The 115,343-nt window shown below is 69.7% G+C and carries 94 protein-coding genes and 5 pseudogenes (2 of these 99 only partly in view); 67 read left to right on the plus strand and 32 right to left on the minus strand.

Annotation, left to right across the window (positions count from 1 at the left end):
• A protein-coding gene (locus QA802_RS34410; RefSeq protein WP_334531105.1) for an Lrp/AsnC family transcriptional regulator crosses the window boundary here: on the minus strand, positions 1-988 show its 5' portion. The gene continues 32 nt to the left of window position 1, outside the view; only the first 988 of its 1,020 coding nucleotides appear in the window; the start codon lies at positions 986-988; the stop codon falls past the left edge of the window.
• A 295-nt stretch (positions 989-1,283) separates the two neighbouring features.
• Between QA802_RS34410 and QA802_RS34415 the strand changes: the two genes are divergently transcribed.
• The 24 genes from QA802_RS34415 to QA802_RS34535 all read left to right on the plus strand — a co-directional run bounded on the left by QA802_RS34415 (position 1,284) and on the right by QA802_RS34535 (position 26,548).
• On the plus strand, positions 1,284-2,144 hold the full coding sequence (locus tag QA802_RS34415; RefSeq protein WP_334531108.1) for an SAM-dependent methyltransferase: 861 nt from the start codon (positions 1,284-1,286) through the stop codon (positions 2,142-2,144).
• Positions 2,145-2,400: 256 nt separating this feature from the next.
• Positions 2,401-2,826, plus strand: a complete 426-nt coding sequence (locus tag QA802_RS34420) for a hypothetical protein (RefSeq protein WP_334531111.1) — start codon at positions 2,401-2,403, stop codon at positions 2,824-2,826.
• Between the two features lie 193 nt (positions 2,827-3,019).
• A complete protein-coding gene (locus QA802_RS34425) occupies positions 3,020-4,171 on the plus strand; it encodes an ISAs1 family transposase (RefSeq protein ID WP_334518345.1) in 1,152 nt (383 codons plus the stop codon).
• Positions 4,172-4,234: 63 nt separating this feature from the next.
• Positions 4,235-5,509 (plus strand): FAD-dependent oxidoreductase, encoded by a 1,275-nt coding sequence (locus QA802_RS34430; protein ID WP_334531114.1) that lies wholly within the window; start codon positions 4,235-4,237, stop codon positions 5,507-5,509.
• Between the two features lie 186 nt (positions 5,510-5,695).
• A complete protein-coding gene (locus QA802_RS34435) occupies positions 5,696-6,904 on the plus strand; it encodes an acyl-CoA dehydrogenase family protein (RefSeq protein WP_334531117.1) in 1,209 nt (402 codons plus the stop codon).
• 43 nt (positions 6,905-6,947) lie between these two features.
• Positions 6,948-7,427 carry a PhzA/PhzB family protein gene (locus QA802_RS34440; protein WP_334531119.1) on the plus strand — a complete coding sequence of 160 codons (480 nt, stop codon included), beginning with the start codon at positions 6,948-6,950 and terminating at the stop codon, positions 7,425-7,427.
• 71 nt (positions 7,428-7,498) lie between these two features.
• Positions 7,499-8,683, plus strand: a complete 1,185-nt coding sequence (locus QA802_RS34445) for a 3-deoxy-7-phosphoheptulonate synthase (protein ID WP_334531122.1) — start codon at positions 7,499-7,501, stop codon at positions 8,681-8,683.
• Between the two features lie 45 nt (positions 8,684-8,728).
• On the plus strand, positions 8,729-9,352 hold the full coding sequence (locus tag QA802_RS34450) for an isochorismatase family protein (protein WP_334531125.1): 624 nt from the start codon (positions 8,729-8,731) through the stop codon (positions 9,350-9,352).
• Positions 9,349-11,241 (plus strand): anthranilate synthase family protein, encoded by a 1,893-nt coding sequence (locus QA802_RS34455; RefSeq protein WP_334531128.1) that lies wholly within the window; start codon positions 9,349-9,351, stop codon positions 11,239-11,241. Before QA802_RS34450 ends, QA802_RS34455 begins: the two co-directional genes overlap by 4 nt.
• Positions 11,231-11,614, plus strand: coding sequence for a hypothetical protein (locus tag QA802_RS34460; protein WP_334531131.1), 384 nt, complete (start codon positions 11,231-11,233; stop codon positions 11,612-11,614). The genes QA802_RS34455 and QA802_RS34460 overlap by 11 nt, the downstream gene beginning before the upstream one ends.
• Positions 11,599-12,432 carry a PhzF family phenazine biosynthesis protein gene (locus tag QA802_RS34465; protein WP_334531133.1) on the plus strand — a complete coding sequence of 278 codons (834 nt, stop codon included), beginning with the start codon at positions 11,599-11,601 and terminating at the stop codon, positions 12,430-12,432. The genes QA802_RS34460 and QA802_RS34465 overlap by 16 nt, the downstream gene beginning before the upstream one ends.
• Before the next feature lie 10 nt (positions 12,433-12,442).
• The gene (gene phzG / locus QA802_RS34470) at positions 12,443-13,090 is read left to right on the plus strand and encodes a phenazine biosynthesis FMN-dependent oxidase PhzG (RefSeq protein ID WP_334531136.1); all 648 of its coding nucleotides are present in this window, start codon (positions 12,443-12,445) and stop codon (positions 13,088-13,090) included.
• 26 nt (positions 13,091-13,116) lie between these two features.
• Positions 13,117-13,641 carry a flavin reductase family protein gene (locus QA802_RS34475; RefSeq protein WP_334531139.1) on the plus strand — a complete coding sequence of 175 codons (525 nt, stop codon included), beginning with the start codon at positions 13,117-13,119 and terminating at the stop codon, positions 13,639-13,641.
• An 8-nt stretch (positions 13,642-13,649) separates the two neighbouring features.
• On the plus strand, positions 13,650-14,273 hold the full coding sequence (wrbA, locus tag QA802_RS34480; RefSeq protein WP_334531142.1) for an NAD(P)H:quinone oxidoreductase: 624 nt from the start codon (positions 13,650-13,652) through the stop codon (positions 14,271-14,273).
• Positions 14,274-14,481: 208 nt separating this feature from the next.
• On the plus strand, positions 14,482-15,675 hold the full coding sequence (metK, locus tag QA802_RS34485; protein WP_334531145.1) for a methionine adenosyltransferase: 1,194 nt from the start codon (positions 14,482-14,484) through the stop codon (positions 15,673-15,675).
• A 1-nt stretch (position 15,676) separates the two neighbouring features.
• A complete protein-coding gene (locus tag QA802_RS34490) occupies positions 15,677-16,663 on the plus strand; it encodes a carbohydrate kinase family protein (RefSeq protein WP_334531148.1) in 987 nt (328 codons plus the stop codon).
• The gene (gene metF / locus QA802_RS34495) at positions 16,660-17,613 is read left to right on the plus strand and encodes a methylenetetrahydrofolate reductase [NAD(P)H] (RefSeq protein WP_334531151.1); all 954 of its coding nucleotides are present in this window, start codon (positions 16,660-16,662) and stop codon (positions 17,611-17,613) included. Before QA802_RS34490 ends, metF begins: the two co-directional genes overlap by 4 nt.
• 76 nt (positions 17,614-17,689) lie before the next feature.
• Positions 17,690-18,874 carry a chorismate synthase gene (gene aroC, locus QA802_RS34500; protein WP_334531154.1) on the plus strand — a complete coding sequence of 395 codons (1,185 nt, stop codon included), beginning with the start codon at positions 17,690-17,692 and terminating at the stop codon, positions 18,872-18,874.
• A 26-nt stretch (positions 18,875-18,900) separates the two neighbouring features.
• Positions 18,901-19,383, plus strand: a complete 483-nt coding sequence (locus QA802_RS34505) for a shikimate kinase (RefSeq protein WP_334535053.1) — start codon at positions 18,901-18,903, stop codon at positions 19,381-19,383.
• Positions 19,384-19,558: 175 nt separating this feature from the next.
• Positions 19,559-20,302, plus strand: coding sequence for a VOC family protein (locus tag QA802_RS34510; RefSeq protein WP_334531157.1), 744 nt, complete (start codon positions 19,559-19,561; stop codon positions 20,300-20,302).
• Between the two features lie 302 nt (positions 20,303-20,604).
• Positions 20,605-21,963 carry a magnesium transporter gene (gene mgtE, locus QA802_RS34515; protein ID WP_334531160.1) on the plus strand — a complete coding sequence of 453 codons (1,359 nt, stop codon included), beginning with the start codon at positions 20,605-20,607 and terminating at the stop codon, positions 21,961-21,963.
• Positions 21,964-22,428: 465 nt separating this feature from the next.
• Positions 22,429-22,650: a hypothetical protein gene (locus QA802_RS34520; protein WP_334531163.1), complete on the plus strand. Its 222-nt coding sequence runs from the start codon at positions 22,429-22,431 to the stop codon at positions 22,648-22,650.
• Positions 22,651-22,940: 290 nt separating this feature from the next.
• Positions 22,941-24,608, plus strand: a complete 1,668-nt coding sequence (locus QA802_RS41760; protein WP_443042218.1) for an alpha/beta fold hydrolase — start codon at positions 22,941-22,943, stop codon at positions 24,606-24,608.
• An 842-nt stretch (positions 24,609-25,450) separates the two neighbouring features.
• Positions 25,451-26,548 (plus strand): IS110 family RNA-guided transposase, encoded by a 1,098-nt coding sequence (locus tag QA802_RS34535; protein WP_334531166.1) that lies wholly within the window; start codon positions 25,451-25,453, stop codon positions 26,546-26,548.
• A 372-nt stretch (positions 26,549-26,920) separates the two neighbouring features.
• Here the strand turns inward: QA802_RS34535 and QA802_RS34540 are convergent, their stop codons facing one another.
• Positions 26,921-31,282: an NACHT domain-containing protein gene (locus QA802_RS34540; protein ID WP_334531169.1), complete on the minus strand. Its 4,362-nt coding sequence runs from the start codon at positions 31,280-31,282 to the stop codon at positions 26,921-26,923.
• 278 nt (positions 31,283-31,560) lie between these two features.
• On the opposite strand from QA802_RS34540, the pseudogene QA802_RS34545 reads away from it, so the two are divergent.
• Positions 31,561-31,764, plus strand: a pseudogene (locus tag QA802_RS34545) (helix-turn-helix domain-containing protein); the annotation flags it as partial.
• A 264-nt stretch (positions 31,765-32,028) separates the two neighbouring features.
• Positions 32,029-33,621, plus strand: coding sequence for an ISL3 family transposase (locus tag QA802_RS34550; protein WP_334531172.1), 1,593 nt, complete (start codon positions 32,029-32,031; stop codon positions 33,619-33,621).
• Positions 33,622-33,661: 40 nt separating this feature from the next.
• On the opposite strand, the gene QA802_RS34555 is transcribed toward QA802_RS34550, so the two are convergent.
• Positions 33,662-34,210, minus strand: coding sequence for a DUF4262 domain-containing protein (locus QA802_RS34555; protein WP_334531175.1), 549 nt, complete (start codon positions 34,208-34,210; stop codon positions 33,662-33,664).
• 267 nt (positions 34,211-34,477) lie between these two features.
• On the opposite strand from QA802_RS34555, the gene QA802_RS34560 reads away from it, so the two are divergent.
• Positions 34,478-34,954 carry an ATP-binding protein gene (locus QA802_RS34560; RefSeq protein ID WP_334531178.1) on the plus strand — a complete coding sequence of 159 codons (477 nt, stop codon included), beginning with the start codon at positions 34,478-34,480 and terminating at the stop codon, positions 34,952-34,954.
• Between the two features lie 222 nt (positions 34,955-35,176).
• On the opposite strand, the pseudogene QA802_RS34565 reads toward QA802_RS34560, so the two are convergent.
• Positions 35,177-35,331: pseudogene (locus QA802_RS34565) on the minus strand (ATP-binding protein); the annotation flags it as partial.
• A 2-nt stretch (positions 35,332-35,333) separates the two neighbouring features.
• Between QA802_RS34565 and QA802_RS34570 the strand changes: the two are divergent.
• Positions 35,334-35,546 (plus strand): annotated as a pseudogene (locus QA802_RS34570) (transposase); the annotation flags it as partial.
• An 11-nt stretch (positions 35,547-35,557) separates the two neighbouring features.
• On the opposite strand, the gene QA802_RS34575 reads toward QA802_RS34570, so the two are convergent.
• The 4 genes from QA802_RS34575 to QA802_RS34590 form a co-directional block, all read right to left on the minus strand.
• Positions 35,558-37,132, minus strand: coding sequence for an oleate hydratase (locus QA802_RS34575; protein WP_334531181.1), 1,575 nt, complete (start codon positions 37,130-37,132; stop codon positions 35,558-35,560).
• A gap of 199 nt (positions 37,133-37,331) precedes the next feature.
• On the minus strand, positions 37,332-37,754 hold the full coding sequence (locus tag QA802_RS34580; protein ID WP_086747512.1) for a hypothetical protein: 423 nt from the start codon (positions 37,752-37,754) through the stop codon (positions 37,332-37,334).
• Positions 37,755-37,797: 43 nt separating this feature from the next.
• Complete coding sequence (locus tag QA802_RS34585; protein ID WP_086747513.1) at positions 37,798-39,012, minus strand: globin domain-containing protein; 1,215 nt, start codon at positions 39,010-39,012, stop codon at positions 37,798-37,800.
• Positions 39,013-39,313: 301 nt separating this feature from the next.
• Entirely contained in the window at positions 39,314-41,026 is a 1,713-nt protein-coding gene (locus QA802_RS34590) for a SulP family inorganic anion transporter (RefSeq protein WP_334531194.1), read from the minus strand.
• A 346-nt stretch (positions 41,027-41,372) separates the two neighbouring features.
• Here QA802_RS34590 and QA802_RS34595 point away from each other — a divergent pair, with 346 nt between their 5' ends.
• Positions 41,373-42,278, plus strand: coding sequence for a universal stress protein (locus QA802_RS34595; RefSeq protein WP_319138176.1), 906 nt, complete (start codon positions 41,373-41,375; stop codon positions 42,276-42,278).
• Positions 42,279-42,304: 26 nt separating this feature from the next.
• A complete protein-coding gene (locus QA802_RS34600; protein ID WP_319138178.1) occupies positions 42,305-43,210 on the plus strand; it encodes a universal stress protein in 906 nt (301 codons plus the stop codon).
• Between the two features lie 8 nt (positions 43,211-43,218).
• Here the strand turns inward: QA802_RS34600 and ppk2 are convergent, their stop codons facing one another.
• A complete protein-coding gene (gene ppk2, locus QA802_RS34605) occupies positions 43,219-44,022 on the minus strand; it encodes a polyphosphate kinase 2 (protein WP_334531202.1) in 804 nt (267 codons plus the stop codon).
• Between the two features lie 264 nt (positions 44,023-44,286).
• Here ppk2 and QA802_RS34610 point away from each other — a divergent pair, with 264 nt between their 5' ends.
• Genes QA802_RS34610 through QA802_RS34620 form a run of 3 tightly spaced genes read left to right on the plus strand, consistent with a single transcriptional unit; the run spans position 44,287 to position 48,278 of the window.
• The gene (locus QA802_RS34610) at positions 44,287-47,016 is read left to right on the plus strand and encodes a bifunctional acetate--CoA ligase family protein/GNAT family N-acetyltransferase (RefSeq protein WP_334531205.1); all 2,730 of its coding nucleotides are present in this window, start codon (positions 44,287-44,289) and stop codon (positions 47,014-47,016) included.
• Between the two features lie 13 nt (positions 47,017-47,029).
• Positions 47,030-47,764, plus strand: a complete 735-nt coding sequence (locus QA802_RS34615; RefSeq protein ID WP_086747518.1) for a CBS domain-containing protein — start codon at positions 47,030-47,032, stop codon at positions 47,762-47,764.
• A gap of 16 nt (positions 47,765-47,780) precedes the next feature.
• Positions 47,781-48,278, plus strand: coding sequence for a flavodoxin domain-containing protein (locus tag QA802_RS34620; protein WP_086747519.1), 498 nt, complete (start codon positions 47,781-47,783; stop codon positions 48,276-48,278).
• A gap of 69 nt (positions 48,279-48,347) precedes the next feature.
• On the opposite strand, the gene QA802_RS34625 is transcribed toward QA802_RS34620, so the two are convergent.
• The 4 genes from QA802_RS34625 to QA802_RS34640 form a co-directional block, all read right to left on the minus strand.
• Positions 48,348-48,818, minus strand: coding sequence for a universal stress protein (locus QA802_RS34625; protein ID WP_334531210.1), 471 nt, complete (start codon positions 48,816-48,818; stop codon positions 48,348-48,350).
• Between the two features lie 239 nt (positions 48,819-49,057).
• Positions 49,058-49,857 (minus strand): IS5 family transposase gene (locus QA802_RS34630; protein WP_234370366.1). Its coding sequence is split into 2 segments (ribosomal slippage): positions 49,058-49,519 and positions 49,522-49,857, totalling 798 coding nucleotides; the frame shifts between segments, so codons are not numbered across the junction.
• A gap of 160 nt (positions 49,858-50,017) precedes the next feature.
• Complete coding sequence (locus QA802_RS34635; protein ID WP_334531213.1) at positions 50,018-50,722, minus strand: CBS domain-containing protein; 705 nt, start codon at positions 50,720-50,722, stop codon at positions 50,018-50,020.
• 38 nt (positions 50,723-50,760) lie between these two features.
• Positions 50,761-51,225 carry a cyclic nucleotide-binding domain-containing protein gene (locus tag QA802_RS34640; RefSeq protein WP_334531216.1) on the minus strand — a complete coding sequence of 155 codons (465 nt, stop codon included), beginning with the start codon at positions 51,223-51,225 and terminating at the stop codon, positions 50,761-50,763.
• 492 nt (positions 51,226-51,717) lie between these two features.
• Between QA802_RS34640 and QA802_RS34645 the strand changes: the two genes are divergently transcribed.
• Positions 51,718-52,641, plus strand: a complete 924-nt coding sequence (locus QA802_RS34645) for a carbamate kinase (RefSeq protein WP_334531219.1) — start codon at positions 51,718-51,720, stop codon at positions 52,639-52,641.
• A gap of 222 nt (positions 52,642-52,863) precedes the next feature.
• Here QA802_RS34645 and QA802_RS41765 read toward each other — a convergent pair whose 3' ends face one another.
• Positions 52,864-53,325: an STAS domain-containing protein gene (locus QA802_RS41765; RefSeq protein WP_443042219.1), complete on the minus strand. Its 462-nt coding sequence runs from the start codon at positions 53,323-53,325 to the stop codon at positions 52,864-52,866.
• A 278-nt stretch (positions 53,326-53,603) separates the two neighbouring features.
• Between QA802_RS41765 and QA802_RS34655 the strand changes: the two genes are divergently transcribed.
• From QA802_RS34655 to QA802_RS34685, 7 genes are all read left to right on the plus strand, one after another.
• Positions 53,604-54,044, plus strand: a complete 441-nt coding sequence (locus QA802_RS34655; protein ID WP_334531221.1) for a pyridoxamine 5'-phosphate oxidase family protein — start codon at positions 53,604-53,606, stop codon at positions 54,042-54,044.
• A gap of 237 nt (positions 54,045-54,281) precedes the next feature.
• Entirely contained in the window at positions 54,282-55,103 is an 822-nt protein-coding gene (locus QA802_RS34660) for a universal stress protein (protein ID WP_334531224.1), read from the plus strand.
• 128 nt (positions 55,104-55,231) lie between these two features.
• Positions 55,232-57,613, plus strand: a complete 2,382-nt coding sequence (locus QA802_RS34665) for a phosphoketolase family protein (RefSeq protein WP_334531227.1) — start codon at positions 55,232-55,234, stop codon at positions 57,611-57,613.
• Between the two features lie 157 nt (positions 57,614-57,770).
• Positions 57,771-58,394, plus strand: a complete 624-nt coding sequence (locus QA802_RS34670; RefSeq protein ID WP_086747366.1) for a DoxX family membrane protein — start codon at positions 57,771-57,773, stop codon at positions 58,392-58,394.
• A 266-nt stretch (positions 58,395-58,660) separates the two neighbouring features.
• Positions 58,661-60,922 carry a formate C-acetyltransferase gene (gene pflB / locus QA802_RS34675; protein WP_334531233.1) on the plus strand — a complete coding sequence of 754 codons (2,262 nt, stop codon included), beginning with the start codon at positions 58,661-58,663 and terminating at the stop codon, positions 60,920-60,922.
• Positions 60,919-61,665, plus strand: coding sequence for a pyruvate formate-lyase-activating protein (gene pflA / locus QA802_RS34680; RefSeq protein WP_334531235.1), 747 nt, complete (start codon positions 60,919-60,921; stop codon positions 61,663-61,665). The genes pflB and pflA overlap by 4 nt, the downstream gene beginning before the upstream one ends.
• Positions 61,666-62,200: 535 nt before the next feature.
• Positions 62,201-62,584, plus strand: coding sequence for a hypothetical protein (locus QA802_RS34685; protein ID WP_334531237.1), 384 nt, complete (start codon positions 62,201-62,203; stop codon positions 62,582-62,584).
• Positions 62,585-62,640: 56 nt separating this feature from the next.
• Here QA802_RS34685 and adhE read toward each other — a convergent pair whose 3' ends face one another.
• The 7 genes from adhE to QA802_RS34720 all read right to left on the minus strand — a co-directional run bounded on the left by adhE (position 62,641) and on the right by QA802_RS34720 (position 73,537).
• A complete protein-coding gene (gene adhE / locus QA802_RS34690) occupies positions 62,641-65,301 on the minus strand; it encodes a bifunctional acetaldehyde-CoA/alcohol dehydrogenase (protein ID WP_334531240.1) in 2,661 nt (886 codons plus the stop codon).
• 325 nt (positions 65,302-65,626) lie between these two features.
• Entirely contained in the window at positions 65,627-66,355 is a 729-nt protein-coding gene (locus QA802_RS34695; RefSeq protein ID WP_327720237.1) for a CBS domain-containing protein, read from the minus strand.
• A gap of 546 nt (positions 66,356-66,901) precedes the next feature.
• Positions 66,902-68,605: a phosphoenolpyruvate--protein phosphotransferase gene (ptsP, locus tag QA802_RS34700; RefSeq protein ID WP_327720238.1), complete on the minus strand. Its 1,704-nt coding sequence runs from the start codon at positions 68,603-68,605 to the stop codon at positions 66,902-66,904.
• A 114-nt stretch (positions 68,606-68,719) separates the two neighbouring features.
• Positions 68,720-71,413, minus strand: coding sequence for a pyruvate, phosphate dikinase (gene ppdK, locus QA802_RS34705; RefSeq protein ID WP_334531252.1), 2,694 nt, complete (start codon positions 71,411-71,413; stop codon positions 68,720-68,722).
• Positions 71,414-71,525: 112 nt separating this feature from the next.
• Entirely contained in the window at positions 71,526-72,536 is a 1,011-nt protein-coding gene (adhP, locus tag QA802_RS34710) for an alcohol dehydrogenase AdhP (RefSeq protein WP_327720240.1), read from the minus strand.
• Between the two features lie 127 nt (positions 72,537-72,663).
• Positions 72,664-73,266 carry a universal stress protein gene (locus QA802_RS34715; protein WP_327720241.1) on the minus strand — a complete coding sequence of 201 codons (603 nt, stop codon included), beginning with the start codon at positions 73,264-73,266 and terminating at the stop codon, positions 72,664-72,666.
• Positions 73,247-73,537 carry a universal stress protein gene (locus QA802_RS34720; protein ID WP_327720242.1) on the minus strand — a complete coding sequence of 97 codons (291 nt, stop codon included), beginning with the start codon at positions 73,535-73,537 and terminating at the stop codon, positions 73,247-73,249. Before QA802_RS34720 ends, QA802_RS34715 begins: the two co-directional genes overlap by 20 nt.
• 355 nt (positions 73,538-73,892) lie before the next feature.
• Here QA802_RS34720 and QA802_RS34725 point away from each other — a divergent pair, with 355 nt between their 5' ends.
• Together QA802_RS34725 and gap are read left to right on the plus strand one after the other, a co-directional pair.
• The gene (locus QA802_RS34725; RefSeq protein ID WP_327720243.1) at positions 73,893-74,585 is read left to right on the plus strand and encodes a response regulator; all 693 of its coding nucleotides are present in this window, start codon (positions 73,893-73,895) and stop codon (positions 74,583-74,585) included.
• 145 nt (positions 74,586-74,730) lie between these two features.
• Positions 74,731-75,759 (plus strand): type I glyceraldehyde-3-phosphate dehydrogenase, encoded by a 1,029-nt coding sequence (gene gap / locus QA802_RS34730; protein ID WP_327720244.1) that lies wholly within the window; start codon positions 74,731-74,733, stop codon positions 75,757-75,759.
• A 606-nt stretch (positions 75,760-76,365) separates the two neighbouring features.
• Here gap and QA802_RS34735 read toward each other — a convergent pair.
• Entirely contained in the window at positions 76,366-77,043 is a 678-nt protein-coding gene (locus QA802_RS34735) for a hypothetical protein (RefSeq protein ID WP_327720245.1), read from the minus strand.
• A complete protein-coding gene (locus tag QA802_RS34740; RefSeq protein WP_334531259.1) occupies positions 77,040-77,963 on the minus strand; it encodes a hypothetical protein in 924 nt (307 codons plus the stop codon). Before QA802_RS34740 ends, QA802_RS34735 begins: the two co-directional genes overlap by 4 nt.
• A gap of 763 nt (positions 77,964-78,726) precedes the next feature.
• Here QA802_RS34740 and QA802_RS34745 point away from each other — a divergent pair.
• Both QA802_RS34745 and QA802_RS34750 read left to right on the plus strand, forming a co-directional pair.
• A complete protein-coding gene (locus QA802_RS34745; protein ID WP_327720247.1) occupies positions 78,727-79,716 on the plus strand; it encodes an Acg family FMN-binding oxidoreductase in 990 nt (329 codons plus the stop codon).
• Between the two features lie 162 nt (positions 79,717-79,878).
• Positions 79,879-80,091 (plus strand): annotated as a pseudogene (locus QA802_RS34750) (hemin transporter); the annotation flags it as partial.
• A 9-nt stretch (positions 80,092-80,100) separates the two neighbouring features.
• Here the strand turns inward: QA802_RS34750 and QA802_RS34755 are convergent.
• Both QA802_RS34755 and QA802_RS34760 read right to left on the minus strand, forming a co-directional pair.
• Positions 80,101-81,231, minus strand: a complete 1,131-nt coding sequence (locus tag QA802_RS34755; protein WP_327720248.1) for a hypothetical protein — start codon at positions 81,229-81,231, stop codon at positions 80,101-80,103.
• 250 nt (positions 81,232-81,481) lie between these two features.
• A complete protein-coding gene (locus QA802_RS34760) occupies positions 81,482-82,063 on the minus strand; it encodes an Rv1733c family protein (protein WP_327720249.1) in 582 nt (193 codons plus the stop codon).
• Positions 82,064-82,232: 169 nt separating this feature from the next.
• Between QA802_RS34760 and QA802_RS34765 the strand changes: the two genes are divergently transcribed.
• From QA802_RS34765 to QA802_RS34780, 4 genes are all read left to right on the plus strand, one after another.
• Positions 82,233-82,934 carry a PE-PGRS family protein gene (locus QA802_RS34765; protein ID WP_327720250.1) on the plus strand — a complete coding sequence of 234 codons (702 nt, stop codon included), beginning with the start codon at positions 82,233-82,235 and terminating at the stop codon, positions 82,932-82,934.
• Between the two features lie 739 nt (positions 82,935-83,673).
• Positions 83,674-83,979 (plus strand): FeoA family protein, encoded by a 306-nt coding sequence (locus QA802_RS34770; RefSeq protein ID WP_216827027.1) that lies wholly within the window; start codon positions 83,674-83,676, stop codon positions 83,977-83,979.
• The gene (feoB, locus tag QA802_RS34775; protein WP_327720251.1) at positions 83,976-85,925 is read left to right on the plus strand and encodes a ferrous iron transporter B; all 1,950 of its coding nucleotides are present in this window, start codon (positions 83,976-83,978) and stop codon (positions 85,923-85,925) included. Before QA802_RS34770 ends, feoB begins: the two co-directional genes overlap by 4 nt.
• A gap of 9 nt (positions 85,926-85,934) precedes the next feature.
• On the plus strand, positions 85,935-86,516 hold the full coding sequence (locus tag QA802_RS34780) for a NifU family protein (RefSeq protein WP_327720252.1): 582 nt from the start codon (positions 85,935-85,937) through the stop codon (positions 86,514-86,516).
• A gap of 103 nt (positions 86,517-86,619) precedes the next feature.
• Here the strand turns inward: QA802_RS34780 and QA802_RS34785 are convergent.
• The 6 genes and pseudogenes from QA802_RS34785 to QA802_RS34810 all read right to left on the minus strand — a co-directional run.
• Positions 86,620-86,886: pseudogene (locus QA802_RS34785) on the minus strand (DUF6457 domain-containing protein); the annotation flags it as partial.
• A 61-nt stretch (positions 86,887-86,947) separates the two neighbouring features.
• Positions 86,948-87,583 carry a vitamin K epoxide reductase family protein gene (locus QA802_RS34790; protein ID WP_334531267.1) on the minus strand — a complete coding sequence of 212 codons (636 nt, stop codon included), beginning with the start codon at positions 87,581-87,583 and terminating at the stop codon, positions 86,948-86,950.
• Positions 87,580-88,365 carry a respiratory nitrate reductase subunit gamma gene (gene narI, locus QA802_RS34795; protein ID WP_334531270.1) on the minus strand — a complete coding sequence of 262 codons (786 nt, stop codon included), beginning with the start codon at positions 88,363-88,365 and terminating at the stop codon, positions 87,580-87,582. Before narI (QA802_RS34795) ends, QA802_RS34790 begins: the two co-directional genes overlap by 4 nt.
• Positions 88,362-89,189, minus strand: coding sequence for a nitrate reductase molybdenum cofactor assembly chaperone (gene narJ / locus QA802_RS34800; RefSeq protein ID WP_334531272.1), 828 nt, complete (start codon positions 89,187-89,189; stop codon positions 88,362-88,364). Before narJ (QA802_RS34800) ends, narI (QA802_RS34795) begins: the two co-directional genes overlap by 4 nt.
• On the minus strand, positions 89,186-90,721 hold the full coding sequence (gene narH, locus QA802_RS34805; protein ID WP_319064189.1) for a nitrate reductase subunit beta: 1,536 nt from the start codon (positions 90,719-90,721) through the stop codon (positions 89,186-89,188). The genes narJ (QA802_RS34800) and narH (QA802_RS34805) overlap by 4 nt, the downstream gene beginning before the upstream one ends.
• Position 90,722: 1 nt before the next feature.
• Positions 90,723-94,421 carry a nitrate reductase subunit alpha gene (locus QA802_RS34810; protein ID WP_334531277.1) on the minus strand — a complete coding sequence of 1,233 codons (3,699 nt, stop codon included), beginning with the start codon at positions 94,419-94,421 and terminating at the stop codon, positions 90,723-90,725.
• Between the two features lie 401 nt (positions 94,422-94,822).
• On the opposite strand from QA802_RS34810, the gene QA802_RS34815 reads away from it, so the two are divergent.
• From QA802_RS34815 to QA802_RS34870, 12 genes are all read left to right on the plus strand, one after another.
• On the plus strand, positions 94,823-95,653 hold the full coding sequence (locus tag QA802_RS34815) for a DUF2249 domain-containing protein (RefSeq protein WP_334531280.1): 831 nt from the start codon (positions 94,823-94,825) through the stop codon (positions 95,651-95,653).
• A 104-nt stretch (positions 95,654-95,757) separates the two neighbouring features.
• The gene (locus QA802_RS34820; RefSeq protein WP_334531283.1) at positions 95,758-96,261 is read left to right on the plus strand and encodes a hypothetical protein; all 504 of its coding nucleotides are present in this window, start codon (positions 95,758-95,760) and stop codon (positions 96,259-96,261) included.
• 342 nt (positions 96,262-96,603) lie between these two features.
• On the plus strand, positions 96,604-97,878 hold the full coding sequence (locus QA802_RS34825; RefSeq protein WP_334531286.1) for a TIGR04053 family radical SAM/SPASM domain-containing protein: 1,275 nt from the start codon (positions 96,604-96,606) through the stop codon (positions 97,876-97,878).
• On the plus strand, positions 97,859-100,477 hold the full coding sequence (locus QA802_RS34830) for a multicopper oxidase domain-containing protein (protein WP_334531288.1): 2,619 nt from the start codon (positions 97,859-97,861) through the stop codon (positions 100,475-100,477). The genes QA802_RS34825 and QA802_RS34830 overlap by 20 nt, the downstream gene beginning before the upstream one ends.
• The gene (locus tag QA802_RS34835) at positions 100,477-100,923 is read left to right on the plus strand and encodes a hypothetical protein (RefSeq protein ID WP_327720262.1); all 447 of its coding nucleotides are present in this window, start codon (positions 100,477-100,479) and stop codon (positions 100,921-100,923) included. Before QA802_RS34830 ends, QA802_RS34835 begins: the two co-directional genes overlap by 1 nt.
• 429 nt (positions 100,924-101,352) lie before the next feature.
• Positions 101,353-101,694 carry an ArsR/SmtB family transcription factor gene (locus tag QA802_RS34840; RefSeq protein WP_123994598.1) on the plus strand — a complete coding sequence of 114 codons (342 nt, stop codon included), beginning with the start codon at positions 101,353-101,355 and terminating at the stop codon, positions 101,692-101,694.
• 68 nt (positions 101,695-101,762) lie between these two features.
• Positions 101,763-103,406, plus strand: a complete 1,644-nt coding sequence (locus tag QA802_RS34845) for a SulP family inorganic anion transporter (protein WP_443042311.1) — start codon at positions 101,763-101,765, stop codon at positions 103,404-103,406.
• On the plus strand, positions 103,403-103,723 hold the full coding sequence (locus tag QA802_RS34850; protein WP_334531298.1) for a pyridoxamine 5'-phosphate oxidase family protein: 321 nt from the start codon (positions 103,403-103,405) through the stop codon (positions 103,721-103,723). Before QA802_RS34845 ends, QA802_RS34850 begins: the two co-directional genes overlap by 4 nt.
• Positions 103,720-104,145: an ATP-binding protein gene (locus tag QA802_RS34855; RefSeq protein WP_123994595.1), complete on the plus strand. Its 426-nt coding sequence runs from the start codon at positions 103,720-103,722 to the stop codon at positions 104,143-104,145. The genes QA802_RS34850 and QA802_RS34855 overlap by 4 nt, the downstream gene beginning before the upstream one ends.
• A gap of 19 nt (positions 104,146-104,164) precedes the next feature.
• Positions 104,165-104,485: an anti-sigma factor antagonist gene (locus tag QA802_RS34860; RefSeq protein WP_216827026.1), complete on the plus strand. Its 321-nt coding sequence runs from the start codon at positions 104,165-104,167 to the stop codon at positions 104,483-104,485.
• A 49-nt stretch (positions 104,486-104,534) separates the two neighbouring features.
• Positions 104,535-104,888: a zinc ribbon domain-containing protein YjdM gene (locus QA802_RS34865; protein WP_327722635.1), complete on the plus strand. Its 354-nt coding sequence runs from the start codon at positions 104,535-104,537 to the stop codon at positions 104,886-104,888.
• A 415-nt stretch (positions 104,889-105,303) separates the two neighbouring features.
• Positions 105,304-105,666, plus strand: a complete 363-nt coding sequence (locus QA802_RS34870; protein ID WP_123994594.1) for an ArsR/SmtB family transcription factor — start codon at positions 105,304-105,306, stop codon at positions 105,664-105,666.
• A 554-nt stretch (positions 105,667-106,220) separates the two neighbouring features.
• Here the strand turns inward: QA802_RS34870 and QA802_RS34875 are convergent.
• Positions 106,221-106,643, minus strand: coding sequence for a pyridoxamine 5'-phosphate oxidase family protein (locus QA802_RS34875; RefSeq protein ID WP_123994593.1), 423 nt, complete (start codon positions 106,641-106,643; stop codon positions 106,221-106,223).
• Positions 106,644-107,035: 392 nt separating this feature from the next.
• On the opposite strand from QA802_RS34875, the gene QA802_RS34880 reads away from it, so the two are divergent.
• The 6 genes from QA802_RS34880 to narI (QA802_RS34905) form a co-directional block, all read left to right on the plus strand.
• Positions 107,036-108,247 (plus strand): MFS transporter, encoded by a 1,212-nt coding sequence (locus QA802_RS34880; RefSeq protein WP_327722636.1) that lies wholly within the window; start codon positions 107,036-107,038, stop codon positions 108,245-108,247.
• A 47-nt stretch (positions 108,248-108,294) separates the two neighbouring features.
• Positions 108,295-108,771, plus strand: coding sequence for a hemerythrin domain-containing protein (locus tag QA802_RS34885; protein ID WP_327720266.1), 477 nt, complete (start codon positions 108,295-108,297; stop codon positions 108,769-108,771).
• Positions 108,772-109,031: 260 nt separating this feature from the next.
• Positions 109,032-112,760 (plus strand): nitrate reductase subunit alpha, encoded by a 3,729-nt coding sequence (locus QA802_RS34890; RefSeq protein WP_334531307.1) that lies wholly within the window; start codon positions 109,032-109,034, stop codon positions 112,758-112,760.
• Complete coding sequence (narH, locus tag QA802_RS34895; RefSeq protein WP_334531309.1) at positions 112,760-114,460, plus strand: nitrate reductase subunit beta; 1,701 nt, start codon at positions 112,760-112,762, stop codon at positions 114,458-114,460. Before QA802_RS34890 ends, narH (QA802_RS34895) begins: the two co-directional genes overlap by 1 nt.
• A complete protein-coding gene (gene narJ, locus QA802_RS34900) occupies positions 114,457-115,119 on the plus strand; it encodes a nitrate reductase molybdenum cofactor assembly chaperone (RefSeq protein ID WP_123994589.1) in 663 nt (220 codons plus the stop codon). The genes narH (QA802_RS34895) and narJ (QA802_RS34900) overlap by 4 nt, the downstream gene beginning before the upstream one ends.
• Positions 115,116-115,343 carry the beginning of a respiratory nitrate reductase subunit gamma gene (gene narI / locus QA802_RS34905; RefSeq protein ID WP_327720269.1) on the plus strand. It continues 543 nt past the right edge of the window, so only the first 228 of its 771 coding nucleotides appear in the window; it begins with the start codon at positions 115,116-115,118; its stop codon lies off the right edge, out of view. The genes narJ (QA802_RS34900) and narI (QA802_RS34905) overlap by 4 nt, the downstream gene beginning before the upstream one ends.

The following is a 115,343-nucleotide window of genomic DNA, read 5'->3' on the forward strand; positions in this document are numbered from 1 at the left end:
GACGGGTACGGGCAAGCTCCGTGATCATCGGGCTTGCCGCCTTGACGTTCTGCAGCACCGGGCTGGTCTCGAGGGTGTGGATCGCATCGAGGGAGCCGAGCCGACGGGCGAGGTAATGATGCAGGTCGGCAGGGTCACTGCACAGTGCCTGGGCCACGAGGTTGGTGGGTCCGGTGGTCGCGGCGACGAAGGCGAGTTCGTCGTGACCCGCCAGGGTCGTCGCCACATGTTCCAGATGCGCGGGGCTCACTGACATCCACAGCAGTGCCCTGGTGTTGGCGCCGAACTGCCCGGTGTCGACCTCGACGTCGAAGAAGATGGCTCCGCCCGCCTGCAGATCGGCCAGGCGGCGCGCGACGGTGACCGGGGACCAGCCGGTCGCCTGGGCGAGTTCCGCGTGGCTGGCACGCCCGTCCTTCTGCAGTGCGACCAGCAAATCGACATCCCCGTCGCTGAGTTGACGTGGCACGGGGACGTACGCGGCGTCGGCCAACTCGTGCGATCGCAGGATTCGCTGCTGCTCCTCGTTGAGGGCGGCGGCGCTGCGGCGCCAGTTCGTGGGACCTCCGAGATACATGTGCAGCAGGCAGTGAGCGGACACCGCCGTGACGTTGTTGGTGCGTGGGAGGTCGCGCAAGAGCAGGGAGTTGCCGGCAGCAGCGTCGGTGGGGGCATGGATGATCGCGACGATTTCGGTGCCGCCGGAGGTGAGTTTGACCCATGACGTGTCCGGTCGCCGGGCCAGGGCGTGTGCGAGATCCTGCGCGGAGCTCGCTGCGGCGGTGAGTCTGATGAGCCACTGAGTCTGGCCGGCTCGGTGGGGGTCGGCGAGCCCGACGACGCGTAACGACGCCTCGTCGCGCAGCCGCCGGTAGCGGCGGGCGATGGTCTGGGGTGAGACGTCGAGGGCGGCGGCGATCTGGCTGAAGGGCGCGCGTCCGTCTATGTGCAGCGCATGGATCAGCGCACGGTCCAGGTCGTCGAGCATGCACACATCCTTCAGTGAGGGCCTGCTCCGTGGAATAAAGTTGAAGATAACGTAGAGCACGCTACCATCGCAGCCCGAGAGGCCCACAGAATTCGATCGGTTCAACGTTCGAGCATAGGGCTCGTGCATAGTTGGTAAGCGCGCAGTGAACGGGCGGGATGCCTTTCGTTCTCTTTCTCGACCTACCCGCCAAAGAAAACATCAAGCCAGTCCGGTGGGTATTTTCGGGCATTGATGTCCACCGGTGCAGACTCGTATTTTTACGACGCATTGAACTCGTCTTGGGGAGGATTTTATGGTCGAGTTGAAGACGCCTTCGGTCGGAGTCGGGCAGACCGCACTCTTCGTCGCGTGGATGCGGCAACTGGAAAGCGACCGTCCGGATGCGCTGTTCCGGGATCCCCTCGCCGCTGCGATGCTCTCGGCGCTGGCGGAAGACCCGGTGCTGGCGGACGTGGCCGAGGTGATCAAGCAGACCCACAACAGCGCGCGCGGCTTCCCCACGTACTTCGCGGTGCGCACGCGGTTCTTCGACGACGAGGTGCTCTCCGCGGTCCAGCGCGGGATCCGCCAGGTTGTCACGCTGGCCGCGGGCGTGGACGGGCGCACCGTCCGGCTGGAGCTGCCGGCTGGGACGCGCTGGTTCGAGGTGGAGTTGCCGGAGATGACCGCGTTCAAGGAGGCTCTGATCGAGCAGTCCGGCCTGCCCCTCGCGTGCGAGCGCCGCGGGGTGGCCGCAGATCTGCGGGAAGACTGGCAGTCGGCGCTGCGAGCTGCGGGTTTCGACCCGTCACAGCCGACGGTCTGGCTGGTCGAGGGTCTCTTGATGTACCTGACCGACGCTGCGGGAGACGCGATCCTGGCCGGTCTCAGTGAGCTGTCCGCACCGGGAAGCCAGCTCATGCTGGAGCATCTCAAGGCGGCCATGCTCGAGGAAGAGGGGAGGCCCGTGCGGGAACGGGTCGAGGAGCAGGGGGCCTCCTGGCTCTCCGCTCGCGACGACCTCAAGACCTGGATGGGCGGTCACGGCTGGCAGGCAGAGGTGTATGCGGGCGACGACCCCCGCATAGGGCACGGGCGCACGGTGGCACCGCTCCCGGCATGCTGGCTGGCGACCGGCACGCTCACTGGCTCCGGTGGCTCTCCCGTGGTTTGACAGGAAATTCACAGGGTCGATAAGAAGCGGAATCCGGAATGCAGAATTCCGTTAGTGATGCTGTGACCTCGGGCTCGCGGTTTCCTGGCTGAAATGATACGGCGCGATGTCTTGCGGAGTTACCGGATTCGTTGCGGGGGATGTTGTGCAGTCCGATCATGAGTGGTCCTTTTTCGGCCGCGTCATCTCGTCGATAGCTCACGCGGACCTGCTTCCGCCTATCGCCGCGTGGCAGCTTCAAGGTTACGAGACGGGCATGGCGACGTGGCTGGAAGCCGTCACGGAATTCGGTCGCTTGACCTGTTTGGTGGCCCGGTTCGGGGCAGTGACCGACAGCGAACATTTCGCGGCGTCCCTGTTTATCGAGGGCATTCGGGGCGGAGAGCAGAACGACATTCCCGAGGTGCAGACCGCTCTCGTCCTCTCCTCCGCGGTCATCGACCTCTCTCCGACGGCCCGCGGCTCCCCGGCGATCGGCCGGATCACTTCGCCGCCACGCGGGCGTGCCGCCGGGGCTGGCCGCCGTGGCACCTTGCAGCACGTTCACCAGACCGCCAAGGACAGCGGAGGATACGCATGTCTGAAGACACCGCACACCCGCACGCCCCCCAGGAGCATCCTGCGCGAAGCAACAGCCGCTCCGCCACATCTTCTTCGAGGACGCCGGGCAGCCACTGCGTAGTGCTGGGGGCCAGCATCGGTGGGCTGTTCGCCGCGCGGGTGCTGTCCGACCAGGGCGATTGCAAAGTCGCGGTGATCTCGTGAGTGTGCAGGTCACGGCGGTGTGACGATGCCGGGAGGGTGCGCGACCGGACGCAACGAAGCTCCGTTGCGGAGGTGACCTTGCCAAGTCGCCTGCGCCCAACGGAGCTTCGATGTGCCGTCAGTCTGCCACCGTCTGTCTGGTCAAGTCGCCCACCCGTCAGCACTGTGCGACGGGTCCGCTGGCCGAGCGGCTGGCCACGCTGGCCGATCCGCGGTGCCGGCGCGGGAAGCGTCACCCCTTCGTGGCAGTACTGCTGATCGTCTGCTCCGCTGTGGTGACCGGGGCGAGTAGCTTCGCGGCGATCGATGAGTGGGCCACCGACGCCCCGCAGGACGTTCTGGCCCGGCTCGGCGCCCGCACCGCGACCGCTCTGGCCGTCCGGGTCCCACCCAGTGGCGCGACGATCCGCCGGGTCATCAAGGACACCTGCCCCGGCGGTCTGGCCGACCTCCTCGGCCACGACCCGGCCGGCGCGGACACCCTCGCCGTGGACGGCAAGAGCGCCCGCGGCTCGCGCCTCGGCGCCACCCAGGCCGCCCACCTGCTGGCCGCGATGACCGGCACCGGAATGACCGTCACCCAGCTCCGAGTCCCGGAGAAGACGAACGAGATCACGTGCTTCGCCGCTCTCCTGGACCCCTATGACCTGCAAGGAGTCACCGTGACCGGCGATGCTCTCCACACCCAGCGCGACCACGCCCGCTTCCTCGTCGAGGCGAAGAAAGCGCACTACGTCTTCACGGTGAAGCGGAACCAGAAGAACCTCTACGAGCAGTTGCGAACGCTGCCCTGGGGCGAGGCGACGGCGAAGTTCTACGACCGAACCACCGGCCACGGCCGCAAGGAAACCCGGGTCGTGCAGGCCCTGACCGTCACCGACCTCGGCGTCGACTTCCCCCACGCCGCCCAGGTCGCCAAGGTCGTACGCCACCGCACCGACGCCAAGACCGGTAAGCAGAGCCGCGAGACCGTCTACGTCATCACCGACCTGACCAGCCGCCAGGCATCCCCGGAACGCATCGCGAAGATCCTGAGGGCGCACTGGGTGATCGAGAACAGGCTCCACTTCGTCCGGGACACCGCCTTTCGCGAGGACGCCTCGAAGATCCGCACCGGGCACGGCCCGGAGAACATGGCCACCCTGCGCAGTTTCGCCATCAACCAGCTCCGCAACGCCGGCCACACCAACATCGCCGCCGGACTCCGCACGACAGCCCTCCGCCCCTACGAGCGGCCACTGGCACTCCTCGGACTCAACTGACCTGCGCCAACACACGATCAACGGACTTTGCAATCGCCCTGGCTGTCCGACACGTTCGACCGGGTGACTTTGATCGACCGCGACGAGCTGCCGCAGGCGGACGAGAACCGGCGCGGGGTGCCGCAGGGCCGCCACGCGCACGCGATATTGCCCGCCGGCACCCAGTGGCTCCAGGAAATGTTTCCCGGTCTGCTCGAGGACTTCGAGGCGAGCGGTGTGCCCGTGGTCCGGCAACCCACCGAGATGCACTTCGCACCAGGAGGCCACCTGTTGAGCCAGGAGGGCCGCTATGCGGACCCCATCCCCACCTATCAGCCGAGCCGGCCACAGCTGGAATGCCAAGTCCGCGATCGGCTGCGGGGGCTACCGAACGTCGAGATCTTCGACCAGTGCGAGGCAACCGGGCTCCTCAGCACCTCGGACGGACGACACGTCATAGGCGCCCGCGTCGCCCACCGCGAGAGCGGAGCGGAGCAGGAGCTCGCCGCAGACCTCGTCGTCGACGCGACGGGCCGCGGTGGACGCACCACGCGGTGGCTGGCGGACCTGGGCTACGACCAGCCGCAGGAGGACCGGATCGCGGTCGACATCAAGTACGTCAGCCGGAACCTGAGGGTGGCGCCGGGCTCTCTCGGCCGGAGGAAAGTCGTCATCGTCGGGGCGTGCCCGGGACGGCCCACCGGTGCAACGTTTCTCCAGCACGGCGAAGACCACTGGATGCTGACACTGATCGGCTACGCAGGACATCACCCGCCCATCGACCCGAGCGGGTTCCTGGACTTCGCCAAGCCCATCGTCCCCCCGGACGTCTTCGAGGCCCTCTGTGCCGCCGAGCCCTTGGACGACCCGATCGCGCACCGCTATCCGGCGAGCGTGCGTCGCCGTTACGAACGGCTGGAACGTTTCCCCGATGGACTGCTCGTCTTCGGCGACGCGCTCTGCAGCTTCAACCCCGTCTACGGCCAGGGGATGTCCGCAGCCGCACTGCAGGCGGGAGCGCTGAAGGAGGCTCTCGCCCAGGGCGTGGACCAGTTGCCACGCCGCTTCTTCAAAACGGCCGCACGGCGCATCGAGGTCGCCTGGCAGATGGCCGTCGGCAGCGACCTCGCTCTCCCCGAGGTCGCCGGCCCGCGTCCGCTCCCGGTACGCGTCACCAATGCCTACTTCGGCTGGCTCATGAGTGCGGCAGAACGCGACTCGGCGCTCACTCAGGAGTTCGTCAAGGTCAGTTCACTGCTCTCTCCCCCCACGATTCTGCTCAGGCCCGCCACGATCGGGCGTGTCGTCCTCGGCAACCTGCGGCGCCAAGGGCGAGCGGAGGCACGACAAGAGATGTGATCCGCCTTTCCAGGCGGTGAATACTCGGAAATCGCGAACACGGGGCCCTGAAGGCCGTCGTGCAGGTGAACCCATGCCTCTTCGTGGTCTCTTGAATTCCCTATGGAAGGGGAATTCCCCCTTGACTCCCACACTTTCGGAGTCCTAGCGTTCGAGCGTCCAGAAAACTGAAGGGAATGATTCGGAATGTCGAATCCGGTGGTTTCTACCGCCGTACAGGCCCCTGACCGCGCCGAGCTCGTGAAGCGGGCCGGAAGCTTACGGGACCTGCTGTCGGAGCATGCCGTCGAATGCGAACGTGAGCGTCGTCTTGCCCCGAGCGTCGTTTCCGCCATGACTGAGGCGGGTCTCATGCGGTTGATGACCCCGCGGCGGCACGGGGGTTACGAGACGGACATGCGCACTCTGCTCGAGGTCGCCATCGAACTCGGCCGCGGATGCTGCTCCGCGGCTTGGATCGCGGGCGTTCTGAACGCCGGGAACTTCGTGGCGTCACTGTTTCCCCCGGCCGCCGGTGACGAGGTGTGGGGCGAGGACCCCGACGCCCGGTGCGCCCTCGTCCTGGGACTCCCCGCACAGGACGTCGAGCAGGTCGACGGAGGCGTCGTCGTCAGCGGTCAGTGGGCCTACGTATCAGGCTGCCTGCACGCCCAGTGGATCAGCGCCCTGATTGCCGTACCCACCGCCGAGGGTCGGCCGGACATCCGCTTCGCCCTGATGCGGTCCGACGAGCTCACCATCAAGGACACCTGGCACTTCGCCGGGATGCGCGGCACCGGCAGCAACACCGTGGTCGCCGACCGGCTCTTCGTACCCAGCCACCGGCTGGTGCCCTACGTGCCCATCCTCAACGGCGAGACCGACGGCGTGGTCGACCCCGACCTGCCCTATCGCAACAGCCTGACCGGCCTGTTCGCCATCGGACTGATCGGCTCACTGATCGGCGGTGCTGAGGCCGCGCTTGCCTTCGTACAGGACAAGGGCCCCACCCGTCCCGTGGCCGGCTCCACCTACCGCGACCAGACCCAGTCGCCGACCTTTCAGCTCGATCTCGCCGACGCCACCTCGAAGATCGACACGGCCAAACTGATCGCGGCCCGCATCGCCGACACCGTCGATGAGTACGCCCGGGCCGGCATCAACACGGACCTGACGGTGCGCGCCCGAAACCGGCTGGAGTCCGCCCAGGTCGGCCGACTGTGCCGGGAAGCCGTCGACACCCTGTTGACCGCGCACGGCTCCTCCGCCTTCAACGAGGCCAATCCGCTCCAGCGACTCTGGCGCGACATCAACGTCGGCAGCCGCCACGCCGGCTTCGGCATGGGCATTCCCGAGCAGGTCTACGGCCGTGCCCTCGTCGGCCAGGATCCCCGCGACATCAGCTTCATCGTCTGACCGAGACGACCGTACCGATCCCCCTCACAGCGGAGGACCCCTCATGGCAGAGCCCCGAATACCCGCCGACGAGACCGAGGTTCGCGCCCACAACCGCGCCATCGTCGAGCAGTACATGAACACCCGCGGCGAGGACCGGCTCCGGCGGCACCTCCTCTTCACCGAGGACGGCGTCGGCGGCCTGTGGACCACGGAAAGCGGCGAACCGATCGTGATCAGTGGCCGTGACCGGCTGGGGGAACACGCCGTCTGGTCGCTCAAGTGCTTCCCCGACTGGGCCTGGATCAACATCGAGATCTTCGACACCCAGGACCCCAACCGCTTCTGGGTCGAATGCGACGGCGAAGGAAAGATTCTCTTCCCCGGTTATCCCGAGGGGTACTACCGCAATCACTTCATCCACTCGTTCCTTTTTCAGAATGGGAAGATCAAGCAGCAGCGCGAGTTCATGAACCCGTGCCAGCAGTTCCGCTCCCTGGGAATCGACGTCCCGCGTGTCGAACGCGAGGGAATCCCCACCTGACAGGCCGTCCGCGTGAAGGCGGGCCGTCACTATCCGGTCGTAAATACTCTCCGTCCGACGGGGGAACAGTCGTGGGACATGCAGTAACCGACGTCCAGCGGGCGAAAGCCCTGCAACAACCCGAATGGAACGATTTTTCACAGGTCCAGCGCGTGAGGGAAATCCTCAGCTCCCGCCCGCCGCTGGTCCGCGTGGACGACGTGCACACGCTCAGGTCGCTGCTCGCGTCCGTCGCCACGGGCGAAGCACACGTGGTGCAGGCGGGAGACTGCGCGGAGGACCCGGGAGAGTGCACCGCGGAGCACGTCCGGCGAAAGACCGCCGTCCTTGACCTGCTGGCCACCACGCTGAAGATGGTCACCGGCAAGCCCGTCCTGCGCGTCGGGCGCATCGCGGGGCAGTTCGCCAAGCCGCGGTCGAACAGCTTCGAGCAGGTCGGCGACCTGGTCCTGCCCGTGTACCGCGGGCACATGGTCAACAGCCCGGAACCCGATCTGGAGGGCAGGCAGCCGGACCCGCTGCGCATCCTCACCGGGTACATGGCGGCGGGTGACATCGTGGAACACCTGGGCTGGCGCGCCCCGGCTCTGCGCGCGTGGCCGAGCATCGAGCCCCTGGTGTGGACGAGCCATGAGGCACTGCTCCTGGACTACGAAGTCCCAATGATCCGAGAGGTCGGGGACGGCAGGCGCTGGCTCGGCTCCACGCACTGGCCGTGGATCGGCGAACGGACCCGGCAGTTGGACGGCGCCCATGTCGAGTTGCTCGCCGACGTCGTGAACCCTGTGGCCTGCAAGGTCGGCCCGAGCATGAGCACCGAAGAAATCACGTCCCTGTGCGAACGGCTCGACCCGCTCAAAGAGCCCGGCCGGCTCACTTTGATCGCACGTATGGGCGCTGACGCCGTCGGTGACCGCCTGCCGCCTCTGGTGGCTGCGGTCCGCTCCGCGGGCCATCCCGTGATCTGGTTGTGCGACCCCATGCACGGCAACACCATCACCGCATCGGACGGCAAGAAGACCCGCTTGCTGACCACCCTGGCCCGGGAGGTTGCCGGGTTCCGGCGCGCGGTTGCGGCGGCGGGCGGAGTGGCCGGCGGACTGCACCTGGAAACCACCCCGGACGACGTGACCGAGTGCGTCGCCGACGCGTCCGCGCTCGGCTCGGTCGGCGGCCGACACACGACCTTCTGCGACCCCCGCCTCAACTCACGGCAGGCCGTCTCCCTGGTCACGGCCTGGTCCGACGCTCTGTGAACACCACTGCTATCTCGGCCACATCGCTTTGAAAGGAGCTGCCCGATGGCCGGCCTACCCCCCATCGCGTCGTACCCCCTGCCGACCGCGGAGAGCCTGCCCGAGAACCTGGCACAGTGGGCGCCGCGCCCGGAGCGCACCGTCCTGCTCGTCCACGACATGCAGCGCTACTTCCTCAACGCCCTGCCGAACCCCCTGCGCACCGAGCTCGTCCACAACGCCGCCATGCTGCGCAAGCGCTGCGCCGCTCTCGGAGTGCCCGTGGCGTACACCGCGCAGCCCGGGCGGATGACCGACGAGCAGCGAGGGCTGCTGAAGGATTTCTGGGGGCCGGGAATGCGCACCGACCCGGCCGACCGGGAAGTGACGCCGGAACTGGCCCCTGCCGAGGGCGACTGGACGTTCACCAAGTGGAGGTACAGCGCCTTCTTCCGCTCGGACCTGCTGGAGCGTATGCGGGTCTCCGGCCGCGACCAGCTCGTCCTGTGCGGCGTGTACGCGCATGTCGGCGTTCTGGCCACGGCGTTGGAAGCCTTCACCAACGACATCCAGACGTTCCTCGTTGCCGACGCCGTCGGCGACTTCTCCGAGAACCATCACCGGCTCGCACTGGACTACGCCGCCCAGCGTTGCGCCATGGTCGTTCCCTCCACGGAGGTGTTCGCATGAACAGCAGGGATCGCGGTGATCTGCTCGGCAGCGTCCTGAACCTGGAGCCGTCTGCATTCGCTCTGCTGCACCGGCCGGAGTGCGGGGTGCCGGACACCGTCGACGTCCTAGTCGGCGACGTGACGCAGCCCCGCACCCTGGCGGACATACCCCTCGGCGAGGCGGGGCCCGCATCGCCGCACACCGAGCACGACGTCCTGGTCGTGGTGCCGTACCGGCAGATCACCGAGCGGGGATTCACCGCACCCGACGACGGTGCACCGCTCATCGCCCTGTCGATCAACAGCCAGACCAGGGTGTCCGTGCCCGAGATCCTCCTGCGGCTCCCGGACACGCCGACACACGTGACGGCCCATGGCTTCGACATGGACGACGAACGGTACGCCGAGACCGTACGACGTGTCGTCGCGGAGGAGATAGGCACGGGCGAAGGGGCCAACTTCGTCATCAAGCGCTCTTTCGTGGCCGACATCAGCGACTACTCGCTCCACAGCGCCCTGGCGTTCTTCCGCCGTCTGCTGGAACGGGAGCAGGGCGCGTACTGGACCTTCCTCATCCACACCGGCCACCGCACCTTCATCGGCGCCACACCGGAGCGGCACATTTCCGTCAGCGGCGGAGCGGCCGTGATGAACCCGATCAGCGGCACCTACCGTTATCCGCCGGCCGGCCCCACGCTGGAGGGCGTCACCGAGTTCCTTGCGGATCGCAAGGAGACCGACGAGCTATACATGGTCGTCGACGAGGAACTCAAGATGATGGCCCGCATCTGCGAGGGCGGCGGCCGGGTCCTGGGCCCCTATCTCAAGGAGATGGCAAGGCTGGCTCACACCGAGTACTTCATCGAGGGCCGGACCGATCGTGACGTGCGCGACATCCTGCACGAGACGATGTTCGCCCCCACTGTCACGGGCAGCCCGTTGGAAAGTGCGGCGCGTGTCATCCGGAAGTACGAACCTGAAGGTCGCGGCTACTACAGCGGCGTGGCCGCGCTCATCGGCCGGGACGTGAACGGTGAACGCTCACTCGACTCGGCCATCCTTATCCGCACCGCCGACATCAACGCACGCGGCCGTGTACACATCGGTGTCGGTGCCACGCTGGTGCGTCACTCCGATCCGGTCTCCGAGGTCGCGGAGACCCACGCAAAGGCTTCGGGGCTCCTCGCTGCCCTGGAAGCCGGACGCACCCGCCGTTTCGGCGCGCATCCGGACGTCCGCGCCGCCCTCAGCCGCCGCAACACCGGCATCGCCGAGTTCTGGCTGCAGGACAGCGCGAGCCGTCGGCCTGCGGTCACCGGGCTGGATGGACTGAAGGCACTGGTCATCGACGCGGAGGACACCTTCACGGCGATGATCGGACACCAGCTCCGCGCCCAGGGCGTCCACGTAACGGTCAACCGCTTCGACGAGCCATACGAGTTCGACGGCTACGACCTCGTCGTCATGGGACCCGGTCCCGGCGACCCTCGTGCCACCGGCGACCCCAAAATCAGTCATCTCCGTTCGGCGATCGACGGCCTGCTGCGGCAACGCCGACCCTTCATCGCCGTATGCCTCAGCCACCAGGTGCTCAGCCTGGCCCTCGGACTCGACCTTGTCCGCCGGGATGTCCCCAACCAGGGCGTTCAGCGGGAGATCGACCTGTTCGGCTCCCGCGAACGGGTGGGCTTCTACAACACGTTCGCCGCCCGCAGCACCGAGGACAAGCTGGACATCGAGGGAATCGGCCCGGTGGAAGTGAGCCGTGACCAGACAACCGGTCACGTGCACGCGCTGCGCGGCCCCGGCTTCGCCTCGATGCAGTTCCACGCCGAGTCGGTCCTCACCGTCGACGGGCCGCGCATCGTCGGACAGACCATCCGGGAGGTGCTCGACCGTGCGGGTTGACATCGCCTGGTGGGAGCTCGACGGTTCCCCGCAGACCATCGACTCCCTGCGCGAGCACCTGCGGGACGGCACCGTCGACGCCTGGCGCGAAGTGCCGGGCCTGCGGCTGAAGTTCTGGATGGCGGACAGGCAGCACAACCGCTGGGGCGCGGTCATGCTCTGGGAGTCGGACCGTCCGGCCGACCTGCCGGCGAACCGTGCCGCGGCACTGATCGGCCGCCCGCCCACTCACCGGACCAGGTTCGACGTCGAAGCCACGGTCGAAGGAGCGTACGCCTTGCGCGAGTTGCAGGGCCTTGGGCCCGTGTTCGCGCCACCGCCGGCATCGCCCACATCCATACGGGGGGAAGAGGCACCGTGCACGAATACATAGTGGTGGACGCCTTCGCGCGCAGACCGCTCGAAGGCAATCCCGTGGCCGTCTTCTTCGACGCCGCCGACCTGACCGCCGAGCTGATGCAGCGCATCGCCCGGGAGATGAACCTTTCCGAAGTCACCTTCGTCCTGCCGCCGGAGCAGGGCGGTGACGCTCGGATCCGCATCTTCACCCCCGTCAACGAGCTGCCGTTCGCGGGCCACCCCATGCTCGGCACGGCGGTGGCCCTGGGCCACACCCTCAAGGAGGACCGGCTCCTCCTGGAGACCGCCATGGGCCTCATCCCCTTCCAGCTCCGCGACGACCAGGGCATCCCGGCAGTGCGGATGGAGCAGCCGATCCCGACATGGGAGCCGTACGAGCACCGCGCGGAGCTCCTGGAGGCACTCGGCGTCACGGAGTCCACGGCGCCGGTCGAGATCTACCGCAACGGCCCGCGGCACGTCTTCGTAGGGCTGGAGAGCGTGGCTGCGTTGTCGGCTCTCCGACCGGACCACCGTGCCCTGAGCCGTTTTCCGGACATGGCGGCCAACTGCTTCGCCGGCGAAGGCACCCACTGGCGGACACGGATGTTCTCACCCGCCTACGGGGTGGTCGAGGACGCAGCGACCGGTTCCGCCGCCGGCCCTCTCGCCATTCACCTGGCCCGGCACGGACTGAGCGCGTATGGCGAGAGCCTCCAAATCCTCCAGGGAGTCGAGATGGGCCGCCCTTCGCTGATGCTGGCGACCGCAGACGGCACGGGCGAGGACGTCCGGGGCGTTCAGGTCGGCGGCCACGGCGCCATCGCAGCCCGCGGCACCCTCAACGTCTAGCGAGGCCCACATGAACACCAGTCAGTTCGAAAGCCTCACCGGCGAGGTCGACATAGACTTCCCCGAGTACGACAATCCCCCGCCCGACCCGATGCCGCTCGTCCACCAGTGGATCGCCGAGGCCATCGCGCGCGGTGTGCGAGAGCCCCGCGCGCTCGCCCTGGCGACCTCCGACAGCCAGGGACGGGCCTCCACCCGCATCGTCTTCCCGACCGAGGTCAGCGACCGCGGACTGGTCTTCCCCAGCCACAGCACCAGCCAGAAGGGCCGCGAACTGGCCGCCACCGGATGGGCCTCCGGCCTGCTCTACTGGCGGGAGACCGGACAGCAACTCATCCTTTCCGGCCCGGTGTCACAGCTCGGCGACGCCGAATCCGACGCACTCTGGTTCGGCCGGCCCATCCCCATGCACGCCATGTCCGCTGCCTCCCGGCAGAGCGAACCGTTCAATGACCTGGCGGCCGTGTCCGACCTGCGCGCCGAGGCAACCCGCCTGGGAGCCACCGGTACCTCACTGCCGCGGCCGCCCCGCTTCGTCGGCTACCTACTCACCCCCGTCGCCGTGGAATTCTGGTGCGCCGACTCCCAGCGACTGCACCGCAGGCTGCGCTACGACCGCCAGGATCACCGGTGGTACGCAACCCGGCTCCAGCCCTGACCTGCGACGAACCGGAGATCAAAACAATGGAACGCACAGCTCTGACGCATGCCATGGCCAGGGTTCCCGGACCGGTGACCGTGGTGACGACGATCGACGGCACGGGCAAACGCTGGGGATTCACCGCCAACTCGTTCAGTTCCGTCTCCCTGGACCCGCCCCTCGTCCTGGTCTGCCTGAACAAGACCGCCAGCACACACGAGGCGTTCACCTCGGCCGACCGCTTCCTGATCAACGTCCTCGCGCACGGCCAGGACGCGGTCGCACGGCGCTTCGCCCAATCCGGGGTCGACCGGTTCGCCGCGGGCGACATGGAGACCTGCGAACTCGGACTGCCCGGATCGCACGGCGCCTGCGCCCGCGTCGCCTGTTCGATGTACTCCATCGTCGACGCGGGTGATCACAGCATCCTGATCGGCCGCGTGGTGGACACCTACACGGACGACCGGACACCGCTCGTGTACTACAACCGGGCCTTCGCCTACCCTGCCACCGCCACAGGGGCGAGGCTCGAGGAGCCGGTGAAGATCCTTCACCTGGCGGACTGGTGACCGCTGCCATGAGGAACACAGTGAAGGTCGCCGTCATCTACTACTCCGCCACGGGGCACGTCGCCGACATCGCCCGCGAGATCGCGGAGACGGCCGAGAAGGCGGGCGCCGAGGTCCGGTTGCGCAAGGTCCGGGAACTGGCACCCCAGAGCGCCATCGAGTCCAATCCGACCTGGGCCGCCCACACTGCGGCAACGGCCGAGATCCCGGTTGCCGAGGTCGAGGACGTCGTGTGGGCCGACGCCGTTGTCATGGGGTCACCAACGCGATTCGGCAACGTCTCCGCCCAACTCAAGCAGTTCCTCGACACCCTGGGTGGTGCCTGGCGCAAGGGTGAACTGGCCGACAAGATCTACAGCGGCTTCACCTCCACGGGCAGTCCGCATGGAGGCAACGAGTCCACTCTGCTGGCCCTGATGCACTCCTTCCACCACTTCGGTGGAATCGTTGTCGCGCCCGGATTCACCCACCCCGACAAGTTCGTCGACGGCAACCCCTACGGGACAGCACACCACGACGCCGGCGGCACCGCACCAGTCGGAGATGTCACTCGCAACGCTGCCCGTGTCCAAGCCGAACGCGTGGTGACAATTGCCCGGGCCGTCACCGCCGTGTCCAGCGGAAGCCAATAGCGGCTCCGCCCCCGTGCGGGACGCGGAGGGCAGCCCCCGTCGATGCCACTGCCCGCCGACAGAAGCCGGACACCGGTCCCGTCGGCCCCGTCCGCGTTCCTACCGGCCGGAGAGCTCCTACATCCCCCGAGGAGCTCTCCGGCCCGGCCACCAACCCAATACAACTGATCAACCAACAGCCAGCAGCCGCTGCGACCCAGGGAGAGCCATGTCCCGCCGCCTGTTCACGTCGGAGTCCGTGACCGAGGGCCACCCCGACAAGATCGCCGACCGGATCAGCGACACGATCCTCGACGCCCTCCTCAAGGAGGACCCGAAGTCGAGGGTTGCCGTCGAGACCCTGATCACCACCGGCCAGGTCCATGTCGCCGGGGAGGTGACCACCACGGCGTACGCGGACATCCCCAGCCTGATCCGCGACGCGGTCCTCGACATCGGCTACGACGCCTCGAAGAAGGGCTTCGACGGCCGCTCCTGCGGGGTGTCCGTGTCGATCGGCGCCCAGTCCCCGGACATCGCGCTGGGCGTGGACTCGGCCGGTCAGGACGGCGACGGTCTGGAGACGCAAGGGGCCGGTGACCAGGGGCTGATGTTCGGGTACGCCTGCGACGAAACGCCAGAACTGATGCCTCTGCCCATCCAACTGGCGCACCGGCTCTCATACCGGCTCTCCCAGGTCCGCAAGGCCGGCGTCGCACCGTATCTGCGTCCGGACGGCAAGACCCAGGTCACCATCGAGTACCTGGGCAGCCGGGCGGCGCGCCTGGACACCGTGGTCGTCTCCGCACAGCACGCCGGCGACGTCGACCTGGACGGTCTGCTGGCCCCCGACATCCGCACGCACGTCGTCGAGCACGAACTCGCACGACTGGCGGACGACGGCATCAAGCTGGACACGGAGGACTACCGTCTGCTGGTCAACCCCACCGGCCGGTTCGAGATCGGCGGTCCGATGGGTGACGCGGGCCTGACCGGCCGCAAAATCATCATCGACACCTACGGCGGCATGGCCCGCCACGGCGGCGGCGCCTTCTCCGGCAAGGACCCCTCCAAGGTCGACCGCTCCGCCGCCTACGCGATGCGCTGGGTCGCCAAGAACGTCGTCGCGGCCGGCCTCGCCCGCCGCTGCGAGGTCCAGGTCGCCTACGCCATCGGCAAAGCCGACCCGGTAGGGCTGTTCGTGGAGACCTTCGGCACCGCCGCTGTGCCGCAGACGGCCATCGAGTTCGCGATCAAGCAGGTCTTCGACCTGCGTCCGGCCGCCATCATCCGCGACCTCGACCTGCTGAGGCCCATCTATGCCCAGACCGCTGCCTACGGTCACTTCGGACGCGAACTGCCCGACTTCACCTGGGAACGCACCGACCGGGTGGATGCCCTGCGCCACGCGGCGGGGTGCTGAGATGAGCATCGCCATCACCGGCTCCATCGCCACCGACCACCTGATGACGTTCCCCGGCCGCATCGCCGACCAGCTGCTGGCCGACCGCCTGGACCACGTCTCGCTGTCGTTCCTGGTCGACACCCTCGAGATCCGGGACGGAGGCGTAGCAGCCAATATCGCCTATGGGCTTGCCGGCCTCGGACACCGCCCACTCCTGGTGGGCGCCGTCGGCGCCGACTTCCACCCCTACGGTCAGCGGCTGGTCGAGCGGGGCGTGGACGTCTCAGCCGTCCACATCTCCACCACACGCCACACAGCCCGCTTCCTGTGCACCACCGACCAGGACGGCAACCAGATCGCCTCCTTCTATCCGGGCGCGATGACCGAAGCATCCGCCACCGACCTTGCCGACATCCTCCGCAGCCACGTTGGCATCGACCTCGTCCACATCGGCGCAGACGACCCCGCCGCGATGCTTCGCCATACCCGCACCTGCCTCACTCAGGGCCTCCGTTTCATCGCCGACCCGTCCCAGCAGCTCGCACGGCTCGACGGAGAGGAAATCCGCGAGCTGGTCGATGGAGCCGACCACCTGTTCACCAACGAGTACGAACGTGGGCTGCTGCTCGCCAAGACGGGCTGGACACAAGCCGAGGTCCTGATGCGCGTCGGCACCTGGGTCACCACCCTCGGTGAGAAGGGCAGCCGCATCGAACGCGCCACTGATCCCGCACTCGATGTCCCCGCGGTCCCGGCGGCGACCGTCGCCGATCCGACCGGTGTCGGAGACGCCTTCCGGGCCGGATACCTGGCCTCTCTGACCAAGGGCCAGGACGCCGTGACCTGTGCACGCGTGGGATCCGCCCTGGCGGCACTCGCCCTCTCCTCCGTCGGCACCCAGACCTACACCGCTTCTCCTTCACACCTAGGGGACCTGCTCAAGGCCGTGTACGACACAGACGTCCCCGCCATTACGGACCTGCCGTCAGGAGGCGAGCGGGCATGACCGCAGCCACCCTGGCCCCCACCCCTGTCGCGGCGATCCGACGAAGTCCCGCCGAACTGATCGCGGCCGGCCACCGGTCGTACTCGTTCGAGTTCTTCCCATCCAAGTCCGCCAAAGGCGAGCGAACCCTGTGGACTGCGCTGCGCCGCGTCGAGACCCTCAACCCTGCTTTCGTCTCTGTGACGTACGGAGCAGGCGGATCCTCCAGGGAACGAACCGCCGCCCTCACCGAACGGATCGCGGAGGACACGACCTTGCGCCCGGTCGCCCACCTCACGGCCGTCAGCCACTCAATAGCTCAACTGCGCACGATCATCGGCCGATACGCCGACGCCGGCATCCGCGACGTGCTCGCGCTGCGAGGAGACCCGCCCGGAGACCCGCAAGGACCATGGATCCCTCACCCGAACGGGCTGAACCACGCTGCTGAACTCGTAGAACTCATCCGTGAATGCGGCAACTTCAGCATCGGCGTGGCCGCCTTCCCTGAGCGGCATCCACGCTCACCCGACTGGCACACCGACATCCGCCACTTCGTGGCCAAGTGCCGGGCCGGCGCAGACTACGCCATCACCCAGATGTTTTTCCGATCCGAGGACTATCTCCGGCTGCGTGACCGTCTCGCTGCCGCGGGCTGCGACACACCTGTCATCCCAGAGATCATGCCCGCCACCCGCTACGACCAGATCGATCGATTCGCACGCCTCAGCAACGCCACCATCCCCGACGATCTCGCCACGCGCCTGCGGACCGCGCAACACGACCCCCGGGAATCCCACCGCATCGGCGTGGACCACGCCACCGAACTCGCCCAGCGACTGCTCGACGAGGGCGCCCCCGGCCTGCACTACATCACCCTCAACAACTCGTCCGCCGCCATGGACATCCACCGAGCGCTGCGTCTGCCCACACCACCTGGCCAGCGGCAGAGAGAGGAGACGCCGGGATGACGACCGCCGGATCCAAGCCCCGGCCGGGGCAGGGCAGCCTCACGTCTCATGAGCGCTTGGCCAAGAGGGCTGAGCGTTGAGCAGGTTGCGCTGGCTGACCGCGGGGGAGTCCCACGGTCCCGCGCTCGTGGCGACGCTGGAGGGTCTTCCCGCCGGCGTGCCGATTACCACGGAGATGGTGGCGGACCACCTGGCGAGGCGGCGGCTGGGCTATGGCCGCGGTGCCCGGATGAAGTTCGAGCGTGACGAGGTCACCTTCCTCGGCGGTGTCCGGCACGGCCTCAGCCTCGGTTCCCCGGTCGCGATCATGGTGGGCAACACCGAGTGGCCCAAGTGGGAGCAGGTCATGTCGGCCGACCCCATCGACCCGGAGATCCTGGCGGGCCTCGCGCGCAACGCGCCGCTGACCCGGCCGCGGCCCGGTCACGCCGACCTCGCGGGGATGCAGAAGTACGGCTTCGACGAGGCCCGGCCGATCCTGGAGCGGGCCTCCGCCCGGGAGACGGCGGCCCGGGTGGCGCTCGGCGCGGTGGCCCGGTCGTACCTGAAGGAGACGGCCGGCATCGAGATCGTCAGCCACGTCGTCGAGCTGTGTGCGGTGAAAGCCCCGCAGGGTGTCTACCCCACCCCGGCCGACGTCGAGAAGCTGGACGCCGACCCACTGCGCTGCCTGGACGCTGACACATCGAAGGCGATGGTGGCCGAGGTGGACCAGGCCCACAAGGACGGCGACACCCTTGGCGGAGTGGTCGAGATCCTGGCGTACGGCGTCCCCGTGGGCCTCGGCTCGCACGTGCACTGGGACCGCAAGCTGGACGCCCGCCTGGCGGGTGCGCTGATGGGCATCCAGGCGATCAAGGGTGTCGAGCTCGGCGACGGCTTCGAGCTGGCGCGGGTGCCGGGCTCGAAGGCGCACGACGAGATCGTGAACACGCCGGACGGGATCCGGCGGGTCTCCGGCCGTTCGGGCGGGACCGAGGGCGGACTGAGCACGGGTGAGCTGCTGCGGGTGCGTGCCGCGATGAAGCCGATCGCGACCGTGCCGCGCGCCCTGCAGACCGTCGACGTGACCACCGGCGAAGCCGCGCAGGCCCACCACCAGCGCTCGGACGTGTCCGCGGTCCCGGCCGCCGGCATCGTGGCCGAGGCCCTGGTCGCCCTCGTCCTCGCGGACGCGGTGGCGGAGAAGTTCGGCGGCGACAGCGTGCCCGAGACCCGCCGCAACGTGCAGTCCTACCTCGACAACCTGGCCATCCGGTGAGCCCTCTGGTGGTGCTCGTCGGTCCGATGGGCGTGGGCAAGTCCACCGTCGGACAGCTGCTCGCCGAGCGGCTCGGCGTCGGCTACCGGGACACCGACGACGACATCGTCACCGAGCAGGCCCGCACCATCGCGGAGATCTTCGTCGACGAGGGTGAAGCGGCCTTCCGGGCGATCGAGAAGGCCGCCGTGCGGCGGGCGCTCGCCGAGCACGACGGTGTCCTCGCGCTGGGCGGCGGCTCGGTCCTGGACGCGGACACGCGCGCGCCGCTGGACGGCAAGCGCGTCGTCTACCTCTCGATGGACGTCGAGGAAGCAGTCAAGCGCACCGGCCTGAACACCACGCGTCCGCTGCTGGCGGTCAACCCGCGCAAGCAGTGGCGCGAGCTGATGGAGGCGCGCCGTCACCTGTACGAGTCGATCGCCACGGCGGTCGTGGCCACCGACGGCCGTACGCCCGAGGAAGTGACCCAAGCCGTCCTGGACGCACTGGAGTTGAAGGACGAGTGAGTGGGGCGGTGGGCGAATTCGCCCTGAACCGGCCAACAGACGGAAGCAATCTGCAAGTTACCTGCTCACACTGGAGTCGCCCGGCAGGAGACCTGCACGCTTATCGAGCTGAGCTTCGTGAATGGCGCCGACTCGCCAGGACGAAGGTCGATCGCTGCTGTGTGAGGAGATACCGATGAAGATCACCCGCCACCTTCCGGGCGCACCGTGCTGGGCGGACCTGGACACCCCCGATGTGGCGTCTGCGCGTGCCTTCTACAGCTCCCTCTTCGGTTGGGAGGCCCTGGAACTTCCGGGTGGCTACGTGAACTTCTCGCTGCGCGAAGAGAAGATCGTGGGTGCGATCAAGCTCAAGGAGGGGGAGGAGCACTCGGCTGGCTGGAGTGTCTACTTCATGACAGACGACCTCATCGAGACGACGAAGGCCGTGGAGGCGGCAGGCGGCAGCGTGGTCAGCCCTCCGAGGAAGGTCTCGGTCGCCGGTAGCGCCGCCGTCTACCAGGCCCCCGATGGAGCAATCTTCGGCGCCTGGGAGCCGGACAAGCACCCCGGGTCCGGCCTGGTACACGAACCCGGCACGCTGTCCTGGTTCGGGCTGAGTACCCCCGACGTGGACGGCTCCACGGCGTTTTACACCCAGGTCTTCAGCTGGGCGGCCGCGGCGCCGACGGCAGTCGGCAGCGTTCACCTCACGGCAGCCGGTGACTCAGCGGAATTCGGCGGCGTCAGCATCGGGCCCGCGACCTCGCCGGGCTGGACCCTGCACTTCGGCGTGGAGGACATTGACATCGTCTCGCAGACGGCGGTCTCGCTGGGGGGCAAGATCATCGCCTCTCCCACAGAGGTGACCGGCGTCGGCCGTGTTGCCCTGCTGAAGGACCCATCTGGCGTGACCTTCGCGCTGGTCACCCGAGCCTGATACCAGCCGTGCCCTGGTGGGCCAGTTCCGCGGAGAGAGTTCCCACCGGGGCAACGGCCGTGCTCACTCGCACGAATCCTTCGGTCGGCCCCTTGGCTAGCGCTCTGCAATCCAACTGTGGAGAAGGAGGGAGGTGGTTCGCCATGCAGAGCGAGCCTCCCAGTCGAACCTCGCGTACGGCCTCCCCGCACGTGGGCGTGCTGTGACTTGTCACAGTTGACCCTCCACCAGGCAGGGACGGCGCCGGTACGCGCCTCGCGTAAGAGCATCCCGCCCGACCGCCTGCCGAGGTGACTACTGCCATGACGCGCACACAACTGACTAACGACGAGCTGCCCACCGAACTCCGGGACGCTTTGGAGCGCCACAACCTGCGTGCTGCACAGGTCTTGCTGGGTCAGCGCCCACCCCACGTCATCGCCGACGAGCTGGCCCGTATGCACGCCGTCGACGCAGTGGTCGCGTTCCGGCTCCTCGACAAGGACGAAGCCATAAAGGTCTTCGAGGAACTGCAGCCTGTCGACCAGCAGGCCATCCTGATGGGACTGCGAGACGTGGCCTTCCGCGAATTGGTCGAGGAGCTGGATCCCGACGACCGTGTCCGCATGCTTCGCGAGGCCCCGGCCAAAGTGGTCCAGCGGGTCCTGGCAGGACTCAGCGCGCATGAGCGTCAGGTGACCGCCGCCCTGCTGGGGTATCCGGACGGCTCGGTAGGGCGCTACATGACACCCGAGGTGGTTGCGCTGGACCAACACCTGACCGTGCAACAGGCGCTGGAGCTCGTCCGATCCAAGGGTGCGGATGCCGAGACCGTCTACACGCTGCCTGTGGTGGACGGCGGACGCCGCCTTACCGGTGTCGTCGAGCTCCGTGAGCTCGTTCTCAGCCCGCCGGGAATCGCTGTCCTCGACCTCGTCCTCCCCGACGCCCCCCGCGCGCACGCGGCCGACCTCGCGGAAGACGCGGCGCGTCTGATGCGCGAGACGAACACCCTGGACCTGCCCGTCGTCGACAGCGAGGAAAGGCTCGTCGGGCTGCTCACCATCGACGACGCGGTCGAGGTAATCGAGGAGGCGGACACGGAGGACGTCGCACGGCAGTCGGGATCGGCTCCATGGAGCGGGCATTACATGGCCGCGACCGTGTGGCAGTTGGCACGCTACAGGGCCGTATGGCTTCTGCTATTGCTGCTGGCCGCGACACTCACCGTGACGGTGACGCAGGCTTTCGAAAGCACCCTTGAGAAGGTCACCCAACTCGCGATGTTCATTCCGCTGCTGATCGGCACGGGTGGAAACGCGGGAGCTCAGGCGGCGACGACCGCCGTACGCGCGCTGGCCTTGGGAGAAGTGCGTGTCCACGACCTGCCCGCGATCGTCTGGCGCGAGTGCCGGGTGGGGGTCGTGCTTGGAACGATGCTGGCGACGCTCGGTATGGCGCTGGGTACGGTGTTCGTTGGCGCGCACATCGCTGTTGTGGTCGGGATCTCGCTAGTGATCATCTGTGGGTGGGCGGCGACGGTCGGCGGCACCATGCCGATACTGGCGAAACGCCTTCACATCGACCCGGCCGTGGTTTCGGCTCCGATGGTCACCACACTGGTGGACGCCACAGGGCTAGTGATCTACTTCCTCACCGCCCGAACCGTCCTGGGTGTCTGAGCAGATCCTCGGAAACAGGCAGCAATGGATCCAGCTGCGCGCTCGCCAACAACGAGAGTCCGTGCCGACTGACCGTGGGACGTACGTGGGATCCGTGGCACCCTGGGACACTGGCGCTGTCCTGAAGACCCGGACGTAGCTTCTCGACGCCGACTGGACGTCAGCCTCCTGGGCGACCGCGAGCGCATGCGCTGCATCGCCTGGCGTGGATCAGGGCGACGGCTCGAGGCAGGAGCGACATGCTGTCGCTGGCTCATGAGCCTGATGTGGCCTGCGTGGAAGGCGCGCAGACTTCATGCATGTGCGGGCGCTGTCGGGTACGTTTGGGGATGCACCGACTGCACAGCAGCCTCGGCTACCGCAGTCCCGCCGAATACGAGACCGCGCTCGCAGCCTGACCACCACACCGATGGTGTCCGTCAAAGCGGAACAAGCTCACTTTGACCGAAGTGTCCAGTCACGGGCTTGTCGACTGTCGTTGCGGGATGGCGCCTGCTCGTACCGAGCTACAGGGCGTGTCCCAATGGCGCCTGCTGGACCAGGACTGAGCAGGGCTGGCATCTGCTGCTCGACGTCGACCTCCGTCCCAAAGGCTTCTCGCCCGAGCCAGAGGTCGGCACGGGCCTCGCCTACTCGGTATCGGTCGGCACCGAGCGGGACGGCGGCAAGGAAACTTGTTGGCACTGATCCGGAAATCTATGCGTCCGTGTGACGCGAACCGTTGCTTGCCCGGGACCGTTCCTTGCTCGCTCAAGGCCGAGCGGAGGCCGCACGCACCTCACCGGCGACCGGCCCGGGCCGCGGCCGCCGCCCTTTGACGGAGATGGACGCTCGATCTCAACGCTTCCGCCGACGTCCGCGCCCGCTCGCAGTCGCTCCGTCGGCCGCCACTGCGCCCGCAGTCGCTGATTCCGTCTGTGGACCGGGCCGGTCCGCCGAGACCACCAGACCTTACCGAACCCCTTCCGGAGAGACCCTTGTCCCGTCGCACCGCCCTGTGGTGGACCCTTGCCGCTACCGCCGCCCTGCTGCCCCCGATCCCCGCTCAAGCCACGACCCCTCATGAGCCGGCCCTGCCCTTCGGTGCCTGCCCCGACTCCGTGCCCAGGCCCGCGGCCCCGGACCGAGTCGAGTGCGGGCGGATCAGCGTCCCGCTCGACTGGAACCGCCCCCAGGGACCGCACATCGAGGTGGCGGTCTCGCGCGTACCCGCCTCTGGCACCCCCGCAGAACACCGCGGCATCCTGCTGGTCAATCCCGGCGGCCCGGGCGGCTCCGGCCTGCCCTACGCGGTCACCAAACGCGCCAAACTCCCCGGGAGCGTGCGCCGCGCGTACGACATCATCGGCTTCGATCCGCGCGGTGTTGGACAGAGCACACCGGTCGACTGCGGTCCGATGGGCGGACTCTTCGACAGTCCGGGCGCCGACCCCGTCCCCGTCGGACCGTTGGCGGAACGCGCCTACCTGGCGTCACTGCGGAACACGGCTGACGATTGCTCGGCGGGCGCCGGCGCCGTGCTGCCGTACCTCTCGACCGAGCAGACCGCCCGGGACATGGACGCGATACGCACGGCACTCGGCGAACCGAGGACGAACTTCCTCGGCGTCTCCTACGGCACCTACCTCGGCGCGGCCTACGCGGCCCAATTCCCGCACCGCACCGGCCGCATGGTCCTCGACAGCGTCGTCGGCCCGTGGGACTGGTACGACTTCGACGTCATCCAGAGCCGGGCACTGCTGCGCCAGCGCGACACGTTCTTCACCTGGACCGCCGCTCACCCGGACCGCTTCGCGCTGGGCGGCAGCGCGGAGACGGTACGCCGGGCCTACCTGCGCGTCCGCGAAGGACTCGCCGCCCGGCCGGTCGCCGGCTTCGGCCCGGCGGAGTTCGACCGCGCCGTCTACCGCGCCCTGGGCCGCACCGAACGCTGGGCCGGCCTCGCCGACGGCCTGCGCACCTACCTGCGCGACGGCAGCCCCGACGCCCTCCGCCCCGCCACCGCCTTCGACAGCCCCGACTCACGCACCTACGAAGCCGCCAACCGCATCGTCAAGTGCGCCGACGCCCCCGCACCCACCCCGCACCGGATCCTAGCGGACATCCGCCGCACCCGGCACCTCGACCCCCAGCCCGTCCTGACCGGCATGGAGGCGTCCACCTGCGCCTACTGGCACCACCGCCCCGCCCACCCCACACCGCTCGGCAGCCCCGACGCCCCGCCCCTCCTGCTGGTGGCCTCCGCCCACGACCCCGTCACCCCCCATCGGCGGGGCACACGAGTTGCGCCCCCTCCTGCCCGGCTCCCGCCTGGTCACGCTCGACAACGACTACTCCCACGGGGTCTTCGCCAGCCGCGGCAACGCCTGCGTGGACGAGGCGGCGGCCGCGTACCTCGTCGACGGGACGGTTCCGACGGCGGACGTGCGCTGCACGGGGCCCGGACTGCCCGCGGTGCCGTGACACATTCCAGACTGCTTAACGAGTTCGTCTTCATCCGGTCAGCGATAGCGGGCCCCCGGGCCGGGCGCAGGCTCCGGGACCCGGCGGCAGTGCCGCTGCGTGCAGTGGGGTGTGGCGGGCGTGCAGGCTGGCCAGCCCTTGAATCTGCTCGGCGAACGTCAACGCCGGGCAACGGGAGTTGAGGCGCTTGAAGTGCCGCACCAAGAACTTGATCACGACGGGGGCCGCACCGAGAGGTGCGTCAGCGAGACAGCACAGGTACCGGCGGTGCACCCGCCAGGACGGCATCGCGCAGGACGTACATTTCGCCGGGAGTGTCCGGCACGAAGTGCGAAACGTGCCCCCCGGCAGCCCGCTCGACGGACTCGACGACCACACCAGCCAAATGAGGCAGTAACCGCCCCAAATCCCCTGAACTGCACACCCAGTGGATGCCCAGTTCAGACGGATGTCATCACAAGATCGTCGACAGAGCCGAATTCCACGGCCATCGACACTTGTGCCCCCAATCAGGCGGTGGCCCGCCATTACTGCCTTGCACACTGAAGCCTGCTCGCCGCTTCCGCAAGGTGACCACTTGTGGCCGGCCGCGTACGAAAGAGGGCTCAGGCCCGTTCGTGCCATGGCCGACGACGGACTGCCGGTAATGCAGGCCGCGAGGTTGTCCGTCAATGCCGGTCACGGGTGGGCGAGAAGTCAAACCAGTGTCAGCCCGTCCAGGCCAGATTGAGTAACGGTTCGGACGAAGCCATCCGGCTGTGATCGGCACATGCCGTGGTGTCGAGACCAGTGGGACGGTTGCGCAGTGCCGTCCCGGACGGGGGTCTGACTCATGAGATCTATGACCGAAGTGTCCAGTCACAGGCTTGTCGACTGTCGTTGCGGGATGGCGACTGCTGGTACCGAACTACAGGGCGTGTCCCAATAGGGGCCTTGCTGACGATCAGGCGCCATCACGGTTCAGACCGCCCGACCAGGCCGGTGCCATATACCCAGCACGTCACCACGCGGGAGGCGAACCACCATGACGACCAGACAGCGCAGCACCTCCTCCAGCACGGATCCTCCGATTCCGTGCGAGGTCGTGCTGGGCGTGGACACGCACGGCGAGGTACATGTTGCCGCCGTGGTCACCTTGATGGGGAAGGTCCTGGGCACAGAGTCCTTTCCGGCCACGGCGGCCGGCTACCGCCGGCTGCTCATGTGGGCCCGCAAGCTGGGGACGGTGCGCCGGGCCGGCGTAGAGGGCACCGGCACCTTCGGCGCGGGCCTGTCCCGCTACCTGGTGACCCAGCAGATCCAGGTGTTCGAAGTGAACCGGCCCGACCGGTCGGCCCGCCGGTTGCTCGGTAAGTCGGACCCGCTCGATGCGCAGGCCGCCGCGCGGGCCGTGCTCAGCGGTCGCGCTCAGGCACGGGCCAAGTCCGGCGATGGTCCGGTGCACAGCGCCCGGATGTACAAGCTCGCCAAGGACTCCGCGGTCAAGGCCCGTACCCAGGCGATCAACCAGCTCAAGGCTGTCCTGGTCATCGCCGACCCCGCCCTGCGGGAGCGGTTGTCGAGCTTGGGCAATGCCGAGCTGTTCCGCACCTGTGCGACCCTCAGCCCGCCCGATGGTGGGGGAGACGAGGACGCGGTGGCCCAGGCCACCCACCTGACGTTGCGCATGCTCGCGGAGCGCATCGAACAGCTCACCGGGCAGATCAATGAGCTGAACCAACGCCTGACCCGGCTTGTCGAACGTCACGCCCCACAGCTACTCGTACCGGTGGGCATCGGCCCGGACAGTGCCGTCACCCTGCTGATCACCATGGGAGACAACCCCGAGCGGCTGAACACCGAGGCATCCTTTGCTGCCCTTTGCGGAGTCAGCCCCGTCGAGTATTCGTCGGGCCGTCGGAGCACGCGCCGGCTCAACCACGGCGGCGACCGGCAGGCCAACGCCGCCCTGCACCGCATCGTCTTCACCCGGCTGCGCCACGACCCACGCACCCAGGCGTACTACGAACGCCGCACCCAGGAGGGCAGGACCCGACGTGAGATCATTCGATGCCTCAAGCGATACGCAGCCCGCGAGGTCTTCAACCTGGTCAGACCGGTTTCCCGCGCCCCCGCGTTATAGGGGCGTCCGTGAGACGTGAGAGGGTCTGGGGCGTGAGTGAGACACCACCGAACCCCCTGCAATACCGCTTTGACGGGCCAGAAGACGCTCCGGTCCTGATCTTGGGTCCCTCACTGGGTACCACATGGCACAGGTTGTAGAGACCGTCCAGGGGCGTCTACGCCAGTCCAGCGCGGGCATGAAATCGCAGGTCAGGGCATCTTGGTCCGGCAGGGGCCGCCCAGTTGGTGATGGCTGTGTGACAGGTGGGTGGCACGGCTCCGCTGTCGGGCACGATGTGGTCGGTGCCTCATGTGGCCTGTTCCTGTGACGCTTCCGAGGTGCGCCTACTTTGCGATTGCACTCGCCTACGCGTCTAAAAAGCCGGTTTCGTCAGGTGTTCCGTTGTGCTGAGCTGCGGATGGTGCAGTCGAGGACGAACGCTCGGACGTTCAGGTTCCTACTCTCGTTGAGCTGAGCGGCCTGGGCATCGTAGGTCTCCTGCAGGCCGGCAGGTGTCTGCCCTGCAGTTGGCCGCTTGCGTTCCTTCGCCGTCCACTGGTCGTTGGGGAAGAAGGCGATCAGGTAGATGCCGTTGCGAGTGCCCAGTGCAGCGAGGTAGTCGTCGGCGAGCTGGGTTTCCATGGCGGTTTTGATCTTGTCGTGCCAGTTGCCTTTTACTTCGATAGCGACCTGGGCCACGGACTCTTCCTGCCGCCGCGGTGAGGAGTGAGTCGCCGCAGCGGTGGGCGCCTGCAGGAGCAGGTCGATGCGATCGCCTGCTCCCTTGATGTTGCGGTACACCTGCACTTCACGGTTGATGAGAATGCCGCCTTCGACGAGGTCTCGTCGTAAGGCGTAGGCGAGGTAGTCGGATACCAGGTTCTCGTCTTTGGGGAAGCGCAGCCGTTGCTTTCCGCTCTGGCCGTTCGGCAGGGTTTCCAACTCGGTTTCGTTCCACAGAATTGCCGCGGGGAGAGTCCCCTGGGTCAGGTCTTCCTGCATTTTGTTCAGGAGAGCGAGGACGACGTCCAGCAGATCCGTTCCGTCCCTGACCAGTCGTCGACGTGGGTCGTGGATCAGCTGACTGAGTTCGTCGGGGGCGGGGCGGACCCAGGAACCTTCCCGGTGCGCTTGTTCGGCTTTCTGTACCGCCGCTCGCAGAACGCTGGCCTGGGGCCAATCGGCCGCCAACTCTCGCAGGCGACGGATGGCCTCACCGGTGCCCCGCGAGGCGAGGTGGTCGAGTACGACATCAATGTGCGTCTGCGCAGCAGCCGCACTCGGCGGGGACGAGCCAGACGAGTCCGTCGGGGGGTAGCGGCCCAGGAGGATGCGGGCTACTTCGGCCAGTGCCGGTTCGGGTAGTTCGAAGAGCCACGCCTGGGTGCTGTGAGAGCGGGAAAAGGCGCCGGCGACGGCTTCGAGCGCGGTGCCGTCGGTGCGAAGACGGTGCTCGGCTGTCGGCCAGATTTCTGTGGGTGTCTCCAACAAGAAGACACGCAGATAAGCGGCGTCCAGACGCTCGTCGCGTTCTGGGCTGGGCTCGCGCAGCTGCGCACCGAATCGGTCCCGTACCTGGTGGCAGATATGGGGACTGCCTCGGCGTAGAAGGATGGTGAGGACATGAGCGAGGACATCGTGGCCGCCAGGGCCGATGGCGGGGGTGTTTTCGTGAGCTTGCGCGGTGAGGTCGGTGAGTGTCTGCAGCAGCCTGGTCTCCAGCTCCGATGTCCAGATGTAGGAGGCCAGGTCGAGGACGGGTGAGGTCTCTTCCGCCTCGTACAACGCCCGGACCAGCGTGTCGTAGGTGGTCTCGAGTTCTAGTGCGGCGTGGAGGAGGGCCATTTCCAGCAACTGGCCGCGCCGGCCGATGTGGCGGGCCGCAGTGCTGGTGAGGGGGAAGGCCAGGAGTGTCGGTGCCCAGGCTTGCCACTGGCCTGGGGGCAGTGTTGCCAGTACTGCGCCGCCGTCATTGAGGAGTGTTGTGAAGGCGAAGATTGCTGCCCATGGACGGGCGGGAAGGCTGTTGGTGCCGATCCAGCTGTTGTCGGTGGGCAGGCCGTTTGTGACGAACCTGCGTGCTACGGCCAGCAAGCGGTGTTCGTAGCCGTCGGCGAAGATGACGGTACCGGGAAGAGACAGCAGATCGGTGAGCAACTCGGTTGCCGCGAACCTGCCTGTGTTCGGATCGCATTGCAGGTTCCAGCACAGGGGCGCGAAGCTGTCGTGGTCGCCCGACTCCGCCTGTGCGAGAAGCTCGCGGGTGGTGGTGATGTACTCGGCGCGGCCCTGCCATGGCTCCGTTCGCGACCGACGTCTTGCCGCCTGGGCTCTGAGCTGGTCAGCGCGAGGGCCGTCGATGGGAATGGCCTCAAGGTCTTGAGCGAAAATCTGTGACCAGACTCTGGTGTCTTGAGTGGACCATGCCGTGTCCTGCCCAGCGTCTGTCGTCCTGGCCATGGACCACACGTGCTGCAGCATGGGCCAGGCATGCGGCGCCTTTTCGTCGCTGAGGCTTTGTTCGAGATTTACGAGCCAGGCGAGATCTGCGGCGTCGAGCAGGCTGGTGCGCTGTTCTCGTTCAGGGCCGACGGAGGTCTCAAAACGCGAGCGGACGGTCCGTGTGGGATGCGGGTCCCATCCCTCGGCCAGCTGGAAGGCATCCTCTGCGTCTTGGGCGACGTCGATGAGGTGTCGCGTGAGCGTGCGGCGCAGATGGCGAGCGTGTTGGTTCTCAGGATCGTCCAGCGGTGCGCACAGCGGCGCGGGAACGGTCAACTGTGGGTAGGTCTGCAGGTAGAGACGCAGCCACTCCGCCACAATGGGAACACGCGCGTCGGCTTCCGGCCCGCTCAGTGCGCGGTCGAGGAGGCCCTGGACCATGGCTGCTTCGTCGGGCCAGCCGGCCCACAAGGAATTGGGAGCCATGAGATGTGATCCGGCCCAGTCCAGAAATGGCGCGATCTGGTCCTCCGAGAGAGAAGCAGGCAGACGCCGGCAGAAAGAGGTGTAAATGCTGGGGTCGGTTCGTGGCGGCGTCAGGGCTGCGAGGAGTTCATCGAGGGTGAGCCAGGGCTGGCATGTTTGTAGGACAGCGCCGCGCAAACCGTCGGCGGGATCGTGCTCGGGCTGTTGAGCTAGTTCGGCGAGGATGGGCTTGAGTAGTGGAGCAGCCTCTGCCTGGTCCAGCATGCCGGCACACTGGGCAGCCAGGCGGCGCAGCCGGTGAGGATACTGGGCATCACAGGCAATGGACGCTACTGCCTGCAGAAGTTCCCCGCCCTCGTTCTCGGCGATCAGGTTGAGGATGAGTTCGAGTTCGTGTGTGATGTGGGGCGCGCGGTTCACGGCTTCGTGAAGAGCCTGCTCCAACTGGCTGGTAAGGCCGGGGTGTCGCAGGGGCGCCATGCGCCACCAGGGCAGGCCGTCGCCAGTCGTGTCCTGTCGGGCTTGGCGCAGCAAGCCATCGACGATGAGTTCGGTGCAGTGTGGGTCCTCGATGTAAGAGCTGTAGGAGGCAATAGCCTGCGGGTCGACATCGATCAGCCAGGGGCCGAGTTCTGGACGCAGGGCGATGAGCCAGGCAGCCAGTTCATGAAGGTCTGTGGGAATGCCAGGCTCGCCGACCTCCCCCCGGTGGATGAGAAGTCCCTGCAGTTGTTCGCGGGGCACCTGGTGGTCGGTGAGGTATCGAGCGGCGAGGTAGGAGGCGATGGAGGCGTGAGCAGGACCAGCGGCTGCAGCGCCGCGGCTGCTGAACAGCGAGCTGTTCAGAACCCCCTCAACGATGGGGCGCTCGATCGTGAATGTGCCACCGGGGGTGTCCTCTCGTGCGCCGAGGAAGGTGTCGATGGCCAGCAGGGCCGGGCCGGGCTCGGGGTGGCGCCTCGTGGTGATGCCCTCGGTACCGGTGAGCACGCAGTAACAGGCGAGGCGGGCCGCGGTTGCGAACCTCTGGGCCTGGCTTCCAGCAAGGTCGTCAGGGGCACGGTCATGGCCTTGCTGCATGACGGCGTGCGGGAGGGCGAACGCGTAGAGGCTGGCGCGGCTGACAGGCAGCGTGCTGTGTTCCAGAAACGTGTCGAGCAATAGGTCCAGAGTCAAAGGGGTACGCGCGAGGGCTTGGGCGCCAGCTTCGGTCACAGCTTCGAGAAAGAGCTTGGGATCCACGCCCTTGGTAGAGGCGGCTGCGACCAAGTCGCTTCGGCGGAGAGGTGCCAGTGTGTAGGTGCGGGATTCGTCGATACCGAAGGCGGCGATCACTGCCTGGCTCAGGACGTCGGTGTAGGCCATGCTTCGGCAAGCGATCAGTACTTGTAGCCGACGGCAGTCACAGGTGGCGGCCAAGTCGGTGAACCAGCCGGCAATTTCTTTGCCGGTGGCCCGGCATTCATCAACGCCGTCTAGGACGAGAAGATGCCTATGCCCCGCCTCGGCATCGGATGAGCTGGCAGCGGGCGCATGTCCTGTGGGGCCAAGTCGGCTGAGTACCGAATCAGCCTTGCGAGTCAAGTCCTCCCAGGACCGGACCTGGCCGAGATCAACCCGCACTTGCGCATCCCAGCCCCGGCTCATCTGGGTCGCCGCGAGAACGGTATTCAGCGCGGATGACTTGCCGATGCCAGCTTCCCCAAGCAGTACCGCAGAAGCAGAACAGGCGTCGATCAGCGGCACAACCGAAGGTGGCTGGCGATACCAGCTCGATGTGTCAATGAGGAACCCATGGGAGTCGACAGGGAGGTCCTCTCCCACGGGGACGCAGAATCTGTCCAGTCGCATACGGCACCCCTTCGGCCAAGGACACCGAACCTACCGCCGCAGGGCTACGCCTGGCACTCCGTTCACCCCAACAACCCGCGCTTGACTCTGGCGGTCAGGACTCAACCCTCGGGGCTTGGAATAGCTCCAAGGGAGTGGCACCACGTGGGAGAGAGGATGAGCCTCTGTGATGCTGTTGTCGGCTCCTTGCCTGCCTGTACGGGACCGACAGCCGCCTGAGCCGCCTGCACGCAGCGAACGGGTTGCTGCTGCTCAGTGATGAGCTGTTCGCCGTGCTGGAGCAGGAGCTGGCCATGGGGCCGGTGGCGCACGGCTGGCCGGACCAGACCTGGACCCTGTCACGGATCAAGACCCTCATCGGGCGCCGCTTCCATAAGAGCTACACCGTGCGGAGTGTTGCCGGGCTGCTCAAGCGGCACGGCTGGTGCTACCAGGTGCCGGGCCGCCGGGCGGTTGGCTGTGTCACTTCCCGTCGATGTCGTATCAACGTGAGTTCGGGAGTCACCTGGCGCGCATTCGCATGATCAATGTCGATGAGAAGCGGGTTCTGGCACAGATCTTGGGGAGTCGTCGCGGAGCGTTACCCCGTTGTTCGATTGCGAGGAGACGGGTTCGCGTGAGACCGCGTACGCCTTGTCGTCCAGCGATCAAAATTGACGCTCCCTCAGGTCCCTGTCGCCCGCTGCAGCAGCCCGTTGTGGCCGGTGATGGTGCTGGTCATGCAGACCGATGCGCCGTTCTGGGACTCGCTGGTGTTCGACGGAATCGACGATGTGGATGTCGAGGCGGTCACAGCCGCGTTCGGCACGGTCGAGGTGGCGGCGAGAGGCCGCACGGCCGGCTCTGCATGTCCGGACTGCGGCCGTTTCTCGGACCGAGTCCACGACCGCTACCAGCGCAGGCTGAAGGATCTTCCGCTCGCTGAGCAGGGCTTTGTGATCCTGCTGACGGTCCGGCGCTTCATCTGCGGGTCGGCGGACTGCCCGCGCCGGACGTTCGCCGAGCCGTTCTCGCAGCTGGCTGCCCCGCACGCACGGTTCACCACGCGGCTCAACCACGCCCTGGAGCAAGTGGGGCTCGCGCTGGCCGGGCGGGCCGGCGCCCGGCTGGCGGCCCAGCTGGGCTTCGGAGCCGGCCGGATGACCTTGTTACGCAGGGTCATGGCATTGCCCGATCCCCAGTTCGGCACTCCGCGAGTGCTGGGCGTGGACGACTTCGCGATCCGCCGCGGCCAGACCTACTCCACCGTCTTGACCAGCGTCGAAGACCATCGCGTGGTCGACGTGCTCCCGACGCGTGAAGCCGGGCCGCTGGCCGCCTGGCTGATCCGCCACCCCGGCGTGGAGATCATCTGCCGGGACCGGGCCGGCGCCTATGCCGAGGGAGCACGACGCGGTGCCCCGGACGCTCTGCAGGTCGCCGACCGGTTCCACCTGTGGCAGGGCCTCGGCCGAGCCGTGGAAACCTGCGTTGCCGCCCACCGCGACTGCCTGCGCGACCCTTCGCCCAGCAGCATGTTGCCGGAGGCCACCCGGCTGACTTCCGGCCGACGGCGGGACGACCCGGCGCCCATCGGCCGGCGCGCTGAGCGCAAGAAGGCTGCGCACGCCTTGGTCCACGAGCTCCTTGCCCAAGGTCACTCGCGCCGAGCGATTGCCCGGCACCTGGGCTGGGGCCTCAACACCGTGCTCCGATACGCGAACGCCGCACGCTGGCAGGACACCATCCGCGAGAACCGGCCCCGACCCAGCAGGCTGGACCCCTACAAGCCCTACCTGGAGCGACGACTCGCCGAGGGATGTACGAGCGTCACCCACCTCCACAGCGAACTCGTTGCCAACAACGCGCCCGTCACCTACCAGATGGTCCGCAGCCACATCGCCACCCTCCGCGGGGCTCCGGCCGGCGCGCCGCCCCGGCCTCCGACGGTGCGGCAGGTGACCGGCTGGCTCACCCGACACCCCACCGCGCTGAGCGAGGACGACCGCGCCGGCCTGAAGGATGTCTTGGCCCGCTGCACCGAACTGGACTCGGCAGCCGGACATGTCCGCGACTTCGGCGAGATACTCACCGACCGCCTCGGCTCCACACTTCCCACCTGGATCGACGCGGTCGATGCCAGCCAGTTACCCGGCCTCACTGGCTTCGCACTCCACCTGCTCCGAGATCTCGACGCCGTGACAGCTGGGCTCACCCTGGACTGGAGCTCTGGCAGCATCGAGGGCGCCGTGAACCGCATCAAGAAGATCAAGCGGCAGCTCTACGGTCGGGCCGGATTCGAACTGCTCCGCAAAATGATCTTGCTCCAGTAGCTTCTCGCGCCGGTGTTGTTCCGTCGCTGGCGGCAGGGGGTCAGAGTTCGGTTGTCCAAATCCCGACAGGGTGTTCACGCGGTGGCAGCCACAGCTGAGGCTGTGACTCCCGATGCCTCACCTCAGCCTGTTCGTCCCAGTGAAATCGTTCATGCGCGTCGGGCCACGCAACTTGCAGCACAGGGAAAGGAGGCCGCCGGTAGAACCCGATGGCCTGTCCGAAGAAGGTCCGGTACCAGCGCAGATCAACCTGCCTGAGCGCGACTTGTTGACCGTCGACAACGTCAGGATGTCTCTGGCCGCCGGCCAGTACACCGCCCGCAACGGACTTCTCTCCGAGCCTGTTGAGAATGCGGTGCATGACGTGAATATCGAGTCCGAACACGGCGAGCTCAGGTGCGTTGTGAGCGTGCGCGAGGCCGATCGTGTAGGCGAATCCAGGGCCGATGTCGTCCTCAGGAACCATCACGACGTGCCATCCGTGCCGCTGCACGTTCTCGATGATCGTCAGATCCATGCGGTCCGCTTCAGCTCGGTCACCGTAGTCATGGCAGAGGACGCAGCGGCACTGGAACGGATCGGCAGTCATACGCGGAGGCTACGAGGTGAGTGGTTGAGCCGGCCAGCTGGGCTCGTGATCACCCTATATTCGAACGACACTGTCACCCTCTGCGATCGGTCCCCAAGATCTGTGCCAGAACCGAGAAGCGATGTCACTGTGCCGCTGCGTCAGTGCCTGACCGGAAAATCCCCCGTTCTCGAACTCCGGGGCGAAATCTCGCAAGGCATCAGTCTGGTGTCCGGTCAGCGAGCCGCCGTTCGTCGTCCGTGAGAGTGACGACTGCATGTTTCCTGGATGAACCGATCTGCCCAGGGCACGGTAGGAATCTCGAAGACCGAGCCGTCGGAGACCGTGCTGGTGCATCCCACTGAACAGGACCGCGGGCCCCTTGACGATGACAGAGACCTTCGGGCGGTTAGGCAGGTCAGGGGTGTGGCCCACGGGTTCCTGGCTGCCGCCGCGCCGGAGGGCGAGGAGGCGGTGGACGCAGTGTTGTTGGTGGTGTCGGAGCTGTTCACCAACGCGGTGCGGCATGCCGGCGGGGTGACCGGGTTCCGGCTGGAGGCCGGGCCTGGAACGGTGACCGTGGCGGTCCACGATGCCAGCACCGTCCCTCCGCTGTCGCTGCCCTTGGATGCCACCAGGCCGGGTGGGCTCGGCTGGCGTCTGGTGCAGGAGCTGTCGGTGGACGTGCGGGTCGAGATCCATGCCGTGGGCAAGTCGGTGACGGCCGTCGTCCAGTGTCCCACGGGTGTCAGGCTGCAGGGATGAAAAGCATGGCCGGATGCTGACGTGAGCGTGTCTGCCGGGTGCCGCGCGCGTTGACCTGGTGACACGACAATAGGCGTACGTGTTGTGTCGGCAGCCCTGTCAGCTCTCCCGGCGATCATGGCAGGGGGCTGCACCTCTCCGGTTGAACCGACCGGTGATGGGCGGCTGCGGACGTCATGGCATCGACACCTCCGCAGCCGCCGTTCCTCACCGGTGAGGAATTCAGCTGGCTGCGGCGCGTTCGGCCTGTGCCTTGGTGTGGGTGAGCCGGTAGGACTCCGTGCCGGTCTGGATGATCGCGCCGTTGAAGTCAGACGGTCGACGATGGCCGCGCAGAGCCGCGGGTCGGTGAAGGTCTTCGTCCGACTCCCACGACTAGATCACCAGCTGCTTCCTGCCGGCCTACGCACCTCACCTCAACCCTGTCGAAGGCATCTGGTCACTGCTGCGACGCAGCCGCCTGGCCAACACCGCCTTCACCGACCCCGACCAGTTGATGCGCACCCTCAGACAGGGCCTCCGCCAGATCCAGTTCCGCAGCATCGTCATTGATGGCTGCCTCGCCGGAACCGGCCTCACCTTGACGACATAACGCCAACAAAGTCAGTAACCGCGATGCATGGTCTCCAGAGCGGCGGCCAGGACGTGGGGATCGTGATGGCCCTTGTAGACCGCGGGCGGCTGCTTGTCGAGCTTGAGGAGCTCGGCCACCGCGGTCCAGGCGGTGCGGACCGAGTACTCGACGGTGAAGACGACGTCGTCGGGCACCTCGGCGAACTGACCGATGAAGGCGAGGTTGACCGATCCCTTGGGCACGACGTGTGGCCTGTCGTCGCGGCGGCGGGCCAGGAACTGGCTGGTGATGTAGGGCATGAGGCAGGGCACGACGGTGGAGGTCTCCAGGACACCGGCTGCCGTCGGCGCGTCGAAGGGCAGGTGGTGCAGGACCTCTTCGAGGATCTCCCGGCCGGAGCACATCGTCATCGGCTTGGGTGTGTGGTTGCCCGCTCGGCCGGGGAATAGGCCGTAGCCCCACCAGACCGCGACGTCCTCGGACTGGTCGCGGTAGACGGGCTGACGGTTGGCGACGATGGTGAGCAGCCAGTTGGAGTCGGTGAACGTCATCAAGCCGCCCTTGCCGGTCTCGCGGCCGCTGAACTCCTCCAGCGCCTTGAGGAAGGCAGGATCCTTGGTGGTGACGGTGAACGACTCCCAGCGGGACTCCTTGACGTGCTTGTCGAAGGCGTCCGGGTTGCCGAAGTCGTCGCGTCCCCGTGCCAGCCGGTGCCAGAGCAGCCACGCGTCCGAGCGATGGGGAGCCAGTGGCGGTGCGGCGGTGTGCGAGCCGAGGCTGGAGGCGTCGGTCATGGAGCCGTTGGTCACCAGAACCAGGTCTTCGGGGGCTACCTCGATCTGCTCGTCACGGCCGCTACGGGACAGGTAGATGCGCTCAACCCTCGTACTCCTGCGGCCCGGTGCGAGTGCGAGGTCGGTGACGTGGCAGCCGGTGTGGAGGGTGACGCCCCGTTCGTGGAGCCAGGCGGTCAGGGGGCGCACGATGGAGTCGTGTTGGTTGTAGCGGGTGCGGTAGATGCCTGACATGGAGGCGAATTCGGGGAAGAGGTGGATGAAGCGCCTGAGGTATCGGCGGAACTCGATGGCGCTGTGCCAGGGCTGGAAGGCGAACGTGGTGCACCACATGAACCAGAAGTTCGTGGTGAAGAAGTGCTCGCCGAAGCAGTCGGTGATGCGCTTTCCGTCCAGGTGTCCCTCGGGGTCAGCCAGGCATCGGACCAGGTCCAGTCGGTCGCGTTCGGAGAATCCCATCGAGCGGGTGTCGACGATCTTCCCGTCGCCGTCGACGAGGCGTGCGATGTCGTCCCACGAGAAGTCCTCGTGTCCGGCCAGGATCTCCTGCGTTACCGACAGCGTGGGGTCGTCGAGGGTGGGAATGTCGGACAGCAGGTCGTACGTGCAGCGGTACTCGGCCTCGAACATCCGCCCGCCGCGCATGGTGTAGCCGGCGTCGGCGGTGCCGCCCGCGTCGAGGCTGCCGCCGATGTTCCGCTGCTCCTCGAAGAGGTGGATGTCCGCTCCGTCGAATCCGCCGTCGCGGATGAGGAACGTGGCTGCGGCGAGCGCCGCGATACCGCTGCCCACCAGATACGCCTTTGCCATCACACAACTCCTCGTTATCGCCCGTCGATCGGGAACCGCACAACACCAGCGTTTCCTGCGCCTGCGAGCGCTGTCAGTGGGCCGTTGGTCATCCGTCTGGTCCGAACGGCCCGGGATGTGGGCTCCCATGCACAGGCGTGGGGAAGCACAGATGCCCGGTCGGTGGACCGTCACCGACCGGGCTGTACTCACCGTGGGCTCACGCCGGGTGAGAGTCCGCCGCGCTGCCGCTGTCTTCAGTAGGGCGTGGCTCAGTGGCCCCGCCGCGCCACGGCGGTGCCGGTGCGTGGTGGCCGTGGTGCCCGGTGTGGATCGCCTTGTCGGTCTGGCGGCGCAGCCGGTCTTGGAGCTGGTCGACGACCTCTCGGCCGGTGGCTTCTTCGGCGAGCACGACCACTTCACGCCGCCCGACGTGCAGGGTGGCCGTCGCCGACCAGGGACGGTCTGCGTGGTGGGCGGCTGCTCTCGTGATCCGCACCTCACCGGTGACGGGAGGCAGTCCCGGCCGGTCCACGACGGCGTCGATCTTCGTGCGGGCGTAGACCAGGGTGTCCTCGTCCACCTCTCCGTCCGAGCGCAGCAGCACGATGGCAGTGGTGGCCTGGGTGTCCTTGCTGGTCATGTCGGTTCCTCTCCTGGAAGTGCGGTGGGATGTCCGACCTCGTTCAGGCCGCCGGGCCGGGCAGCCACAGGTCGGGGCCGAAGACCTCGTAGCGGATGCGCTGTGCCGGAACCCCGGCGCGCAGCAGCTGTCCGCGGATGTCGCGCATGAACGGGAGCGGGCCGCACAGGAATACCGTGGCGCCGTCGGGCAGTTCGATACCGTCGAGGTTCATCAGGCCCTCGCGGGCGCCAGGTTCCTCCGAACCGGGGCGCTCGTACCAGAAGACCGCGCGGGCGCCCGACAGTTGCTCGACCAGCTCGCCCGTCTCGGTACGCAGGGCGTGGTCGGCGGGGGAGCGGTCGGCGTGCAGGACCAGCACCGGGCGGGTCGAACCGAGGGCCGTGAGGTGGGCCAGGATGCTGGTCATGGGGGTGCCGCCGATGCCCGCGGAGACCAGTACGACCGGAGTGGCGGCGTCGGCCGGGTCGTCGAGGAAGACGTCGCCGAAGGGAGCGGAGAGCGTCAGTTCGTCGCCCTCGTGGACCTGGCCGTGCAGCAGGTTGGAGACCTCGCCGTCCGGCGCGTCGGCCGTGCCGGCGACCCGCTTGACGGTGATGCGCCGCAGATCCCCGCCCGGGTCGGAGGACAGGCTGTACTGCCGCAGCTGGCGGACCCCGTCGGCCATCAGGACCCGCACGCTCACGTACTGGCCTGCCCGCGCCCGCGGCGCCGGTTCGCCGTCGGCGGGGCGCAGCACGAAGGACACCACGTCCGGGGTCTCGGTGCGGCGCTCGACGACCGTCCACTGCCGCCAGACCTGGCCGGGCTGGACGCCCGCGTCCTGGTACAGGCGGGCCTCACGGCCGATCAGGGCGCCGGCCATCAGCCAGTAGACCTCGTCCCAGGCGGCCGCCACCTCCGGGGTGACCGCGTCGCCGAGTACCTCCGCTATCGCGCCGAACAGGTACTTGTGCACGATGGTGTACTGGTCGTCGGTGACGCCGACCGCGGCGTGTTTGTGCGCGATGCGGTCCAGCAGGGTGTCCGGGCGGGTGTCCGGGTCGTCGAGGAGCGTGGTCGCGAACCCGGCGATCGAGCCGGCCAGTGCGCGGCGCTGGGCTCCGCTGGCCTGGTTGCCGCGGTTGAACATCCCGTCGAGTAGTTCCGGCCGGTCGCGGAACATCGCGCCGTAGAAGCGTGTCGTGATCTCGTCGAGCGCTCCGGCCACGGCGGGCAGGGTGGCACGGACGACGGCGGCGGATTCTGCGGACAGCATGAAGCCTCCCGGGCAAGGGATGAGGTGGGAAGGACAGCCGCATCGCATCGGGCGGCATCTTCTGTGTAGCAGGCACCTGGCTGCGTTTCGGCGCTGTTTCACGGCGCTGGGCGAAGAGGGGCCGAACGGCCCCATTGATTCAGGAACATCGGCCCCACAACCCGCCCCGCCGCAGGGCCGCACGGCACCGGGTCGACCTCCTGTCGGCCCTGTCCGCTGCGTCCTGGGCGAGCGCCGACAGCGGCGACATCGTCAGGCACCCTGCAAGCGTCGTGCTGTGGACGACGGATCCCCGGGCGGCTTACTGATCGCGGGACCACTCCCTGTATGCGGTCACGGCTGTCGGCAGGGTGGGGAAGATCCGCTCGCTGCCGACGGTGTCCGCCAGGCCGTACGCTGTCAGGTCGTCCAGCAGGTCCTGCTTGACCCGGGCGAGGGCGAAGACGATGCCGCGGTGGGCGAGTTCGCGGCGGAGTTCGTCGACCGCGTCCAGGGCGGTGATGTCGACCTCCACATTGGCCTCGGTGTTGAGGACGAACCAGCGGACCGGTTGGGTCTGTGCGTCGAGTGCGGCCAGGGCCCGGTGGCGGAAGTCCTCCGCGTTGGCGAAGAAGAGCGGGGAGTCGTAGCGGTAGACGAGTAGGCCGGGGATGGTGCGGGCCTGCGGGTAGTCGTCGACGTCGTGCATGCCGGCCACGCCGGGCACCAGGCCCTCGATGGCGTCGTGCGGGCGGGCCACCCGAGTGAGCAGTTCGGCCACGGACAGACCGACGGCGACCAGCACGCCGTACAGGATGTCCAGGGCGAGCACCCCGGCCAGGCAGCCGAGCGCCAGTAGCAGTTCCCGGCGGCGGAAGGACGCCAGCCGTCGGAAGCCCGCCAGGTCGATCATGCGGACGGCCGCGTACACGACGAGCGCGCCGAGGACCGCCGTGGGCGTGCGGGTCAGCAGAGGGCTCAGGAAGAGCAGGACCGACAGGACGGCCGCGCCGGCCACCAGCGAGTACGCCTGACTGCGCCCCCCGGCTGAGGAGGCCAGCGCGGTACGGCTGGCACTGCTGCTGACCGGGAAGCCGTGCACCAGGCCCGCGCCGAGGTTGGCGGCGCCCAGCGCGAGGAACTCCTGGTTGGGGTCGAGCCCGGAGCTCCCGTCGTCGCGCTTGGTGAAGGCCCGTGCGGTGAGGATGAAGTCCGTGTAGCCGACCAGGAGGACGCCCAAGGCGGGGAGCACCAGGTGCGGCAGTTCGGCCAGGTCCGGCAGAGCCACGGTGGGCAGGCCCGAGGGGACGTCGCCGATCACCTTGATGCCATATTCGCCGTCGAGGTCGAAGACGGACACGGCCGCCGTGCCGAACACCACGGCGAGCAGGGGACCGGGGACGGCGCGGAAGAAGCGGGCCACTGTGAAGAGGACCCCGAGCGCCGCGACGGCGAACAACACCGTGGCCAGGTGGAGCCGCGACAAATGCCCTGCGAACGACCACAGTTGGGAGAAGAAGGCTGAGCCTGTCGTCCGGACACCGGTCAGTTTGGGAAGCTGGTCCACGATCATGATCAGTGCCACGCCCGCCAGATACCCGATCAGCACCGGCCGGGACAGCAGGTCAGCGATGAAGCCGAGCCGCGCCGCCCATGCCAGCACGCACAACAAGCCGACCGCGATCGCGAGGGTGGCTGCCAGGGTTGCGTATCGGGCCGGATCTCCGACGGGGAGTGGCCCGACCACAGTCGCCGTCATCAGTGCGGTCGTCGACTCCGGGCCGACCGAGAGCAGGCGGGAGGAGCCCAGCAGGGTGTACAGGGCGAACGCAGGCAGGATCGCCCACAGTCCGGCGACCGGCGGCAGGCCGGCCACCCCCGCGTACGCCATCACCTGGGGTACGAGATACGCGGCCACTGTCACCCCGGCCAGGACGTCACCCCCCAGCCACGAGCGCCGATAGCCGAACAGGGCACCGAGCCCGGGCACCAGGCGGCGCCACCCTGGAGTACGGCCGACCGAGCTCTGGGACATGATCCTCCTTGAGCCGAAGGACCTCATGATCCTCCGGGACCCTGGTCGGCCGCGAGATGCCGAACGGCCCGCGGGTGCCGTTGCTCCCAGGTGTTCTCGGACGCGGTTCGGCTCCGAGTGCACGACTCTCGGCGGATCGGGTTGGTGACCCTCGGTCTGCTCGACACCGGCCTCGCCTTGCTCGCACGTACCGCTCTGTCGCGGCCGGCGGGCGCGGGCACTGCGATGGCGCGGACACCTCGGCCGATGGGGCCTGTCGGCCCCAGACCGGGGACCTGCGGGCTCTGCACCGAGTCTCTCCTCGTCGCCACTCTGGATTCAGAACCCCGATCAGGAGGTGGACAACATGTCCCGCAACGTCACCGTGGGCCTCGACGGCTCGACCGAGAGCCGTGCCGCTGCCGAGTGGGCGGCGCGCGAGGCGAAGCTGCGCGGCCTGCCGCTGCGGCTGGTGCACGTCTGGGAGCCCGTCCCGGAGCCCATGGCGCAGGCCCCGCTCCTGAGCGCCGAGACGCAAGTGCACTGGAGCGAGCGGATTCCGCGCGAGACTGCCGAGGGCCTCCGCCTGCGCCACCCCGGCGTGCATGTGGAGATGGAGCAGATTTCCGGCAGGCCGGCGGATGCGTTGGCCGAGGCGGCGAAGGACGCTGAGCTGCTCGTCCTCGGCTCGCGCGGGCTGAGCGGGATCGGGGGATTCCTCGTCGGGTCCGTCGGCACGGCAGTGATCGCGCACACGGAGACCCCTGTCATTCTGGTGCGGGCCGGGGAGCAGGCCGCCGACGAGCACGAGGCGGATCCGGCGGGCATCCCGTCCGCCGCCACCGCGTACCGGCCCGTGGTCCTCGGCCTTGACACCGGCCACCCCGACGACACGGTGATCGCTTTCGCCTTCGAGGAGGCCGCCCGTCGAAACACCGCGCTGAGGGTCGTGCACGGCTGGAACCTTCCGCCCTACTTCGCCTACGGCCTCCCCGCCGACCCCGAGCTCAACGCCGAACTGGGCCGGCAGGAGGCTGCCGCGCTGGCTGGGGTGCTGCGCCCCTGGCGGCAGAAGTACCCGGAGATCGAGGTCGTCGAGGTGTCCCGCTGCGGCAGCCCCGCCAACCACGTCATCGACGCCTCCCGCGCGGCCTCGCTGGTCATTGTCGGTCGTCGGACGCGCCGCAGCCCGATCGGCGCTCACATCGGCCCTGTGACGCACGCGGTACTGCACCATGCCACCGCCCCCGTCGCCGTCGTCGCGCACGACTGAGCGCATTCTCTGAAGGAGTGGAGATCATGAACACAGCGGTGGAACGAGCCCTCGGTGGGCCCTTGGTCGTGGGCGTGGACGGTTCCGAGCCGAGCTTGCGTGCCGTCGACTGGGCGGCCGACGAGGCCGTGCTGCGCGGGGTGCCGTTGCGGGTGGTGTACGCCTGCCTGTGGGAACGGTACGAGGGTGCCGCGCTCGCCCGGGACATCGGGAAGCCGACCGCTCTGCCGTTGGCCCAGGATGTCGCCGGCGCCGCTGCTCAGCGGGCACGTGCCCGGCACCCCGACCTGAAGGTGACTGCCGACGTGGTGTTCGAGGAGCCGGAGTACGCCCTGGTGCGCGAGGGGCGGAACGCCTCCGCGCTGGTCGTGGGCACCCGCGGCCGCAGCGGCATCGCCGAGATGCTGCTCGGCTCCGTCAGCCTGGCCGTCGCCGCCCACGCCGACTGCCCGGTGATCGTGCTGCGCGGCAGCCACGACAACCAGGCGACGCCCCCGGTACGTGGCCGCGTCGTCGTGGGCGTCGGCGAGGACGTGAAGGAGTCGGCGGCCGTGCGCTTCGCCGTCGAGGAGGCACGGCGACGCGGGGTGCCCTTGGAGGCCGCGCGGGCCTGGCGATGCCCCGCGCACGAGACCACCGACCACCCACTCATGGCCGGTGAACCCGCCCGCCTGCACGAGGAGCGGGCGGTCGAGGAACTGGGAGCGGCGTTGCAGAATGTCCCGGCGGACATCGATGTGCGCCGGCGCACCGTCGAGGGCCATGCCCGCCGGGTGCTCGTGGACGCCTCGCACGAGGCCGACCTGCTGGTCGTCGGCGCTCGGCGCAGCGAGGGGCGCTTCGGGCTTCAGCTCGGTCGGGTCGCCCATGCGGTGCTGCACCACTCCGCCTGCCCGGTCGCCGTCGTACCGCACCGGGCGTACGACGCCTGACCGGTGCCTCAGAGGCTCGCCGCGTGATCGGGGACGTAGGTCTGCAGATCGCGCGGCGGGCGCTGGTAGCCGGTCGACGGCGGCCGCTCCGGCAGCTCCAGCACCGGCGGCGGCACCTCCTGGTAGGGCACGGAGTCCAGCAGGTGGGCGATCATGTTCAGCCGCGCCCGGCGCTTGTCGTCGCTCTCGACGACGAACCAGGGAGCCTCCGGGATGTCGGTGTGCACCAGCATCTCGTCCTTGGCCCGGGAATACGCCTCCCAGCGGGTGATGGACTCCAGGTCCATCGGGGACAGCTTCCAGCGCCGCGTCGGATCCTCCATCCGGCGCCGGAAGCGCTCCTGCTGCTCCGTGTCGCTCACCGAGAACCAGTACTTGCGCAGCAAAATCCCGTCCTCCAGCAGCATCCGCTCGAAGATCGGGCACTGGCGCAGGAAGAGCTGATGCTCCTCCTCGGTGCAAAAGCCCATCACGTGCTCGACTCCGGCCCGGTTGTACCAGGACCGGTCGAACAGCACGATCTCCCCCGCCGCCGGCAAATGCTCGACGTACCGCTGGAAGTACCACTGCGTGCGCTGGCGCTCGGTCGGCTTGGGCAGGGCCACGATCCGGGCGACGCGGGGGTTGAGATGTTCCGCGACCCGTTTGATGGTGCCGCCCTTGCCCGCCGCGTCCCGGCCCTCGAAGACGACGACCAGCCGGGTGCCCTCCGCACGCACCCACTCCTGCAGCTTGACCAGCTCCGTCTGCAGGCGCAGCAGTTCCCGTTCGTATGCCGCGCGCGGCACCTTCGCCGCCTTCTTGCCGGCCATGCCGCCTCCATCGCCCGATGGGTTCCGTCGATGACTTCAACGTAGTCACTGGTGCCCCGGTCGAAGACGGGACAGCACCGTACTGACCGGCGGGGAGCGGCGCACCCTGAACGTGCACCGTCAGGCATGCCTCCCGGCGCCTGCCGGGGACGACCGGCGAAATCTTGGGCCTACCGGCCCTCACATCGCCCCCGGACAGCCCATGGGACCACCCCCCGATCCGCCGGATGCTCGAAATGACAAGAGGCTTGGAGGAGTCCCGCGATGACGCACGACGTGACCGACCGACCCCCCGCCCACGCCCTGCTCGCTGACGGCACCACTGTGTGCATCCGTCCCGTGAGGCCGAGCGACCACGATCAGTTGGAGGGGCTGTACGAGGAGATGTCCCCAGAGAACCTGCGCCTGAGGTTCTTCGCCGCGAGCCGCCGGTCCGCCGGTCTGGCCGCCGACCGGGCCTGTGCTCCGGCCCGCACCGGCTACCGGGCGCTGCTGGCCGAGACGCAGGGCCAGGTGATCGGCCTCGCCGAGTACGACACAGGGGACGAGAAGGACGCGGCCGAAGTGTCCATCGCTGTCGCCGACGGGCTGCACCACCGGGGCGTGGGGACCCTGCTCGTCGAGCACCTCGTCTCGGCCGCCCGCGCGGAGGGCATCACGACCTTCACGGCCGACGCGCTCAGTGAGAACCACGAGGTGTTGAAGCTCTTCGCCGACCTCGGTCTACGCACGGACCGCCGCTTCGAGGGCCCGGAGGTGCGCTGCACCATCGTCCTCGACCAGAGCGACAGCTACCTCACGGCGGTCGAGGAACGCGGCCGGGCCGCCGATGTCGCCAGCCTGGAGCCGCTGCTGCGGCCGAAGGTGGTCGCCGTCATAGGCGCCGGGCGCAAGCCGGGTTCGGTGGGCCGGGCGATCCTGCACCAGCTGCACTCGGGCGGTTACACCGGGCGCCTGTTCGCGGTGAACCCCGCCGCGCACGCGATTCTCGGCGTGCCCTCCTACTCGTCGGTCAGCGCCCTGCCCAAGACACCTGACCTCGCGGTGCTCGCCGTACCTGCCGCCGCGATCCCGGAGACAGCCGAGGAGTGCGGCAAGGCGGGCGTACGCGCCCTCCTCGTCGTCACCGCAGGCATTCACGCCGACCAGGCCCAAGCCCTGCTGGCGTCCTGCCGTTCGTACGGCATGCGCCTCGTCGGCCCCAACTGCCTCGGCATCGCCAACACCGACCCGCAACTGAGCCTGGACGCCACGTTCGCTGCCGGACATCCGCGCCCCGGCACCGCGGGCGTCGCTGTGCAGTCCGGCGGCGTCGGCATCGCCCTGCTCGACGGGCTGTCCCGGCTCGGTATCGGCGTCTCTTCCTTCGCCTCTCTCGGCGACAAGTACGACGTCAGCGGCAACGACATGCTTCAGTGGTGGGAGAACGACGGCCGCACCGACCTCGCCCTGCTGCACCTGGAGTCGTTCGGCAGTCCACGGGCGTTCTCCCGCACCGCCCGGCGCGTGACCCGCCGTATGCCCGTACTGACCGTCGACGCCGGGCGCACCGACGCGGGCCGGCGCGCTGCCGCCTCGCACACAGCGGCCGCCGCCACCCGCACGATGACCCGCGGCGCGCTCTTCACCCAGGCCGGCATCACCGCAACCCGGTCGATCGGCGAACTCCTCGAGACCGCCGCGCTGTTGCACTCGCAGCCACTGCCGCCAGGCAGCAGGGTGGCGATCGTCACCAACGCGGGCGGGGCCGGTGTCCTCGCGGCCGACGCCTGCGCCGAAGCCGGACTGTCGCTCCCGGACCCCACACCGGAACTGATCGACGACCTGCTCGCCGTGCTGCCGGAGGGGGCTGCGGTGGGCAACCCGGTCGACGCCACCGCCGCCGTCACGGAGGAACAGCTCACGGACTGCGTGGACCGGATCGTGCGGTTCGGCGGTGTCGACGCCGTCCTCGTCGCCCTGGTCCCCACGGCGGTCGCCGCGGCGACTGGTGACGACCTCGTCCGGGCCCTCACCCTCACCCACTCTCGGCTGCGCTCGAGCGGGGGGACCCCCATCCCCGGCCGGAGGGCGAAGCCGATCGTCGTGGTACGGCTCGAACAGGGCCTGCCCGTAGAGCTGTTGCCCGCTGCAGAGGGCGGCACCATCCCGTCGTACGCCGAACCCCAGGCGGCGGCACGGGCGTTGGCGCACGCCGCCCACCGCGCGGCCTGGCTCGCCCGTCCCGCCGGGACCGTCCCCGACCCCGACGGCGTCGAGGCGGAACGAGCCCGCACCATCGTCGAGACCTACCTCGCCGCACACCCCGACGGCGGCTGGCTGGACCCGCGTACCTGCGCCGACCTGCTGGCCTGCTACGGCATCCCGCAGATCCCCTGGGCCTGGGCCGAGACGGAGGACGACGCCGCCCTGGCCGCCGACCGGCTGCGCGGCAGCGATGGCCGGGTGGTAATGAAGGCCCACTGGCCCGGGCTGGTGCACAAAAGCCAGCAGCACGCCGTCCACCTCGACCTGCGCGGCGATTCCGAAATTCGAGCCGCCTTCCGCGACCTGGAAGCCCGCTTCGCCGGGCTGATGACCGGTGTCGTACTGCAGCCGCTCGCCGTCCGCGGTACCGAGCTGTTCGCGGGCGTCGTCCAGGACCAGGTCTTCGGCCCGCTCGTTCTGTTCGGGCTCGGCGGTACGGCCACAGAGGTCCTGGCCGACCACGCGGCCCGTCTCGCCCCGCTCACTGACCACGACGTGCACGACCTGATCACCTCCCCGCGCTGCGCCCCGCTTCTGTTCGGCGCGCACGGCGACGGACCCGTCGACCTCGAGGAGCTGGAGCAGCTGCTGCTGCGGCTGTCCCGAATGGCGGCGGACCTGCCGCAGCTCGCCGAGACCGACTTCAACCCGGTCCTCGCGACGCCGGGCGGCGTCACCGTGCTGGACGCGCGGATCCGCCTGGTGCCGTGCAGGCCCCAGGACCCCTATCTGCGCCGACTCCGCTGAGGAGGGAACGGACATGAAGCACAACAAGGTCGGCTCCGTGATGACCACGGACGTCGTCCGCGCCACCTACGGCACCCCGTTCAAGGAGGTCGCCAGGCTGCTCGCGGCCCACCGGATCAGCGGGCTGCCGGTGGTCGACGAGGACGACAAGGTCATCGGCGTCATCTCCGAAACGGACCTGGTGGCACGCCAGGCGGCCACTCCCGAACTGTACGAACCGCGCCGTCGCTTCGCGCTCCTCCACGGGCTGACGCGCGGTGCCCGACGGCAGGCGGCGAAGGTGCACGCCCGCACCGCCGGCCGGCTGATGACCGAGCCGCCCGTCACCGCGCACGCCGACGACACCATCGTCGAGGCCGCCCGCACCATGGCCCAGCACCAGGTGGAACGTCTGCCGGTGCTCGACGAGACGGACCGGCTGGTCGGCATCGTCACCCGCCGCGACCTGCTCCAGGTATTCCTGCGGCCCGATGGGGAACTCCGCGATGAGGTGATCGAGGACGTACTGGTGCGCACCCTGTGGCTGCCGCCCCGCAGCATCGACGTGTCCGTGGTGGAAGGCGTCGTCACCCTCACCGGCCACATGGAACGCAAGAGCGAGACGGAGATCGCCCTGTCGACGACCCGGCGGATCGGCGGCGTGGTCGGCGTGGTCGACAGGCTTACCTACCGACTGGACGACGCGCACCTGCGCCCCCAGGAGCAGGCGCTGCACGGCGTGGCCGACGACTGGCTGCGCCGAGTATGAGAGGAGGCGTACCGCCATGATCGGCACCGTGTTGGTCACGTACGGAACCACGAACGGATCGACGGCGCAGATCGCCGAAGCCATCGCCGACGTCCTGCGCAAGTACGGGCTGACGGTCGAGTCCCTTCCGGCCCAGTCCGTGACGAGTGTGGCGTCGTATGACGCAGTGGTCGTGGGTGGCGGACTGTACGCCGGACGCTGGCAGAAGCACGCCCGCCGGTTCCTGCGTCGGCACCGCCACGACTTGGCCGAACGCCCACTGTGGCTGTTCAGCAGCGGCCCGCTCGACGCCTCGGCCTCGGAGCGGGACATCCCGCCCGCACCCGGCGTGAAGAAGGCCATGGTCGAGCTCGACGCCAAGGAGCACGTCACCTTCGGAGGCTGCCTGGAGGAGGGTGCGAAGGGATGGGTCGCTCGGATGATCCTCCGCGACGGAAAGGGCGGAGACTTCCGAGACTTCACCGCGATCGAGACGTGGGCGGCACATGTCGCCGACGAGCTGACGCACACATGAGGGCGGGCCGGAGTGCTCCGCTCCGTCCAGACCCCGGTGTCCGGCACCGGGGTCGCCGCGTGGCCGCGCCTACGACGGCACCACGGCTACGGGGCACGTGGCCTCTCGCAACAGGGACCCAATCACGTACCGCCACTCGGCGCCGGGCTTCCGGCCCATCACGACCAGTGCGGCGCCCGCGGAGCAGTGGAGCAGGGCCTGCGCCGGCATGAACAGGACGGCGTCCTGGAGCACTGGTACCTCCGGATGTCTCTCACGCTGCAGCGCATCGGCGAGCTGCTGCACCTCCTGGTCCTCCCAGGCGGCCCGCTCCTCCTCCGGTATGGCGAAGGGCAGTTCGGCAGCCCACGCGGGAAGCGACCAGGCGTGCACGCCGAGCGTGACCCCCTCGGAGCGGCGAGGGGCGGAGAGATCGTCCGAGACGAACACGAGCGGCCGGGCCGCAGCTTCGACGTTCGCAGGAAGGGGCGAGCCGGCCGTTCGAGAGTCGGCGACATCCTCCCGGCGCAGGGCGCACACGACCATCTTGGCCTCGCTCAAGAATCACTTGTTCCATGGCGGTCCGCCTTCCACCCCAACGGGACGCCACCAGCCCTGCGTGGGCCTGGGGGCGTGCGCAGAGGCCGAAGGGCCTTGAACCGTAACCGCGGCGATTAAGAGAGACAGCCGAACTCCGCGGGGATTCCCGGAGGCTGCCGCAGCGTGTTGTGCACCGTGCAGTAGTCGACCCCGCACGCTGTCCAGTCGGCCTGGCGGCCCTCAGCTCCTAAGAAACCATCTCATTTGGTGAGCCTGCGGTAGCAGATGAGGGTGCAGGCGATGCTGGTAAAGGCGAGGAAGTGGCTGGCTTTGCGCTCGTAGCGTCGGTGCAAGCGCCGGCAGCCGGCGAGCCAGGCCATGGTGCGTTCGATGGTCCAGCGGTGGCGGCCGAGTCGTTGCGAAGTCTCGACGCCCTTACGGGCGATGCGATGCCGGATGCCTCGGCTGGATAACCATCGCCGCAGGTGGGCGTAGTCGTAGCCTTTGTCGGCGTGGAGCTTGTCCGGCCTGCGTCGCCGACGCCCGCGGCGGGAGCGGATGGGCGGTATGCCCTTCACCAGGGGGATCAGGGCCTGGCTGTCGTGCAGGTTCGCCCCTGAGATTCCGACGGAGAGGGGCAGACCGGTCCGCTCGGTGATGAGGTGGATCTTCGACCCGTACTTGCCCCTGTCGACAGGATTCGGACCTGTCATGTCCCCCTTTTCAAGGCCCGCATGTTCACCGAGTCGATCGCACACCGGGACCAGTCCAATTCGCCACGAACGCCGAGCTCGTCGAGGACCAGGCGGTGGAGCTTGGCCCAGACGCGGGCCTTCGACCACTCGGCAAAGCGTCGATGGGCCGTCGCTCCCGACGGCCCGAATGACGCGGACGGCAGCTGCTGCCAGGTACAGCCTGACGTGGCCACGAACACGATCGCGGCAAGAACCTCACGATCGCCATGACGGCGCCGGCCACCGCCTTGAGGCCGCGAGGGCGCCTCCGGCACCACTCGCTGGAACAACTCCCACAACTCATCCGGCACCAGCCGCTCAACGATCCCCACGAGCCACAGCCTACCGAGTCGGCCAAATGAGATGACGTCTAAGGCAGCAACGAGGAGCGGCCGTGGTGGCCAGAGGGACGGTGCGCGCTCGACGGGGACGTGCGCAACGCCGCCAGGTCTTCGCCGCGATGTTGCAACGTTCACTCGGGGCGATTCACGACGGTGAGGCGTCCTCGCTGTGACTCGACGGGGCAGGGGCCGTCTCCGAGGAACGGCCGTGTTCGGAGACATCGAACTCCACGTCCACGACCCCCTCAACGGCCCGGATCAGGCGCGCTGCCACGGGGACCAGGGACGTGTCCCGGATGCGGCCGCTGAGCGTCACGACCCCGTCCCGCACCGTCACACGTACGGCTGAGGTCGGCGCGGGGAAAAGGTACGAGACCACTTCCCGGCGGACCTCCTCGGTGATGTCCTCGTCGTCGCGCAGGAACACTTTCAGCAGGTCGGCGCGGCTGACGATGCCCTGCAGCATGCCCAGTTCGTCGACGACCGGCAGCCGCTTGACCTTGGCGCGCGCCAAGGCCCGCGCGGCCTGGGCAAGCGTCGCGTCGGCCTGGACGGTGAGGGCCGGAGAGGTCATCAGTTCCCCGGCGGTCACCGCGCCGGCCTTCGCGAGGTCGGACAGACGCCGCAGCTGGGTGTACCGGTCGGGGTCGCTGTCGCGGAACTCCTCCTTATGCAGCAGGTCGGCCTCGGAGACGACCCCGACAACGCGGCCCTCGCCCTCCAGGACGGGCAGGGCGCTGACCTTCCAGTCGTGCATCATCCGCACGACCTCCTTGAACGAGGCACCACGGCCGATGGCGGCGACGGTGTGGGTCATCACGTCGCTGACGATGTGTGGGGTGCCGTGCATGATGCCTCCCTGGCGACGGTCGCTTCCACTCGGCGCGGTCACAGGAGGCTGCCGCTGCCGTAGGGGGCGTACAGGTCCAGCAGCCGGGTGCGGGCCGAGCGCAGGCGGTGGGCGAGGACACCGCCCACCCACCCGGCGACGCTCGCGCCGAGCGCGGGGTCGTCCTGGCACATCGACCGGATCGTGGTGGCGTCGAACTCGTAGGCGCGCACCGGGCTGGTCGCCTCGGCGCCCAGGTGCCAGCTGTGCGGGGTGAACAGCCAGGACCATCCGATGAGTTCGTTGTGTCCGAGGGTCTCGATGACGGCTGCCCGGCGGCCGGGCACGTGCATGTCGAGGGCGACGGTGCCGGTACGGATGATCCAGAACCGATCCGCCGTGCCGCCTTCCTCGAAGAGGCGGGTGCCCTGCGGGAACGACACCTCCCGGGCGAAGCGCATCAGCCGATGGCGGTGCTCGGCCGGCAGTGCCTGCAGCATGCCGGCCGTGGCGCGAGCGTGCATGACGTGCCTCCAGTCAGGGCGTGCGAACCTGCCACGTCCAGCGTGCTCCCGTGCCCCGTGCCGGGCGATGGGCCACCCGGCCCCATGGCCGGGCCACCCGGCACCACGTCCGGGTCCTTCGGCACCATGTGCTTGAACGGTCCCGGATGTTCGATGAAGACGAGCGACGACTCGGCAGAAGGAGGTGTGCATTGTGGGTACGTCACTTACCTCGGAGTTCTGGAGGCTGTTCGCGGTTCTCCTGGTGATCCCCACCGCGGTCACTTTTGTGCTCAGCGCCGCGCTCGACGCGCTGGCGCTGCGGACACAGCGGCGCCCGCATCCGTCGCCGGTCGGCCGTCGTGCATGCGACCGAGGCGCCACGCCGATCTGATCGGACCCCGGTCCATCGCTGAGCCCGGATGCCTTTAGCTGCCCTTCCAGGTCAACGGCAGGACGCCGACTGGACACCATCAAGGCCGTACTTGTGGCCCCCATGGAGGAACTCAAGCCATGCGCATCGTCATCGCTCTCGGCGGCAACGCCCTGCTGCGGCGGGGCGAACGCCCCGACGCGGCCGTGCAGCAGGCGAACATCGACCGGGTGACCACCGCCGTCGCCGCTCTCGCTCTCGAACACGAGATCGTCCTCACCCACGGCAACGAGCCGCAGATCGGCCTGCTCGCCATGGAGAGCGCGGCCGACCCGGTCTTGACCACCCCCTATCCGCTGGACCTTCTGGGAGCCCAGACCGAGGGCCTGATCGGCTCGCTGCTGGTCCGGGCCCTGCACGACACGCTGCCCGGCCACAAGATCGCCGCACTCGTGACCCATACCCTGGTACGGGCCGACGACCCGGCCTTCGCACGACCCGCAAAGCGCGTCGGCCCCGTGTATCCCCGGGACGTTGCCCGCACCCTCGCACGAAGGCGCGGCTGGCACATCGCCAAGGACGCCACCGGGTGGCGCCAAGTCGTCGCCTCACCCATGCCCGAGGGCATCGTCGAGACCGAGACCATCCACGACCTGCTCACCTGCGGAGCGCTCGTCATCTGCGCCGGCGGCGGAGGCGTGCCCGTCACCGCCGACAAGGACACCGGCGCGCTGAACGGAGTGGACGCGGTCGTCGACAAGGACTTCACCGCCGCCCTGCTCGCCGAGGAACTCAAGGCCGACTTCCTGCTCATCCTCACGGACGTTCCATGCGTCTACACCGGCTACGGCACCCATGACCCGCGGCCCGTCCTCGACGCCACCCCCGACGACCTGCGCCGCGCAGGCTTCCCCGCCGACTCCATGGGCCCCAAGACGGAGGCAGCCGCCCGGTTCGTCGAACGCACCGGGGGACTGGCCGCCATCGGTTCCCTCGACGCGGCGTACGAGATCGTTCACGGGAGGTCGGGGACCTTGGTGCGCCCCGATCTGGCCGTCGGCTGAGATGCGGCCGGAACGAGTTGGACCAACCGTGGGGGAGGGGCAACCAGGCCGTGGCCCCCATAGGGCCAACCCGCCCCAAGACATCCTGCACGGCGCATCGGGCCGGCGGACGACGCACCGGATGCCTGGCCCGTTGGTCGATGCGCCGCTGGTCGAGCCGCCACCGTGCGACGGGTTGCCTGGACCGACTGCCATCAGGCGTCTGCGCTCCGGCGCCGTAGATCATCCTGCGAACGCCACCGCGGCCGCGGTGGCCAGGAAGCCGGCTTCGACGGCCGCTTCCGTCGGAGTCGGCGGCTCAGCGGTGATCTCACCCATGCCGTCCGTCCGGACCACGATTTCGGACCCGGCCTTTCGACCGGTGTCCACCAAGGTCTTGCCGGTGTGGACGAAGCCATCGGGGTCCGCCCAGCGAACCCCGCGCCGCGATCCTGTCGCTCGTGCCCCAGCCTTGGACTCGGTTCCGTGCCCGGCACAGCACGCCCAGACCGGCGCAGTCGATGAAGGCCGTCGAGTGCAGTCCAGCACCGGATCGGGGTGCGGGCCGGCGGTCAGGGCGTCCAGCCGGGCCGCGAGGGGCGGCGCGGTGAAGATGTCGAGCTCGCCGCGCAGCTCCGCGACGGTTGTTTCGCCGACGGTGCGTTCCGTGTGATGAGACGCGGACCCTGGGTCGATATCGGACATGGTCCGAGACAACAGGGAAGGGCGAGGCACGGGTGGGGCCGATGGACCCTACTGCCGGGTTTTGTGGATATGCCGGGCTGTCTGGCGGTGCGATCCGGTCGGCTGGCCCGAGTGGCACCCACACGCCCAGGAGAGCCCGGGCGGGCCCATCGAGCGCGGCGTGACCCGGGTCGTTCTCCGGCATGGCCGGGACCGATGGCCCCTCACCTCCGGGCCGCATCCGGCTCAGGATGGAATGACGCAGATCCGCTGTTACCAGGCGAGAGACGGGCTGGCTGATGTACCCCAACGACGGTTTCCACGAACTCGGGCGGCAGGAGTGCCTGCGGCGGCTGGCCAAGGTGCCCGTCGGCCGCATCGTCTACACGCGCCAGGCCCTGCCCGCCGTGCTGCCGGTGAACTTCAGCCTGGACAGTGGCGGAGCGGTGGTGTTGCGCACTTCCGCCGCCTCGGAACTGGTCCGCGCGATCGACGGCGCGGTGGTCGCCTTCGAGGCTGATGACGTCGACGCGGTCCGTCACTCCGGCTGGAGCGTCGTCGTCACCGGCGCAGCGATGGCGGTGACCGACCCCGCCGAGATCGAACGCCTGGCCCGCACCGGGCCGGTCTCCTGGGTGCCCTCGCCGCAGGAGGTCTTCGTCCGCATCGAGCCCGAACTGGTCACCGGCCGTGAGCTCGTCGGCGGACACACTCTGTACGGGGTGGACCTCACCGTCTGAACGCTCCTTCCTTTTCTTCTCGTCCGTCCGGGTCCGGGACCGGCTGGCCCGACGGCACTTGGGCCGTACGGGTGTCCATGGGCTCTGTCGGCCCCTGCCCCGGAGGGGCCTAGGACGACGAGCATCCTGCGTGGAGCAGCCGCGGGATCGAAGCCCAGTCCCGACGGCGAGCTTGCCCACGGTCCTCGGTCCCACGAGGACTGCATACCCCGCGCACGAAGAGAAGGGAACAAGACGATGACTCTCCGTCATGTAGCCGTCGGTGTGGACGGTTCACTGGTCGCCGTACGAGCGCTGGACTGGGCCGCCGAGCAAGCGGCGCACCGCGGCACCGCGTTGCGCATCGTGTACGCCGTGGGCGACCGCGACGAGGCGGGACCGGTTCTGGCATCGGCCGCCGCACGGGTTCACGAGCGTCATCCCGGCCTGTCGGTGGAGACCCGGGCCGTGGAGGACGGCGCCGTGCGGGCGCTGGCGCGGGAGAGCGAGAGAGCCGTCCTCACCGTCGTGGGCACCCGTGGGTTCGGCGGGGTCACCGGCCTGCTGGCCGGCTCGGTGAGTCTGCGGCTGGCCGCGCACACGCAAGGTCCGCTGCTCGTCGTCCGCGGAGACCACCCCTGCGACAACGGGCGCGAAGCGCTGCTCGGCCTGGAGAGCAACGCCGACGCGGACGCAGCCGCCTACGCCTTCCAGGAAGCCGAACGGCGCGGGACCCGGCTGCGCGTTCTGCACTCCGCGACCCACCGGCACACCACACCCGAACTGCCCTCGCTGGTACCCGCGACGAGCCCGGGCCAGCAGCGCCAGGCCCGCAACGACCAGGCGGAGGAAGCCGTCGCGCGGTTCAGCATCGCCCGACTGAAGGAGGAGTACCCCGAGGTCGACGTCGAGAGCCGCACCGTCCGCACCGGTCCGGCCCACGCCCTGCTGGCGGCCACTCGCGAGGCCGCCGTCGTGATCATCGGCGCGCACCGCCGCACCGGTCGGCTCGGTCCGGTTGCACACGTCTTGTTGCACCACTCCCACTGCCCGGTGGTGCTGGTGCCGGCGGCGACCTGATGGCGAGCACGGTGGTCAGTGATGGCCCGGTCGGCCCTGGCGGGCCCCGGTCCGGTGGGCGGAGAGTGGAGAGGTGCGGACCGTTGCGCACCGACTGACCGACGCACCGACCCGGAAGGGAAGCCCACATGCCAGCCGACACGCAGCAGGCGCCCGGCGTACTCACGGACGAGGAGCTCAACGCCCTGGATGCCCACTGGCGCGCCGCGAACTACCTGGCCGTCGGCCAGATCTACCTCATGGCCAACCCCCTGCTGACCGAACCACTGCGCCCCGAGCACATCAAGCCGCGTCTCCTCGGCCACTGGGGCACCTCTCCCGGCCTCAACCTGGTCCACACCCACCTCAACCGCGTCATCAAGAATCGCGAGCTGGACGCCCTGTGCATCTGGGGCCCCGGCCACGGCGGGCCCGCCGTCCTCGCCAACGCCTGGCTGGAAGGCTCGTACACCGAGACCTACCCGGACATCACCCGGGACGCCGACGGCATGGCCCGGCTGTTCAAGCAGTTCTCCTTTCCCGGCGGCGTGCCCAGCCATGTCGCCCCGGAGACCCCGGGCTCCGTCCACGAGGGCGGTGAACTCGGGTACGCCCTCTCGCACGCCTACGGCGCCGCCCTGGACAACCCCGGCCTGGTGGTCACGTGCGTGATCGGTGACGGCGAGGCCGAGACCGGTCCGCTGGCCGCGTCCTGGCACTCCAACAAGTTCCTCGACCCCGTCCACGACGGCGCCGTCCTGCCGATCCTCCACCTCAACGGCTACAAGATCGCGAACCCGACGGTGCTCGCCCGGCTCCCCGAGTCCGAGCTCGACGAACTGCTCCGGGGCTACGGTCACGACCCGCTCCATGTCACCGGCGACGACCCGGCGGCCGTCCACCAGGCGATGGCCGAGGCCATGGACACCGCGCTGGACCGCATCGCCGCCCTCCAACGCGCCGCACGCGAGGACGGAGCAACCGAACGCCCCCGCTGGCCGGTGATCGTGCTGCGCACCCCCAAGGGCTGGACCGGCCCGGCGGAGGTCGACGGACAGCCGGTGGAAGGCACCTGGCGCGCCCATCAAGTTCCCCTCGCCGCGGTCCGCGACAACCCCGACCACCTGCGTCAGCTGGAGGACTGGCTACGCTCCTACCGCCCCGAGGAACTGTTCGACGAGCACGGCCGCCCACGCCCGGACGTCCTGGCCTGCGTCCCGGACGGCGCCCGAAGGCTCGGCTCGACCCCGCACGCCAACGGCGGACTCCTGCTGCGCGAACTGCCCCTGCCCCCGCTGGAGCGGTACGCCGTCCCCGTGGACAAACCCGGCGCCACCCTGCACGAGCCCACCCGCGTCCTCGGCGACTTGCTGGAAGACGTCATGCGGAACACGGCCGACCGGCGCGACTTCCGCCTGGTCGGCCCGGACGAGACCGCCTCCAACCGCCTTCAGGCGGTGTACGCGGCCACCGGTAAGGCGTGGCAGGCCGGCACCCTCGAGGTGGACGAACACCTCGACCGGCACGGCCGGGTGATGGAGATTCTCTCCGAACACACCTGCCAGGGCTGGCTGGAGGGGTATCTGCTCACCGGTCGGCACGGGCTGTTCTCCTGCTACGAGGCGTTCGTGCACATCGTCGACTCGATGGTCAACCAGCACATCAAGTGGCTGCGCACCACCCGTCGGCTGCCCTGGCGCGCGCCCATCGCCTCCCTCAACTATCTGCTCACCTCGCACGTGTGGCGCCAGGACCACAACGGCTTCTCCCACCAGGACCCCGGCTTCGTCGACCACGTCCTCAACAAGAGCCCGGAGGTCGTACGCGTCTACCTTCCGCCGGACACCAACACCCTCCTGTCGGTGGCGGACCATGTGCTGCGCAGCCGCGACTACGTCAACGTCGTCGTGGCCGGCAAACAGCCCTGCTTCGACTGGCTCACGATGGAGCAGGCCAAGGTCCACTGCGCGCGCGGCGCCGGGATCTGGGACTGGGCGGGCACGGAGAACAGCGGCGAGCCCGACGTCGTCCTGGCCTGCGCCGGTGACGTGCCCACCCAGGAGGTCCTGGCCGCAGCCCAGCTGCTGCGCCGGCACCTGCCCGAGCTGGCCGTCCGGGTGGTGAACGTTGTCGACATCGCACGCCTGATGCCGCGCGAGGAGCACCCGCACGGCATGAGCGACTTCGAGTACGACGGGCTGTTCACCCCCGACAAGCCGGTCATCTTCGCCTACCACGGCTACCCGTGGCTGATCCACCGCCTCGCCTACCGCCGCACCGGCCACAAGAACCTGCACGTGCGCGGCTACAAGGAGATCGGGACCACGACCACGCCGTTCGACATGGTCGTCCGCAACGACATGGACCGCTACCGACTGGTCATGGACGTCATCGACCGCGTGCCCGGGCTCGCGGTGCGCGCCGCGACCGTACGCCAACGGATGGAGGACGCCCGCCTGCGCCACCACGACTGGATCCGCATCCACGGCACCGACCTGCCGGAGGTCGCCGACTGGGCCTGGAACGGCTGACGGTTGCCAACGGGGGTCCGGGCGGGGGACGTTCGGCCCTATGTCCGAGGCCCTGCAGCCCCTCGGATGGGCGTCGTCGACGCGGGACATTGAAGGTGCAACGAGAGTCGTCCACCACATTCCGCGCCTCGTACCCCCCTCGAAAGGGATGAGCATCATGGCAGTGCACGGCCACCCCCACCGGTACCGCGGATTCCGCTTCCCGTCCCTGGTCAGGGCCGGGACGGCTCCGGCCTCCGCCGAGACGACGACCGCCGCCGCGACGGCGACCCGTGCGTACGTGTTCGCAGGGCTTCGTCTCCTGACCGGCTTCGTCTTCCTGTGGGCGTTCCTGGACAAGACGTTCGGCTTCGGTTACGCGACCGGCTCCGGCAGGGGCTGGATCGACGGCGGTTCGCCGACCAAGGGCTTCCTCGGCGGTGTCGCTGTCGGCCCGATGGAGTCCACGTTCCACGACTGGGCCGGGGCCGCCTGGGCGGACTGGCTGTTCATGCTGGGCCTGCTCGGCATCGGCCTCGCCCTGATCGCGGGCATCGGCCTGCGGCTCGCGGCGGTCGCGGGCACCGCCATGATGGCGCTGATGTGGATCGCCGAGTGGCCGCCGGCCAAGCACCTCTCCGACGGCTCGGCGAGCATGTCGACCAACCCGTTCGCCGACTACCACCTCATCTACGCCATCGTCCTGATCGCCCTGGCGGTCGCGGGCGCCGGCACCACCTGGGGCCTGGGCAAGGCATGGGCGCGGCTGCCGTTGGTCAGCCGCAACCGCTGGCTGCTCTGAGAGCCGGCGCGCTCGTCGGACCGGGGCACCTCCGCTCGTAGGCGGAGGTGCCCCGGTTGCTTGTGTTCCTGCAAGGCAGCCCACGGGCGCGCCCTTGGTCCAGGCGATGAGAAGCGGGGCCTTGCCTGACCGGGACCTACGGCCCGGCAAGAGAGGGACGGGTGGCGCGCCTCAAGTACGCCAAGAGGTCCTCCCCGGCGGCATCGCGAGCGACGAGCATCAAAAGCGGAAGAAGTACCACGGGCAGAGTGAGGGAGAGACCGGCGATGACGGCAACGGTGACAGCTGGAGCACGGGCGGCGACCGAGGCGTGGCGAGGCTTCGCCGGTACCTGCTGGCGGGACCAGGTCGACGTGCGTGACTTCATCCAGGCGAACTACACGCCCTACGAAGGCGATTCGACGTTTCTGGCCGGGCCGACCGGTCGCACGCTCGCCGTCTGGGGCAAGGTCGCTCGTCTGTTCCCCGAGGAGCGGCGCCGGGGCATCCTCGACGCCGACCCGGGCACCCCGTCCACCATCACCTCGCACCGGCCGGGCTTCATCGACCGCGACCGCGAGTTGATCGTCGGCCTGCAGACCGACGCCCCCTTGCGGCGGGCCATCATGCCGAACGGCGGTCTGCGGATGGTGGAGAACGGGCTGAAGGCGTACGGCTACCAAGCCGACCCCTTCGTCACGCGGGTCTTCGGCACCTACCGCAAGACCCACAACGACGGCGTGTTCGACGCCTACACCTCCGAGATGCGTGCCGCCCGCAAGGCGGGGATCATCACCGGCCTGCCGGACGCCTACGGTCGGGGCCGGATCATCGGCGACTACCGTCGCGTCGCACTGTACGGAACGGGCCGCCTGATCGACGCGAAGCGGGCTGAGCGGGCCCTTCTCGACGGGAGGCCGTCCAGCCCCGACGTCATCCGCGACCGCGAGGAACTGGCGGAGCAGATCCGGGCGTTGGGCGAACTGACCCAGATGGCGGCCTCGTACCACTGCGACGTCTCCCGACCCGCCGCCACCGCCCACGAGGCCGTCCAGTGGCTCTACCTCGGCTTCCTGGCCGCGGTGAAGGAGCAGAACGGCGCCGCGATGTCGCTGGGCCGCACCTCCACCTTCCTGGACGTCTACCTCCAGCGTGACCTGGACGAGGGCACCATCGACGAGACCCGCGCCCAGGAGCTGATCGACGACTTCGTGATCAAGCTGCGGATCGTACGGTTCCTGCGCACCCCCGAGTACGACGCCCTCTTCTCCGGCGACCCGACCTGGGTGACGGAGTCCATCGGCGGCATCGGCACCGACGGCCGGCCGCTGGTCACCCGCACCTCCTTCCGTTTCCTGCAGACCCTGTACAACCTGGGCCCGGCCCCCGAGCCCAACCTGACCGTCCTGTGGTCGCCACGGCTGCCCGAGGGCTTCAAGCAGTTCTGCGCCCAGGTCTCCATCGACACCAGCGCCATCCAGTACGAGTCCGACGACCTCATGCGGCCGCGCACCGGAGACGACACCGCGATCGCCTGCTGTGTCTCCGCCATGGCGGTCGGCAAGCAGATGCAGTTCTTCGGAGCCCGCGTCAACCTGGCCAAGGCCCTGCTGTACGCGATCAACGGCGGCCGGGACGAGATGACCGGCGAACAGATCGCGTCGCAGATGCCCGCGCTGACGGGGGAGTACCTGAACTACGAGGAGCTGTCGGCGGCATACGACCGCATGCTCGACTGGCTCGCGGCCACGTACGTCAACGCCCTGAACGTCATCCACTACATGCACGACAAGTACGCCTACGAGCGCATCGAGATGGCCCTGCACGACTACCCCGTGCACCGCTTCATGGCGTGCGGCATCGCCGGCCTGTCGGTGGCGACAGACAGCCTCTCGGCCGTCAAGCACGCCCGCGTGAAGGTCATCCGGGATGCCACCGGGCTGGCCGTCGACTACGAGGTCGAGGGCGAGTTCCCGGCGTTCGGCAACAACGACGATCGCGCGGACGCGCTCGCCGCCGACCTGGTCCAGTCGTTCATGGCGAAGGTGCGCCGCCACCCCACGTACCGCAATGCCGAGCACACCCAGTCGGTGCTGACCATCACCTCGAACGTCGTCTACGGCAAGCACACCGGCAACACCCCCGACGGCCGCCGCGCCGGCGCCCCGTTCGCGCCCGGCGCCAACCCGATGAACGGCCGCGACCGGCACGGCGTGGCCGCCTCCGCCCTCTCGGTCGCCAAGCTGCCCTACGAGCAGGCCCGCGACGGCATCTCGCTCACGACGACGATCACCCCCGAGGGCCTCGGCCACGACCCGGCCGAGCGCGCCGCGCACCTGGCCGGCATTCTCGACGCGTACACGGCCTCCGGCGGCTTCCACATGAACGTCAACGTGTTGGACCGGGCCACGCTGGAAGACGCCATGGAACACCCGGAGAAGTACCCGGAGCTGACGGTCCGGGTCTCCGGATACGCCGTCAACTTCGTCCGCCTGACCCGCGAGCAGCAGCTCGACGTGATCAGCCGCACCTTCCACGGATCGCTGTGAGCACCACGGCCGAGCCGGTGACGGGCCGCATCCACTCCTGGGACCTGTCCACGGGAGTGGACGGTCCCGGGACCCGGTTCGTCCTCTTCGTCAGCGGCTGCCCGCTGCGATGCCTGTACTGCGCCAACCCGGACACCTGGCACATGCGTGACGGCAAGCAGACCACCGTCGACGAGGTGATGGCCGAGATCGAGAAGTACCGGGCCTTCATCACCACTGCGGGCGGGGGAGTGACGCTCACGGGCGGCGAGGCGCTGCTGCAGCCGGCCTTCACGGCCGCGGTCTTCCGCCGCTGCAAAGAACTCGGTGTGCACACCGCACTCGACACCTCCGGCTTCCTCGGCGCCCGCGCAACCGACGAGCTGCTCGCCGACACCGACCTGGTCCTGCTGGACATCAAGTCCTTCGACGTCCGCACCTACCGGAACCTGACCGGCGGCGACCTCTCCCCGACCCTCAACTTCGCCACCCGCCTGGACCGCCTCGGCGTCCCGGTGTGGATCCGTTACGTCCTCGTGCCCGGCTGGACCGACGACCCGGCTGCCATCGACGGACTCGGCGCGTTCCTCGCCGGGCTGGGCAACGTCGACCGGGTGGACGTCCTGCCGTTCCACAAGCTCGGCGCCCACAAGTACGACGCGCTGGGGATTCCCTTCCCGCTACGCGACACACCCGCGCCGGACCCGGACCTGACCGAGCGAGTGCGCGAGCAGTTCCGGGAGCACGGGCTGCGGGCGCTGTGACTGCGCTGCCTCGCACGGCGTGGGCGAGGCACCGCAGGCTTGAGGTGCAGGCACCCCGCCTGCCTCGGGCGGGTCACGCCGGTTCGAGACCTGCCTGGGAGGGGTAGCCCGCATCTACTGACCGTTGGGGGAGGGAGCGGGATGGCGGACGCAGGTGCGCTCAGGCAGACTTGTGCACAACTCGTCGCGACCAAAGCGCAGTTGGACGACTGGCTGGCAGAAGGTGACGCGCGAGGCGAGTGCCGATCGCTCGCCGGCGACGGCTATTCCGCTTGGCGAAGGTGGCAGGCGCGTCAGCCGTCGCCTTATGTGAGCCCTGGTCACTTTTCACGACGGTCCCTGGCGTAAGGTGCCGGAGCCCTGTCAGTTCCTGGCCATGGCACTCCCCGGAGCCGACTTCCAGGCCGTTCGATTCGATCGGGCCCATGCCGGCCCGGACAAGCGCCCACGGACCGAGGTCGACTCCTCACTCGTCGTGGGGGGCTTGTGGCGCAGACCGTTCGAGCGTGACCTGCGGGGGGATCCCCGGGCTGTCTTGGCCGCGATCAACGCGAGTGGCGGGGCACAGTACGCTCGCGTGGGGGCTTTGCCACTCTACGCGGCCGTCGAGGGCAAGAACCGGGTGAGCCTCGCGCAGCGTGAGGGTTTACCGGCTACCGCCGAGGTGGCCACGGCTGCGTTTCCCGAAGCAGGGTGTCTGCGTCTCCACCGGGTCCACGACGAGGACACCGTCGCTGTCGCCGTGTCGCAAGTGGACGGCGGCGAACCGCAATTCCTGCCTCTCCCACAGGAGTCCACCGCCGTGTTGGCCGCCTACGGCGTCTTGTGGCACCGAAGCGTCATGGGGGCCCGGGAAGGGCAGCAAGCCGCACTTGACGCGGCCAGGGAGCGCCTCGTCGGGCGGACCTTGATGCCCTGAGACGGCAGGCCCGGCTTCCTTCCCCTGGTGGGCGCTTGCGCGCCCACCAGGGAAGGCTAGTCGCCAGGTGTACCGACGGGGCCGTAGTAGGCCGCTCGCATCAGCTCCTGCATGTCGTCGAGCATGGGCATCCGCGGGTTGGCCGGGGCGCACTGGTCCTCGTAGGCGTTCATGGCCTGCTGGGGCAGGGCGTCGAGGAAGGAGCGCTCGTCGACGCCGAGGGCCTGGAACGACGGCTCGATGCCGACGGCTTGGCGCAGGCGCTCAACGGAGCGGGCGAGCGACTCCACGCCGGCCTGCGGGGTGGCGGCGGGAAGGCCGAGGGCGCGGGCGATGTCCTGGAAGCGCTCGGGAGCCCGGTAGCTCTCGTACTTGGGCCAGCCGGTGAGCTTGGTCGGGACGGTGCCGTTGTAGCGGATGACGTGCGGCAGCAGGACCGCGTTGGTGCGGCCGTGCGCGATGTGGAAGGTGGCGCCGAGCGTGTGGGACATGGCGTGGACGATGCCGAGGAAGGCGTTGCCGAAGGCCATGCCCGCGATGGTGCCGGCGTTGTGCATCTTCTCCCGGGCCTCCGCCGAGCCCTCGCGGTCGTTCACCGCCGCTTCGAGGTGGTCGAAGATCAGCCGGATCGCGTGCAGCGCCAGCCCGTCGGTGAAGTCGTTGGCGTAGACGGACACGTACGCCTCGATGGCGTGGGTGAGCGCGTCGAAGCCGCTGTCGGCGGCCAGGGCCGGGGGCAGGGCGGTGGTGAGGAGGGGGTCGATGATGGCCACGCTGGGGGTGAGCGCGTAGTCGGCCAGCGGGTACTTCTTGCCCGTGGCCGGGTCGGAGATGACGGCGAAGGGCGTGACCTCGGCGCCGGTACCGGAGGTGGTGGGCACGCACACCAGGCGGGCCCGGCTGCCCAGCGTCGGGAAGCGGAAGGCGCGCTTGCGGATGTCGGAGAACTTGTGCCGCATGTCGGCGAAGTCGATGTCCGGGTGCTCGTAGAGCAGCCACATCACCTTGGCCGCGTCCATGGGTGAGCCGCCGCCGAGCGCGATGATCGTGTCCGGGCGGAAGTCCCGCATGAGGCGGGCGCCGCGCTGCACGGAGCCGATGCTGGGTTCCGGTTCGACGTTGTCGATGATCTGTAGTGTCACGGGCTCGGGACGGCGCTTGAGGACGCGGTCGACGCGGTCGACGAAGCCGAGGCGGGTCATGGTCGCGTCGGTGACGATCGTGACGCGGTGGACGTCCGGCATGGAGGCGAGGTAGCGGATGGCCTGCGGCTCGAAGTAGATCTTCGGCGGGACCTTGAACCACTGCAGGTTGTTGCGGCGCGTGCCAACCCGCTTGACGTTCAGCAGCTGGGCGGCGGAGACGTTGTTGGACACCGACGTGCTGCCCCAGGAGCCGCAGCCGAGCGTCAGGGAAGGCAGGAGGCTGTTGTAGACGCCGCCGATGGCGCCCTGCGAGGAGGGTGCGTTGACGATGATCCGCACGGTCTTGATGCGCTTTCCGTACGCCTCCGCCAGCGCCCGGTCCTCGGTGTGGATGACGGCGCTGTGGCCCTGGCCGTGGAAGGCGACCATGTCGGCGGCCAGGTCGAAGCCCTGCTGCTCGGAGCCCGCGCGCAGGACGGCGAGGACCGGGCAGAGCTTCTCGCGGGTCAGCGGCTCGTCCGGGCCGACGCGCTCGGCCTCGACCAGGATGACGGAGGTGTCCTCGGGCACGGTGAAGCCGGCCTGCTCGGCGATCCACGCCGGGCTCCGACCTACGGCCGTGGCGTTGACCTTGGGCTCGCAGCCCGCGCCCGCCCGGCCGGAGGGGAACAGGAACGCCTCCAGCTTCGACTTCTCCTCGGCGGTCGCCAGGTGGGCGTGCAGCGTGCGGAACTCGGCCAGGGCGGTGTCGTAGATCTCGTCGTCGAGGATGACGGCCTGTTCGGAGGCGCAGATCATCCCGTTGTCGAACGACTTGGACAGCACCAGGTCGTTGACGGCCCGGCGTAGCTTGGCGCTCTTGTGCACGTACGCGGGGACGTTGCCCGCGCCCACGCCCAGGGCGGGCTTGCCCGCCGAGTAGGCGGCCTTGACCATGGCGTTGCCGCCGGTGGCGAGGATCAGCGAGACGCCCGGGTGGTGCATCAGCGTGCCGGTGGCCTCGACCGACGGGGTCTCGATCCACTGGATGCACTGCTCCGGCGCGCCCGCGGTGACGGCCGCGTCCCGCACGATGCGAGCGGCCTCGGCGCTGCAGCGCTGGGCCGAGGGGTGGAAGGCGAAGACGACCGGGTTACGGGTCTTCAGCGCCATCAGCGCCTTGAAGATCGTGGTGGAGGTCGGGTTGGTGACGGGCGTGATGGCGCACACCACCCCCACCGGTTCGGCGATCTCGACCATGTCCTCGATGTCGTCGCGGGCGATGACCCCGACGGTCTTCATCCGGCCCATGCTGTGCGTGACGTGCTCGCACGCGAACATGTTCTTGGCGGCCTTGTCCTCGAACACGCCGCGTCCGGTCTCCTCCACCGCGAGTCGTGCGAGCGCGGTGTGCTGGTCGAGGGCGGCGACCGACGCCTTCTTGACGATGTGGTCGACTTGCTCCTGCGTCAGTTCCTCGTAGTCGGCGAGTGCCTTGAGCCCGTTCGTGACCAGCCGGTCGACGGCGATGGCGGTCTCGGACGGCTCGCCGCCCGGGGCGGCAGCTCGGGTTCGGGCGTCCTGTCGGGTCATGGGGGTTGCGCCTCCGTCGTCGAGGTCGTGGGCCGGGAGACCGGCAGCGTGCGGCGTGGGGAGCGGCACCGCGGAAGATCGGTACTGCTCCTACTGCCACCGTCTCGCAGAGGGGAGCCGCCACCCAGACGTCAAAGGTCCCGGCCGGGGGCCGACCGGCCCGGCGGGGTCGGGGCCGATCGGTCACCTGACGGCGAGGGGCGCCGGATCGCGTACAGGGGCGGGCATCCGGCAGCGCCTGTAGGCGCTGCGGACGTCCCGGGGTGATGGTGGGGGGTATGCGCTTGCCGGTCCTCCCTGAGCGCCGCCTAAGCGGCGCCCGGGACTACCGCTCGGGGAGCCAGTCGTGGGCGATCCGGCGCGAGGGGTGCGTCTCGCGAGGGCGGGTGTCGTCGACGCGGAAGGTGAGGCGGTTCATCACGCCCACCACGCCGTCCACCCGCCAGGCGAGCTGGACCACCAGCGGGATGTCGCTGCGGCGTTCCAGGCGCCCCTCCAGCGTGGCCGTGCCGTCGTGGACCGAGACGATGACGGTGTGGGGCGGCAGACACATGGCGCGGGTGAGGACCTCGTCGATGATCTCCTGGCGGATCTCCCCGTCGGTACGCAGGAAGACCCGCAGCAGGTCACGGCGCGTAGCGATGCCGATCAGACGGTCCTCCTCGTCCACCACCGGAAGCCGTTCGATGTGGTGGCGCTCCATCACCCGTGCGGCGTCCGCGACGCGCTGTTCCGGGTGCACCGTGATCGCGGGTGTCGACATCAGCTGCCCGGCGGTCATGGCACGGGCCTTGGCGGCCGCGCTTCGCCCCGTGCGGCGTAGCGGCGGCAGCCGGAAGCGGCGTCCCCGGTGGTCCGGTTCGGCCTGAGCCGCCTGTCGGCGTATCAGGTCGGTCTCGGAGATCACGCCGAGGACCTTGTCGTCGGCGTCCACCACGGGCAGCCCGCTGATCCGATGCCGAGCCAGCAGCTGTGCGACGTCCTTGAACGGTGTCTCCCGGCGCGCCTCGATGACCTCGGAGGTCATCACTTCGCCGACCTTGCAGGTCTTCACGGCAGTTCCCTTCTCCACCGGTGCATGCGGGGTGCGCTCGGTTTCCCTTGCGTACGACCCGCGCAAACGGTCCCGTATCCCCGCTGGGCGATGTGCTCCTGCGGTGGGCATCGGGGGCCGGAACTCGCGGGTGAGGGCGGCCGGTCCGTCGCTGTTGTCCCGTTGGAGTGTCCCGGGTAGCCGGCCCCTGATGCCTCTTCAGCCTCCCGCGCACCGGCTTGGCGGTGCAGGGGCCAACCGGTCCCGAGCTGCCGGGCCGAACCGCCCTCTCCTCGGCTGGACACGGTCGGTGACGAGATCACCACGGCAAAGGCGGGGACGGCTGTCCCACCCCGCCGTGGGGCGGCCGGGAGGAACGCAACCATCAGGCGGAGCAGGACAGTTGCACTCACCGCTGACACGAAGACGGCAGAGCTGAGGGCGCGGTGGGGATGCGCAATGCCGCAGGGTTCAAGCCGCGATGGCCCGCAGTCGGCCGGACTGCACCCGGCCGCTTCCGTACTTTCCGGTGCCGAGTGCCGGCGGATGCGACCGGGCGCGGGGCGGTCAATGGCATCCGGCAGTCGCACTGACCGGCTCGTCCATCCCGGACAGGGCGGTGCGGGCTGCTGCGCGTGCCTCCTCGGCGGTGTCCGCGGCGAGGGCTGCAGCGGCTGCTCGCCGGCACTGGGCGAGGGTATGCCGGGCCAGTTCGGCGCGTACATAGGGCAGTGCTGCGGCGCCCATGGACAGGCTGGTGACGCCGAGTCCGGTGAGCACGCAGGCGAGCAGTGGATCGGCGGCGGCCTCGCCGCACACCCCGCAGCTCTTGCCTTCGGCGGTCGCGGCGTCGGCGGCCGCAGCGATGAGGTCGAGCAGGGCGGGCTGCCATGGGTCCTGCAGTCGCGCGAGCGCGCCCACCTGTCGGTCGGCGGCGAAGGTGTACTGCGCGAGGTCGTTGGTGCCCAGTGACAGGAACCCGGCCTCCTGAAGGATGGACCGGGCGCGCAACGCGGCCGAGGGAATCTCGACCATCGCGCCGATCTTCGCCCGCAGGCCCGCCTGACGGCAGGCGTCGACGAACGCCTGGGCGTCCGCGCGGTCCGCGACCATCGGCGCCATCACCTCCAGCTGTACCGGCAGGCCCGCGGCCGCCGTGGCCAGCGCCCGTAGCTGCGACTGCAGCACGTCGGGGTGGTCGAGCAGTGTACGTAGCCCGCGCACGCCCAGCGCCGGGTTCGGCTCGTCGGCCGGGGTGAGGAAGTCCAGTGGCTTGTCGGCGCCCGCGTCCAGCACTCGGACCACCACCCGGCCCTCGGGGAATGCCTCGAACACCTTGCGGTACGCATCCACTTGACGTTCCTCGGACGGCGCCTGCCTGCTGTCGTCGAGGAAGAGGAACTCGGTGCGGAAGAGGCCGACGCCTTCGGCCCCCGCCGCGAGGGCGGCCGGTACGTCCGCGGGGCCGGCGATGTTCGCCAGGAGCGGCACCCGGTGTCCGTCCGCGGTGGCCCCAGGACCGGAGGCGGAGGCCAGGGCCGCCTCGTGGGCGGCGGCCTGGCGCTCCAGCTCTGCCCGCGTGCGGGCATCCGGTTCCAGGAACACTTCGCCGGTGCTGCCGTCGACCGCGACGACGGTGCCTTCGGCCACCCCGGTGGCGCCGGGCAGCGCCACGACCGCCGGTACGCCCAGGGCGCGGGCGAGGATGGCGCTGTGGCTGGTCGGCCCGCCCTGCTCGGTGACGAAGCCCAGGACCAGGTCCGGGTCGAGCAGCGCGGTGTCGGCCGGGGCCAGGTCGCGGGCGAGCAGCACGTAGGGTTCTTTGCTGTCCGGCAGGCCCGGCATGGGCACGCCCAGCAGCCGGGCGATGATGCGGTCACGTACGTCGTCCAGGTCCGCGACCCGGCCCGCGAGGTACTCACCCGCCTGGGCCAGCAGCGCCCGGTAGGCGGCGAAGGCGTCGAAGACCGCGCGCTCGGCGCAACTGCCCCCGGCGATACGCCGCTCGACATCGGCTATGAGTTCGGGGTCCTGGGCCATCAGGGCCTGGGCTTCGAGGACCGCTTGTGCCTCACCGCCGGCCAGGTCACCGCGCGCCGTGAGATCTGCGGCGACCGTGTCCACCGCCCGCCGGGCGCGGCCCTGTTCACCCCGCACGGCCTCGGCCGGGATCCGCCGGTCGGGCGGCTGAAGGACCGCGGCCCCCATATGCCGTACCGCGCCGATCGCCACACCGTGGCTGACGCCGACGCCTCGAAACGTTGTCTCCATCTTGCCTGTCTCCGAATAGGTGCGGCGGCGACCGCCGCACATCGTCATCTCACTTGCGGCCGGCGGCCCGCCGGGCCGAGGCCGGGCCTTTCGCCTCCGGCCCTGCGGGGTGTGTCACCGGCTGTCGCTGGTCTGCGTCTCGGGGAGTGCGGCTCGTCCGGCCTCCAAACGGGCGACCGGGACACGGAATGGCGAACAGGAGACGTAGTCCAGCCCCACGCCGTGGAAGAAGTGCACGGAATCCGGGTCACCGCCGTGCTCGCCGCAGACACCGATCTTCAGCCCGGGCCGGGCCGCACGGCCCTCGGCGACCGCGATCTCGACCAGGCGGCCCACACCCTCGCGGTCGATGGTCTCGAACGGGGACGCCTTGAAGATGCCCTTGTCGAGGTAGGCGGAGAAGAAGGCCGCCTCGACGTCGTCGCGGGAGAAGCCCCAGGTGGTCTGGGTCAGGTCGTTGGTGCCGAAGGAGAAGAACTGTGCCTCCTCGGCGATCCGGCCCGCCGTCAGAGCAGCCCTCGGCAGCTCGATCATCGTGCCGACCGGGCACTCCACAGGGACACCGGTGGCCCTGCTGACCTCGGCCAGGACCTGCTCCACCTCCTCGCGCACAATCCGCAGTTCCTCGACCGTGTTGATCAGCGGCACCATGATTTCCGCCTGCGGATTGCCCCCGGCGCGCTTGCGTTCGACAACCGCCTCGGCGATGGCCCGTACCTGCATGGCGACCAGGCCCGGTGCCACCAGGCCCAGGCGTACGCCGCGCAGGCCGAGCATCGGGTTCTCCTCGTGCATGCGGTTGACGGCGTCGAGCAGTTCGGAGTCGTGCTCGCTGGGTGGGTTGCCGTGGGCCTCGGCGGCGGCGAGGCGTACGGCGAGTTCGGTGCGGTCGGGCAGGAACTCGTGCAGGGGCGGGTCGAGGAGGCGGATGGTGACCGGCAGGCCGTCCATCGCCTCCAGGATGCCGACGAAGTCCTGCCGCTGGAGCGGCAGCAGCGCGTCGAAGGCCCGTTTGCGTTCGGCGTCGGTGCGGGCCAGGATCATCGCCTCGACCAGCTGGCGGCGGTCGCCGAGGAACATGTGCTCGGTGCGGCACAGTCCTATGCCCTGCGCGCCGAACCGGCGGGCGCGGGCGGCGTCCTCGGGGGTGTCGGCGTTGGCTCGCACACCCAACCGCCGTACGCCGTCGGCTTGTCGCATGGCGCGGGCCACGGCGTCGACCAGTCCGGCCGCTCGCTCACCCTGCCCGCCGGTCTCGAAGTACCGCATCACGATGGAGTCGACCAGCGCAGCCGCCCCGGGGTAGACCGCGCCTTCGGTGCCGTCGACGGAGATGACCGTGCCCTCCTCGACGACGGTGCCGCCCACGCTGAAGCGACGGCCCTGCGGATCCACGGTGATTTCCTCGGCACCGCACACGCAGACCTTGCCCATGCCGCGGGCGACCACGGCCGCGTGGCTGGTCTTGCCGCCCCGGCTGGTCAGCACGGCCTGGGCGGCGACCATGCCGGGCAGGTCGTCGGGGGTGGTCTCCTGACGTACGAGGACGACCTTCTCCCCGGCGGCGGCGCGCCGGACCGCCTCGACGGAGTCGAACACCGCGGCGCCGACGGCGGCACCCGGCGAGGCCGGGATGCCGTGCGCGAGCGCCTCACCGACGGCCGGGGTGTTGAAGCGGGGGAACATCAGCCGGGCCAGCCCGTCGCCGCTGACCCGTGCCAGGGCCTCGTCCGGGGTGATCAGTTCCTCGTCGACGAGCTCCGCGGCGATGGCGAAGGCGGCCTCGGCGGTGCGCTTGCCGACCCGGGTCTGCAGCATCCACAGTCGGCCCCGCTCGATGGTGAACTCGATGTCGCACAGGTCCCGGTAGTGAGTCTCCAACGTCCTTATGTGTTCGAGCAGTTGGGCGTACGACGTCGGATCCAGGTGCTCCAGGTCGGTCAGCGGGACGGTGTTGCGGATGCCCGCGACGACGTCCTCGCCCTGAGCGTTGGACAGGTAGTCGCCGTACACGCCTCGGGCGCCGGTGGCCGGGTCGCGGGTGAAGGCGACGCCGCTGCCGGAGTCGGGCCCGAGGTTGCCGAAGACCATGGTCTGTACATTGACCGCGGTGCCGAGGTCGTCGGGGATGTGTTCGCGGCGGCGGTAGAGGCGGGCGCGTTCGCCGTTCCAGGACTCGAAGACGGCCAGGACCGCTCGGCGCAGCTGCTCGGCAGGGGACTGCGGGAAGTACTCGCCCGTCTCCTGACGGATCAGCTCCTTGGAGATCTCGACGAGCCCGGCCAGATCGGCCGCGTCAAGGCTTAGATCGTCCGGCGCGCCCCGGGCCTCCTTGAGGCGGGTCATGGCGTCTTCGAACAGTGCACTGCCGACGCCCATGACGGTGCTGCCGAACATCTGCACGAGGCGGCGGTAGGAGTCCCAGGCGAAGCGTTCGTTCCCGGAGGACTTCGCCAGCCCGAGCACGGACTCGTCGTTGAGACCGATGTCCAGGATCGTCTCCATCATGCCGGGCATGGAGAACCGGGCCCCGGAGCGGACGGACAGCAGCAGCGGGTCGTCCGGCTGGCCCAGCCGCCGTCCGGCCGCCTCCTCCAAGGCCGTCAGATGATCGGAGATCGCGCGGGCCAGGCTGTCCGGCTCGGTGCCGGTGGCCAGGAAGGAGCGGCAGGCTTCGGTGGTGACGGTGAACCCGGGCGGCACCGGCAGGCCCATCCGGGTCATCTCGGCCAGGTTGGCGCCCTTGCCGCCGAGCAGGTCGGCCATGTCACGGCCGCCCGCGGCGAAGTCGTACACGTAACGGACCATGACGGTGTGCCCTTTCAGCCTGCTGTCCCGTGGGAAGTTGTGGGGCCCGGTCGTGTCCGCCGGGCGTCGTGGCCGGTCGGCGTACGACGTGCGGCGGACCCGCGCGGGTGTTTCACATCTCGAAGACGATGCGTGCCTTGATCTGACCGTTGAGGACTTCGGCGATGGAGTCGTTGACGGTCTCCAGCGGCCGGGTTTCGTAGATCACCTTGGTGCGTCCGGCGGCGTGCAGCTGGAACACCTCGTCCAGGTCCTGGCGGGTGCCGACGATCGAGCCGATGACGGAGGTGCCGTTGAGCACGGTGTCGAAGATCGGCACCTGAATGGTTCCGCCGGCGGGCAGGGCGACCATGACCAACTTGCCGCCGCGCCGCAGTCCGCCGTAGACGGACGCGAACGCCTGCTCGTTGACGGCCAGCGCGATGGCCGCGTGGGCGCCCCCGTGCTGCTTGAGCACCTCGGCCGGGTCCTCCTTGCGGGCATCGATGAGAATGTCCGCGCCGAGCTCCCGGGCGAGTTCGAGCTTCTCGTCGGTGACGTCGATCGCGGCGACGGTCGCCCCGGCGATCTTCGCGTACTGCACGGCGAGGTGTCCGAGACCGCCGACACCGGAGATCGCCACCAGCTGGGTCGGGCGGACGCCGGCAACCTTGAGCGCCTTGTACGTCGTGACGCCGGCGCAGGTCAGCGGGGCGGCGTCGCGCGGGTCGATGCCGTCGGGGACCACAGCGGCGAAGTCCGCGGGGGCGAGCATCTTCTCGGCGTAGCCGCCGTCCACGCTGTAGCCGGTGTTCTGCTGCTGCTCGCACAGTGTCTCCCAGCCGGACAGGCAGTGCTCGCACCGCCCGCAGGCCCAGCCCAGCCAGGGGACGGCCACCCGCTGCCCGACCTCCAGATGAGTCACCCCGTCTCCGAGCGCCTCGACGATGCCGACGCCCTCGTGACCGGGGATGAATGGCGGGGTCGGCTTGACCGGCCAGTCGCCGTGGGCGGCGTGGATGTCGGTGTGGCACAGCCCGGACGCCTCCAGCCGGATGCGGATCTGGCCGGGGCCGGGCTGCGGGTCCGGGCGCTCCTCGATCACCAGCGGCTGGCCGAAGGACCGGACGACTGCTGCCTTCATTTTGATGCTCCTCGGTTCTGTCTGTTCGGTGCGGTTCCAGCGTCGAACGGGCCCCGACGCGGCGGGCAGGTCCTGGACGTCCTCGCGTGTGGGGCCCCTCGGCCCTCAACCGTGCGGAAACCGGCCCTCAGCCGTGCGGGACGACGGCGACCGGGGCGACGGCGTGGTGCAGGACGGCATGGGCGACCGGCCCGATGCGCATACCGAGAGCGGGCCGGTGCACCCTGCGGCCGACCACTACGAGTCCGGCCTGCGCGGCGGCCTGCAGTACGACTCCGGACGCACGGGCGAGATCGACCGTGCAGGCGACCGGGACCTGCGGGTACTTCTCCCGCCACGGCCTGAGGGCGTCGGACAGTGCCTCCTCCGCCTGACCCGTGATACCGCCATCCTGGCTGGCCGGCTGCCCCACAGCGGGGCCGTATCCGTACAGCGGCGGCAGACTCGGCGCGTGCACAGCGCGCAGCGCGGTTCTGCGGGCGGCGGCCGTCTCGAAGGCGAACTCCAGCAGCGGCCCGGCCGGGCCGTCGAGGTCGTCGAGCCCGACCACGACATCTCCACCGTCGTGCTTGGCGGCCGAGCGGGCGTTCGCCCGCACCATGACCACCGGGCCGTTCGCCCGAGCCAGCACCTGCTGCCCCACGGAACCGAGCAGGAACCCTGCGATGGCGCCGTGACCGCTGGAGCCCAGCACCAGCATCTGGGCCTTCTCAGCCTGGCCCAGCAGCACCCCGGCCGCGGTGTCGGATATCTGACTCGGTGCTGACCGTCAGTTCCGGATGCCGCCCGCGCAGCTCCTCCTCGGCCTCCCGCAGTATGCGCAGTGCCCAGTGCTTCTGCGTGTCCAGATCCTGTGCGACGGGCACGTCGTGCGGCTGCCGGATCCGGGCATGCACCAGATGCAGCGGCAGATCGCGGCGCTGTGTCTCGCGGGCTGCCCAGTCAGCGGCGGCGACGCTTTCGGGGGAGCCGCCCAGGCCGACGGTGATGGGGCGAATCATGGGAAGCGACCTCCGGATACGGGACCAGCGGGCCGCGGACGATGGCGTCGGCCCATGTCCCGAGCCTTACGAGGGGGCGGCCGCGGTTCCAGGAGCCGATGGTCCCGACTCGGACGGCATGGTCCCCAATGGTGAAGAAGGCACACCCGGGTCACCTCGGCGTTCGGCACCGGCCGGCGCCGGGTAGGCGATCAAAACCGGTACGCGGGGGAATGCGGGAACAGCGGAGCGAAAAGGGCCGGTCGGCCCTGGCCGTTCGGCCCGGAATCGCGCAAGATCTGTGACAGGGAAGGACCGGTCCCGCCCATCCGGCGGTTCCGTGCCGGAGAATGACGACACAGGACAGGAGCCGTCGATGGCGGACAGCGAGCGACCCGGACCAGACAACCCGATCCGGGTCTTCCTGCTGGACGACCACGAGGTGGTACGCCGGGGGGTACACGACCTGCTGAACGACGAACCGGACATCACCGTGATCGGCGAGGCCGCGAACGTGGAGCAGGCACTGGTCCGCGTCCCCGCGCTGCGCCCGCAGGTGGCCGTGCTCGACGTGCGCCTGCCCGACGGCGACGGAGTGACCGTCTGCCGGGAGCTGCGCTCCCAGATGCCGGAGCTGGCCTGCCTGATGCTCACCTCCTTCGACGATGAGGAGGCCCTGCTCGACTCGATCATGGCCGGCGCCTCCGGATACGTGCTGAAGCAGATCCAGGGCTCCGACCTGGTCTCGGCTGTGCGCACAGTGGCCGCGGGCCAGTCTCTGCTCGACCCGAGCGCCACCACCCGGCTGATGGCCCGGCTGCGCAAGGACCAGCAGCCCGAGGAGGAGCCGGACGCCCTGCCGGGGCTCACCACCCGCGAGCGGGAGATCCTGGCCCTGATCGGCGAGGGCCTGACCAACCGCCAGATCGGTCAGCGGCTCTACCTCGCCGAGAAGACCGTCAAGAACCACATCTCCCGCCTGCTCGCCAAGCTTGGTGTGGAGCGGCGCATCCAGGCGGCGGTCATTGCCACGCAGGCCCAGGACCGGCTGCGGCACGAAGGGCGCTGAGCCTCCACTCGCAGCCGAAAAGCCCGCAGGGCCGAACGTCCCTCACCTGACCCCCGTGCGGCCCAAGCCGAACCCCCTCCCCGGCCGCCAGGCTGGCAGCGCACCCGGACACCGCCGGGCGCCACTGAGCGGGAGGGCGACGGACATGACCGTGCGCGTGGGCATCAACGGCTTCGGCCGCATCGGACGGAACTATCTGCGCTGCGTGCTGGAGCGCGCGGAGAGCGGTACCGGCGCACCGGTCGAGGTCGTGGCGATCAACGACCTCACCTCGCCGGACGCACTGGCCCATCTGCTGGCGTACGACTCGACGTATGGCCGCCTCGCCCGCACTGTCGAACACGACGACACTTCGATCACCGTCGACGGCCACCGCATCGCCGTGACCGCCGAGCGTGACCCGGCCGAGCTGGACTGGGGACACCTCGGTGTGGACGTGGTCATCGAGTCGACCGGCCGCTTCCGCACCCGTGAGCAGGCCGGTCTGCACCTGAAGGCGGGCGCCCGCAAGGTACTGCTCTCCGTGCCGGGCAAGGGAGTTGACGCCACGATCGTGATGGGCGTCAATGAGGCCACGTACGTCCCGGAAAGCGACCACGTGGTCTCCAACGCCTCGTGCACCACCAACTGCGTGGCGCCCATGGTGAAGGTGCTCGACGAGCACTTCGGCCTGGTCAAGGGCCTGATGACCACCATCCACGGCTACACCAACGACCAGGTGGTCCTCGACGGCCCGCACAAGGACCTGCGCCGCGGTCGCAGCGCCGCCGTCAACATCATCCCCACGTCCACCGGCGCTGCCCGCGCGGTCGGCCTGGTCCTGCCGGAGCTGACCGGGACCTTGGACGGCATCGCCGTCCGCGTGCCGGTCGAGGACGGCTCGCTGACCGACCTGAGCGTGGTTCTGGAGCGGCCCGTGACTGCGGACGAGGTCAACGCCGCGTTCCGGGAGGCCGCCGACGGGCCGCTGAAGGGCATCCTGCGCGTCTCGGACGCCCCAATCGTCTCCCGCGACGTCGTCGGCGACCCCGCCTCGTGCGTCCTGGACGCCCCGCTGACGCAGGCGCACGGCGATCTGGTCAAGGTCTTCGGCTGGTACGACAACGAGTGGGGCTACACGAACCGACTGCTCGACCTCACCGAGTACGTCGCCGCACGCCTCCCTCGGATCTGACAGAGGAAGACTGAGGCACGACGGGTGACCGCCGACCGAGTCCGGCATCCGGATCGGCGGGGCCTTACCACCGCATCGTGACACTCGGACGTCCTGCGGCGTGTTCGTCTTTGTCTCCTCCACGGCATATGCGGGCCGGCAACCGGCAAACAAGCAACCCCGGGATCCAGCCCGCCCCGGCAGCCGTCCCGGAGATCGCCTTCCGGCTGCCAGAGCACGGCCTGACCGCAGGCGGCCGGTGCCGGTCGAGCAGGATGGACGGCATGAAGTCGGAATTCGACGACCACAGCGGCCTCTCGCACCCGGACGGGAATCCCCCCGGGCAACACATCGTCCGCCTTCCCCACGGGCGGGTCGCACACAGCACAGGACACCAGTCGACCCGCAAGACCTCTGATCCCCTCGCCCTGCAGCGGAGACAGACGCTCGGTCTGATTATTCGGTGGGGCGGACACGGCTCGTCCCCCCGCCCACCGTCGTCCTGCCACCGCTTCGATGCCCGTCAGGCGGTGCATCGGCCGCGGGATGGGCGTGGGGGTGGTGCGGAAGCCGACGGCGACCGCCGCGCGCACGACGTCGGCTGACAGGCCAGACGGCACTGCCTTCTCAGCGACGTGCCGGGGCGGCGCGTTCGCCCTCAGCCCGCTGCCTCAGACGGCGGAACTGCCGGGTTTGCATGATCCAGTGGGCGGGCTCCCAGACCACGAGGTTGGCCAAGCCGGCTGGGAGAGCCGGGCGTGCCGCTGCGTAGCCGCTGACGACGAGGCGGGTACGGCCGGGTGCGGGCTCGCTGAGCAGGAATCCCCACAGGGAGTCGCTGTAGTACCGGGGCCTGTCCGTGGCGGGGTCGAAGGGGTGCCCCCACAGGTTCAGCGAGGCCCTCAGCCCCAGGAAGCGCTGCGGCTCCAGGGCCGCGACCTCGAACCAGGTGTTGCCGCTCGGCGTCGAGGCGAGGTGGTCGCCGAGCGCGATGCCCTGCCACTCCGGGTGGATGCGGTCGGCGCTGGGGCGTCCGGCGTTGTCGAGGCGGTCCCAGCTGTACCAGCCGGCGCGGTCGCAGCCCATCTGCACCAGCCAGGGCCATACCTGGGACACCGGTGCGTCGATGGTCACCGCCATCGTTGCGCCGCGCTTTCCAGCGGGGACGATCTCGGCGCCCGGGTAGGTCATGCGCAGTTCGTCGTCGGTGGCACCCCATCGCAGCAGCCTCGGGCGCACGGTGACCGACCAGGCGGCAGCCGTCGCTGCGGCTGCGATCAGGGCGTTCGTGTGGTTTCGGATCATGGTGCTGCCTCCTTCACCGGCTGTGGAAGCGCCGGCCGCAGCGTGGTGAACAGGGTGAGCGTCAATGCCGTGAAGAGCAGGCCGAGCACTGTCATCGCTGCGGCCTGCCCGGCGGAGGCGTCGGGGAGATCCCGCAGCCAGGCGGCGACTGCCATGGCTCCGACGGCCGGGCCGACCAGCGCCAACCATCCCGACAGCGCCAGAGCCGTCTTGCGGGCCCACGCAGCTCCGTGACGCATACCGGCTGCTGCGGCGATGGCGGCGGGCAGGCCCACGCCGAGGTCGAGCAGCGCGATCGTCCAGAAGTAGCCGGGGCCCTCCTGGTAGTCCGCGGCCGAGGGGTGCGATCCGGCGGCGTCGAGAAGAGCAGGTATGTAGCGCGCGAAGGCCACGACAGCCAGGAATGGGATCAGAATGCCGCCGACGATCCGCTCCCGCCTGGCGGGCGGCACCCAAGCCGCCGGGTCCAACTGCTGCCAGGCGAGCACGGCCGTGGTCCAGCCGAGGACGAACAGGGCGAGGTGCAGCGGGAAGAACGCCTCGCCGTTGCCGTCGTAGCGCAGGTACTGCGGTCCCAGGACGTACTGCGGAGCCATGTACGCCGCGTATACGGCCGGTGCGAGGGCGACCATGGCGCCCAGCCGGTGCCGGCGCAGCACGAGGACGCCGGCGCACACCGCGAGCGGGGCGACGACGGCGACCGCGAAGATGTCGAGCGCCACGAGCTGGCTCTTGAGCGCCCCGTCGTCGGGGACCGGGTACTCGATCACGGCGGACCCGACGGGACCGAGCAGCGTGTTGACCACGATCAAGGCCGCCAGGGCCAGCAGGCCACCGGCGAGCAGTCGGCCACGAATCAGCGCTCCGGCCGCATGGGGCGGCGCCTCGGAGCTGCTGGCAGGGACGGGCAGTTCGGCCATCGCACACCCCTTTCCCACACCACAGTAGGAAGCGCGGCAAGGCGTGGAGCAGGGCCGAAGGTCCCCGCAAGAGGGCCGGGAGTCTGCCGACGCCGGGCCGCCGGCCACCAGTCTCGTCCCGTGGACCTATAGCGCAGGCACGCAGTCCCAGGGAGCGCTGCCTGGAGTGGCCTGCGGCGTTCGCCGTGACCCAGACCCGTATGGGGCCCACCGGCTCTTCCGCTTCATCCGCCCCGCCCTACGGTGGAGGGGTGATCAACCGCTCCGCGGGAGGAGAGCACGTAAAGATCGTCGCGTGCGGGCGGCCTCGCGAACGAGGAGCTGCTGCGTGGTAGACCTCGCCGGCCGGAGCGGCGACAACGCTCTCGTCCGCGTTAAGGCGACCTGAACCCCGGGACCACGCACGGCCACGGATCTTCGAACCGGAGCCGAGGTCTCGCGCGGTGTGGGGACGGGGAGCCCTCGCGGATGCCGATCCCGACGCCCGCGCCTGACTCGATGATCACTCCGAAGGACCGCGTGTCAGAGGGCCGATTGGCCCCTGCGGGGGGACGATGAGGTCCTTGCGGGGCGTGTTCTGGCGTGGTGTCTGGAGGTAGGGCGCAACAGCGTCGTGCGGCGAATCCCGGCCCGGCCCGGCCCGGCCCGGCTCGGCGAGTGGAGTGGGAACGGATCGTCGCGGCGCCGGCAGAAGCGGCAATCCGCTCGGCTGGGTACCCGACGGCTGGGACCTGTCGCATCGGCAGCACGTGAGGAGGATGCCATGGCACCGCGACTGGATGAGAAGACGGTGGCGAAACTGGTGGCCGAGGCCACGACGGCTCCGTCCATGCACAACGCCCAGCCGTGGCGCTTCCGCTTCCTGACCGGCGAACGTCTCGTGCTGCTCTACGCCGATCCCGAGCGGGCCATGCCCCGCTCGGATCCGGACAGCCGGGCGCTGCACATCGGCTGCGGGGCCGCACTGTTCAATCTACGGGTGGCAGCCGCGCACGCGGACCTTGTCCCCGACACGCGGCTGCTGCCCGAGCCTCAGGACCCGCTGCTGCTCGCCGCCGTGCACCTGGCCGACCCCACGGGGCGCTTCCGGGACGACGACCTGGCCCGGCTGCACCCGGTGGTCCGGGAGCGGCACACCAGCCGCCACCCCTTCGCCGAGAAGGGCGTGCCCGAGGACGTGCGGTCCACCTTGCAGGATGCTGCCGCGCGGGAAGGGGCCGAGCTGCTCTTCCCCGGCCTGTGGCATACCGAGACCGTACTCGACCTCGTCCGTGACGCGGAAAGCCGCGACTTCATGGACGCCGAGGCCAATGAGGACCTGGTGCGCTGGACCCGGCTCGGGCCCGAGGCGGACACTGCCGTCGACGGCGTCCCCGAATACGCCTTCGGGCCTCGTAAATGGGACGGCAAGGCTCCCGTACGTGACTTCACCGGACGCCGGCCGGTAGCCGACCGCGGCACCACGACCTTTGAACACACCCCGCACCTCGCCCTGCTCAGCACCCTCGGTGACGGCCCCGCCGACTGGCTGCGCGCCGGGCAGGCACTCGAACGCGTCCTGCTGGAGGCCACCCTGGTCGACCTGGCCACCTCCCTGACCTCCCACGCCCTGGAGGACCGCGAGCTGCGCCTGCTTGCCCGCGACCCGGGATTGGGCGCCGGCCAGGTGCAGATGGTGCTGCGTCTGGGCTACGGTCCGCGAGGCCCGGCCACGCCCCGCCGCCCCGTGGGGGATGTCCTTGAGATCGCGTGATCAGACGCCGTGGCGGTCCGGGCGGGAAACGAGGCGCTCCGGAGTGCAGACGCCGTCCTGACGGGATCGACGACTTGTGATTATTTGCCTCTGGCCTGGGGCCGAAGTGCCCCGGGCTGGACGCTTGGCGGCCTTCGAAGACGCGCATTGCCGCGGAACGGCGAGGAGGACGCTGCCGGCGAAGCAGGCGCCCGCGTCGGCCTGATGGACCTCGCCGATGTGGATCTGCCCGCGGACGCGGACGTCTACCTGTGTGGCTCGCTGCCGTTCATGCGCGCTGTACGAGCACAGTTGCTCCAGGCCGGCATCCCCGCCCGGCACATCCGCTACGAGGTCTTCGGCCCGGACCTGTGGCTGGCCCACGCCGAGAACTGAGCGTTGGGCCTATGGCACCTGCGGTGGTTCGGGCAGACGGCCGGTCAAGGATTCGATGTACTGCCGCACCAGATCAAGATCGATGTCGGCGAGGAAGGCGGTCTCTGTGTGCCCGCCGTACTTCATCTGGCCGGCGGTCAGCGCCGGCGGAATTCCCCGGCCGCGCACCCAGGTCTTGATCTGGCGCTCGAAGGCCCACGCGTCACCGGTGAGCTCGAAGTTCCAGCGCGCGACAAGTCGCCAGCCCTGGGACACGTGTTGGGTGATGCGTTGGTCGAGGTTGGCAATGCCCCACTTCAGAGCGCGATGGCCATCATGGACGACGAGGTAGAGGTGGCCCGGCCGGGCGGGGTTGATGCCGCGCTCGGCGCAGGTCGGGCAGCCTCCCTGCGGGCCTCGGATGTTGTGCAGCGTCGGCCCAGGGGCCAGGACCGTCTCACACGTCAGGCAGCGCGCCCTCCAGGGCAGGTCCGTGCTGCCCGGATAGGGGACGAGCGGTTCGAGTCCCTTCTCCAGCATGCTGGCGATGGCCTCTGCCTCGTCGAGCCGCAGCGCGTCCGCGATCTTCTCCGAGCGGCACGACCAGCATTGGCGACCGCGGGCGCGGACCTTCGCATAGGTGGGGGTGCCGACGTGACTGCAGCGCATGCAGCGACACAACCAGGGCTGCAGCGACCCCGGATAGCCGACCAGGGGCTCCAGACCAGCCTCCGTCATCAGCTTCCGCGCGGGCTCATCGGTGACATCGCGGCCGGCACAGTTGGTGCAGCCGCCGCGCCCGTTCTGGACGTGGGACAGCTTCTTCGGCTTGATGACCCCGCAGTGGACGCATCTGGCCGACCACGGCTTGCCAGCCCCCGGATAGTCCTCGAGCGGGTCCCAGCCCCATGTGAGCATGACGGCAGCAGCCTGCGCCCCATCGCGGGTGAGCTTGGCTGCGATCTTGAGAGACCGGCAGGTCTTGTTGCAGACACCGGTTCCCTTGTTCACGACGTCGTTGTAGCGCGGCGCGCTCACCGCATTGCATGTCAGGCAGAGGCACATCCAGGGAAGTTGTGTGCCCGGGAAGGGCTCGATCGGGCGCGCTCCGCGGCTTGTCAGGGCCTCGATGGCCTCAGCTTCGGTTACCTTGCGTGGCACACGGTCCCCCTTGGCGGCGCGCCGGGCGCCATCTCTGCTTGAGGGAGATCCTATTCCAAGGAAGGTTGCAGGGCAGGGGCTGGGCGAGAACCGGGGCGGGTCGTCCCGCCCACTATCTCGCGGTTCCGGAACGCTCTCCCGCCGATGGCTGGTTGGTGTCGCCCTGGTGAAGCCGTAGAACGCTGTCCGCCTGCACCTGGCCCTGCTCCGTCCCCTCGGCGGCGGTGCGGGCCCCGCAGTTGGAGGCGTTCTACGCGTGCCGGTGTCCCCGGTTGGCGTCGAACTCGGCCCAGGCGCGTTCCCACCGCGCCATGCGCCGCACATCCAGCCGTACCCGGGCGACCCACCAGCCGCCCACTACCAGTACGCACACACCTGCCCCGGCGGCCGCGCCGAGGGCGGCTCCCTGTGACCTGGCCTGGGCGGGGGTGGGCGGTGCGGGACGGAGGCGGTCGGCGTCGTCGAGCCACACCGTGGTGTAGGAGCCCGCCTTGCTGCCCGCTGCCACTGGGGCCTCACCGGTCTTGGGGGAGCCGTCGGGGGTCGTCCACCGCACGGTCGTCCGCACGTGGTCTTCTGCCATCCCGGAGAACCGTGACGGCGTCGCGGGGGCGTCCTCGACGAGGCGCGCTGCAGTGCGATGCAGGACATGCGCCTGGTCGAGAGCGGAGCGCTCGCCCACGGCAGCCGTCACCACGCCCACCGCGGGCACCATGAGCAGGAGCAGCGCCGCTGCTGCGACGCCGATCCAGGCTTCGGCGACGTCGGAGCGCCGCTTGAGCAAGTTGCGCCGCCAGCGCCAGAGCAACACCCTGCCACCGTGTATCAGCATGTGTGCATCCCTCCGGGCATGACGGACCTGAACATCACACCGCTACGGTGACGGATCGGCGAGCGATGGCGGCAGAGACCATCGGGGTCGTCTTGGGAGGGCCGATCGGCCCTGTTGCAAGAGCCGGCCGGGCCCGGCTGCCGAAGCGCCGCCGGGCACAATGCCGTTCATGACAGACGACGTGGGCGATGGCATGGATGCTCCTCAACTGGGTGAGGCCGTGGCGCTGCTGGCGGACTTCCTTGGCGCCGAGCCGTTGACCGCGGCCATCGCCTCACTGGAGCGGGACCTGGCGGGAAGGCCCGCGAGACAGGTCGGTGACCTGGCCGCCACTCGGGGAATCAGTCCCGACCTGATGGTGGCTGCGCTGACCGTGCGTGAGAGCCTCGGCCGGCTGAACGACCTCATCCATGCGGCCGGGATCGTTTTGGCGCTGCCTCATCTCCTGGAGGAGGGGGAGGAGATCTCCGTACGTCCTTCGCTGGCTGCCGGCAACGATCCGCGCCGACCGTTCGACCTGGAGACGAACCGGCGCGTGGCCGAGTTCAAACTGGCGCGGTGGCGCGGCGCGGACGCCATGCGCAAGCGGCAGACGTTCAAGGATCTGGTCATGCTTGCCGCCGACCGCACGAGCCGGCGCGCCGAACTGTTCGTCGTCGGACCCGAGCCCGGCCGCTTCCTGCGCACCTCCAGGGCGACGGCCGCCTGGGCGCTGGACCGCACGCCGCACGCCCGCCGAGTGTTCGAGGAGTCCTTCGGCTCCCTGGACCTCTCCGTCGCGCAGTTCACCGCGCACCACGCCGGCCATGTCCGGGTCACCGACCTGTGCGACGTGCTGCCGCCCATGGTGGCAGCGGCGCTGGTGCGCTGATCACGGCCGGGCACACGGCCGGGCGTCGGTCATGCGGGTGAACGCTACGACCGGCTCCTGATGCGGTGCCCGGCCGAAGCGCCTGATGTGGGTGGGCCGGACGGTCCTGGTCGTCGCCCGTTGCACGGGACCAACAGCCCTCGGAAAAGGGACTGTTCGGCCCGAGTGCCGCCTTCTGGGGTTCGAAGAAGCTGCTTTCGAGACCGAACGGGAGGAGGCAAGGCCACGGACCGCCGCTTCCATCTGCCGGCTGCGCGTTCTCCAAATTTTGAGGCCGCAGTTGGAAGCGGTGCCTTTCCGGCTCGGTCACCGTTCGGCCGCCTGCCACACCCGTCCCGGCCGGCCGGACGTACCCGGCTTGCTCGGCGACGACGCCGAGCGCTGCGCCCTCCTGCGGCAACCCGGCCGTCGGCCGGCGCGACGGGTCACTGTCTGCCGCGGCTCAGCAGCCGCCGAGAGGTTCCGCTCCGCCACGGTCGCCTTCTGCAACCGCTGCTCCTCTGCCCCACCTCGGCGACACCGACCTCACGCAACTCGCCCCGTGCGTCCTTGACGTATGCCTGCGGGTTTGAGGCCAGCTCGCTGCTGTGGGCCGTGTGGTCCGGTTTGATGGGGCCGGCAGGCCCATGCCTGAGGGTCACAAGCCCCACGCCTTCCCCATGCAGGAAAGCCTAGCCTCACCTTTGTCGGTGATCGATTGCTGGGCGGACTTGCCCGGCGCGATGTGGCGGAGACACACATGAGTCGCACAGATGGGGTATTCGACGAAGCAGGCGGCCTGGGGTTCACCGTCATGGATGCCCCGCCGCTCTCTCTGGCGGACCTGGCTCCCGGCGCCCGTGCCGCGGTGATCGGGTTTGCCGCCGACGGTGAGCCCACCGTTGTCCGCCGGCTGCACGACCTCGGATTCACCCCGGGCGCGGTGGTGGAGGTGGTACGCCGGGCGCCGCTGCGTGACCCGGTCCTCTACCGGGTCAAGGACTACGAGGTGTGCCTGCGCCGGGCGCAGGCTGCGTGCGTTCACATCGGAGAGGAGACGAGGTGAGCGCGAACTGCCATGCTGCGGGCGGCGCGGACGCGACCCTGACCGGGGCGCCCCGGATCGCCCTGGTCGGTGCCCCCAACTCGGGAAAGACCAGCGTCTTCAACGGCCTTACCGGCCTGCGCGCCAAGACCGGCAACTACCCCGGAGTGACCGTGTCCCGGTTCGTCGGGACCTGCCGGACCGGCCCGCACCGGCATGTGATCGAGGATCTGCCGGGCACCTACAGCCTGGAGCCGATCAGCCCGGACGAGCGGATCACCGTCGATGTGCTGGAGGGCCGGCTGGAGGGTGCGCACCGGCCGGACGCGCTGCTGGTCGTCGCGGACGCCACCACGCTGGCGCGCTCCCTGGGATTCGTCGCCCAGGTCCTGGCCCGTGGACTGCCGGCCTGCGTGGTGGTGACCTTCACCGACGAACTGGCCCGACGTCAGGGCCGCCTGGACCTCGACGCGTTCGCCGAGGCGCTCGGCGTGCCGGTGCTGCCCGTGATCGGCCACCGCGGATACGGCATCGCGCGGCTGCGCGAGCAGCTCACCACCTGGCGCACCTGGCCGATCCCGGCCGTCGCACCGCCCATCGAGCCGGGCGAGCGGGACGCCTGGGCGCAATCGGTGCTGGCCTACGCCGGCTACCGGCCCCCCGAGCGCCACCGGGTCACCCAGCGGGTCGACGCGGTGCTGCTGCATCCGGTGTGGGGCACGGCGGTGTTCTTCGCGGTGATGGCGTTGTTCTTCCAGACCGTCTTCACTTTGGCCTCCCCGTTGCAGGGCGGGGTGGAGTCCCTGTTCGCTTGGCTGTCGGGCCAGGTGGACGCCCATATCGGCAATCCGTGGCTGTCCGGGCTCCTGGGGGACGCTCTCATCGGCGGGGTCGGCGGCGTGCTGGTGTTCGTCCCGCAGATCGTGCTGCTGTTCCTGCTCCTGGCCCTGCTGGAGGGAGTGGGGTACATGGCGCGGGCGGCGTTCCTGATGGACCGGGTGATGGCCCGCTTCGGCCTGGAGGGCCGGGCCTTCGTGGCGCTGCTGTCCTCGTTCGCCTGCGCGATCCCCGGCATCATGGCCACCCGCACCCTGCCCTCGGCCAAGGACCGCCTGGCCACCATGATGGCCGCACCGCTGATGACCTGCTCGGCCCGGCTCCCGGTCTACGTGCTGCTCATCGGCCTGCTGGTCGACCCGTCCGTGCGTGTCGGCCCGTTCGGCGCGCAGGGCCTGGTCATGTTCGGTCTCTACCTGCTGGGCGCCGTCTCCGCGATGCTGGCCGCCTGGGCATTCAAGAAGCTCGGCGACCGCCACGGCCAACCGGTGCCGTTCTTCATGGAGCTGCCGCCCTACCGCTTGCCCGCCCCGCGCGCGGTGCTGGTGGCGATGTGGTCCTCCGCGCGCGCCTTCCTGCGCAAGTGCTCGACCGTCATCGTCGCCACCAGCATCGTCCTGTGGCTGCTGCTGAACCTGCCGCTGCACACGGCCGCGCAGATGCAGGCGGCAGGCGTGGACACCACCAACCCCACGGCCGTGTCCGCCTACACCGTCGACCACAGCTACGCCGCCGGCCTGGGCCGGGCGGTGGCTCCCGTCTTCGACCCGCTGGGCTTCGACTGGCGCATCAACGTCGGCGTGCTGTCGGCACAGGCCGCCCGCGAGACCTTCGTCGCCACCCTCGGTCAGGTCGCCGCCGCCGAGGATCCCGAAGAGCCGGCACAGGCCCTGCAGGCCATGACCTACCCCGACGGGCCCCGCGCCGGACAGCCGGTGTTCACCGCGCCCACCATCGCCGCGCTGCTGGTCTACTTCGTCTATGCGCTGCAGTGCATGGCCACCGTGGCGGTCCTGCGCCGGGAGACCGGCACCTGGAGATGGCCGGCCATAGCCTTCACCTACCTGACCGTGCTGGCCTGGCTGATGGCCTACCTGGCCCGGACGGTCACCGTTCTGCTGGGCGGGTGAGCCGCGGCCATGATCCCCATACACCCCCAGCAGGTGCCCGGTCGGTCCGACCGGCTGCGCTGGATCATCCCCGCCGGACACCTCACCGGCACCGGCCCACTCACGGAGGTACCCGAACCGCTGGCAGCGTTGCTGGCCGACGGCACCCTCGCTCAGATCACCCTGGACGGCGAGGCCGTCGTCACCAGCCTCGGTGCGGGCCGCACCTGGTCCCAGGAGGGTGCCAGGGTTCGCGGTGCGCTGCACACCGCCCTCGGCGACCCCGACGGATGGATCCCAGTCACCAGCAGCGCCGCCTACGATGACGACGCGCTGCTGTACGGGGTGGCACGCGAGGTTCTCGCCGGACAGATGGGTGACTTCGCGCGGTCCCACGGCGGGAGCATCGACCTCGTCGGCGTATGCGACGGCGTCGTCACGGTCCGTCTCGGCGGCGCCTGCCACGACTGCCCCGCCTCCTGGTTCACGCTGCATCAGCGGCTGGAGCGTCAGCTGCGGCGACGCCATCCCGGTCTGCGGGAAGTCCGCAACGCGGCCTCACCGGCAAGCCTGTTCGGCCGGCTGTGCGACTCCCCCGAGGCGTCCTCCTGACCGCGCCGGCTCAGCCGCAAGCCGCTGCGCCCCTCACCTTGCCAACTGTCTGCAAGGTGAGGGGCGCCGGGGTTCTGGGCGTGGCTGGTGGCGGGAGGTCTTGCTATACGGCCCCGGGGCCGAGGCTCTGGTCGGTCTCAGCGGACCACCGGGCGGCGAGTTCGCCGGCTCGCCGGGCTGCGGCGGCCACCGCGTCAGGACCGCCGCCCGCCTGGCCTGCCGCGTACCCGACCAGGAAGGTCGTCAGGGGGGCGGCGGGTCGGGCGACGCCGTGAGCGGCATCGCCCGCGAGGGCGAGGAGGAGGGCGCGGTCGACTTCGAGGTCGATGAACAGGTCGGCCTTGAGAGCGGCCGTCCACTCCTGCAGTACGTCGTCCATGATCGTCGTTCTTTCATTCCTGTGCCGGTGAACGGGTTGGCGCGGTGGTCGGCTACAGCAGGCTGCTCCAGTACGGCCAGAAGCGGGTGAGGACGAGCAGCGCGATCACCCCGTACCAGGCGCCGAGGAGCACCCAGTGGGTGTCCCGGACGAGCACCAGCACGCCCCGGCGCACGGGGACGATTCCCTGTTCCAGGCAGTGCAGGGTGACATACCAGAACAGGGCGATGGTGACCGCCCAGACGACGGCGCAGTAGGGGCAGAGCTTGTTGAGCTCGTACAGCGACTGCCCGATCAGCCAGTGGACGAACACCACCCCCACCAGGGCCCCTGCGTCCAGCGCGAGCCATAGCCGGCGGTGCAGGCACGCTCCGGAGAGTACGGCGATGCCCAGGGCGATCACGGCGGAGAAGGCGCCCAGTCCGAGCAGCATGTTGGGGAAGCCGAACAGGCTGCCCTGCGGGCTGGACATGACGCTGCCACAACTGACGACGGGGCTGATGTTGCACGGAGGTCGGTAGGCCGGGTCTTTGAGGAGCCGCCAGTCGTCCACGGTGAGCTGGAAGGAGGCGAGCCAGCCGACGGTCCCGGTGAGGACCATCACCCATCCCGTTCGGCGGCTCGCGCCCACTGTGTGCCGGCGCCGGATGGTCGTGGCGTCCGGCGCGAGCACGGGTCCATGACTCATGCGGCGCGCCGGGAGCCGGAGGCCGGCCGGGTCCGGCCGTCTGCCGTCGGGGCTGACGCCGGTGCGGCACGCCGCCGGTAGACCAGGTACGGCCGCGCCAGGTAGCCGATCGGGGCGCTCCACACGTGCACCAGCCGGGTGAACGGCCAGGCCGCGAAGAGCAGGAAGGCGGTCAGGGCGTGCAGTTGGAACAGCAGCGGGGCGCCGGCGATCGCCTCCGGGTGCGGCTGGAGGACGAACAGGCCGCGGAACCAGACGGAGACGGTGGAGCGGTAGTCGTAGCCGGCGCCGAAGACGTTGTGGGCGGCCGTGGCGGTGATACCGAGCAGGACGGTGGCGGACAGCAGGGGGAAGAGGAGTTTGTCGCTGCGGTCGGTGCCGAGGCGGATCCGGCGGGTCAGAAGCCGACGGGCGCACAGCATGCCCAGGCCCGCGACCATGGCGACGCCCGCCACCGATCCCGCCCAGACGGCCGTGGTGTGGTAGGCGTGCTCGCTGATGCCGACGGCCTCGGTCCACGAGTCGGGAATGGCGAGTCCCACGACATGGCCGGCGATCACCATGAAGGCGCCGAGGTGGAACAGCGGGCTGCCCCAGCGCAGCCAGCGGTGTTCGAGGAGCTGGCTGGTGTGGGTGGTCCAGCCGAACTGGTCCTGGCGGTAACGCCAGACGTGCCCGACCACGAACACGGCGAGGCAGATGTAGGGGATGGCGACCCAGAGCAGGAGGTCGGTGCCGCTCGCCGAGGCGGCGGCCGACGGGGACAGGGGTGCGGTGCTCATCGGGTGCCTTCCATACGGCTGGTGGTCGGGTCGGCGGGCGGCACACGGGTCGGCGGAGCGGCCATCGGTGGCACGAACGTGCCCGGCGGGGCGAACTCCCCCTCCCCGTACGTCCCGTAGGGATCGAGGTCGACCTCCTCGTTCGGCGGACCCTCGGCGACCAGCTGGGCCACCGCCGCGCGGTCCGCCTCGGTGGGCGGCGGCAGCAGGGTGAGCAGCGCGGCCAGCACGTGCCGGTAGGGCGAGTCGGCGTCGGCCAGTGCCCGGTGGATCAGCTCCAGGCCGCGCCGGTGCTGGCGCAGCGGTGCCTCGCCGCCCCCTGGGCCTACGAGGGCGGCGAACTCCAGGACGACCGGCAGGTGGTCGGGCAGTTCACCCCCGTCGATGTCCCAGCCGGCAGCCTTGTACCGCTGGTTCAGGGTGAGCAGGGCCATGCCGCGGCGGCGGGTGTCGCCGTGCAGGTAGTAGGTGAGGTAGAGGCTGCTCTTGCGGCGCAGGTCGAACATCTCGACGTAGTGCCGCTCCAGCGCCTCCGTCTCCTGACCCGTGAGCCAGGCGGTGAAGTCGGCCAGGTGTTCGGCGGCGGGCGAGGGCGGCAGCGCCTCGACGGTGGCGGTGAGCACCTGGCGGGCGGCGGCGAGTTCGGCGTCCGGGTACTGCAGCAGCAGCGAGCACAGGCGCAGCAGCAGGGTGCGTGCCTGGGCTTCCTCGGGGGTGAGGCGGGACGGGCGGCGTATGGCTGCCCGGACGCGGGTGCGGACGAGGGCGGGGATCGATGGGGGTCCCCCCAGGCGTTCAGCTCTGGGGGAGGGCAGCGGGCTCACGGACGGCCTCCGGCGGGGGTTTCGGGCGAGCGGCGGCGCAGGGTGGGGATGCCGAGCATGATCTTGCGGGGTTCGGCGGCGTCGGACGACTCGACCGGGCAGCGGTTCTCCATCGCGGTCAGCGCGGCGGCGTCTTCCTTGTGCGCGGCCGGGACGACGTACCGGTCGGCGTACTTGGCCACGGCGAGCAGCCGGTGCAGGTCCTCCGCCTCGCGGGGGGTGAGGCCCACGGCCTTCAGCGCAGCCTCGTCGCCGGACTCGCCGAGGGTGCGTTCACGCATATATGAGCGCAGCGCGGTGAGCTTCATCAGCACTCCGGCGACCACATCCGTGTCCCCGGCGGTGAACAGCTCCGCCAGGTATTCCAGCGGGATGCGCAGCCGGGTGACGGCTGCGAACACGTGGTCGGGGTCGTCCTGGTTTCCGCCCGCCGCGTCGACGGCGTCGAGGACGGGGGAGAGCGGGGGCACGTACCAGACCATCGGCATCGTCCGGTACTCCGGGTGCAGCGGCAGCGCCACCTTGTACCGCATCACGAGGTCGTAGACCGGGGAGCGGCGGGCCGCGTCCAGCCAGTCCTCCGGGATGCCGGCCTCCCGGGCCGCCGTGATCACGGCGGGGTCGTGCGGGTCGAGGAAGACGCCGCGCTGGGCGTCGAGCAGGTCCTTCTCGTCCGGGGTGGCGGCGGCCTCGCCGACGCGGTCGGCGTCGTACAGCAGCAGACCGAGGTAGCGCAGGCGTCCGACGCAGGTCTCGGAGCAGACGGTGGGCTGGCCGGCCTCGATGCGCGGGAAGCAGAACGTGCACTTTTCGGCCTTGCCGGTGGCGTGGTTGACGTACACCTTCTTGTACGGGCACGCCGTCACGCACATCCGCCAGCCGCGGCAGCGGTCCTGGTCGACCAGGACGATGCCGTCCTCGACGCGCTTGTACATCGCGCCGGACGGGCAGGCGGAGACGCAGGCCGGGTTGAGGCAGTGTTCGCACAGGCGGGGGAGGTGGAAGAGGAAGGTCTGCTCGAACTCGAACTTGACCTTCTGAGCCCACTCCCCGGTGAAGTTGGGGTCGCCGCCGGCGTTCTCGGGGGCGCCGCCGAGGCCGTCCTCCCAGTTGGCGCCCCAGGTGATGGCGGTGGGTTTGCCGGTGAGGACGGAGCGGGGGCGGGCGACGGGTATGTCCTTGCCGGCCGGGGCGTTGACGAGGTTGTCGTAGTCGTAGGTGACGGGCTCGTAGTAGTCCTCGATGGACGGCAGGTCCGGGTTGGAGAACAGGGACAGGAGCCTCTTGATCCGGCCGCCGGAGCGCAGGACGAGGCGCCCGCGCTTGTCGAGCATCCAGCCGCCCTTCCACTGCTCCTGGTCCTCGTAGCGGCGCGGATACCCGACGCCGGGCTTGGTCTCGACGTTGTTGAACCAGGCGTACTCGACACCGGTGCGGTTGGTCCACGTCTGCTTGCAGGTGACCGAGCAGGTGTGGCAGCCGATGCACTTGTCGAGGTTCATCACCATCGCGATCTGGGCCATCACTCGCATGTCAGTACTCCACTTGCTGGCTGCGGCGGCGGATGACGGTGACCTCGTCGCGCTGGTTGCCGGTCGGGCCGTAGTAGTTGAAGGCGTAGGTGAACTGGGCGTAGCCGCCCGCGAGATGGGTGGGCTTGAGCAGGAGCCTGGTGAGGGAGTTGTGGATGCCGCCGCGTTTGCCGCTGACCTCGGTCTTCGGCACGTTCACGTTGCGGTCCTGGGCGTGGTACATGTACACGGTTCCCTCGGGCATGCGGTGGGTGACCACGGCCCGGGCGGCGACGACGCCGTTGCGGTTGTACGCCTCGATCCACTCGTTGTCCTTGACGCCGATCTTCTCGGCGTCGGCGGTGGACATCCAGATCGTGGGTCCGCCGCGGGACAGGTCGAGCATGTACTTGTTGTCCTGGTAGTTCGAGTGGATGGACCACTTGGAGTGCGGGGTGAGGTAGCGGACCGTGACCTCGGCCCGGCCGCTCTCGCTCAGGTGCTCGTCGCCGTAGTGCTTGGGCGTGTTCAACGGGGGCCGGTAGACGGGCAATTGCTCGCCGAGTTCGGCGATCCAGTCGTGCTGGACGAAGAAGTGCTGGCGGCCGGTGAGGGTGTGCCAGGGCTTCTTGTGCTCGGTGTTGATCACGAACGGGGAGTAGCGGCGCCCGCCGGTCTCCGAGCCCGACCACTCGTACGACGTCATCACCGAACGGGGCTGGGTGCGCGTGTCGGCGAAGGTGATCCGGTCGGCCTCGCGCTCGGCGGCGAGTTCGACCAGGCCCTCGCTGCCGGTCTGCCGCTCCAGCTCCCGGAAGCCTTCGGTGGCCAGGCGGCCGTTGGTGGTGCCGGACAGGGCGAGGATCGCCTCGCACATGTCGGAGGCGGTGGCGAGGGAGGGCCGTCCGGCGGCGGTGCCGTCCCTGACGGTGCCGTTGCGGTGCCGGAGGTCGTCGATCTCCTGGTTCGGGTGGACGGTGACGCCCTTGGTGGTGGTGCCCAGCGTGTCGAGCAGCGGGCCGACGGCGCGAATCTTCTGCGCGATCGCGGCGTAGTCCCGCTCGATGACCACGAGCTTGGGCATGGTCCGCCCGGGGACCGGTTCGCACTCGCCGGCCTTCCAGTCCCGTACCACCCCGCCCGGCTGGGCGAGTTCGTCCGGGGTGTCGTGCAGCAGCGGCACCGCGAGGACATCGGTGCGGGTGCCGAGGTGGTCGGCGGCCAGTTCGCTGAATTTGTCGGCCATCGTCAGGAACATGTCGTAGTCGGTGCGGGCCTGCCAGGGCGGGGCGATGGCCGGGGTGAAGGCGTGGACGAAGGGGTGCATGTCTGTGCTGGACAGGTCGTCCTTCTCGTACCAGGTGGCGGCCGGCAGGACGACGTCGGAGAGCAGGCTGGTGGAGGTCATGCGGAAGTCCATGGTGACGAGCAGGTCGAGCTTGCCCTCGGGGGCCTCCTCCCGCCACACCACCTCCTTCGGACGGCCCTCGGGCGGGGTCTGCTCGGAGCGGACGGCCGCGTCGGTGCCCAGGAGGTGGCGCAGGAAGTACTCGTTGCCCTTGCCGGAGGAGCCGAGCAGGTTGGCCCGCCACACGGTCAGCACGCGCGGGAAGTTGGCCGGGTCGTCGGGGTCCTCGACGGCGAACCGCAGCCGCCCGGACTTCAGCTCGTCCACGATGTGCTCGGCGACCGGCCGGCCCGCAGCGGCTGCTTCGTCGGTCAGATCGAGGGGGTTGCGGTTGAAGCCGGGGTGACCGGGAGTCCAGCCCAGCCGCACGGCCTGCGCGAGTGTGTCCGCGAACGCCTTGCCCTTGAACCGGCCTTTCCCGAGCGGGGAAGCGAGCTCGTCGGGCCCGAACGCCTCGTAGCGCCACTGGTCGGAGTTCAAGTACCAGTACGAGGTGCCCGCCATGTGCCGGGTGGGCCGCTGCCAGTCGAAGGCGAACGACAGGTGCTGCTGCCCGGTGACCGGGCGGACCTTCTCCTGGCCGACGTAGTGCGCCCAGCCGCCACCGTTGACGCCCTGGCAGCCGGTCATCGTGATCAGGGCCAGGAAGGCGCGGTAGATGGTGTCGGAGTGGAACCAGTGGTTCGTGCCGGCGCCCAGCGCGATCATGGACCGGCCGTTGGTGCGCTCGGCGTTGCGGGCGAACTCCCGGCCGATGCGGGCCGCCTGCTCCGCCGGGACCGAGGTGATCGTCTCCTGCCAGGCCGGGGTGTACGGCTCGGACGCGTCCTCGTACGAGGCGGGCCAGTTGCCCGGCAGCCCGGGGCGTGCGACGCCGTACTGCGCCAGCATCAGGTCGAAGACCGTGGTGACGAGCCGGCCGCCGACCCGGCGCACCGGCACCCCGCGCACCAGGACCGAACCGCCTTCCGTGCTGCCCTCGTCGAAGCGGGGCAGTGCGACCTCGGCCGTCTCCTCGGCCCGCTCCAGCAGGCTCAGTTCGGGCACGACGTCGCCCAGGTCCAGGTTCCAACGGCCTCGCCCGGCTTCCCCCCAACGGAAGCCGAGCGAGCCGCCCGGGACCACGGGTTCGTCCGTGGTCCCGTCCAGGAGGACCGTCTTGGACTCGGCGTGCTCCGTGTCGTGTCCGAGGTCGGCGGCGGTCAGGAACCCGTCCGGGACGAGACCGTGCTCGTGCTCGCGCAGGGTCACCAGGAACGGCGCGTCGGTGAACTTGCGCATGTAGTCCTGGAAGTAGGGCACCTCGCGGTCGACCAGGAACTCGCGCAGGATGACGTGGCCCATGGCCATCGCCAGCGCCCCGTCGGTGCCCGGGTGCGGGGCGACCCATTCGTCGGCGTGCTTGACGTTGTCGGCGTAGTCGGGACTGACCGCGACGACCTTGGTGCCGTTGTAGCGGGTCTCGGTGAGGAAGTGCGCGTCGGGCGTGCGGGTGACGGGGATGTTGGAACCCCACATGATCAGATAGCCCGCGTTCCACCAGTCCGCGGCCTCCGGCACGTCCGTCTGGTCGCCGAAGACCTGCGGCGAGGCGATGGGCAGGTCGGCGTACCAGTCGTAGAACGACAGCAGGGTGCCGCCGATCAGCGAGTGGAACCGCGCCCCGGCGGCGAACGACGCCATCGACATCGCCGGGATGGGCGAGAAGCCGGCGACGCGGTCGGGGCCGTATGCCTTGATCGTGTGCACCTGGGCGGCCGCGATCAGCTCGCTGACCTCGTCCCAGTCGGCGCGCACCAGGCCGCCCTTGCCGCGGGCCCGCTTGTAGGCGCGGGCCTTGGCCGGGTCGCCGGTGATCTCGGCCCAGGCCGCCACCGGGTCGCCGAGGCGCTTGCGGGCCTCGCGCCACAGCTTCAGCAGCGCGCCGCGCACGTACGGGTAGCGGACACGGCTGGGAGAGTAGGTGTACCAGGAGAACGATGCCCCGCGGGGGCAGCCGCGCGGCTCGTACTCGGGGCAGTCCGTGCCGATCGACGGGTAGTCGGTGGCCTGGTGCTCCCAGGTGATGATCCCGTCCTTGACGTACACCATCCACGAACACGAACCGGTGCAGTTCACACCGTGGGTGGAACGTACCACCTTGTCGTGGGCCCACCGGTCCCGGTAGAAACTCTCCCACTTCGGATCGCCCTCGCCGAACACCGCTCGCCCGTCCGCGGACACCTCCCGGCGGGTCAGCAGCCTGCGGGCTGCCAGCGGCCAGCCCTCACCGGTGGGCGACGCCTGGCGCCGTGCGTTCTGATCGTTCTCCATGGCTGGGAACGCTAGAAGCCGCAGGCCATGGTGCACCTGGGGCTGGCGGTCCCTGCCGGATGACCTTCCGGCCCTATCTGGCCGGTTGCAACAGGGACCTTTGGTCCCCGTACTGGGGTCCGGTCGGCGGGGGCGTCGACTGCGCCCGGCGTGCATGCTGGGCACTGATCGAACCGCAGATGCCCATCTGTACGACCGCATTCCGTGCCTGCCTGGCGGCCGATTCCCCCGTCCCTGGCCGCCGCAGGTGCAGCGCGTACGGCGCGTGGCGCCCGGTTCGGTCGAGCGTCCGGCCGCTCACCGCGGCCGGACGCGGCATCCGCCCCGAGAGCCGGCACCCGGAATGCCATCCCCACCCGCATCGGCCGGCCGCGCCGGCCCGACCTGCTGGAGACACGACCATGAGCGTGCTCACCCTCGCCTCGGACCCTCAGGACGCCACAGCCCTTGAAGGTGCGGAGGCGCACCACGCCCGCCTGGCCGGGGAGCTGGCCGGACGAGTGAAGATGCTGCTCACGGCCGTGGACCGCGACCCGGGCGCCGCCGAGAAGATCCACGCCGGTCTCGTCACCTTCTGCGGCCGCTCGCTGCTGCCGCACGCGGCAGCGGAGGAAGCCGTGCTCTACCCCGTCGCGCACGGCATGCCCGAGGCCCGTCTGCTGATCGAGAGCCTGATCGGCGAACACCGCCGTCTGACCGCGCTCGTCGACGCGCTGCGCGCCGCACGCAGCCCGGCGGGGGCGGCGGCCGACGCGCGGGCCCTGCAGGTGCTCTTCGAGGAGCATGTGGCCAAGGAGAACGGCCTCGTGCTGCCGCTGCTCGCCATGACGCCCGAGGTCTGTCTGGCGGAGCTGCTCGCGGACATGCACCACCGGCTCGCGAGTGACGTGCCCGCCGCGGGCGCGCAAGGAGATCAGAACATCAAGGAGGGACAGGACATGCAAGAGCAGATCGAGGAGACGGGCGGCTGCGGCGGAGTCTGCGCCTGTGGTGGCACGGAGGAGACGGCCGAACCCGAACTGGACGTGCGGGAGGTGCCGCACGCCCTGCGCCACGCCACGGTCTTCGGCGCGCTGGACGCCGTTCCGGCGGGCACCGCGATGGTGCTGGTCGCTCCGCACGACCCGCTGCCGCTGCTCGCGCAGATCGAACAGCGCAGCCCCGGCACGTTCTCGGTGGAGTACCTGGAGCGCGGCCCCGAAGCCTGGCGGCTGCGGCTCAGCCACCGCTGATCCAAAAGCCACTCCAACCTCCAGGCGGCGCGCGGACGTTGTTCCACCCGGCGCGCTCGCGCCGCCGTACCCGCAGCACACGAGCAAAGAAGGAAGGACACGTCATGGACGGATCCCGCCGTCGGGCCGGAACCCTGCTCGGGACGGTCGGCGCGGCCCTGATGGTCGCCGGACCGGTCATGCTGCTGCGCGGCCGCAGCGGCAGGAAGGAGATCCGTGCCGAGCTGGCCGACCAGAAGATCACCTTCCCCGAGCGCGGGCTGCCTGCCGAACTCGCCGCCTACGCCGGCCGGCCCGTAAAAACCGGCCCCGAGGCGCACGCCTACGCCGAGTTCATCAAGGGCAATCTCGCCCACGCCACCGGCGGCCGCACCTATGCCGAGATCACAGCGGAGCTGCACGCAGCGGGAGGCGACGACGAGAAGCTCTCCAAGTTGCGCCAGACCGCGTTCATGGGCCAGTCCCTGCGCGCCTCGCTGATGTCCGCCTACCAGGCATGGCACCTCACCACCCTGGTCACGGGCCTGGGCACCGCACTGACCGGCCTGGGAGCCGCGCTGGTGGTCACCGCGGACGCCCTGGCACCCCGCTCCCCGAACCACCCCTGATCACGCCCGGCCTGGGGAACAGGGCCGCTCGCGGGCGTCCCCGGGCAGGGCGTCGGCTTCCCGACAGCCCAGTCCCCCCTTTCCGAAGAGGGACCATCGGCCCTGCCAGAGAAGACCATCGGCCGCCGCGCCGACCACCCCCGCCGGTGGATGCTGACGGCGACCGATCCGGAGGTATCCCGTGCACCACCACATCGACCGCCCTCGAGGCCGATTCCACCGCTGTCGCTCGCGGTGGGTGCCGCGCCCCGTCCGGCCCGGTCACCGTCCGGCCGCCCGCCTCGTCTGCCCTGACTCCAGGGCGGCCGGACACAGCCCCGGGTCGCTGGGAAGGACCGCGCGATGAGCGCCGCCCCCCATGCCATCCGCCGCCAGCGCCACGACGCGGCCGACCGGCCCTTCATCGTCATCTGGGAGTCCACCCGGGCCTGCCCGCTGGCCTGCCGCCACTGCCGCGCCGAAGCCGTACCCGACCGCGACCCGCGGGAGCTGGACACCGCCGCCGCCAAGGACCTGCTGGACCAGGTGGCCGCTTTCGGACAGCCCGCCCCGCTGTTCGTGATCACCGGCGGCGACCCGTTCCAGCGCCCCGACCTGACCGAACTCATCGCCTACGGCAGGGAGATCGGGATCCGGGTGGCGGTGTCCCCTTCCGGCACGCCGACGCTCACCGAGGAGCGGTTGCGGGCCGTGCACGCCGCGGGCGCGTCCGGGCTCTCGCTCAGCCTGGACGGCTCCACCGCCGCACTCCACGACGACTTCCGCGGGGTGCCCGGGGTGTTTCGCTGGACCCTGGACGCCTGGGACACCGCACGCGCCCTCGGCATGAAGGTGCAGATCAACACCACGGTCGCCCGGCACAACCTGCACGACCTCCCTGACATCGTCCGCCTCGTCGCCGACCACGGAGCGATGCTGTGGAGCGCCTTCTTCCTCGTGCCCACCGGCCGCGGCCGCACCCTCGGCGCGCTGACCGCTGGCGAGGTCGAAGACGTCCTCAACTTCGTCTACGACATGGGCCTGACCATCCCCGCCAAGACCACCGAGGCCCACCACTTCCGCCGCGTCGCCCTGCAACGCCAGGTCCTCGCCGACGCCGGCGACGACCACGTGGCGGTGCTCGGACTCGGGGACCTCAACCGGGAGCTGACCGACCGGGCCGCGGTCCTGGGCCTGTACGCCGCCACGCGCCGGGTACGGCGACCGCCGCTGGACGTCAACGCGGGCCGCGGCTTCGTCTTCGTCTCGCACACCGGCACCGTGCACCCCAGCGGCTTCCTGCCGCTGAGCGCGGGAAGCGTCCGCAGGACGCCGCTGACGTCGATCTACCGCACCTCACCGCTGTTCACCGCCCTGCGTGCCCCCGACATGCTCGGCGGCCGCTGCGGGGCGTGCGAGTTCCGCCGGGTCTGCGGCGGTTCGCGCTCCCGCGCCTACGGCGTCACCGGCGACCCGTACGCCGAAGAGCCGTGGTGTGGCTACATTCCCGGCTCCTTTCCGCACCAGCGGGAACTGGCCGCACTGCTGTCCGGCGGCGCGGGCACGGAACCCCTCGTTCGTCCCGGCCCGACCGGCGCCCCCGGCGGCAAGGAGCACCATGTACAGCAAGAACCATGACCCGGGTGCCGGCGATGGCCCACCGCCCAGCAGGTTCAAGGCGTCCGGTCTGCGCAGCCGGCACCTGGCCGCACACGTCGTAGTCGCGGTCTGGGTGGTGCTCGCGTTGCTGGCGGCGAGCACCCAGCAGACGCTGCCCGTGGCCCGCTGGCTGGCCATCCACCTGTTCCTGCTCGGCGCCGCCACCACCGCCATCGTGGTGTGGAGCGAGCACTTCGCCGTCGCCATGCTGCACGCCCCGCTGCCCGACCGGCGGTGGAGCAACGCCCGGCTGGCCGGCCTCAACACAGGGGTCGCGGGCGTGCTCACCGGCGTGTGGGCCGACCTGCCGGTCCTGACCGGTGCCGGGTGCGTGCTGCTGGTCACCGCGGTCGGCGCGCACCTGGGGGTGCTGGTCCGCATGGGCCGGGGTGCGCTGGGCGGACGACTCGCCCCGATCGCCGACTACTACCGGGCCGCCGCGGCGGCACTGATCATCGGCGCGGTGCTGGGCTGGCTGCTGGCCACCGGCAAAGCCGGACCCGGGCACTACACCGGGCTGAAGCTGGCCCACGTGCACGTCACCCTCCTCGGCTGGATCGGACTGCCCGTGCTGGGCACGCTGTTCATGCTCTGGCCCACCGTGCTGGGCGTCCGCATGGCCGAGAACACCACCCGGCTGGCGCGACGGGTACTGGCGCTGACCGGGGGCGGCCTGCTGACCGCGGTCGCTGGGCTGACGGCCGGATGGCGCCCCGCCGCCGTACTCGGCATCGCCGGCTACACGGTCGGCGTCGCCGTCGCGGCGCAGCTGTTCGCGCGCACCGTGCGTCGACGGCCCGCGATCTCGGCGGCCGCCGCGTGGATGCTGGCCGCCGCCGCGGGATGGCTGGTCGTCGGCGTGGTCGTGGACCTGGTGGTGCTGGCCGCACGGCCGCTCGGCGAGATACAGGACGACATCGGCTCACTGGTCCCGGTGCTGCTCGTCGGCCTCGTAGCGCAGGTCCTCATCGGTGCCCTCACCTACCTGCTGCCCATCGTGCTGGCCAGTGGTCCCAAGGAACGAGCCGCGCTGCGGGCGGTACTCGAGCGGGGCTGGGCGCCACGGCTCGTCGTGCTCAACCTCGGCATAGTCCTGCTCGCGCTTCCGCTGCCCGGCCCTCTCGGCACAGTGGGCATGCTGCTCGCCGGCGCGGCCGGGGCCGCGTTCCTCGCCCTGGCCCTGCGCGTGCTCGTTCGCAGCGCACGGGGGCTCCTCCAGGACGCGGACAAAGCCGGTGTGGCGCGACGCCCCGCTGTGTGGGGCACCGCCGTGGGCGCCGTAGTGACGGTGCTGGCCGTGCTCGTGGCCAACAGCGGTGGGGACACGAGCGGCGGGACGAGCGCGGCCGGGACGGCGGGTGCGGGCGCTGGAACCACCCGCACGGTCGCCGTCACCCTGGCCGACATGCGCATCCGTCCGGCCCGCGTCGAGGTCGCCGCGGGGACCGACCTGCGGCTGAAGGTCACCAACACCGACGCCCAGCGCCACGACCTCAAGGTCGAGGACGGCCCGTCCACTCCCATGCTCGCCAAGGGCCACACCCGCGTACTCGACCTCGGGCAGGTCACCGAGGACCGTGAGGCGTGGTGCACCCTGCCGGGCCACAAGGCGGCCGGGATGACCATGGACATCGTCGTCAAGGACGACACGGCAACAGTCAGCAGCGGACACGAGGGACACCCATCGGCCGCCGCCGACAGCGGCGGCCTGGATCTCTCCGCCGACTTCTCCTCCGGCTGGCAGCCACGCACCGCCGATCTCACCCCCGCGCCCGGTGGGACGGTCCACAAGGTCGAACTGCATGCCGCGCACACCACGGTCGAAGTGGCCCCGGGCGTGAAGCAGCAGATGTGGACGTTCGGCGGCACCGCACCCGGCCCCACCCTGCACGGAAAGGTCGGCGACGTCTTCGAGGTCACCCTCGTCAACGACGACCCGTCCATGGGCCACGGCATCGACTTCCACGCCGGCTCCCTCGCCCCGGATCGCCCCATGCGCACGATCCAGCCCGGCGAGCGCCTGGTCTACCGTTTCCGAGCCGAGAAGGCCGGGGCATGGCTGTACCACTGCAGCACCGCACCGATGCTCCAGCACATGGGCAACGGCATGTACGGCGCCGTCATCATCGACCCGCCCGGCCTGAAGAAGGTTGACCACGAGTACGTGCTGGTCTCCTCCGAGCTCTACCTCGGCACCCCGGGCAGCACCGCCCAAGTGACCAAGATGCGCCAGAACACCCCGGACGCCTGGGCGTTCAACGGCATCGCCAACCAGTACACCCAACGGCCCCTGAACGTGAAGGCCGGCGAGCGGGCCCGCTTCTGGGTCATCGCCGCAGGTCCCAGCGACGGCATCGCCTTCCACCTCGTCGGCACTGTCTTCGACACCGTGTACAAGGAGGGCGCCTACCTGCTCAAGCCGGACCAGGCGGGCGGCTCGCAGGTGCTGGACCTGGCCACGGCGCAGGGCGGCTTCGTCGAGACGACGTTCCCCGGGGCTGGCCACTACGCGTTCGTCGACCACGACATGCGCCACGCCGAAGCCGGCGCGCACGGCATGGTGGAGGTGAGTGAGTAGTGGACACCGTCGGCTGGTGGTCCCTCGTGCGGTTCGCGCACGTGGCCGGCGCCGCCCTGTGGGTCGGTGGCCAACTGGCCCTGTCCCTGGTGATCCTGCCGCTGGCCCGCCACCTGCTCGACCCGGAGGCCAAGGACCGCTTCACCGCCGCGGCGGGACGCCGGTTCGGGATGCTGACCGGGGTGGTGTTCCTGCCCGTGCAGCTGGCCACCGGCTGGGCCATGGCCTGGCACCGGGGAGTCACCTGGGCATCCCTCGCCGAACCCGGTTACGGCCGCACCCTGGCGACCAAACTCGCCCTGTTCGTGGTGGTGATGCTCGCCGCGGCCGGACACGGCATCGCCCACGCCAAAGGCCGCGCCGACCTGGCCCGGGCCCTGGCGGTCGTCTCTCTCGTCGGCTCCCTCGGGGTCGTCCTGCTGGCCACCGCCCTGCCCGCCACTTGACCCGCGGCCACGAAGAGAAGCGAGGAGGCAGCATGCACACCCACGTCCTGCCGGACGCGGCCACCGTGGAGGCGCTCCTGGCGGCGGCCGTGACGGCCCCGTCGATCCACAGCACGCGAGCCCTGGCGGTTCCGCCTGGGCCCTGACCGCCAGGTGCTGGAGGTCCGTTCGGCGCCGGTGCGAACGCTGCCGCTTACCGACCCGATGCACCGCGCCCAGTACCTGCCCGGGGGCGGGCCGACAGACGGCAGGCCAGTCTGAAGCTGCGGCGCTGAACGGCCTGGCCTGCGGATCGGATATGCGTAAATCCGTGAATTGCGAAATTCTGCAATTCACTACATGCTGTGTTGGTTATGTCCGCAAGTGGCCGCGGGCATGGCGCCAGACGACACCCCCGAGCTATCGGGGTGGTGAAGGGAGTCCCAGGCCGTGCCGGTTCCGCTGTATGAGGCCAAAGCTGAGTTCTTCCGGATGCTGGGGCACCCGGTCCGCATACGCGCACTCGAGCTCCTGCAGGGTGGGCCGATGCCGGTACGTGACCTGCTGGCCGCGATCGAGATCGAGCCCTCGGGGCTCTCCCAGCAGCTCGCGGTCCTGCGCCGCTCGGGCATCGTCACCTCGGCCCGTGACGGCTCCACCGTGGTGTACGAGCTGGCAGGCGGGGATGTGGCGGAGCTGTTGCGGGCCGCGCGCCGGATCCTGACCGAGATGCTGGCCGGGCGGAACGAACTCTTGGAAGAGCTGCGGGAAGCCGAGGTCGGGAGTCCGTGAGTACGTTCCTCACCCAGGCCGTGGGCCGGGTGCGCTCCTTGCTGCCTGCCCGCGCCGACTTCGCACTCATGGCCCGCAACCCGCGCCGGGATCTGCTCGCCGGCCTCACGGTCGCCATCGTGGCGCTGCCGCTCGCGCTCGGCTTCGGGGTCTCCTCCGGGCTCGGAGCCGCATCGGGACTTGCGACTGCCGTGGTGGCCGGTGCCCTGGCGGCGCTGTTCGGCGGCTCCAACCTCCAGGTCTCCGGCCCTACGGGAGCGATGACGGTCGTGCTGGTGCCGATCGTCGCCCGGTACGGGCCCGGCGGAGTGCTGACGGTCGGGCTGATGGCCGGTGTGCTGCTGATCGCGCTGGCCTTGCTGAAGGCCGGCCGGTACATGCGCTACATCCCCGCGCCGGTGGTGGAGGGCTTCACCCTCGGCATTGCCTGCGTCATCGCACTGCAGCAGATCCCGAACGCGCTGGGGGTGGCCAAGCCGGAGGGCGACAAGGTCCTGGTGGTGACCTGGCGGGCGATCGAGGAGTTCGTGAAGGCGCCGAACTCGACCGCCGTGATCCTCGCGCTCGCCGTGGCAGCCGTGATGCTGCTCGGGGCCCGGTGGTGGCCCACCATCCCGTTCTCGATCGTCGCGGTCATCGCCGCCACCCTCGTGTCCCAGCTCTTCCACCTGGACGCCGCCCAGCCGATCGGCGAGCTGCCCTCCGGACTGCCCGCCCCCTCCCTGGCCTTCCTCGACCTGTCCGCGGTGGGTTCGCTGCTCGCCCCAGCTGTCGCAGTCGCCGCGCTGGCCGCGCTGGAGTCGCTGCTGTCGGCGACGGTCGCGGACGGGATGACGGTGGGCCAGCAGCACGATCCGGACAAGGAGCTGTTCGGGCAGGGCATCGCGAACCTGGCCGCCCCGCTGTTCGGCGGCGTCCCCGCCACCGCGGCGATCGCCCGGACCGCCGTCAACGTCCGCACCGGCGCGGGCTCCCGGCTGGCCGCGCTCACCCACGCCGCCGTTCTCGCGGTCATCGTGTTCGCCGTCGCCCCGCTGGTCTCCAAGATCCCGCTCGCCGCCCTGGCAGGGGTACTGCTGGCGACCGCGATCCGGATGGTCGAGGTCGGCGCACTGCGGGCGATAGTGAAGGCGACCCGCTCGGACGCGATCGTCCTGGTCCTGACGGCCGTCGCCACGATCGCCCTGGACCTGGTCTACGCGGTGGTCATCGGCCTGGTCGTGGCCGGCGCCCTGGCCCTGCGGGCCGTCGCCGACCAGGCCCGGATGGATCAAGTGGACTTCAAGGCCGATCTACCCGGTGAGCACAGTGAGGAGGAGCACGCCCTGCTGGCCGAGCACATCGTCGCCTACCGGATCGACGGGCCGCTGTTCTTCGCCGGCGCCCACCGCTTCCTCCTGGAACTGAGCGAGGTGGCCGACGTCCGCGTGGTGATCCTGCGCATGTCGCGGATCACGACATTGGACGCCACCGGCGCCCTGGTCCTCAAGGACGCGGTGGAGAAGCTCAACCGGCGCGGCATCGCCGTGCTGACCTCCGGGATACGCCCCGGCCAGCACCAAGCCCTGCAGTCCGTCGGCGTCCTGGACCTGCTCCAGCTGGAGGGACGGCAGTACGCCACCACGCCGGAGGCCATCGCCGAGGCCCGCGCCCACCTGCACCGGGCCGGACTTCTGCCCGGCATCCGTGTCACCGAAGAGGCTTCCCGATGAGCACTCCCTCCCGCCGCACGACTGAGGTTTCCGGCAGCGAGGCGCTGGGGCTGCTCCAAGGCGCCGCCCAGGGGAGCATGGTCCATGTGCGGCGTGAGATGCCTGTGGTCCACCCGACCGTCCATGTCCGGGAGTACGGACGTCTGATCGTCCGTACTCCCGCGCAGGCCGCCGCTCTGGCCTGCCGGCCGTCGCTCACCGCTCACTACCGCCGTATCCTGCCCGGCTGGGCGCACGACCCGCACGACACCCTGGTCCGCATGCGCCCGCAAGCGGTGGCAGGGTTCCGCCTGGCCCACGCCGAGGCCGCCCGATGAGCGCCCAACTGGAAACCCTGCCCCTGCGGCATGTGCTGACCCTGCCGGCGATGGGCTCGGCGGTACGGATCGCTCGCGAGACCACCGAGCAGGTCCTCGCCGAGTGGGGCATCAGCCGACGGCATCCCACGGTGGATCCGGCGTTGCTGATCCTGTCCGAGCTGGTCACCAACAGCGTCCAGCACGCCGCCAGTCTGTCCCCGAACGTCACCGTGATCTACGCGGCCGGCTCGGACACGTTCGCGTTCGCCGTGCACGATCGCCACCCCTACCAGCCCGCGCTGTTCGCCGCGGTGACGGGAACGGGCGGCGGCGGGCTGGGCACCGTCATGGAGCTGACCCTGGGCCTGGGCGGCACCGCCGTCATCCGCGGTGACGCGGACGGCAAGGGAAAAAGCATCTGGATCACCCTCCCCCTGTGAAAGATCGAGGCGGCAGCGGATGACCATCGAGTGGCGCAACGCCACCCACCCCGGCCCGGGTGTTCTCTCCCTGGCCGGGCACCTGGGCCCCGAGGCGGCCGCCCGGTTCACCGGCGCGATCGGCTGGGTCCTGGCCCGGGCGCCGGGCGTCATCCTGGACCTGACCGCACTGCGTGGCTGGTCGGCCGGCGGCCAGGTGGCCGTGACCCAGTCGGCCCGCCTGCATCCCCGTGCGTTTGGACTGTGCGCCGCCCTCGCCGTTCACCGGGCCGTGGTGAGCAGCGCCAGTGGTGCAGGGACGCGTGGCCCGGCGAGCCCGCCGCGGCGATATGAAGCCTGATGTAAGTGATGCACACGAAGAACCAAGGCAAGGAAAGACCATGAGCGATGTGACCGAGACGCTGCCGCCGTGCCCCGAGTGCTCCGGCACGTACACCTACGAGATGGGCGCGCTCCTGGTCTGCCCCGAGTGCGGCCACGAGTGGTCGCCCGCAGTCGCAGAACCGGTGGGCAGCGCCGAGGACGGGGTGATCAGGGATGCGGTGGGCAATGTGCTCGCCGACGGCGACACGGTGACGGTGGTCAAGACCTTGAAGGTGAAGGGCAGCCCGTCCGGGATCAAGACCGGCACCAAGGTGCGCAACATCCGCCTCGTGGACGGGGTGGACGGCCATGACATCGACTGCAAGATCGACGGATTCGGCCCCATGCAGCTCAAGTCCAGCGTGGTCAAGAAGTCCTGACGGAGCGGCCCGTCGACATCGCGGACTGAACGCAGACCCAGGTGGTCCTGTCCTCGGTCGTGGACGAGACCACCTTGTTTGTCGGCACCGGGCGCCCACCCGCGGGGCCGAGTCCAAAGTGTCCAGCGCGGCGTCCCGATCGACATGCAGTGGGCCCTCGCGCTGGGCCAGCACCCAGCCGACCGGTGAGGACCGGCGCTGCGCGGGGGCCGGGCAGTCGTGGGATGCGCACCGAACCCCAACCTCCTCGGATTGCCGAATTGCTAATATGAGCAATTCACGAGGTCATCATGTGAGAGTGAGGGCGCGAGGATGTCCCCATGACGAAGAGTTTTGGGTGGATGCGATGCACGGTGCACGCACGACAGCGGCCGTCCGGCACTCCGGCGGTCTCTACGGGAGTGGGGAGTGCGCGGTGAGCGCGCCGCTTTACCAATTGAAGGCGGAATTCTTCAAGACCCTCGGCCATCCCGTACGGATCCGCGTGCTGGAACTCCTCAGCCAGCGCGAGCACGCGGTCTCCGAAATGCTCGGTGAGGTAGGTGTCGAAGCCGCCCACCTCTCCCAGCAGCTGGCCGTGCTGCGCCGGGCCAACCTCGTCATCCCCCGCCGGGAGGGCTCGGCCGTCTATTACTCGCTGGCCAGTCCGCAGGTGGCGGAGCTGCTGCGGGTCGCGCGCACCATCCTGTCCGGCGTACTGGCGGGTCAGGCCGAACTGCTGGCCAACCTGGAGGCCGCCGAGCCCGACGCCGAACCCAGGCGGCGCAGGCCGTCGTAGACGGCCCCACTCCAGCGGCGGCCGTCTCCCGGCGGAAACCCATTGAGCGCTCTGACGGCGGGAGGCGGCCGCCCTCTCCCCCCTGCCTGCGGGGCCCATGGCGCGGGCGGTCGAAGCAGACGGTATCCGGTCACCAGGTCAGGCCGGATCCGCACGACGTAGCCCCCCTGCCCACCGGTCCGGGAGTCAGCGCGCCGCCGGCGGGCCACGTTCCAAGGGCGCCGTCCCGGTGACGATCACGCTCCAGCCCGTATGGGACACCGGCGCGATCCCCGCACGGGCCCTGCTCTGTGCCGGGGCCGCGGTCTTGAGGCAGTGCTGTCGGCGAGCCGCCGCCCCAGGACGGCTCCGTCAGCCAGCTGGAAATCGACGGTCTCGTTCGCGTCCTGGAGGCCCGGACGGCTGGTGTTTTTTCACAAGGCGGGACGCCAGACGGCCGCGACGGGCGGCACCTGGGGCGGTGCGGCACATCCGCTGCCACCACCCCCACGACGCGGCGGGCGATCGTGGCCCGCGCAGATCGAGGACCGTGGCCAGGCCCTCTCTGCCGCTCCTCACGGATTGCCGCGTGCCCCGTTGAGCTCCCGGCCGGTGACCATCTCGGATTCGATCCGCACGTACACGGCCTCTTGCAGGGGCATCCAGGACATGGGGCCGTCCTGCGACAGGCGCTCGTGCTCGGCGGGCTCGGTCACCACGGTGGCCCGTCCGGTGACGACCACACTCCAGCCGGACCGGGTTGCCGCGTCGAACTCGTCCGCTTCGAAGGCGACCACGACGCCGTCGATGGCGCGTACGAGGTCCGAGTCCGGCGAGGTGCACAGCAGGACGGAGGCGTCCGTGTCCAGGGAGAAGTTGATGGGGAGGACCGCGGGCAGCGCCTGCCTGGTGTAAACCACGCGGCCGACCGGCACCTTGGAGAGCAGCCGCAGGCACTCCTGCCGGTCGAGTGAGCGAAAGGCGTCGTTCTGGGACATCAGTCCATCGTCCCCGCGGGAGCCGGGAGGGGATAGGGCCAGTCGGCCCTATCCCCTCCCGGCTCCCGCGGGGACGGCCGATCGCAGCCGTCGTTTCGCGTGAGCCGCTCGCGCAAGGCGGTTCAGAGGGCTGTTTGGAGGGACGGCCGGGTCCGAACCCGGGGACCGTCTGTCCGTCGGTAGGGACTGATGGCCCATGCCCCTGGTGCGTCCTGATGCGGACAGTGGTGACGTGACGCTGTTCTGCAGGCAAGGAGCCTGCGGTGCGCGTGCGATCCCGGTGGCGCAGTACCACCATGAAGTGGAAAGGGGCGGACAACATGGTCCAGCCGTTGGAGTCGAAGAGCGGCAGCTCACCGTCAACTGGGTCGGTGTCCGGCCGGGCGTGGCTGATGCTGGCCCTGGCCACGGTCGGTTTCGCCGTGAACTTCTGGGCGTGGGCGCTGCTCAGTCCGCTCGGCCCCCGGTTCAAGGACGGCCTCGACCTGTCGTCGTTCGAGCAGTCGCTGCTGGTGGCGGTGCCGGTCGTGGTCGGTTCGCTGGGCCGGATCCCGGTCGGCGGCCTGACCGACCGGTTCGGCGGCCGGGTCATGTTCCCGATCGTGTCGGCGGCCACCATCGTGCCGGTGCTCTACCTCGGCCTGGCCGGGCACTCCTCCCTCGCCGCCCTGCTCATCGGCGGGTTCTTCCTCGGCGTCGGCGGCACTGCCTTCGCCGTCGGTGTGCCGCTCGTCAACGCCTGGTTCCCGCCCGAGCGGCGTGGTCTTGCCATCGGCGTCTTCGGCGCCGGCATGGGCGGCACCGCGATCAGCGCCCTGACCACGGTGAAGCTGGTCGACGCGAACAGCATGTCCACTCCGTTCCTGGTCACCGCCGCGGTCCTGGCCGTGTATGCGGTGGCCGCCGCGCTGCTGCTGCGTGACGCGCCCGGCCGCACCGTGCCGACCGAGTCCTTGGCCCGCCGCCTGGCCGCCACCGTCCGGCTGCCCATCACCTGGCAGGCGTCCGCGCTGTACGCGGTCGCGTTCGGCGGCTACGTCGCCTTCTCCGTCTACCTGCCCACGTACCTCAAGACCGGCTACGGCCTGACCCAGGCCGACGCCGCGAACCGCATGGCCGGGTTCGTGCTCCTCGCAGTGGCGATGCGCCCGGTCGGTGGCTGGCTGTCCGACCGGATCGGTCCGGTCCGGGTGCTGGCCGGTGCGCTGACCGTGGTCGTGGCCGGTGCCGTCGTGCAGGCGTTCACCCCGGCCCTGGCGCCGGTGGGCACCGTCGCCTTCCTGGCCATGGCCGGCGCGCTCGGCGCGGGCAGCGGGGCGACCTTCGCCCTGGTGGCCCTGCGCACCCCGGCCAACCAGGTCGGCTCGGTCACCGGCGTGGTCGGCGCCGCGGGTGGACTGGGCGGCTTCCTGCCGCCGCTGGTGATGGGCTCGCTGTACGGCGCGTACGGCTCGTACGCGATCGGTCTCGTCCTGCTCGCGATCGTGGCCGCCGCGGCGCTGGTCTTCACCCTCACCGGTGTCCGCGCGGCGGCCGAAGGCGGCGAGAGGAAGCCGCGCACCGGCGGTCGGCGAGAGCACCGCACCGCCGGCACCACCGCGTAGGGGCGAGCGGCGCACAACGGCAGCAACGAAAGGCAGGGAGTAGACCAGTGTGCGAGTACTGCGGCTGCCAGTCGCTGGCGTCGATCGACGAGCTGACCCGCGAGCACGACGAGGTCGTCCGCCTGATCAGCCACCTCCGCCCGGCCCGCCAGGACGGTGACGTGGACCGGATGGCTCAGATCGCCCGCGAGATCACCATCGTGCTCGACCCGCACACACGGGTCGAGGAGTACGGCCTGTTCCCCGCGATGGCAGTGGACTTCCCCGAGCAGATCGCCGCCCTGGAAGCCGAGCACCGCCGTATCGAGGTGGTGCTGGCCGAGGCCGCCGACGGCGCGACACCCTCGGACCCGACCTGGCCGGACCGGCTCATCGAGGCGATGGCCCTGCTGCGCGATCACATCCTCAAGGAGCAGGACGGGGTCTTCCCGGCCGCGCTGGCCAACCTCAGCACCGAGGAGTGGGAAGCGGTCGAGAGGGCGCGCGCGCAGGCAGGCGGTGCCCTGTCCCGGCCGGCCGTCTGACCCCATGCTCCCGCTCTCTGGGGAGCCCTGCAGATCCCGCGCCCCCGCTCGCAATGAGCGGGGGCGCGGGATCTGCAGGGGCAGGTATGGCCTCGCGGAGCCCGGGTAACCGCCCTGCCCGCAGGCGATCTTTGGCAGGCCGCATGTTGGTCGTGGTGTGGCTGTTGACCTTCCGGGGCACGGCGGTCGTAGAGTCGTGTGCGGCCGGAACCGATCATAATTCGAACGGGCGCCCGGTGCGCCCGGGGCGGAGTCGCACGGTGAGCACGGAGACCAGCGGGAAACAGACGCGGGCGGGCCTGGACGGCGAATTGGCGGAGGCGCTGGTGCGCAGCCGCCGGTTCTTCACCAGGGCGGAGGTCTCCGACGATCTTCGCACCCTGCACCGGAAGGGCGGCCGTCAGGCGGACGATTTCTACCGGGACCGCTGGTCGCACGACAAGGTGGTGCGCTCCACCCACGGCGTGAACTGCACCGGCTCGTGCTCGTGGAAGGTGTACGTCAAGGACGGCATCATCACCTGGGAGGCGCAGCAGACCGACTACCCCTCGGTCGGCCCGGACCGCCCCGAGTACGAGCCGCGCGGCTGCCCGCGCGGGGCTGCCTTCTCCTGGTACACCTACTCGCCCACCCGGGTGCGCTACCCGTACGTGCGTGGCGTGCTGCTGCAGATGTACCGGGAGGCCAAGGCCCGCCTCGGCGACCCGGTCGCGGCCTGGGCGGACATCGTCTCCGACCCCGAGCGCGCCCGTCGCTACAAGAAGGCGCGCGGCAAGGGCGGCCTGGTGCGGGCGAGCTGGGACGAGGCGGTGGAGATGGTCGCCGCCGCGCACGTGCACACCATCAAGGAGTACGGACCCGACCGGCTGGCCGGGTTCTCCCCGATCCCGGCGATGTCGATGGTCTCGCACGCGGCCGGGGCCCGTTTCTACTCGCTGCTCGGCGGGGCGATGCTGTCGTTCTACGACTGGTACGCCGACCTGCCGGTCGCCTCCCCGCAGGTCTTCGGCGACCAGACGGACGTCCCGGAGTCGGGGGACTGGTGGGACGCCGGCTATCTGATCATGTGGGGTTCCAACCTGCCGGTGACCCGCACCCCGGACGCGCACTGGATGGCCGAGGCCCGCTACCGGGGTCAGAAGGTCGTCGCCGTGTCGCCCGACTACGCGGACAACGTGAAGTTCGCCGACGAGTGGCTCGCCGCCCAGCCCGGCACCGACGGCGCCCTCGCCATGGCCATGGGACACGTGATCCTCAAGGAGTTCTTCGTCGACCGGGCCACGCCGCAGTTCACCGACTACGTCAAGAAGTACACGGATCTGCCTTTCCTGGTGGCCCTGGACGAGGTCGAGGGCGAGCCGGACACGTTCACGCCGGGCAAGTTCCTGACCGCCGCCGACCTGGGTGGCGAGTATGCGCGGGCCGAGCACGCGGAGTTCCGCACTGTGCTGCTGGACGCGGCCACCGGCCGGCCGGTGGTGCCCAACGGAACGCTCGGCGACCGTTACGGCGAGGCAGGCGCCGGCAAGTGGAACCTCGACCTCGGCGACATCCAGCCGTTGCTGTCCGCCGAGGGCGGCGAGGAGGCGCCGGTCGCCGTCGCCCTGGCCCGCTTCGACGCCCCTGACGGCAGCGCGGCGCTCCTGCGGCGCGGCGTACCGGTTCAGCGGGTCGCCGGGCGGCTGGTGACCACGGTGTACGACCTCCTGCTCGCCCAGTACGGAGTGGCTCGCGACGGCCTGCCCGGCCGGTGGCCGTCCTCCTACGAGGACGCGGAGGAGCCGTACACCCCGGCCTGGCAGGCGGCGATCACCGGAGTGGAGGCCGGGAAGGCGGCGCGGATCGCGCGGGAGTTCGCGGCCAACGCCGAGGAGTCCGGCGGCCGTTCGATGATCATCATGGGGGCGGGCACCAACCACTGGTTCCACTCCGACACCATCTACCGCGCGTTCTTGACGTTGACCACGCTGACCGGCTGTCAGGGCGTCAACGGCGGCGGCTGGGCGCACTACGTCGGTCAGGAGAAGGTCCGTCCGATCACCGGCTACTCGGCGATCGCGACCGCCGGCGACTGGAACCGGCCGGCCCGGCAGATGATCCAGACCGCCTACTGGTACCTGCATGCCGACCAGTTCCGCTACGACCCGTTCTCCGCCGACACCCTCGCCGCGGCCGGTCCGCGAACGGGCGGCCCGTTCGCCGGGAAAACCACGGCGGACGTGATCGCGCAGTCGGCGCGGATGGGCTGGATGCCGTCCTATCCGACCTTCGACCGCAACCCCCTGGACCTGGCCGACGAGGCCGAGGCCGCGGGCCGGCCGGTCGCCGAGCACGTCGTGGACGAACTGAAGGCGGGGCGGCTGCGGTTCGCGGGCGAGGACCCGGACGCCCCCGAGAACTTCCCCCGGGTGCTGACCATCTGGCGGGCCAATCTGCTGGGCTCCTCGGCCAAGGGCAACGAGTACTTCCTCAAGCACCTCCTCGGCGCCGACCACTCGGTGCGAGCGACCGAGGCGCCGCCGGACGCCCGTCCCCGAGACGTGGTGTGGCGGGAGGAGGCGCCCGAGGGCAAGCTGGACCTGCTGCTGACCCTGGACTTCCGCATGACCAGCACGACCGTCTTCTCCGACATCGTCCTGCCCGCCGCCACCTGGTACGAGAAGCACGACCTGTCCAGCACCGACATGCACCCCTTCGTGCACGCCTTCAATCCGGCCATCGCCCCACCGTGGCAGACCCGCACCGACTGGGACGCCTTCCACACCATCGCCAAGGAGTTCAGCCGCCAGGCCGCCGATCACCTGGGCGTCCGCAAGGATGTGGTCGCCGCCGCGCTGCAGCACGACACCCCCGACGAGATGGCCAACCCGCACGGCCGGGTGCTCGACTGGAAGGCGGGGGAGTGCGAGCCGGTCCCCGGCCGCACGATGCCGAAGCTGGTGACGGTGGAACGCGACTACGCGGCCGTCGCCGACAAGATGGCCGCCCTCGGCCCGCTGCTGGACACCCTGGGCGCCACCACCAAGGGCGTCACCTTCAAGGTCGACCGCGAGCTGGAGTACCTGCGGCACAAGAACGGCACCGTGCGCGGAGGCACGGCCGACGGGCGGCCCTCGATCGCCCGCGACACGCACGCCTGCGAGGCGATCCTCGCCCTGTCCGGCACCACCAACGGCCACCTCGCCACCCAGGGCTTCCGCACCCTCGAAGCCCGCACCGGCACACAGCTCGCGGACCTGGCCGCCGAACACGAGGGCAAGCAGATCACCTTCGCCGACACCCAGGCCGCCCCCGTGCCGGTCATCACCTCCCCGGAATGGTCCGGCTCCGAGACCGGAGGACGCCGCTACTCCCCGTTCACCATCAACGTCGAACGCCTCAAGCCCTGGCACACCCTCACCGGCCGCCAGCACTTCTACCTCGACCACGACTGGATGACCGCACTGGGCGAGCAACTACCCGTCTACCGGCCACCGTTGAACATGCACGCCCTGTTCGACGAGCCCCGCATCGGCGAGACGGGCGAGCTCGGCGTGACCGTGCGCTACCTGACCCCGCACAACAAGTGGTCCATCCACTCCGAGTACCAGGACAACCTCTTCATGCTCTCCCTGTCGCGGGGCGGCCCGACGATCTGGATGAGCACCCAGGACGCGGCCAAGGTCGGCGTGAAGGACAACGACTGGGTCGAGGCCGTCAACCGCAACGGCGTGGTCGCCGCCCGCGCCATCGTCTCGCACCGCATGCCCGAGGGCACCGTCTACATGCACCACGCCCAAGACCGCCTCATCGACGTGCCCCGCACCGAGACCACCGGCCGGCGCGGCGGCATCCACAACTCGCTGACCCGGCTGCTGATCAAACCCAGCCACCTCATCGGCGGCTACGCCCAGCTCTCCTACGCCTTCAACTACCTCGGCCCCACCGGCAACCAGCGCGACGAGGTCACCGTCATCCGCCGCCGCAGCAACCAGGAGGTGACGTACTGATGCGCGTGATGGCTCAGATGGCGATGGTGATGAACCTCGACAAGTGCATCGGCTGCCACACCTGCTCGGTCACCTGCAAGCAGGCGTGGACCAACCGCACCGGCGTCGAGTATGTGTGGTTCAACAACGTCGAGACCCGCCCCGGCCAGGGCTACCCCCGCCGCTACGAGGACCAGGACAAGTGGCGCGGCGGCTGGGAGCTGAACAAGAAGGGCCGTCTCGCGCTGAAGGCGGGCGGCCGGTTCAAGAAGCTGATCCAGATCTTCTCCAACCCCGTCCTGCCGTCCCTGGACGACTACTACGAGCCCTGGACCTACGACTACGAGACGCTCACCAACGCCCCGCTGCAGGAGCACACCCCGGTTGCCCGCCCCAAGTCCCTGATCTCCGGCAAGGACATGAAGATCGCCTGGTCGGCGAACTGGGACGACGACCTCGGCGGATCGGCCGCGACCAGCGAGAAGGACGTGCTGCTCAACCAGGTCTCGGAGAAGATCAAGTTCGAGTTCGAGCAGACCTTCATGTTCTATCTGCCGCGGATCTGCGAGCACTGCCTCAACCCGTCCTGCGCGGCGTCCTGCCCCTCCGGCGCCATCTACAAGCGGGAGGAGGACGGCATCGTCCTGGTCGACCAGGACCGCTGCCGGGGCTGGCGCATGTGCGTGACGGGCTGCCCGTACAAGAAGGTGTACTTCAACCACCGCACCGGCAAGGCCGAGAAGTGCACCTTCTGCTTCCCGCGCGTCGAGGTGGGCCTGCCCACCGTCTGCTCCGAGACCTGTGTCGGCCGGCTGCGCTACATCGGCCTCGTCCTCTACGACGCCGACCGCGTCCTGGAAGCCGCCTCCACACCCGACGACACCGGACTGTACGAAGCCCAGCGACAGGTCTTCCTTGACCCCGACGACCCTCAGGTCATCGCCGCAGCCGAGAAGGCGGGCATCCCCCGGGACTGGATCGAAGCCGCCCAGCGCTCACCGATCCACGCACTGATCAACACGTACAAGGTGGCCCTGCCTCTGCACCCGGAGTACCGGACGATGCCCATGGTCTGGTACATTCCGCCGCTGTCGCCGGTGGTCGACGCCGTCCGTGACACCGGCCGCGACGCCGAGGATCACCAGAACCTGTTCGCGGCCGTCGAGTCCCTGCGTATCCCCGTCGACTACCTCGCCCAGCTGTTCACCGCGGGCGACCCGGCACCGGTTGACGCGGTCCTGCGCCGGCTGGCAGCGATGCGGGCGTACATGCGTGACATCAACCTCGGCCGCGAGCCCGATGCCGCGATCCCGAAGGCCGTGGGCATGGGCGAAGAACAGATGTACGACATGTATCGGCTGCTGGCCCTGGCCAAGTACGACGAGCGGTACGTCATTCCGCCCGCGCACGCCGAACAGGCCCACAAACTCGAAGAGTTGGCCACCGAGTGCAGCCTCGACTACGAGGGCGGCCCCGGCATGGGCGGCTCGGGCCCCTTCGGTGAGACCTCCGGCGGTGCCGCCCCGATCGCGGTGGAGAACTTCCACGCCCTGCGCGACCGGCAGACCGCCGACACCCCGGCCACGCCCAGCGACAAGGCCACCCGAGTCAACCTCCTCAACTGGGACGGCAAAAGCTCCCCTCCCGGCCTGTTCCCGGACAAACCATCCGGCAGCGGCGTCGGCGCGGCCGGCGACGGGGAGGTCGAGCCGAAACCATGAAACAGAAGACCACGCGCGCGGCCCGCACCGAGTCCTGGCACTCCCACGCCTGGCAGGCCCAGTCCCTGCTGCTCGCCTACCCCGACGACCAGTTCGAGCAGCGCCTGGCGCTGGCCGGTCAGGTCACCGCCACCCTGCCGGAACCCGTCGCCCGCCCCCTCCTCCGCTTCACCACGCACGCCGGGCGGACCGCCACCGCCGACTTGGCCACCTCCTACGTCGCCACCTTCGACCACCGCAAACGCTGCTGCCCCTATCTGACGTACTACGCCCACGGCGACACCCGGAAGCGTGGCATCGGCCTGCTGCGGTTGAAGCAGACCTATGCGGCGGCCGGCTGGCGCCTGGGCGACGACGAGCTGCCCGACCACCTCGCCGTTGTCCTCGAGTTCGCCGCCACCGAACCGGGCACGGGAGCGCGTCTGCTCACCGAACACCGTGCCGGCCTGGAACTCCTGCGCCTGGCCCTGACCGACGACGGCTCGCCCTGGGCTCACGTCCTGGACTCCGTCTCGGCCACCCTGCCCGCCCTCGCCGGCGACGACCGCGAGGCGGTCATGCGCCTGGCCGCCCAGGGCCCGCCCGAGGAGCAGGTCGGCCTCGATCCGTACGCATCCCCCGTGTTCCTGCCCGACCCCGTCGTAGGAGGTCCCCGATGACTGCGCCCGCGCAACCCCTCACCCTGGCGGCCGAGACGGGCACCGGCGGCATTCTGCTGTGGGTCGTGCTGCCGTACGTCGTCCTCGCGGTGTTCGTGCTCGGCCATGTCTGGCGCTACCGCTACGACAAGTTCGGCTGGACCACCCGCTCCTCCCAGCTGTACGAGAGGCGGCTGCTGCGCGTCGGCAGCCCGCTGTTCCACTTCGGGATCCTGGTCGTACTC

The sequence above is a fragment of the Streptomyces sp. B21-105 genome (assembly GCF_036898465.1).
Lineage (GTDB): Bacteria > Actinomycetota > Actinomycetes > Streptomycetales > Streptomycetaceae > Streptomyces.

Bases quoted from the DNA above. Each gene is read 5' to 3' on its own strand.
- QA802_RS34555 (WP_334531175.1), bottom strand. From the start codon at position 34,210: ATGACTGCCGATCCGTTCCAGTGCCGCTGCGTCCTCTGCCATGACTAC.
- QA802_RS34880 (WP_327722636.1), top strand. From the start codon at position 107,036: ATGCTGGCCCTGGCCACGGTCGGTTTCGCCGTGAACTTCTGGGCGTGG.
- QA802_RS34820 (WP_334531283.1), top strand. From the start codon at position 95,758: ATGGACGGATCCCGCCGTCGGGCCGGAACCCTGCTCGGGACGGTCGGC.
- QA802_RS34825 (WP_334531286.1), top strand. From the start codon at position 96,604: ATGAGCGCCGCCCCCCATGCCATCCGCCGCCAGCGCCACGACGCGGCC.
- QA802_RS34425 (WP_334518345.1), top strand. From the start codon at position 3,020: ATGTGCCGTCAGTCTGCCACCGTCTGTCTGGTCAAGTCGCCCACCCGT.
- QA802_RS34780 (WP_327720252.1), top strand. From the start codon at position 85,935: ATGATCCCCATACACCCCCAGCAGGTGCCCGGTCGGTCCGACCGGCTG.
- QA802_RS41765 (WP_443042219.1), bottom strand. From the start codon at position 53,325: ATGTCCGATATCGACCCAGGGTCCGCGTCTCATCACACGGAACGCACC.
- QA802_RS34450 (WP_334531125.1), top strand. From the start codon at position 8,729: ATGGCCGGCCTACCCCCCATCGCGTCGTACCCCCTGCCGACCGCGGAG.
- narH (WP_319064189.1), bottom strand. From the start codon at position 90,721: ATGCGAGTGATGGCCCAGATCGCGATGGTGATGAACCTCGACAAGTGC.
- QA802_RS34600 (WP_319138178.1), top strand. From the start codon at position 42,305: ATGAACACAGCGGTGGAACGAGCCCTCGGTGGGCCCTTGGTCGTGGGC.
- QA802_RS34845 (WP_443042311.1), top strand. From the start codon at position 101,763: ATGGCCCGCAACCCGCGCCGGGATCTGCTCGCCGGCCTCACGGTCGCC.
- narH (WP_334531309.1), top strand. From the start codon at position 112,760: ATGCGCGTGATGGCTCAGATGGCGATGGTGATGAACCTCGACAAGTGC.
- QA802_RS34575 (WP_334531181.1), bottom strand. From the start codon at position 37,132: ATGGCAAAGGCGTATCTGGTGGGCAGCGGTATCGCGGCGCTCGCCGCA.
- QA802_RS34740 (WP_334531259.1), bottom strand. From the start codon at position 77,963: ATGGCCGAACTGCCCGTCCCTGCCAGCAGCTCCGAGGCGCCGCCCCAT.
- QA802_RS34420 (WP_334531111.1), top strand. From the start codon at position 2,401: ATGGCGACGTGGCTGGAAGCCGTCACGGAATTCGGTCGCTTGACCTGT.
- QA802_RS34660 (WP_334531224.1), top strand. From the start codon at position 54,282: ATGACTCTCCGTCATGTAGCCGTCGGTGTGGACGGTTCACTGGTCGCC.
- QA802_RS34490 (WP_334531148.1), top strand. From the start codon at position 15,677: ATGAGCATCGCCATCACCGGCTCCATCGCCACCGACCACCTGATGACG.
- QA802_RS34610 (WP_334531205.1), top strand. From the start codon at position 44,287: ATGACGCACGACGTGACCGACCGACCCCCCGCCCACGCCCTGCTCGCT.
- phzG (WP_334531136.1), top strand. From the start codon at position 12,443: ATGAACACCAGTCAGTTCGAAAGCCTCACCGGCGAGGTCGACATAGAC.
- QA802_RS34765 (WP_327720250.1), top strand. From the start codon at position 82,233: ATGACAGACGACGTGGGCGATGGCATGGATGCTCCTCAACTGGGTGAG.
- QA802_RS34535 (WP_334531166.1), top strand. From the start codon at position 25,451: ATGACGACCAGACAGCGCAGCACCTCCTCCAGCACGGATCCTCCGATT.
- QA802_RS34850 (WP_334531298.1), top strand. From the start codon at position 103,403: ATGAGCACTCCCTCCCGCCGCACGACTGAGGTTTCCGGCAGCGAGGCG.
- QA802_RS34435 (WP_334531117.1), top strand. From the start codon at position 5,696: ATGTCGAATCCGGTGGTTTCTACCGCCGTACAGGCCCCTGACCGCGCC.
- QA802_RS34415 (WP_334531108.1), top strand. From the start codon at position 1,284: ATGGTCGAGTTGAAGACGCCTTCGGTCGGAGTCGGGCAGACCGCACTC.
- adhP (WP_327720240.1), bottom strand. From the start codon at position 72,536: ATGAAGGCAGCAGTCGTCCGGTCCTTCGGCCAGCCGCTGGTGATCGAG.
- QA802_RS34585 (WP_086747513.1), bottom strand. From the start codon at position 39,012: ATGCTGTCCGCAGAATCCGCCGCCGTCGTCCGTGCCACCCTGCCCGCC.
- QA802_RS34510 (WP_334531157.1), top strand. From the start codon at position 19,559: ATGAAGATCACCCGCCACCTTCCGGGCGCACCGTGCTGGGCGGACCTG.
- QA802_RS34560 (WP_334531178.1), top strand. From the start codon at position 34,478: ATGAACCGATCTGCCCAGGGCACGGTAGGAATCTCGAAGACCGAGCCG.
- QA802_RS34875 (WP_123994593.1), bottom strand. From the start codon at position 106,643: ATGTCCCAGAACGACGCCTTTCGCTCACTCGACCGGCAGGAGTGCCTG.
- QA802_RS34475 (WP_334531139.1), top strand. From the start codon at position 13,117: ATGGAACGCACAGCTCTGACGCATGCCATGGCCAGGGTTCCCGGACCG.
- ppk2 (WP_334531202.1), bottom strand. From the start codon at position 44,022: ATGGCCGGCAAGAAGGCGGCGAAGGTGCCGCGCGCGGCATACGAACGG.
- QA802_RS34760 (WP_327720249.1), bottom strand. From the start codon at position 82,063: ATGCTGATACACGGTGGCAGGGTGTTGCTCTGGCGCTGGCGGCGCAAC.
- QA802_RS34580 (WP_086747512.1), bottom strand. From the start codon at position 37,754: ATGACCAGCAAGGACACCCAGGCCACCACTGCCATCGTGCTGCTGCGC.
- QA802_RS34615 (WP_086747518.1), top strand. From the start codon at position 47,030: ATGAAGCACAACAAGGTCGGCTCCGTGATGACCACGGACGTCGTCCGC.
- wrbA (WP_334531142.1), top strand. From the start codon at position 13,650: ATGAGGAACACAGTGAAGGTCGCCGTCATCTACTACTCCGCCACGGGG.
- QA802_RS34720 (WP_327720242.1), bottom strand. From the start codon at position 73,537: ATGATTCGCCCCATCACCGTCGGCCTGGGCGGCTCCCCCGAAAGCGTC.
- QA802_RS34770 (WP_216827027.1), top strand. From the start codon at position 83,674: ATGAGTCGCACAGATGGGGTATTCGACGAAGCAGGCGGCCTGGGGTTC.
- QA802_RS34830 (WP_334531288.1), top strand. From the start codon at position 97,859: ATGTACAGCAAGAACCATGACCCGGGTGCCGGCGATGGCCCACCGCCC.
- narJ (WP_123994589.1), top strand. From the start codon at position 114,457: ATGAAACAGAAGACCACGCGCGCGGCCCGCACCGAGTCCTGGCACTCC.
- QA802_RS34550 (WP_334531172.1), top strand. From the start codon at position 32,029: ATGCAGACCGATGCGCCGTTCTGGGACTCGCTGGTGTTCGACGGAATC.
- QA802_RS34655 (WP_334531221.1), top strand. From the start codon at position 53,604: ATGTACCCCAACGACGGTTTCCACGAACTCGGGCGGCAGGAGTGCCTG.
- ppdK (WP_334531252.1), bottom strand. From the start codon at position 71,413: ATGGTCCGTTACGTGTACGACTTCGCCGCGGGCGGCCGTGACATGGCC.
- QA802_RS34620 (WP_086747519.1), top strand. From the start codon at position 47,781: ATGATCGGCACCGTGTTGGTCACGTACGGAACCACGAACGGATCGACG.
- QA802_RS34635 (WP_334531213.1), bottom strand. From the start codon at position 50,722: ATGCACGGCACCCCACACATCGTCAGCGACGTGATGACCCACACCGTC.
- QA802_RS34455 (WP_334531128.1), top strand. From the start codon at position 9,349: ATGAACAGCAGGGATCGCGGTGATCTGCTCGGCAGCGTCCTGAACCTG.
- QA802_RS34745 (WP_327720247.1), top strand. From the start codon at position 78,727: ATGGCACCGCGACTGGATGAGAAGACGGTGGCGAAACTGGTGGCCGAG.
- QA802_RS34440 (WP_334531119.1), top strand. From the start codon at position 6,948: ATGGCAGAGCCCCGAATACCCGCCGACGAGACCGAGGTTCGCGCCCAC.
- metK (WP_334531145.1), top strand. From the start codon at position 14,482: ATGTCCCGCCGCCTGTTCACGTCGGAGTCCGTGACCGAGGGCCACCCC.
- QA802_RS34590 (WP_334531194.1), bottom strand. From the start codon at position 41,026: ATGTCCCAGAGCTCGGTCGGCCGTACTCCAGGGTGGCGCCGCCTGGTG.
- QA802_RS34815 (WP_334531280.1), top strand. From the start codon at position 94,823: ATGAGCGTGCTCACCCTCGCCTCGGACCCTCAGGACGCCACAGCCCTT.
- QA802_RS34790 (WP_334531267.1), bottom strand. From the start codon at position 87,583: ATGAGTCATGGACCCGTGCTCGCGCCGGACGCCACGACCATCCGGCGC.
- ptsP (WP_327720238.1), bottom strand. From the start codon at position 68,605: ATGGAGACAACGTTTCGAGGCGTCGGCGTCAGCCACGGTGTGGCGATC.
- QA802_RS34735 (WP_327720245.1), bottom strand. From the start codon at position 77,043: ATGATCCGAAACCACACGAACGCCCTGATCGCAGCCGCAGCGACGGCT.
- QA802_RS34595 (WP_319138176.1), top strand. From the start codon at position 41,373: ATGTCCCGCAACGTCACCGTGGGCCTCGACGGCTCGACCGAGAGCCGT.
- QA802_RS34725 (WP_327720243.1), top strand. From the start codon at position 73,893: ATGGCGGACAGCGAGCGACCCGGACCAGACAACCCGATCCGGGTCTTC.
- pflB (WP_334531233.1), top strand. From the start codon at position 58,661: ATGACGGCAACGGTGACAGCTGGAGCACGGGCGGCGACCGAGGCGTGG.
- QA802_RS34645 (WP_334531219.1), top strand. From the start codon at position 51,718: ATGCGCATCGTCATCGCTCTCGGCGGCAACGCCCTGCTGCGGCGGGGC.
- QA802_RS34505 (WP_334535053.1), top strand. From the start codon at position 18,901: ATGGGCGTGGGCAAGTCCACCGTCGGACAGCTGCTCGCCGAGCGGCTC.
- adhE (WP_334531240.1), bottom strand. From the start codon at position 65,301: ATGACCCGACAGGACGCCCGAACCCGAGCTGCCGCCCCGGGCGGCGAG.
- QA802_RS34670 (WP_086747366.1), top strand. From the start codon at position 57,771: ATGGCAGTGCACGGCCACCCCCACCGGTACCGCGGATTCCGCTTCCCG.
- gap (WP_327720244.1), top strand. From the start codon at position 74,731: ATGACCGTGCGCGTGGGCATCAACGGCTTCGGCCGCATCGGACGGAAC.
- QA802_RS34855 (WP_123994595.1), top strand. From the start codon at position 103,720: ATGAGCGCCCAACTGGAAACCCTGCCCCTGCGGCATGTGCTGACCCTG.
- QA802_RS34860 (WP_216827026.1), top strand. From the start codon at position 104,165: ATGACCATCGAGTGGCGCAACGCCACCCACCCCGGCCCGGGTGTTCTC.
- QA802_RS34640 (WP_334531216.1), bottom strand. From the start codon at position 51,225: ATGCACGCTCGCGCCACGGCCGGCATGCTGCAGGCACTGCCGGCCGAG.
- mgtE (WP_334531160.1), top strand. From the start codon at position 20,605: ATGACGCGCACACAACTGACTAACGACGAGCTGCCCACCGAACTCCGG.
- metF (WP_334531151.1), top strand. From the start codon at position 16,660: ATGACCGCAGCCACCCTGGCCCCCACCCCTGTCGCGGCGATCCGACGA.
- narI (WP_334531270.1), bottom strand. From the start codon at position 88,365: ATGAGCACCGCACCCCTGTCCCCGTCGGCCGCCGCCTCGGCGAGCGGC.
- QA802_RS34810 (WP_334531277.1), bottom strand. From the start codon at position 94,421: ATGGAGAACGATCAGAACGCACGGCGCCAGGCGTCGCCCACCGGTGAG.
- QA802_RS34665 (WP_334531227.1), top strand. From the start codon at position 55,232: ATGCCAGCCGACACGCAGCAGGCGCCCGGCGTACTCACGGACGAGGAG.